Annotated in this window: 90 protein-coding genes, 1 tRNA gene and 1 rRNA gene (1 of these 92 running past the window's edge); 47 read left to right on the top strand and 45 right to left on the bottom strand. The window is 40.1% G+C overall.

Going from position 1 to position 115343, the window contains the following annotated elements:
• The 4 genes from BLQ18_RS00460 to BLQ18_RS00445 all read right to left on the bottom strand — a co-directional run.
• Positions 1 to 250, bottom strand: the start of a protein-coding gene (locus BLQ18_RS00460) for an LptE family protein (RefSeq protein WP_090291592.1). The gene continues 272 nt to the left of window position 1, outside the view; 250 of the gene's 522 nt are visible here — the first part of the coding sequence; it begins with the start codon at positions 248 to 250; its stop codon lies off the left edge, out of view.
• 26 nt (positions 251 to 276) lie between these two features.
• A complete protein-coding gene (locus BLQ18_RS00455) occupies positions 277 to 1557 on the bottom strand; it encodes a sigma-54 interaction domain-containing protein (RefSeq protein WP_090291591.1) in 1281 nt (426 codons plus the stop codon).
• Between the two features lie 94 nt (positions 1558 to 1651).
• Positions 1652 to 3115: a tRNA (N6-isopentenyl adenosine(37)-C2)-methylthiotransferase MiaB gene (miaB, locus tag BLQ18_RS00450; protein ID WP_090291589.1), complete on the bottom strand. Its 1464-nt coding sequence runs from the start codon at positions 3113 to 3115 to the stop codon at positions 1652 to 1654.
• A 169-nt stretch (positions 3116 to 3284) separates the two neighbouring features.
• Entirely contained in the window at positions 3285 to 6419 is a 3135-nt protein-coding gene (locus BLQ18_RS00445) for a glycosyl hydrolase (protein ID WP_090291587.1), read from the bottom strand.
• A gap of 187 nt (positions 6420 to 6606) precedes the next feature.
• Here BLQ18_RS00445 and topA point away from each other — a divergent pair, with 187 nt between their 5' ends.
• The 7 genes from topA (at position 6607) to BLQ18_RS00410 (ending at position 16240) form a co-directional block, all read left to right on the top strand.
• Positions 6607 to 9090 carry a type I DNA topoisomerase gene (gene topA / locus BLQ18_RS00440; RefSeq protein ID WP_090291585.1) on the top strand — a complete coding sequence of 828 codons (2484 nt, stop codon included), beginning with the start codon at positions 6607 to 6609 and terminating at the stop codon, positions 9088 to 9090.
• A 1-nt stretch (position 9091) separates the two neighbouring features.
• Entirely contained in the window at positions 9092 to 10249 is a 1158-nt protein-coding gene (locus BLQ18_RS00435; RefSeq protein WP_090291583.1) for a formimidoylglutamase, read from the top strand.
• Positions 10250 to 10370: 121 nt separating this feature from the next.
• A complete protein-coding gene (gene porK, locus BLQ18_RS00430) occupies positions 10371 to 11747 on the top strand; it encodes a T9SS ring complex lipoprotein PorK/GldK (RefSeq protein WP_090291581.1) in 1377 nt (458 codons plus the stop codon).
• 102 nt (positions 11748 to 11849) lie between these two features.
• Positions 11850 to 12506 carry a type IX secretion system motor protein PorL/GldL gene (porL, locus tag BLQ18_RS00425; protein ID WP_090291579.1) on the top strand — a complete coding sequence of 219 codons (657 nt, stop codon included), beginning with the start codon at positions 11850 to 11852 and terminating at the stop codon, positions 12504 to 12506.
• Between the two features lie 66 nt (positions 12507 to 12572).
• Complete coding sequence (porM, locus tag BLQ18_RS00420; protein ID WP_090291577.1) at positions 12573 to 14144, top strand: type IX secretion system motor protein PorM/GldM; 1572 nt, start codon at positions 12573 to 12575, stop codon at positions 14142 to 14144.
• A gap of 26 nt (positions 14145 to 14170) precedes the next feature.
• Positions 14171 to 15073: a type IX secretion system ring subunit PorN/GldN gene (gene porN, locus BLQ18_RS00415; RefSeq protein WP_090291574.1), complete on the top strand. Its 903-nt coding sequence runs from the start codon at positions 14171 to 14173 to the stop codon at positions 15071 to 15073.
• A gap of 111 nt (positions 15074 to 15184) precedes the next feature.
• The gene (locus tag BLQ18_RS00410; protein ID WP_090291572.1) at positions 15185 to 16240 is read left to right on the top strand and encodes an NAD(P)/FAD-dependent oxidoreductase; all 1056 of its coding nucleotides are present in this window, start codon (positions 15185 to 15187) and stop codon (positions 16238 to 16240) included.
• Here BLQ18_RS00410 and BLQ18_RS00405 read toward each other — a convergent pair.
• A complete protein-coding gene (locus tag BLQ18_RS00405) occupies positions 16237 to 16638 on the bottom strand; it encodes a DUF983 domain-containing protein (protein WP_090291570.1) in 402 nt (133 codons plus the stop codon). The genes BLQ18_RS00410 and BLQ18_RS00405 overlap by 4 nt on opposite strands.
• 66 nt (positions 16639 to 16704) lie before the next feature.
• Here BLQ18_RS00405 and BLQ18_RS00400 point away from each other — a divergent pair, with 66 nt between their 5' ends.
• The 6 genes from BLQ18_RS00400 to BLQ18_RS00375 all read left to right on the top strand — a co-directional run bounded on the left by BLQ18_RS00400 (position 16705) and on the right by BLQ18_RS00375 (position 25747).
• The gene (locus BLQ18_RS00400; RefSeq protein WP_090291568.1) at positions 16705 to 18618 is read left to right on the top strand and encodes an ABC-F family ATP-binding cassette domain-containing protein; all 1914 of its coding nucleotides are present in this window, start codon (positions 16705 to 16707) and stop codon (positions 18616 to 18618) included.
• 137 nt (positions 18619 to 18755) lie between these two features.
• A complete protein-coding gene (locus tag BLQ18_RS00395) occupies positions 18756 to 19649 on the top strand; it encodes a leucine-rich repeat domain-containing protein (RefSeq protein ID WP_090291566.1) in 894 nt (297 codons plus the stop codon).
• Between the two features lie 156 nt (positions 19650 to 19805).
• On the top strand, positions 19806 to 20927 hold the full coding sequence (locus BLQ18_RS00390) for an efflux RND transporter periplasmic adaptor subunit (protein ID WP_090291563.1): 1122 nt from the start codon (positions 19806 to 19808) through the stop codon (positions 20925 to 20927).
• A 12-nt stretch (positions 20928 to 20939) separates the two neighbouring features.
• The gene (locus tag BLQ18_RS00385; RefSeq protein WP_090291561.1) at positions 20940 to 24236 is read left to right on the top strand and encodes an efflux RND transporter permease subunit; all 3297 of its coding nucleotides are present in this window, start codon (positions 20940 to 20942) and stop codon (positions 24234 to 24236) included.
• Positions 24236 to 25561, top strand: a complete 1326-nt coding sequence (locus tag BLQ18_RS00380; protein ID WP_090291560.1) for a TolC family protein — start codon at positions 24236 to 24238, stop codon at positions 25559 to 25561. The genes BLQ18_RS00385 and BLQ18_RS00380 overlap by 1 nt, the downstream gene beginning before the upstream one ends.
• 3 nt (positions 25562 to 25564) lie before the next feature.
• A complete protein-coding gene (locus BLQ18_RS00375) occupies positions 25565 to 25747 on the top strand; it encodes a CPXCG motif-containing cysteine-rich protein (RefSeq protein WP_090291557.1) in 183 nt (60 codons plus the stop codon).
• A 1-nt stretch (position 25748) separates the two neighbouring features.
• On the opposite strand, the gene BLQ18_RS00370 is transcribed toward BLQ18_RS00375, so the two are convergent.
• The 9 genes from BLQ18_RS00370 to BLQ18_RS00330 all read right to left on the bottom strand — a co-directional run bounded on the left by BLQ18_RS00370 (position 25749) and on the right by BLQ18_RS00330 (position 38362).
• Positions 25749 to 26579 carry a glycoside hydrolase family 16 protein gene (locus BLQ18_RS00370; protein ID WP_245668044.1) on the bottom strand — a complete coding sequence of 277 codons (831 nt, stop codon included), beginning with the start codon at positions 26577 to 26579 and terminating at the stop codon, positions 25749 to 25751.
• A gap of 59 nt (positions 26580 to 26638) precedes the next feature.
• Positions 26639 to 27850, bottom strand: coding sequence for an MFS transporter (locus BLQ18_RS00365; RefSeq protein ID WP_090291554.1), 1212 nt, complete (start codon positions 27848 to 27850; stop codon positions 26639 to 26641).
• 341 nt (positions 27851 to 28191) lie between these two features.
• Entirely contained in the window at positions 28192 to 28989 is a 798-nt protein-coding gene (locus BLQ18_RS00360) for a hypothetical protein (RefSeq protein WP_090291551.1), read from the bottom strand.
• 22 nt (positions 28990 to 29011) lie between these two features.
• On the bottom strand, positions 29012 to 30727 hold the full coding sequence (locus BLQ18_RS00355) for a SusD/RagB family nutrient-binding outer membrane lipoprotein (protein WP_090291549.1): 1716 nt from the start codon (positions 30725 to 30727) through the stop codon (positions 29012 to 29014).
• 30 nt (positions 30728 to 30757) lie between these two features.
• Positions 30758 to 34000 (bottom strand): SusC/RagA family TonB-linked outer membrane protein, encoded by a 3243-nt coding sequence (locus BLQ18_RS00350; RefSeq protein WP_090291547.1) that lies wholly within the window; start codon positions 33998 to 34000, stop codon positions 30758 to 30760.
• Between the two features lie 372 nt (positions 34001 to 34372).
• Entirely contained in the window at positions 34373 to 34843 is a 471-nt protein-coding gene (locus BLQ18_RS00345) for a helix-turn-helix domain-containing protein (RefSeq protein ID WP_090291546.1), read from the bottom strand.
• Between the two features lie 73 nt (positions 34844 to 34916).
• On the bottom strand, positions 34917 to 36431 hold the full coding sequence (locus BLQ18_RS00340) for a helix-turn-helix transcriptional regulator (protein WP_090291544.1): 1515 nt from the start codon (positions 36429 to 36431) through the stop codon (positions 34917 to 34919).
• Between the two features lie 291 nt (positions 36432 to 36722).
• A tRNA-Met gene (locus BLQ18_RS00335) sits at positions 36723 to 36795 on the bottom strand.
• A gap of 76 nt (positions 36796 to 36871) precedes the next feature.
• Complete coding sequence (locus tag BLQ18_RS00330) at positions 36872 to 38362, bottom strand: aryl-sulfate sulfotransferase (protein ID WP_175443691.1); 1491 nt, start codon at positions 38360 to 38362, stop codon at positions 36872 to 36874.
• 149 nt (positions 38363 to 38511) lie between these two features.
• Between BLQ18_RS00330 and BLQ18_RS00325 the strand changes: the two genes are divergently transcribed.
• Both BLQ18_RS00325 and era read left to right on the top strand, forming a co-directional pair.
• Positions 38512 to 39876 carry an alanine/glycine:cation symporter family protein gene (locus tag BLQ18_RS00325; protein WP_090291540.1) on the top strand — a complete coding sequence of 455 codons (1365 nt, stop codon included), beginning with the start codon at positions 38512 to 38514 and terminating at the stop codon, positions 39874 to 39876.
• A complete protein-coding gene (era, locus tag BLQ18_RS00320) occupies positions 39866 to 40747 on the top strand; it encodes a GTPase Era (protein WP_090291539.1) in 882 nt (293 codons plus the stop codon). The genes BLQ18_RS00325 and era overlap by 11 nt, the downstream gene beginning before the upstream one ends.
• On the opposite strand, the gene BLQ18_RS00315 is transcribed toward era, so the two are convergent.
• Entirely contained in the window at positions 40744 to 41259 is a 516-nt protein-coding gene (locus tag BLQ18_RS00315) for a GTP-binding protein (protein ID WP_090291537.1), read from the bottom strand. The genes era and BLQ18_RS00315 overlap by 4 nt on opposite strands.
• Positions 41260 to 41335: 76 nt before the next feature.
• On the opposite strand from BLQ18_RS00315, the gene der reads away from it, so the two are divergent.
• On the top strand, positions 41336 to 42637 hold the full coding sequence (gene der, locus BLQ18_RS00310) for a ribosome biogenesis GTPase Der (protein ID WP_090291535.1): 1302 nt from the start codon (positions 41336 to 41338) through the stop codon (positions 42635 to 42637).
• A gap of 2 nt (positions 42638 to 42639) precedes the next feature.
• Here der and pbpC read toward each other — a convergent pair whose 3' ends face one another.
• Both pbpC and BLQ18_RS00300 read right to left on the bottom strand, forming a co-directional pair.
• Positions 42640 to 45012: a penicillin-binding protein 1C gene (gene pbpC, locus BLQ18_RS00305; RefSeq protein ID WP_090291533.1), complete on the bottom strand. Its 2373-nt coding sequence runs from the start codon at positions 45010 to 45012 to the stop codon at positions 42640 to 42642.
• A gap of 6 nt (positions 45013 to 45018) precedes the next feature.
• Complete coding sequence (locus BLQ18_RS00300) at positions 45019 to 50571, bottom strand: alpha-2-macroglobulin family protein (protein WP_090291531.1); 5553 nt, start codon at positions 50569 to 50571, stop codon at positions 45019 to 45021.
• Positions 50572 to 50841: 270 nt separating this feature from the next.
• On the opposite strand from BLQ18_RS00300, the gene BLQ18_RS00295 reads away from it, so the two are divergent.
• Entirely contained in the window at positions 50842 to 53634 is a 2793-nt protein-coding gene (locus BLQ18_RS00295) for an outer membrane beta-barrel protein (RefSeq protein WP_090291529.1), read from the top strand.
• Here the strand turns inward: BLQ18_RS00295 and BLQ18_RS00290 are convergent.
• Genes BLQ18_RS00290 through BLQ18_RS00265 form a run of 6 tightly spaced genes read right to left on the bottom strand, consistent with a single transcriptional unit; the run spans position 53631 to position 57330 of the window.
• The gene (locus BLQ18_RS00290; protein ID WP_090499976.1) at positions 53631 to 54176 is read right to left on the bottom strand and encodes a hypothetical protein; all 546 of its coding nucleotides are present in this window, start codon (positions 54174 to 54176) and stop codon (positions 53631 to 53633) included. The two genes, BLQ18_RS00295 and BLQ18_RS00290, sit on opposite strands and share 4 nt — an antisense overlap.
• Positions 54177 to 54189: 13 nt before the next feature.
• Positions 54190 to 54981, bottom strand: a complete 792-nt coding sequence (locus tag BLQ18_RS00285) for a TPM domain-containing protein (protein WP_090291526.1) — start codon at positions 54979 to 54981, stop codon at positions 54190 to 54192.
• Positions 54962 to 55399: a TPM domain-containing protein gene (locus tag BLQ18_RS00280; protein WP_090291525.1), complete on the bottom strand. Its 438-nt coding sequence runs from the start codon at positions 55397 to 55399 to the stop codon at positions 54962 to 54964. Before BLQ18_RS00280 ends, BLQ18_RS00285 begins: the two co-directional genes overlap by 20 nt.
• Before the next feature lie 6 nt (positions 55400 to 55405).
• Positions 55406 to 56005 carry a LemA family protein gene (locus BLQ18_RS00275; protein ID WP_090291523.1) on the bottom strand — a complete coding sequence of 200 codons (600 nt, stop codon included), beginning with the start codon at positions 56003 to 56005 and terminating at the stop codon, positions 55406 to 55408.
• A gap of 18 nt (positions 56006 to 56023) precedes the next feature.
• Positions 56024 to 56353 (bottom strand): MerR family transcriptional regulator, encoded by a 330-nt coding sequence (locus BLQ18_RS00270; protein ID WP_090291521.1) that lies wholly within the window; start codon positions 56351 to 56353, stop codon positions 56024 to 56026.
• Positions 56353 to 57330 (bottom strand): M23 family metallopeptidase, encoded by a 978-nt coding sequence (locus tag BLQ18_RS00265; RefSeq protein ID WP_090291520.1) that lies wholly within the window; start codon positions 57328 to 57330, stop codon positions 56353 to 56355. Before BLQ18_RS00265 ends, BLQ18_RS00270 begins: the two co-directional genes overlap by 1 nt.
• Before the next feature lie 103 nt (positions 57331 to 57433).
• On the opposite strand from BLQ18_RS00265, the gene alaS reads away from it, so the two are divergent.
• From alaS to BLQ18_RS00245, 4 genes are all read left to right on the top strand, one after another.
• Complete coding sequence (alaS, locus tag BLQ18_RS00260; protein WP_090291518.1) at positions 57434 to 60046, top strand: alanine--tRNA ligase; 2613 nt, start codon at positions 57434 to 57436, stop codon at positions 60044 to 60046.
• Between the two features lie 132 nt (positions 60047 to 60178).
• Positions 60179 to 61138, top strand: a complete 960-nt coding sequence (locus BLQ18_RS00255) for a GSCFA domain-containing protein (protein ID WP_090291516.1) — start codon at positions 60179 to 60181, stop codon at positions 61136 to 61138.
• Positions 61139 to 61753 carry a DUF4230 domain-containing protein gene (locus tag BLQ18_RS00250; RefSeq protein WP_090291514.1) on the top strand — a complete coding sequence of 205 codons (615 nt, stop codon included), beginning with the start codon at positions 61139 to 61141 and terminating at the stop codon, positions 61751 to 61753.
• Between the two features lie 55 nt (positions 61754 to 61808).
• Complete coding sequence (locus tag BLQ18_RS00245) at positions 61809 to 63491, top strand: hypothetical protein (RefSeq protein ID WP_090291511.1); 1683 nt, start codon at positions 61809 to 61811, stop codon at positions 63489 to 63491.
• On the opposite strand, the gene BLQ18_RS00240 is transcribed toward BLQ18_RS00245, so the two are convergent.
• The 3 genes from BLQ18_RS00240 to BLQ18_RS16925 form a co-directional block, all read right to left on the bottom strand.
• Positions 63488 to 65239 carry an aromatic amino acid hydroxylase gene (locus BLQ18_RS00240; protein WP_090291509.1) on the bottom strand — a complete coding sequence of 584 codons (1752 nt, stop codon included), beginning with the start codon at positions 65237 to 65239 and terminating at the stop codon, positions 63488 to 63490. The genes BLQ18_RS00245 and BLQ18_RS00240 overlap by 4 nt on opposite strands.
• Positions 65240 to 65340: 101 nt before the next feature.
• Positions 65341 to 65910 (bottom strand): DUF4136 domain-containing protein, encoded by a 570-nt coding sequence (locus BLQ18_RS00235; RefSeq protein WP_090291507.1) that lies wholly within the window; start codon positions 65908 to 65910, stop codon positions 65341 to 65343.
• 67 nt (positions 65911 to 65977) lie between these two features.
• Positions 65978 to 66139, bottom strand: a complete 162-nt coding sequence (locus tag BLQ18_RS16925; RefSeq protein ID WP_175443690.1) for a DUF5522 domain-containing protein — start codon at positions 66137 to 66139, stop codon at positions 65978 to 65980.
• 172 nt (positions 66140 to 66311) lie between these two features.
• Here BLQ18_RS16925 and BLQ18_RS00230 point away from each other — a divergent pair, with 172 nt between their 5' ends.
• The 5 genes from BLQ18_RS00230 (at position 66312) to BLQ18_RS00210 (ending at position 70468) form a co-directional block, all read left to right on the top strand.
• Positions 66312 to 66641, top strand: a complete 330-nt coding sequence (locus tag BLQ18_RS00230; RefSeq protein ID WP_090291505.1) for a hypothetical protein — start codon at positions 66312 to 66314, stop codon at positions 66639 to 66641.
• 9 nt (positions 66642 to 66650) lie between these two features.
• Positions 66651 to 67556 carry a 1-aminocyclopropane-1-carboxylate deaminase/D-cysteine desulfhydrase gene (locus BLQ18_RS00225; protein WP_090291503.1) on the top strand — a complete coding sequence of 302 codons (906 nt, stop codon included), beginning with the start codon at positions 66651 to 66653 and terminating at the stop codon, positions 67554 to 67556.
• On the top strand, positions 67553 to 68407 hold the full coding sequence (locus tag BLQ18_RS00220) for a glucosaminidase domain-containing protein (protein WP_090291502.1): 855 nt from the start codon (positions 67553 to 67555) through the stop codon (positions 68405 to 68407). Before BLQ18_RS00225 ends, BLQ18_RS00220 begins: the two co-directional genes overlap by 4 nt.
• A gap of 235 nt (positions 68408 to 68642) precedes the next feature.
• Positions 68643 to 69920: a glutamate-1-semialdehyde 2,1-aminomutase gene (hemL, locus tag BLQ18_RS00215; RefSeq protein ID WP_090291500.1), complete on the top strand. Its 1278-nt coding sequence runs from the start codon at positions 68643 to 68645 to the stop codon at positions 69918 to 69920.
• Positions 69921 to 70147: 227 nt separating this feature from the next.
• On the top strand, positions 70148 to 70468 hold the full coding sequence (locus BLQ18_RS00210) for a panthothenate synthetase (RefSeq protein ID WP_090291498.1): 321 nt from the start codon (positions 70148 to 70150) through the stop codon (positions 70466 to 70468).
• 122 nt (positions 70469 to 70590) lie between these two features.
• Here BLQ18_RS00210 and BLQ18_RS00205 read toward each other — a convergent pair whose 3' ends face one another.
• The 10 genes from BLQ18_RS00205 to BLQ18_RS00160 all read right to left on the bottom strand — a co-directional run bounded on the left by BLQ18_RS00205 (position 70591) and on the right by BLQ18_RS00160 (position 79749).
• Positions 70591 to 71118: a hypothetical protein gene (locus BLQ18_RS00205; protein ID WP_090291497.1), complete on the bottom strand. Its 528-nt coding sequence runs from the start codon at positions 71116 to 71118 to the stop codon at positions 70591 to 70593.
• Between the two features lie 63 nt (positions 71119 to 71181).
• Complete coding sequence (locus BLQ18_RS00200) at positions 71182 to 72147, bottom strand: hypothetical protein (protein WP_090291495.1); 966 nt, start codon at positions 72145 to 72147, stop codon at positions 71182 to 71184.
• A 16-nt stretch (positions 72148 to 72163) separates the two neighbouring features.
• Positions 72164 to 72478: a hypothetical protein gene (locus tag BLQ18_RS00195; RefSeq protein WP_090291493.1), complete on the bottom strand. Its 315-nt coding sequence runs from the start codon at positions 72476 to 72478 to the stop codon at positions 72164 to 72166.
• A gap of 26 nt (positions 72479 to 72504) precedes the next feature.
• Positions 72505 to 74046 carry an AsmA family protein gene (locus tag BLQ18_RS00190; protein ID WP_090291491.1) on the bottom strand — a complete coding sequence of 514 codons (1542 nt, stop codon included), beginning with the start codon at positions 74044 to 74046 and terminating at the stop codon, positions 72505 to 72507.
• A gap of 33 nt (positions 74047 to 74079) precedes the next feature.
• Entirely contained in the window at positions 74080 to 74466 is a 387-nt protein-coding gene (locus BLQ18_RS00185; protein WP_090291489.1) for an arsenate reductase family protein, read from the bottom strand.
• Between the two features lie 361 nt (positions 74467 to 74827).
• On the bottom strand, positions 74828 to 75553 hold the full coding sequence (locus BLQ18_RS00180) for a DUF3307 domain-containing protein (RefSeq protein ID WP_090291487.1): 726 nt from the start codon (positions 75551 to 75553) through the stop codon (positions 74828 to 74830).
• Complete coding sequence (locus BLQ18_RS00175; RefSeq protein WP_090291485.1) at positions 75550 to 76149, bottom strand: transcriptional regulator; 600 nt, start codon at positions 76147 to 76149, stop codon at positions 75550 to 75552. The genes BLQ18_RS00180 and BLQ18_RS00175 overlap by 4 nt, the downstream gene beginning before the upstream one ends.
• A gap of 178 nt (positions 76150 to 76327) precedes the next feature.
• Positions 76328 to 76783, bottom strand: a complete 456-nt coding sequence (locus tag BLQ18_RS00170) for a hypothetical protein (protein WP_090291483.1) — start codon at positions 76781 to 76783, stop codon at positions 76328 to 76330.
• Positions 76784 to 76888: 105 nt separating this feature from the next.
• Positions 76889 to 77086 carry a hypothetical protein gene (locus tag BLQ18_RS00165; protein ID WP_090291481.1) on the bottom strand — a complete coding sequence of 66 codons (198 nt, stop codon included), beginning with the start codon at positions 77084 to 77086 and terminating at the stop codon, positions 76889 to 76891.
• 164 nt (positions 77087 to 77250) lie between these two features.
• On the bottom strand, positions 77251 to 79749 hold the full coding sequence (locus BLQ18_RS00160; protein WP_090291480.1) for a zinc-dependent metalloprotease: 2499 nt from the start codon (positions 79747 to 79749) through the stop codon (positions 77251 to 77253).
• Between the two features lie 265 nt (positions 79750 to 80014).
• Here BLQ18_RS00160 and BLQ18_RS00155 point away from each other — a divergent pair, with 265 nt between their 5' ends.
• Positions 80015 to 80737 (top strand): hypothetical protein, encoded by a 723-nt coding sequence (locus tag BLQ18_RS00155; protein ID WP_139150343.1) that lies wholly within the window; start codon positions 80015 to 80017, stop codon positions 80735 to 80737.
• Positions 80738 to 81179: 442 nt separating this feature from the next.
• Here BLQ18_RS00155 and BLQ18_RS00150 read toward each other — a convergent pair whose 3' ends face one another.
• The 5 genes from BLQ18_RS00150 to BLQ18_RS00130 form a co-directional block, all read right to left on the bottom strand.
• Positions 81180 to 82610, bottom strand: a complete 1431-nt coding sequence (locus tag BLQ18_RS00150; RefSeq protein ID WP_090291476.1) for an SLC13 family permease — start codon at positions 82608 to 82610, stop codon at positions 81180 to 81182.
• A gap of 92 nt (positions 82611 to 82702) precedes the next feature.
• Entirely contained in the window at positions 82703 to 85555 is a 2853-nt protein-coding gene (locus BLQ18_RS00145; protein ID WP_090291474.1) for a TonB-dependent receptor, read from the bottom strand.
• A 153-nt stretch (positions 85556 to 85708) separates the two neighbouring features.
• A complete protein-coding gene (gene lysS, locus BLQ18_RS00140; protein WP_090291472.1) occupies positions 85709 to 87400 on the bottom strand; it encodes a lysine--tRNA ligase in 1692 nt (563 codons plus the stop codon).
• A gap of 65 nt (positions 87401 to 87465) precedes the next feature.
• On the bottom strand, positions 87466 to 88008 hold the full coding sequence (locus tag BLQ18_RS00135) for a thioredoxin family protein (protein WP_090293610.1): 543 nt from the start codon (positions 88006 to 88008) through the stop codon (positions 87466 to 87468).
• A gap of 99 nt (positions 88009 to 88107) precedes the next feature.
• Positions 88108 to 89151 carry a response regulator transcription factor gene (locus BLQ18_RS00130; protein WP_175443689.1) on the bottom strand — a complete coding sequence of 348 codons (1044 nt, stop codon included), beginning with the start codon at positions 89149 to 89151 and terminating at the stop codon, positions 88108 to 88110.
• 91 nt (positions 89152 to 89242) lie between these two features.
• Between BLQ18_RS00130 and BLQ18_RS00125 the strand changes: the two genes are divergently transcribed.
• The 7 genes from BLQ18_RS00125 (at position 89243) to BLQ18_RS00095 (ending at position 94502) form a co-directional block, all read left to right on the top strand.
• Positions 89243 to 89398 (top strand): YqaE/Pmp3 family membrane protein, encoded by a 156-nt coding sequence (locus BLQ18_RS00125; protein ID WP_090291467.1) that lies wholly within the window; start codon positions 89243 to 89245, stop codon positions 89396 to 89398.
• 186 nt (positions 89399 to 89584) lie between these two features.
• Positions 89585 to 90322 carry a hypothetical protein gene (locus BLQ18_RS00120; RefSeq protein ID WP_090291464.1) on the top strand — a complete coding sequence of 246 codons (738 nt, stop codon included), beginning with the start codon at positions 89585 to 89587 and terminating at the stop codon, positions 90320 to 90322.
• Between the two features lie 32 nt (positions 90323 to 90354).
• Positions 90355 to 91071 (top strand): lipoyl(octanoyl) transferase LipB, encoded by a 717-nt coding sequence (gene lipB / locus BLQ18_RS00115; protein WP_090291462.1) that lies wholly within the window; start codon positions 90355 to 90357, stop codon positions 91069 to 91071.
• A 187-nt stretch (positions 91072 to 91258) separates the two neighbouring features.
• Complete coding sequence (locus BLQ18_RS00110) at positions 91259 to 91717, top strand: hypothetical protein (RefSeq protein ID WP_139150342.1); 459 nt, start codon at positions 91259 to 91261, stop codon at positions 91715 to 91717.
• Positions 91718 to 91798: 81 nt separating this feature from the next.
• Positions 91799 to 92959, top strand: a complete 1161-nt coding sequence (locus BLQ18_RS00105) for an amidohydrolase (protein ID WP_217630563.1) — start codon at positions 91799 to 91801, stop codon at positions 92957 to 92959.
• Positions 92960 to 93070: 111 nt separating this feature from the next.
• Positions 93071 to 93745, top strand: coding sequence for a hypothetical protein (locus tag BLQ18_RS00100; protein WP_090291458.1), 675 nt, complete (start codon positions 93071 to 93073; stop codon positions 93743 to 93745).
• 13 nt (positions 93746 to 93758) lie between these two features.
• Positions 93759 to 94502: a DUF6090 family protein gene (locus BLQ18_RS00095; protein WP_090291456.1), complete on the top strand. Its 744-nt coding sequence runs from the start codon at positions 93759 to 93761 to the stop codon at positions 94500 to 94502.
• A 72-nt stretch (positions 94503 to 94574) separates the two neighbouring features.
• Here BLQ18_RS00095 and BLQ18_RS00090 read toward each other — a convergent pair whose 3' ends face one another.
• Entirely contained in the window at positions 94575 to 95267 is a 693-nt protein-coding gene (locus tag BLQ18_RS00090; RefSeq protein ID WP_090291454.1) for a TapB family protein, read from the bottom strand.
• Positions 95268 to 95283: 16 nt separating this feature from the next.
• The gene (locus BLQ18_RS00085; protein WP_090291452.1) at positions 95284 to 96594 is read right to left on the bottom strand and encodes an OmpA family protein; all 1311 of its coding nucleotides are present in this window, start codon (positions 96592 to 96594) and stop codon (positions 95284 to 95286) included.
• 195 nt (positions 96595 to 96789) lie between these two features.
• Here BLQ18_RS00085 and BLQ18_RS00080 point away from each other — a divergent pair, with 195 nt between their 5' ends.
• The 9 genes from BLQ18_RS00080 (at position 96790) to BLQ18_RS00040 (ending at position 104658) form a co-directional block, all read left to right on the top strand.
• A complete protein-coding gene (locus BLQ18_RS00080) occupies positions 96790 to 97641 on the top strand; it encodes a helix-turn-helix domain-containing protein (protein ID WP_090291450.1) in 852 nt (283 codons plus the stop codon).
• Positions 97642 to 97731: 90 nt separating this feature from the next.
• Positions 97732 to 98130, top strand: coding sequence for a hypothetical protein (locus BLQ18_RS00075; RefSeq protein WP_090291448.1), 399 nt, complete (start codon positions 97732 to 97734; stop codon positions 98128 to 98130).
• Entirely contained in the window at positions 98127 to 98612 is a 486-nt protein-coding gene (locus tag BLQ18_RS00070; RefSeq protein WP_090291446.1) for an anthrone oxygenase family protein, read from the top strand. Before BLQ18_RS00075 ends, BLQ18_RS00070 begins: the two co-directional genes overlap by 4 nt.
• Before the next feature lie 12 nt (positions 98613 to 98624).
• Positions 98625 to 99464 carry an SDR family oxidoreductase gene (locus tag BLQ18_RS00065; protein ID WP_090291444.1) on the top strand — a complete coding sequence of 280 codons (840 nt, stop codon included), beginning with the start codon at positions 98625 to 98627 and terminating at the stop codon, positions 99462 to 99464.
• A 45-nt stretch (positions 99465 to 99509) separates the two neighbouring features.
• Entirely contained in the window at positions 99510 to 100427 is a 918-nt protein-coding gene (locus BLQ18_RS00060) for a TolB-like translocation protein (RefSeq protein ID WP_090291442.1), read from the top strand.
• A 7-nt stretch (positions 100428 to 100434) separates the two neighbouring features.
• A complete protein-coding gene (locus BLQ18_RS00055) occupies positions 100435 to 101931 on the top strand; it encodes a serine hydrolase domain-containing protein (RefSeq protein ID WP_090291440.1) in 1497 nt (498 codons plus the stop codon).
• A gap of 29 nt (positions 101932 to 101960) precedes the next feature.
• On the top strand, positions 101961 to 102410 hold the full coding sequence (locus BLQ18_RS00050) for a GNAT family N-acetyltransferase (RefSeq protein WP_090291436.1): 450 nt from the start codon (positions 101961 to 101963) through the stop codon (positions 102408 to 102410).
• A gap of 25 nt (positions 102411 to 102435) precedes the next feature.
• Positions 102436 to 103365, top strand: coding sequence for an alpha/beta hydrolase family protein (locus BLQ18_RS00045; RefSeq protein WP_090291434.1), 930 nt, complete (start codon positions 102436 to 102438; stop codon positions 103363 to 103365).
• A gap of 192 nt (positions 103366 to 103557) precedes the next feature.
• Positions 103558 to 104658 carry a leucine-rich repeat domain-containing protein gene (locus BLQ18_RS00040; protein ID WP_139150341.1) on the top strand — a complete coding sequence of 367 codons (1101 nt, stop codon included), beginning with the start codon at positions 103558 to 103560 and terminating at the stop codon, positions 104656 to 104658.
• 13 nt (positions 104659 to 104671) lie between these two features.
• Here BLQ18_RS00040 and BLQ18_RS00035 read toward each other — a convergent pair whose 3' ends face one another.
• Complete coding sequence (locus BLQ18_RS00035) at positions 104672 to 107128, bottom strand: ribonuclease HII (RefSeq protein WP_090291430.1); 2457 nt, start codon at positions 107126 to 107128, stop codon at positions 104672 to 104674.
• 29 nt (positions 107129 to 107157) lie between these two features.
• Positions 107158 to 107754: a ribonuclease HII gene (locus BLQ18_RS00030; RefSeq protein WP_090291428.1), complete on the bottom strand. Its 597-nt coding sequence runs from the start codon at positions 107752 to 107754 to the stop codon at positions 107158 to 107160.
• 232 nt (positions 107755 to 107986) lie between these two features.
• Here BLQ18_RS00030 and BLQ18_RS00020 point away from each other — a divergent pair, with 232 nt between their 5' ends.
• From BLQ18_RS00020 to BLQ18_RS00005, 4 genes are all read left to right on the top strand, one after another.
• On the top strand, positions 107987 to 111073 hold the full coding sequence (locus BLQ18_RS00020; RefSeq protein ID WP_090291423.1) for a SusC/RagA family TonB-linked outer membrane protein: 3087 nt from the start codon (positions 107987 to 107989) through the stop codon (positions 111071 to 111073).
• A 10-nt stretch (positions 111074 to 111083) separates the two neighbouring features.
• Entirely contained in the window at positions 111084 to 112427 is a 1344-nt protein-coding gene (locus BLQ18_RS00015) for a RagB/SusD family nutrient uptake outer membrane protein (RefSeq protein ID WP_175443688.1), read from the top strand.
• Positions 112428 to 112545: 118 nt separating this feature from the next.
• Positions 112546 to 114600: a putative porin gene (locus tag BLQ18_RS00010; protein WP_175443687.1), complete on the top strand. Its 2055-nt coding sequence runs from the start codon at positions 112546 to 112548 to the stop codon at positions 114598 to 114600.
• A gap of 304 nt (positions 114601 to 114904) precedes the next feature.
• Positions 114905 to 115343, top strand: a 16S ribosomal RNA gene (locus tag BLQ18_RS00005); the annotation flags it as partial.

Below are 115343 nucleotides of genomic sequence, written 5' to 3'. Positions count from 1 at the left end.
CACCATTTGATCCAGTGAGCGAAAGACTGGTCAGGTTATTGATCATATCCTGAAGTGCTAAAGTAAAATCACGATCCAAACCAGGCACAATGGTCGATCCTGGGGTTTGATCTGCGTAATTTTGAAAAAAGTTCACTTGAAAGGATTGCGCTTCACCTACATCGGCACCTGAAAAATTATAGGCCCCACATCCCGATAAAAAGAGGAATAAACCTAAAAGTGCAACTTTTCCTTTATTAAATAATGTCATAGAGTTTAAATGTATTTGGCGCAAGATCAAAGATCATATTGTTTTATTTTTCTGTACAGTGTTCGTTCCGAAATACCCAATTCGGAGGCGGCAGCTTTTCTTTTACCTTTGTTTCGCTCCAACGATTTTTTGATCAGTTCGATTTCCTTTTCCTGTAAAGATAGGGTTTCTTCCTCTTCAATTTCTTCAGCAAAATGATAGCGGTCTTCTTGCGGTTGTGGTGCCAAAGTAGGGGTGGAGGTTTCCATTACTGGCTCGGGAAGATGCAATAATTTTGGCGGAATTGATTCTTCGTGCTCAATATCTTCCTCATCCGCATCTCCGTAGATCTTACGGATCAAACCTTCATTTTCTTCCTGAACTTTTGCCGAATCATTGTCTTTGAGAAGTTCGAGAGTAAGCTTTTTTAAATCGTTGAGGTCACTTTTCATATCAAAAAGCACCTTGTACAAAATTTCACGCTCGTTACTAAAATCACTATCCTTTTTATTGTGCTCCACCACCGCAGGTAAATTTGAACCAGTGGCATTGGGCAAATAACTGCTAAGGGTTGAAGCTGAAATGATCCTGTTTTCTTCCAGTACAGAAATTTGCTCAGCTATGTTTCGTAATTGTCTTACGTTTCCAGGCCAGCGATATCTTAAAAGTACTTGAATGGCTTGGTCGTCCAAACGGATGGTGGGCATTTTGTATTTCTGTCCAAAGTCTGAAGCGAACTTTCTAAAAAGCAAATGAATGTCTTCTTGTCTATCGCGAAGCGCGGGTAAACCAATTTCCACTGTACTCAAACGATAGTAGAGGTCTTCACGGAATTTTTCTTTTTTAATGGCCTCGAACATATTAATGTTGGTGGCGGCCACAATGCGAACATCTGTTTTTTGTACTTGAGACGAACCTACTTTTAAAAACTCCCCATTTTCCAAAACACGTAACAATCGAACTTGGGTGGTCAAAGGAAGTTCACCTACCTCGTCCAAAAAGATGGTACCGCCATCGGCTACTTCAAAATAACCACTACGGGTTTGGGTGGCTCCAGTAAAGGCTCCTTTTTCGTGTCCGAACAATTCACTGTCGATGGTTCCCTCGGGAATTGCCCCACAGTTTACCGCAATATATTTGGCATGCTTGCGGTGCGAAAGTGAATGGATAATCTTAGGAATGGATTCTTTTCCCACCCCACTTTCACCCGTTACCAAAACGGAAATGTCGGTTGGGGCCACCTGAATGGCTTTTTCTATGGCACGATTGAGTTTTACATCGTTTCCAATGATCTCGAACCGTTGTTTTATGGATTGAATACTTTCCATATGCTCATTCCTGTGAAAGCAGGAATCTTATTTTTTTGAATTCAAGATAACGCTTCGACTCCGCTCAGCGTCCGTCTTGAAAAACAAAAGGTTATTAATTATTTTTAGAATATCCCACTGCCTCTCCTAAAAGTGTGGCAGAAGTGCATTCGTTGATTTTCACGTTTACAAATTCACCCACTTTGTAGTTTTCCTTTGGAAAAATAACGACGGTGTTTTGTGAATTTCTACCCATCCAGTGCGTGTCGGATCTTTTTGAAGCTCCCTCAATAAGAACTTCTTCTACTTTTCCTACGTGCTCTTGGGTACGGTATAAGCTATGCTTTTGTTGGATGTTAATAATTTCCGTGAGGCGTCTTTTCTTGGTGGCTTCGGGAACATCATCCTCCATTTTACGCTCGGCCAAGGTTCCAGGTCTTTCCGAATATGCAAACATAAAACCGAAATCGTATTTCACATATTCCATCAAGCTTAGGGTGTCTTGGTGGTCTTCCTCGGTTTCTGTTGGGAAACCAGTGATCATATCTTGGCTAATGGCACAATCGGGAATAATTTTTTTGATGTTGTCGATCAACTCAAAATATTCCTCGCGGGTGTGCAAGCGGTTCATCGCCTTTAAAATGCGGTTGCTACCACTTTGAACGGGCAGGTGGATGTATTTACAGATATTGTCGTATTTGGCCATGGATTCGATGACATCCAAGGTCATATCTTGAGGGTTGGATGTAGAAAAACGGATACGCATTTTCGGTTGCGCCTCGGCAACAAGTTCCAAAAGCTTGGCAAAGTTGACCGAAGTAGCCTTTTGCATGTCCGAAGCTTTTTCGTAATCCTTTTTCAATCCACCACCATACCAAAGGTAACTGTCAACATTCTGACCTAGGAGTGTAATTTCTTTGAAACCTCTTTCCCAAAGATCGTTTACTTCTGCTATAATAGATTGTGGGTCACGACTGCGTTCACGTCCACGGGTAAAAGGTACCACGCAGAAGGTACACATATTGTCGCATCCGCGGGTAATGGAAACAAAAGCCGAAACTCCATTGGTGTTCAATCGCACTGGAGCGACATCACCATAGGTTTCATCTTTGGAAAGAATAACGTTAACGGCATTTCTTCCTTCGTCAATTTCTTGGATCAGGTTGGGTAGGTCTTTGTAGGCATCTGGGCCAACAACCATATCCACAATTTTTTCTTCCTCCAAGAATTTGCTTTTCAATCGCTCTGCCATGCAACCCAAAACTCCAACTTTCATGGATGGATTGGTCTTTTTTACGGCATTGAATTTTTCCAAACGCTTACGAACGGTTTGTTCTGCTTTTTCGCGAATGGAGCAGGTGTTCACCAAAACCAAATCGGCATCTTCCAAAATTTGGGTGGTGTTGAAACCCTCTTTGGCCAAAATGGAGGCCACGATTTCGCTATCAGAGAAATTCATTTGACAGCCGTAACTTTCTATATACAGTTTACGGGTGTTCTTTGCATTATTCTCTATGGCCAAAGCACTTCCTTGCTGGCTTTCGTCAATTATCTTTTCTACGCTTTCTTCCTTTATCATATAAGTACAATGGGGTGCAAAGATAGTGCTTATTCCAATTTTATGACATTATGGCAGTATTTTTTAGGATTATATTGTGGAAACCTATCTGCAATCGCGTTTTCAATGATTTTAAATAAAAAGCGCCCCGATTTAAATCGGGGCGCTTTAATATTTAAGGAACAAGTTGCTATTCCATTGAAATCAATTTGATTTGGTTTTGATCCACCTTTTCATTGATCATTCCTGCTTTTGCTTTTACCAAAGAATTCAAGTCATTGATTTCTTTGTCAAGTTCTTTTGTGACTTCTACAAAAAACTCTTGAGCTTGTTTGGTGGGTTTTTGATCACCGCGTTGCGAGTCGGCCAAAAGGAATGCAATTCTGTTGTTGATTCTAATACCAAAATTCAAAGGATCTTGACGACTCTGGTTTTTGGTCATGTGAATGTTGTTTTCAATAACAGAAAGCTCTGTTTCAAATTCATCGGCCATTTTTTGGATTTCGGCATTGCCTTTGGTTTTCTCTTTAAGATAAGCCAAATCCTTTTTTATGTTTCTGATATTAATGATGGCACTGTTTGCTCTCGTAACTTGGTCGCGAACTTTGATCAAAAAATCGAACTGAGCTTGGTAATCACTTTGGCTCATCTCAATTCTAGGATCTTTTACAATGCTGAAAGTTTCTTCAATGGAACTTCCGTTTACGGTAAGTCTTACTTTATAGTTTCCAGGCACTGCTTTTGGTCCAACATTGGGCGAGGAGTAATACACCATCCCATCAAATTCTTTGAAACCTGGATATCTTGTGTTCCAAACAAATCTATTTCCGCCAGATTTCACTTTTAATTTTTGCGTACTTGATGGATCCAATTTTACTGGTTTTGCTTTGTTAGAAAAACTTTGAATCACACTTCCATCTGTTTCCAAAATATCCAACTCTACCACGTCAGAATCTTTTAAATCCTTGATGTAGTAGTTGATGATGGCTCCATCAGGGTGGTTTTCTCCAACAAGCTTGGTGTCGGGTGCTCTCCAGCCTCCGCTTTGGTGCATGCGGTATGCCATGTCTGGTTTGTACAGGTAAAAATCACTTTGTGATACTTCATCCGAAAGTTGATGTAACGGAGTTAAATCATCAATCATCCAAAAACTTCTACCGTGAGTAGCGGCAATAAGGTCGTTGTCACGAACATGAAGATCACGAATGGCTGTAACAGGTAAATTCAATTGGAAAGGCGTCCAATTATCACCATCATCGAAAGAAACATACATGCCCCATTCGGTACCAGCATACAACAATCCTTTTCTGGTTTTGTCCGAACGAATGGCTCTTGTGTAATAGTTGTCCTTGATTCCGTTGGTAATCAATTTCCAAGTTTTACCATAGTCTTCAGTCTTATATAAATAAGGAGTGTAGTCCCCGAACTTGTATGAGGTGGCGGCTACATAAACTGTTCCTGGATCAAATGGACTTGGGTCGATACAGTTGATCATATTTAATTTTGGAGACATGCTGGCAGGAGGGGTCACATCTTCCCAAGTGGTTCCGTTGTCTCTAGTAACATGAATCATCCCGTCATCACTTCCTGTCCAAATCACCCCTTTTTCCAAAATGGATTCACTGATCACAAAAATGTTGGAGTAGAATTCAGCTCCCGTGTTGTCCTGGGTGATAGGTCCGCCCGAAGACATAATGGTTTCTGGAATGCTACGTGTAAGATCAGGTGAAATGTTTTTCCAAGATTGCCCACCATCGGTTGAAGCATGCAAATAGTTGGAACCTGCATAAAGAACATTAGAATCGTGACGGCTGAAAGTAACAGGGTAGTTCCAGTTGAAACGATATTTCATAATCTCTGCTCCAGAACCAGCAGGGTTATCGGGCCATACGTTGGTGGATATGGTTTGACCTGTGGTGTGGTCCAAACGGTTCATATACCCTTTGTAAGTTCCACCATATACCAATTGATTGTTTTTTGGATCTGGTGCCAAATGTGCACTTTCACCTCCTGCGGTAGGTTCCCAATCATCTTCGGTAATAGCCGCGCCAGAAGTTCTGTGTGCAATACGCAAAGCGGTATTATCCTGCTGTGCTCCATAAATACGGTATGGGAAAATACTATCGGTTGCAATACGATAAAATTGTGCTGTAGGCTGATTGTACATCGTACTCCAGTTGTTTCCACCATCGTTGGAAATTTGAGCGCCACCATCGTCGGCAATAACCATTCTTTGATTGTTATTAGGGTCGATCCACAAATCGTGGTGATCACCGTGCGGTGCATTTTTCAGTGTAAAAGTTTTTCCTCCGTCGGTAGAAACACCATAGCTCACGTTCATTACCCATACTTTATCGATGTTTTGGGTGTCGGCATAAATTCTGGAATAGTACCAAGCACGTTGTCTCAGTCCACGGTTGGTATTTACTTTCTGCCAAGTTTTCCCAGCATCATCGGAACGGTACACACCTCCCTCTTCGGCTTCAATAATGGCAAAAACCCTATCGGAATTAATTGGAGAAACGGTAAGACCTACAATTCCCCATGGAAAACCTGGAAGACCGGAATTTTCGGAAATATCTTTCCAAGTGTCTCCACCATCGGTACTTTTGAACATTCTACTGTCGGGTCCACCACTATCCATACGATAGCCGTTTCGTTTCATTTCCCAAGTAGCAGCGTACATAATTCTGCTGTTGTTCGGATCCAAGATCAAATCTCCTGCACCAGCCTTGTCGCTGATGTAAAGAATTTTTTCCCAGTTTTTTCCGCCATCGGTAGAGCGATACACACCACGGGTCTCATTGGGCTTCCATAGATTTCCAATGACAGCTACATAAACGATGTCTGGATTTTTAGGGTGAATACGGACACGGGCAATGTGTTCGGAATCTTCAAGTCCAATAAATTGCCAGGTTTCACCGGCATCATAACTTTTCCAAAGTCCGTGCCCCGATGAAACGTTACCGCGAAGGGTTTGTTCCCCTTCACCTACATAAATAATGTTGGGATCGGATTCGGCAACGGCTACAGCGCCAATGGAGCCGCCAAAATAGCCATCTGAAATACATTCCCAAGAACTACCGGCATCGGTGGATTTCCAAACACCGCCACCAGCGGTTCCCATATAATAAAGGTTGGGGTCATCGGCCACTCCGGTTACTGTGCCGGCACGACCTCCACGGTGGGGTCCGACCATTCGCCATTCCATTCCACTGTAAAGGCTTTGATCGTATTGGCTTGTTGTTTTGTTTTTTTTGCGTTGTGCGTGTGCGGGAAAGATACAGAGCACGGTGAGCGCCAGTATCAGAAAGCGGTTGGTCATTTTAGTTGAGTTATTGAATTAGTCTCCTTAAAATTACGGATTATTTTAACCAGTATGGCGATTTGGTTTTTATTAATATAGGTATGGGAATTTCTAACCCTATTTTTTCGATTTTCAAGTCAAAAGCAAGGGGTTGAATGCTTAAGTTTAAATTTTAATATACTTTTGTTACCACAAAACCCAGTGCATGCCAAAGAATTTAGTTATTGTAGAGTCCCCTGCAAAGGCGAAGACCATAGAGCGATTTCTAGGGAAAGATTATCAAGTTGAATCGAGTTTTGGACATATTGTCGACCTTCCTTCCAAAGAACTCGGTGTAGATGTGGACAACCAATTCAAGCCAAAATATACCGTAGACAGGGAGAAAAAAGCCCTGGTAAAAAAACTTAAAGATCTTGCGAACAAAGCCGAAACCATTTGGCTCGCGAGTGATGAGGACCGAGAGGGAGAAGCAATTTCTTGGCATTTGGCGGAAGAGTTGGGATTGGACAAAAGCAAGACCAAGCGTATTGTTTTTAACTCCATTACCAAATCGGCCATTCAAAAAGCGATTGAAAACCCAAGGGACATCAACTACAACTTGGTGAATGCACAACAGGCGCGTAGGGTTTTGGACCGATTGGTGGGTTACGAACTTTCACCTGTACTTTGGAAAAAAATTAAACCAGGACTTTCTGCAGGACGTGTGCAATCTGTTGCCGTTCGATTGATTGTAGAAAGAGAACGTGATATTGAAGGTTTTACTCCTGAAGCTTCTTTCCGAATAAAAGCAGAATTTAAAACTGCTGATGGAAGTACGGTATCCGCAAAGTTGAACAAGACTTTCTCGACCCAACAAGAAGCAGAATCTTTTTTAAAGGATAATATAGGTGCTGATTTTTCTGTGGTAGATTTGTCCAAAAAACCAGCAAAAAAATCACCCGCACCTCCGTTTACGACTTCAACCTTGCAACAGGAAGCTTCAAGAAAATTATATTTTTCGGTAAGTAGAACCATGCAGGTGGCACAACGCCTATACGAAGCAGGTCTCATTACTTATATGAGAACCGATAGTGTGAACCTTTCCAACGAAGCATTGGCGGCAGCGAAAGAAGCAATTGTTCAGAACTACGGGGATGAATATAGCCAAACAAGAAATTTTACAGGCAAGACCAAAGGTGCGCAAGAAGCTCACGAAGCGATTCGTCCAACGGATATGAAATTGCAAAATCCGCAATTGGAACGCGACCAGTCTAGATTGTACGAGTTGATTTGGAAAAGGACTTTGGCTTCACAAATGAGTGATGCCCAGTTGGAGCGTACCAATGTGAAAATAAAGGCAAGCACCCATCAAGAGGAATTTACCGCTAATGGAGAGGTGGTTCAGTTTGATGGTTTCCTAAAGGTTTATTTGGAGGGTACTGACGACGAAGATAACATTGAAGAACAAGAAGGAATGCTTCCCGCCCTTTCGGTAGGGGAATCCTTGAACAACATTTATATATCCGCAACGGAAAGGTTTACTCGACCTCCTTATCGATTTACTGAAGCATCTTTGGTGAAGAAATTGGAAGAATTGGGTATCGGAAGACCGTCAACCTATGCACCTACAATTTCAACTATCCAAAATAGGGGGTATGTTGAGAAAGGTACTGTTGAGGGAACGGAAAGAAATTATGTACAGTTGGTTTTGGAAGCAGGCACAGTTGCTGAGACCAAACTTTCTGAAATGGTCGGTTCGGACAAAGGTAAATTGGTGCCGACCGATATTGGAATGATTGTGAACGATTTCTTGGTAACACATTTCACTCAAATTCTCGATTATAACTTTACTGCCCAGGTAGAGGAAGATTTTGATGAAATTGCTTCAGGTGATGAGGATTGGCAAAAAATGATGGAGAATTTCTATAAAGAATTCCATCCCAATGTCATCGAAGTAGAAGAAAATGCAGAACGTGCCAGCGGTGAGCGTGTATTGGGCGTAGACCCAAAAACAGGGCGTCAAGTTTCTGTGCGTTTGGGTCGATTTGGTCCAATGGTACAGATTGGAACTGTGGAAGAAGAAGAAAAACCTTTGTTTGCCAGTTTACTGCCCGATCAGTCTTTGGCCACCATTACTTTTGAAGAAGCCATGACACTTTTCGAACTTCCAAGAAAATTAGGGGAGTACGAAGGAGAAGAAGTGGAAGCCAATGTGGGACGATTTGGTCCATATGTGCGCTTTGGAAAGAAATTTATTTCTTTGGATAAAGGTGAAAGCGCTTTTGATGTTGATATGGATCGTGCTATTGAGTTGATCAAGGCAAAACAAAAGGCAGATGCACCTATTGCTACTTATGAAGGTAAAGATGTTACTAAAGGAGTAGGCCGATTTGGTCCTTTTATCAAATGGGACGGCATGTTCATCAATGTGAACAAGAAATACGATTTTGATAACCTTTCCCAGGCAGACATCAATGAGTTGATTGAGGCTAAAAAAATCAAAGAGGCTGAAAAATTGGTTCAAGAATGGCCAGAGGAAAAAATCAGGATTGAAAAAGCCCGATGGGGTAGACATAATATTATAAAAGGTAGGGTAAAAGTGGAGTTGACCAAGGATGTGGATGCAACCAAGGTAACATTGGAAGAGGCAAAAGCCCTGATCGAAAAGAAAACACCAAAGAAAAAAGCCAAAGCAAAAGCTAAGAAATAGTATGGCATTCGATTTTCTGGTTCCCGTTAAGGACAAAGTATTGGCCCATTCAGAACTGTTGCCACAACAGGCCATTGGGAAAAATATCCACATGCACACCGAAAAAGACGGACTTCCTGTCTTTGCCCATGCCGATGTCGCCATATTTGGCGTATTGGAATCCAGAAATGCTTTTGAGAAGAAACCAGAGAAATTGGATGTGGATGAGGTTCGCATTCAATTGTACCGATTGATGATGGGAAATTGGAATTCCAACATTATTGATATCGGTGATGTGGAAGAAGGTAATACTGTTGAGGATACCTACTTTGTGGTAAAGGAAATCGTAGCTGGATTGCTCGAGGAAAAAATCATTCCTGTTGTTATTGGTTTAACCCAAGACATCACTTTTCCAACTTACCGTGCTTTTGACCAAATTAAAAACATGGTGAATTTAGTGTCCATCGATAGCCGTTTTGATTTCGGTGAAGATGATGAACTGATCTCATCACATTCCTATATGAGTAAGATCATAACGGACAAACCCAATAATCTTTTCAATTTTTCGAATATTGGATTTCAAAGTTATTTTAACGCTCAAGAGGAAATGGACCTAATGGAACGTTTGTTTTTTGATGCCTATCGTTTGGGGGAAATCGCTAATAATATAGAATTGGCAGAACCAGTTTTGCGCAGCAGCGATATTGTGAGCTTGGATTTACGAGCCATTCGCGGAGCCGAAATGGGAGGTTCCAGAAACTTTTCGCCCAACGGTTTCACGGGCAGGGAGATATGCGCTATCGCCCGTTATGCGGGAATAAGCGACCGTGTTTCTTTGTTTGGTATCTACGAAGGCGAAAATTCTTATCAAGCTTTTCAAATGATTGCCCAGATCATTTGGTACTTCATAGAAGGCTTAAGTTTTAGGATAAAAGAACACCCAAGCTCTAAGAGTGAGGACTTTACAAAATTTACAGTACCTACCGATACGGAGGAGCTCATCTTCTTCAAGAGCCACGTAACGGAAAGATGGTGGGTAGAAGTACCATCTATTTTTGCAGATCATACTAAATCAAATTCGGTGGCGTTATTACCATGCACCGAAGAGGACTATTTGGATGCTTGCAACCAGAAAATTCCAGAAAGGTGGTTCAAAGCCTACAGAAAGGGCTTAAACTAAAGAATTATTTTTTTGAGCATTAATTGTTTTTACACAATAAATTATTCAAAATACAGTTTTGAGAGTAATGAATTTGTGTTTCACAGTTTATAATCTTGAATCGAACAATTTAACCTAAAGTATGAGAAAGCTATTCTTTTCATCTCTCGCGTTTGTTTTTTTACTCACCAGTTGTGGGTCTAAATCAGGGTCAAAAGGTGAACTAGTTGGGGTCAGCGGAAAAAAATGGCATCCAGAGAAGCCCTATGGAATGGAACTGATTCCCCGAGGAGCCTATGTAATGGGTAAGGCTGAGGAGGATCAGGCAAAAGTATTGAACGCACCTACCAGAACGGTGACCGTTCGTTCCTTTTATATGGACGATACGGAAATCACCAACAGTGAGTACCGTCAGTTTGTAGAGTGGGTAAAAGATTCCATAGTTAGAACCAAATTGGCCATTTTGGCTGATGAACTTGGAATCAGTCCTGAAGATGAAGGTATTGGAGAATACGCTTTTAAGGATACGGATACCACAGAACTTTCGGCTTACGACAAGTATATGTTGGATAACTATGCAGGTCTTGGTGCCACAGGGTACGAAGGAAGAGCATTGAACAAGGATGTTGATCTTGTTTGGGATACTTCTGAATATCCAGATGAGTACTATTCTGAAATAATGGATTCCCTTTACCTATCCGAAGAGGAAAGTTACAATGGATTGCGTTCGATTGACGTAACCAAATTAAAATACAAGTACAGCTGGATGGATATCGAAGCTGCTGCTAGGGCAAGAACCGGTAGTCGTAAAGATTTCATCAAGCACGAAGAATTGGAAATCTATCCAGATACAACCGTGTGGATCAGGGATTTTGAATATTCCTATAATGAGCCTATGCACAACGATTATTTTTGGCACGATGCCTACAGTGATTATCCTGTAGTTGGGGTAAACTGGATGCAGGCCAAAGCATTCTGTAACTGGAGAACCAAATTCAAGAACGATGATCAAAAGTCTCGTGGAAAACAATTTGTAAACCAATTTAGATTACCAACCGAAGCAGAGTGGGAATACGCTGCCCGTGGTGGAATCGAAGGAGGTACATACCCTTGGGGTGGTCCTTATGTGATCAGTGATACAGGTTGTTTTATGGCCAACTTTAAGCCTCAGCGTGGGGATTATGCAGCCGATGCTGCACTTTACACTGTGGAAGCCAAGTCTTTTGAGCCTAACGATTACAATTTATATAATATGGCCGGTAACGTATCAGAATGGACCAACTCCAGTTTTGATCAAGGCGCATACGAATACTTATCTACCATGAACCCGAACATTGGTTCGCAAGACAATCAGCGTAAAGTAATTCGCGGAGGATCTTGGAAAGATGTGGCTTACTTCCTTCAGGTAAGTACCCGTGATTACGAGTACCAAGATTCTGCAAGAAGCTACATCGGATTCAGAACCGTTCAGGACTATATGGGAGAAGAAGACTCTACCAACGGTAGAAGCGGACTATAACAAAATATTGAAAAATTACACCCGAGAACATTATATAATTAACAAGTAATAGTATAGTAACCAAATACTTATTTTTTATATAACTTAATTAAAACTAGAATTATGGCACAGTCAAAATCAACAAAAAAGCTGTTTAACATGGCCTACGGGCTTGGGGCATCGGTAGTAATTATTGGTGCATTGTTCAAAATCCTTCACTGGGAGTTTGGACCACTTACGGGTGGACTTCTTCTTGCAGTGGGACTTATTACTGAAGCATTGATCTTTGCTATCTCTGCATTTGAGCCAGTAGACGACGAATACGATTGGTCTTTGGTGTATCCAGAATTGGCAGGTGGTCAACAATCCGCTTCCAAAAAACAAGAAGCTAAAGATGCTCAAGAAGCTGAGGGTCTTCTTTCCAAAAAATTGGATAGTCTTCTTAAAGATGCCAAGATTGATTCAGAGTTGTTTGCCAACTTGGGTGAAAGTATTAAGAGTTTTGAAGGTGCCGCCAAGAATATTACTCCAACTACAGATGCTATTCAGCACACTAAAAAGTATTCCGAAGAATTGTCTCATGCAGCAGCTCAAATGGAATCTTTGAACAGCTTGTACAAAGTACAATTGGAAAGCGCTAGCAGACAGGCTTCTATCAACGAGGAAGTTGTTCAGAATGCAGGGGCTTTGAAAGACCAAATGGAGTCTTTGGCCACTAACCTATCTTCTTTGAACGGAGTATACGGTGGTATGCTTACAGCCATGGGCGGAAGAAACTAATTAGAAGGTTTGAATCAACAAAAAACAAACCAAATCAAATTAATTAAAAAATCTAATTAGAAAAACATGGCAGGAGGAAAACAAACACCACGTCAGAAGATGATCAACTTAATGTATTTGATCTTCATCGCGATGTTGGCCCTTAATATGAGCAAGGAAGTACTTGCAGCTTTCGGACTTATGAACGAAAAGTTGGAAACTTCCAATACAAGCATGGATTCCAACAACGCTAGCTTCTTTGCTAGTTTGGAAACCAAAGCTTCGGAAAACGAGGAAGAGTACGGTGAACTTTACGCCGATGCTCAGAAAGTAAAAGAGCTTTCAGATGACTACTACAGCTATTTGGAAGGTTTGAAGAAAGAAATGACCGCAGATTTGGAAGATCCAAAAGACTATGTGGTTATGGATAAATCAGATTACTTGGACCAAAAATTCTTTCAAGGGGACAATTTAGGCCCAGAAGGAAAAAAGTTCATGGAGTATATCGATAATTACCGTGATGGCGTGATCAACGCATTGCCAGAAGGTAAGTTCGAATCTTTGAAAGCTGCAGTAAAAGCACGTTTTGCAACAGGTGACGCAGATGGTAAAGTTGAGAAAAGAGACGGAACCCGTCAAGATTGGATCAACTACCACTACGAAGGATTCCCATTGGTGGCTTCTTTAACTAAGATGACCCAATTGCAAGCGGATATCAAAACTACTGAGCAAGAGGTGTTGAAAACCCTTTTGGAAGGTGAGTTGACAGAGGCTGTATCCTTGACCAACTTTGCAAGTTCCTTAGCTGCTCCAAAAACAGCTTATTATGCAGGTGAAAAATACGATGGTAAGGTAATTGTTAGTAAAACTGACAAGACTTCCACTCCTGTAAAAGCTGAATTGACTTTGGACGGTAGAGCTTTGACCGAAGGTAAGGATTACGAATTGGAAGCTGGTGGTATCAAAATGTTGATCAGTGCTGGTACTCCAGGTGACCACACCATTAAAGGTACAATGACGTTTATGCAAGATGGTAATGAAGTACCAGTAGAAGTGAACAACACTTTTGCTACTATTTCTATGCCTAACGCAGCGGTGATCTCTGCTGATAAAATGAACGTAGTGTATCGTGGTGTTGCCAACCCAATGACGATTTCTATTCCAGGTATTCCTGATAACAAAGTATCTGCATCTGCTGCTGGATTGAGCAGAAGAAGTGGAAGCCAATACATCATGAACCCAGGTACAGGTAGAACAGTGACCATTACTGCTTCTGGTACATTGCCAGATGGTAAAGGAATCTCTACCAAGTCTGAGTTCCGTATCAAGGATATTCCAAGACCAGCAGGTACCGTACGTGGTGAGTCTGGTAGTGTGAAAATGCCTAAGAACAACCTAGAGATTTCCACAGTAAGTGCTATGTTGGAAGACTTCGATTTCGATTTGAACCTAGCTGTTAGCCAGTTCAAAGTGAAAGTACCAGGTCAGCCTACTGTAGTGGTAAACGGAAACAAAATGGATGCTAGAGCTAAATCTGCCCTTAGAAGAGCAGGTAGGGGTGATGCCATTCAAATATTCGATATCCAAGCTTACATCACAAACAACAAGAGCTACAAGTTGAAGAAAGTATCTCCGGTTGTGGTTGAGCTTACTAACTAAGAAGTATTAAAAGTATACAAGTGATCATGAATTGGAAGAACACATTATTAATTGGATTGTTGGGTGTATTGCCAGTATCCATGATGGCCCAGGCGAATATTTTGAACGCCAAATTGCCAGAAGATATAGGTAAAAAAACCCAAGCTCAAATAGAGCAAGATGCCGATGCTCCTTTGGAATACGGTTATGTGGATGACAGGGATATCCTTTGGTCCAAAACCGTTTGGGAAATCGTGGATCTTGACGAAAGAGTCAACTTTCCCTTGTACTACCCAACCGATACCATAGGTATCAGTAAAGACAGAAGGTCTTTATACCACGTTTTAATGAAAAACATTAAGAACGGTAAATTGACCGAGGTATACACGGATTCTTATTTTACTGAGAAAAGAAAGTTGTCCGACCTTTCAGCAACCTTGAGCAAAGTAGATACTACTGACCTAGGGTACGAACAATTGAACGCTGGTGAGCAAATTTCCCCTGAGTTTATCAACAAAAGGGATCTTACTGCAGCAGATATTGAAGAGTATCATGTAAAAGGAATGTGGTATTTCGATAAACGCCAAGGAGAGCTTAAATATCGCTTATTGGGAATTGCTCCAGTAGCTCCAGACGTAAACTTCATCGACGATGAGTCTGTTGATCCTGGACAAAACAAAGTAGAGTTGTTCTGGGTATGGTACCCAGCAGCAAGACAGGTTTTGCACGAAGCTAAAGTGTACAACCAACAAAACTCTGCCAGACCCATTTCCTTTGATATGTTGTTAAATGCACGCCGTTTTAACGGAGTGATCTACAAAGAGGAAAACGTTCACGAAGATCGTGAGATCAGCGATTATATTTTTGACAATTCATTGTTCCAACTCTTGGAAGCCCAAAGAATCAAAGAGGGTATACGAGACAGAGAACAAGATATGTGGGCTTACTAAGGTAACTTCACAAATAATTTCCAATTCAATACAAATTACGCCGCACTTTATGTGCGGCGTTTTTTTTATGTAAAAAACCAATCCAACCAATGTGTTACTTAATTTTGTCCCATGATGGATTATATAGTAGTGGGTCTGGGATTGGCAGGCATTTCCTTTTGTGAGACATTGGAGAAAAACGGAAAATCCTTTAAGGTGATTACCGACAACTCCCAACAAGCTTCCCAAGTTGCGGGTGGATTGTACAATCCTGTAATTCTAAAAAGATTTACCCTAGCGTGGAATGCTCAACAACAAATAGAGCAAACCAAGCCCTTCTACAAGCATTTGGAAGAGAAATTAGGAGAAGTATTTGACCATGAACTTCCTGTGCTCCGAAAATTTGCATCTATTGAAGAGCAAAACAATTGGTTCGAGGCTGCCGACCGACCAGGATTGGACCATTTTCTATCAACTATAATCCAACCAAACCATAATCCTAGTGTTGAAGCACCTTTTGGTTTTGGCGAAGTAAAATATACAGGCCGAATTGATACGGGAACCTTGGTCAATACCTATAAAAATTATTTGGATCAGAAAGGACAGTTGCAAGAAGAATCTTTTGAGTATGCAGCGCTTGAAGTCAAAGAGAATAGTGTTGTATACGGATCTATAGAAGCTAAAAACATTGTGTTTGCCTGCGGATTTGGCCTTAAACAGAGCCCTTATTTTGGGTATTTGCCCCTAAATGGAACCAAGGGAGAACTTTTGGTCATCAAAGCTCCAGAATACAAAGAACAAAACGTTATCAAATCGGGTGTGTTTACCATTCCTTTGGAAAATGACACCTATTTGGTAGGAGCCACTTACAAATGGAAGGATAAAACCAATGTACCCACCGAAGAATCCAAAAACGAATTGCTCGAAAAGTTAAAAACCTTCCTAAAATGTGAATTTGAGGTGATTGATCATGTAGCGGGAATACGTCCAACGGTGGTAGATCGGAGACCATTAGTAGGAAGGCATCCCGAACATTCCAATCTTTATGTGCTTAATGGATTTGGCTCAAGAGGGGTAATGATAGCGCCTTATGCTTCAGAGCAATTGTACAATTATATCGAAAATGGAACTCCGCTCGATAAAGAAATTAACATCGAGAGGTTCACCAAAAAATACTATCTAGCCTAACCCTTAACGGTTTGGTGTTGTTTTACAGCACTCGGGTCATATTTCACAAAGAAATTGATCCAAATATTACGCGACAATCGAATAATTACGGGCATAAACCCAATCAATGTTGCAACAATGGCGATAAAGGTATTGATCAAAGTGGTGCCGAAAAATAAAAAGGAAATAACAAAAGCAGCGACTGCAAAAGCAATACCAACACCATAACTCACATACATGGCGCCATAAAAGAAAGAAGGCTCAATCTTGTATTTCAGGTCGCAGTGCGAACACCTTTCATTCATCTTAAAAATTTTGGACAACGCATACGGATTTGAGGTTTCGTACATGCTCTCCTCTTGGCATCTAGGACAACTTCCTGTTAAAATACTGTACAGTTTGGTTCCTTTTTTTAACATTTGCACCGATTTTTGCGTAAAAGTAAAGATTCGAGCCGTCTTCTTATGTAATTCAAGTCACATAAAATGCTAAATGTCCATAATCTTTCAGTAGCCTTTGGAGGTGAATATTTGTTCGAGGAAATCTCATATCGCTTAAATGGGGGCGATAGGGTGGGTCTCATTGGAAAAAATGGAGCTGGTAAATCCACTATGCTCAAATTGCTTTCCAAAGAAATGCCCTTGGATGAAGGAACCATCGCAGTGGAAAAGGACATTAAAATTGGTTTTCTAAAACAGGATATCGATTTTGAACAGGGACGTACCGTTTTGGAAGAATCCTACCAAGCTTTTACAGAAATAAAGGCGCTGGAGCAAAAACTGGACGAGATCAACACAGGATTGGCCGAGCGTACCGATTATGAAAGTGATGGCTATCACAAATTAATGGTCGACCTGAATGATGTTACCCATCACTATGAGATTTTAGGTGGGTACAACTATCAAGGAGACACCGAAAAAGTATTGTTGGGACTTGGATTTAAAAGGGAAGATTTCAATAAACTTACCGATACCTTTTCTGGGGGATGGCGAATGCGAATTGAGTTGGCCAAACTTCTACTTCAAAACAACGATGTGTTGTTGCTGGATGAGCCAACCAACCACTTGGATATCGAATCCATTATTTGGTTGGAGCAGTTTTTGAACAATTATTCTGGAGCAGTGGTAATCGTTTCCCACGATAAAATGTTTTTGGACAATGTGACCAACCGTACCATCCAAATTTCGTTGGGAAGGATATACGATTACAATAAACCCTACACCAAATTTTTGTCGCACAGAAAGGAAATCATGGAGCAGCAGCTCAGTGCCCAAAAAAACCAAGAAAAGCAAATTCAGCAGACCGAACGACTCATTGAAAAGTTCCGAGCCAAATCCAGCAAGGCTTCAATGGCACAATCGCTGATTAAAAAACTGGATAAAATTGACCGAATCGAAGTGGATGAGGAGGACAATAGCGTAATGAATGTTCGTTTTCCCGTTTCCGTAAATCCAGGAAAGGTAATTGCTGAGTTGGATGGTATCTCTAAAAGCTATGGATCAAAAAAAGTACTGGAGCAAATCAATTTATTGATCGAACGTGGGAGCAAGACCGCATTTGTGGGGCAAAATGGACAAGGTAAAACCACTTTGGCCAAGATAATGGTTGGAGAGTTGGAACATGGCGGCAATCTTAAAATAGGCCATAATGTACACGTAGGATATTTTGCGCAAAACCAAGCAGAGTACCTAGATGGTTCCAAAACTGTTCTGGATACCATGATCGATGAAGCCAATGAACAAAACCGTAGCAAGGTTAGGGATATTCTAGGTTCCTTTTTGTTTAGAGGGGAAGAGGTGGATAAATACGTAAAGGTACTTTCTGGAGGGGAGAGAAACCGTTTGGCTTTGGCCAAAATGTTGTTGCAGCCTTTCAATGTGCTTGTGATGGATGAACCTACAAACCACTTGGATATTCAATCCAAGAATGTGTTGAAACAGGCATTGCAAAACTTTGAAGGTACTTTGATTCTAGTTTCCCACGATAGGGACTTTCTACAAGGACTGACCGATAGGGTTTATGAGTTCAAGGATGGAAACATTAAAGAATATTTGGGTGATATTGATTTTTATCTGGAGCAACGTCAGGTAGAAGATTTCCGAAGCGTTGAAAAAGGAGAAAAGAAGCAAGAAGAAAAGATTGTTGAAAAACCCAAAGAAAACGACTATCAAACCCAAAAGAAATTAAAGTCCTTAAAAAATAGATTAAGCGGAGTGGAAAAGCGCATTTCACAATTGGAAAAAGAGATTGCTGAAATCGACCACGAACTGCTTTTGGACTACGATGCCACCATCGCTAAAAAGGGATTTTTTGATGGCTACCAGAAGAAAAAGAAGGAATTGGAAACCCTAATGGGTGACTGGGAAACCATCTCGCACGAACTGGAATCATTGGGCTAAAGCCTTTTCCTACATTTTTGACCACGCTTTTTTACTGGTTCACAACATTTTCGGGCATATTCGTCGATAATATTTGTAGGTTTTTTCGACTTCATGTTACTTTGTAAGTAAATTCCTTACAACCAAATAAGTAATTCATGATTCGATTCGTAATTTTCTTCTTTTTATTGGTTACATCCTTACAAGCTTCAGAGCCTAAAGGACAAGTAACCCGTGCTGAAAAAGAAGCACTATTGGACCTTTACAATAGTACCCATGGTGAACAATGGAAAGTTACTTGGGATTTGAATGCCCCTATTGAAACTTGGAAAGGTGTTCAAGTAAAGGATGGTCATGTTGTAGGAATCACCCTTTTTATGAACAACCTTGAAGGGGTTTTGCCAGAAAGTATCGGTAAGCTAAAATACCTTACTGAGTTAAACCTTGCTTTTAATAATATCACGGGAGTTTTGCCAAAGGATATTGTAAAGTTGGAAAAAGTGAAAGTACTTCGATTGGAAATGAATCGTATAAAAGGAGCACTTCCTGAAGAAGTGGGCCAGATGAAAGAACTGGAAACCTTTTCCATGTTCAATAACTTTTTAAGTGGACCTATACCAGAAGGCTTTGGATCACTTACCAATTTAAAAGAACTGAACCTTTCCAGTAATAACCTTAAGGGTATCATTCCAAAATCAATTGGGAACCTGACCAAGTTGCAAGCCTTAGGACTTTTTGAAAATAATTTAGAAGGAGAGATTCCATCAGAAATAGGAAAATTAGGAGAACTTAAAGAATTGGTATTGGCCAATAATCAATTGGGTGGTGAAATTCCGCAAGAATTTGGACAATTGGCCAGTTTGCAAATACTTCAATTGCAAAACAATCGATTCAATTCATTTACAGGACTACAACATATGAATACCCGAGAACTTTTGGTATTCGATTCCGATGATAAGTCCTTCGATCCCAAGTTTAAAGAAATTCAATTCGAGCGTACCCGAATGGCAGATACCAAATTCGAGGACGATGAGAACGATGAAAACGAATAAGAGTAGTTAGTTATCAATTTAGTTTGTCTGGTTTGGGGCTGCCGTTTAGGGGCCCCTTTTTGTATTTGACCAAGTTTAAAGGGGATTTTATGAAATATTTAACCATTCTAAAAAATGTAGGAAATAGATTTGCAGCGTCATTAATTAACTAAACCAATGCGAAAACTAATCATATCGGCACTTGCTGGTGGTGTCATTATATTTGTTTCCCTCTATTTTGCAGGTTTAATTGCAGGAAGCAGGGATATGCGAAGGCCGCAAGCTCAAAAAGTGGTCAAAACTGTATTTGTCGATACGGTTTCCAACGGCACTGTTCCTATCGTAGTGCCAGCCAATGGAAATTTGAATGCCAAAAAACGTGTGGAGCTTTATTCTGAAGTTCAAGGGGTTTTTAGACCTGGAAGCAAATTGTTCAGAGCTGGACAGGAATACAGAGCAGGACAAACCTTAATTCGCATTGACGAAAACGAATACTACGCATCCGTACAAGCAGCAAAGAGTAATCTGTACAATCTGCTAACTTCCATAATGGCGGATTTACGATTGGATTACCCTGAAATTTACCCCAAATGGCAAACCTATTTGAATGGTTTCGATTTGGAAAAAACTACTCCCACGCTTCCTAAAATGGATTCAGAAAAGGAAAAGTTCTTTATTTCAGGTCGTCAAATCATTTCCAATTATTATAATGTAAAGAATTTGGAGTCAAGACTCTCCAAGCACACTATAACTGCTCCTTTTGATGGCGTTTTGGCCGAAGCTTTGGTAACCGAAGGAACTTTGATTCGTTCAGGGCAAAAGTTGGGTGAATTCATCAATACTGGAGTTTACGAACTTGAAGTATCAGTTAGTAAAACCTATGGTGATGTGTTGCGAGTGGGACGAAAAGTGGAGTTGGCCAATTTGGATGGCACAAAAACCTACACTGGAGAAGTAATTCGTGTAAATGGGCGAGTGGACCAAGCTTCACAGACCATTACCGTTTTTATAGAAGTAAGTGGCGAGAATCTTAAAGAAGGTCAATACCTAGAAGCCAAATTGGAGGCTAGGGAAGAAACCGACGCCATCGAAATAAATAGATCTTTATTATTGGACAACAACCAAATCTTTGTGGTTAAGGACTCCATTTTGGATCTAATGGATGTGAACCCTGTTTATTTTACGGATAGAACAGTAGTGCTTAAGAATGTTCCCGATGGAGAAGTGATCGTATCACGACCTATGACTGGTGCATATGCAGGCATGTTAGTGAAGATATACGACGAAAGTAAATCCTAAAAAAACAGCACTGTGAGAAAACTAATTGCGTATTTTATTAAATACCACATGGCAGTGAATGTCTTTATTTTGGCATTCGTTGTATTTGGTATTGTGGGTATGCTTTCCCTAAAATCTTCGTTCTTTCCATTGAACGAAGCCCGAAATATTTCAATTACCATTACCTATCCTGGTGCTTCGCCCCAAGAAATTGAAGAAGGGATTGTGCTCAAGATCGAGGACAACCTTAAAGGATTGCAGGGGGTAGAAAGGGTTACTTCCACTTCAAGGGAAAATAGCGGTACCATTAATGTTGAGATCGAAAAAGATCGCGACGTTGATTTTATGCTACTCGAAGTTAAAAATGCTGTGGATAGGGTGCCAACCTTCCCAACGGGTATGGAACCTTTGGTTGTAGCAAAACAAGAACCTGTAAGGCCTACTATTAGTTTTGCGGTAAGTGGAAAAGACATTCCATTGGCTACCCTTAAACAAATAGGAAGACAAATAGAGAACGATTTACGTGCCATTGATGGGATTTCCCAGATTCAAGTGGCAGGATATCCCGATGAGGAAATTGAGATAGCCGTTGACGAAGATCGTTTATTGGCCTATAACCTTTCGTTCAATGAAGTGGCCACCGCCGTTGCCAACGCAAATATTTTGGTAACTGGGGGTAACATTAAAACTTCTACCGAAGAATATTTGATTCGTGCGAACAATCGTTCCTATTATGGGGATGAACTTTCCCATATCGTGGTTCGTGGTGATTCAGATGGCCGTTCAGTGCGATTGATGGATGTTGCTACCATTAGAGATCGTTTTTCAGAAACACCAAATGCATCATATTTTAATGATGAGTTAGCGGTTAACATTACGATTACCAGTACAAATACCGAAGACCTTTTGGAATCTTCGGATAGAGTTAAGGAATATATCGAAGATTTTAACGAGCGTTACACCAATGTAAAATTGGATATTATTGATGATCGTTCCATCACCCTGACCCAAAGAACCCAACTACTTACCGAGAACGCGATTGTCGGTATGATTTTGGTTCTAATATTCCTATCCCTGTTCTTGAACACGAGATTGGCATTTTGGGTAGCCTTTGGATTGCCCATTGCATTTTTGGGGATGTTCATTTTTGCCCCATTGTTCAATGTGACCATAAATGTTTTGTCCTTGTTCGGGATGATTATTGTGATTGGTATTCTGGTGGATGATGGTATTGTGATTGCGGAGAATATCTATCAGCATTATGAAGATGGAAAATCACCCGTAAGAGCAGCTTTGGATGGAACCATGGAAGTGATTCCTCCGATTCTTTCTGCAATTATCACCACTATTTTGGCTTTTTCCATTTTCTTGCACCTAGACAGTAGGATTGGGGAATTCTTTAGTGAAGTCTCGGTGATCGTAATTTTAACGCTGGTCGTCTCCTTAGTGGAAGCCTTGATCATATTACCAGCTCACTTAGCGCACTCCAAAGCGTTGCATCCACAAAGTGATAAGCCCAAAACAGGAATAGCAAGTGTATTTGCCAAGTTGAGGGTAATTAATAAGATGGGTGATAACATTATGAACTTTATGAGGGATAAATGGTATGCACCTGCGTTGCACTTTACACTCAAATATAAAGTTTTGACCTTTTCCCTATTCTTTATGGGATTGGTATTAACCTTAGGGTCAATCGGAGGAGGAGTTATACGTACCTCATTTTTCCCAATGGTTGCTAGTGATCAAGTTTCCATAGAGTTGACCATGCCAAATGGTACCAACGAAAAAGTAACTGATTCCATTATCAGTTTAATACAAGATAATGCCAGAATCGTGAACCAAGAGCTGACCGATAAATACCTTCAAGGTATGGACAAAATGCTCTTTGTGAACATGATTAAAAATTTGGGTCCAGGTTCCTCATCTGCCCGATTGCAGATCAACCTCTTGCCAGGGGAAGAACGCCCAGATGGGATTCGTTCAGATATGGTAACCAGTCGTCTTCGAGAATTGGTGGGGCCAGTGGCTGGAGTTGAAAGTTTGATCTATGGCTCAGGAGGAAACTTTGGAGGAAGTCCAGTTTCTGTTTCACTTTTGGGGAACAATATTCAAGAACTTAAAGCTGCCAAAGAAGAATTGAAGCAGGCCATGTTGAGTAATTCCAACCTTAAGGATGTTACTGATAACGACCCTGCAGGTATCAAGGAAATCCGTTTGCAGCTTAAGGAAAATGCCTATTTGTTGGGATTGGACCTTCGTACCGTAATGAATCAGGTAAGATCAGGATTCTTTGGGGCACAAGCGCAACGTTTTCAAAGAGGACAGGATGAAATTCGTGTTTGGGTTCGTTACGACAGAGAAAATAGATCGTCCATTTCCGATTTGGATGAAATGCGGATCATGGCCCCTAGTGGTGACCGAATCCCGTTGAAAGAAATTGCCACCTATACCATCGAAAGAGGGGATGTGGCCATCAACCACTTGGAAGGAAGAAGGGAGATTCAAGTATCCGCAGATCTAACCAATCCAGAAACAACCAGTGGAACCGATGCCATGGCATGGATCAGGTCTGAAGTTATGCCAGATATCACCTCCAAATACCCATCTATTAGTCCATCATACGAAGGGCAAAATAGAGAAGCGAATAAATTGTTCGGGTCACTTGGATTTGTAGGCCCAGTGGTGTTGTTCCTAATTTTCATCACCATTGCATTTACGTTCAGAAGTATCAGCCAACCACTATTGTTGATTTTAATGGTGCCGTTCAGTTTAACGGCCGTTGCATGGGGACATTGGATTCACGGATTCCCAATCAACATTCTTTCCATGCTAGGAATTATCGCCTTGATTGGAATTATGGTGAATGATGGTTTGGTACTAATTGGTAAGTTTAATATCAACCTACGTAATGGAATGACCTTTAACGATGCTTTATATGAAGCTGGTCGTTCCCGTTTTAGAGCCATCTTTCTAACATCTGTTACAACCATTGCAGGTTTGGCACCATTGTTATTGGAGAAAAGCCGTCAAGCGCAGTTTTTAAAGCCCATGGCCATCTCAATTGCCTATGGTATTGCATTTGCAACCGTTCTAACTCTTTTAATGCTGCCATTGTTCCTTTCCTTTGGAAATGCCGTAAAAGTGGGAGCAAAACGTTTGTGGACAGGTGAAAAGGTGACTTCCGAAGAGGTAGAAAGAGCTATTCGCGAACAGCATGAAGAAGAGGAGATGAATGAAGATGATTTTGTCGGAATCAATGGCGCCAGCTACCACAATGACACAGAAAAAGACGACCACGAAACTTCAAAAGTTGTAGAGGAGACCGCATAATGAAAAACACTTTTTATACTACAATCTTAGTTTTAATGTTGGTAGGTCCTTTTGCTATGGCACAAGACCAAATACTAACAAAACAGGAAGCCATCAATATGGTGTTGGAAAACAACTTGGGAATTCAGGTTGCCAAGAACACCCAACTCATAGACGAAAACAACGCTGGAATATTAAACTCTGGTTATTTGCCAACCCTAAACGGTGTTGCGGGCGGAACCATCGATAAGCAAAACTCTGAAGGGGTTTTGGCCAATGGGGACACTAGAACAGCCGAAGGAGCTGAAACCAGAAGGTACAATGCCTCATTAAGCCTTAACTATACTTTGTTCGATGGATTGGGAAGGTATTACGATTACAAGAGTTTTAAAGAACGCTCCCAACAATCCGAATTGGAAGTAAGACAAACTATTGAAACAACCATTCTTCAATTGTTTTCGGTGTATTATGAGGCTGCCCGTTTGACAGAGCAGACCAATACATTGGAACAAGCATTGGATATTTCAAAAGACCGATTGACGCGTGCTAAGTATCAATTTGAATTTGGACAAAATACAGGCTTGGATGTATTGAATGCAGAGGTGGATATCAATACCGACAGCATCAATTTGTTGAACTCAAGACAATTGTTGCGAAACACCATGAGGGATTTAAATTTAATCCTGAACCAAGATCTTTCAGCGCAATTTGTAGCGGATACCACCGTAAATTTTGTGCCTGGCCTTCAAATGGAAAACATGCAATTGGAAGCCAAGGAAAACAATGTGAGAATGCAGATTGTTGAAAAGGCCATCAACATTAGCGATTACAATTTTAAAGCGAGTAAAAGTGGTTATTTGCCCACTATTGGTTTAACGGGAACCTACGGTTGGAATGAATCAACAAACAATAGTCCATTGGCATTCGCCCTACAGAATACTTCATATGGAGTTACGGGTGCAGTGAATTTAAGCTGGAATTTGTTTGATGGCGGAAGAACTATTACCACGGTAAAAAATGCCAAAATATCCTATGAAAACCAGGAGCTTGCTAAAAAACAGATAGAACTGGAGGTAGAAAGGGATATTAGAAATGCTTGGGACAGTTATACCAATGCCTTGTATGTGTTGGAAGTTCAGGAAAAGAACCTTCAGACCAACATGAACAACTTTAACCGTACCGACGAACGTTACAAATTGGGGCAGGTTACTTCCATTGAATTTAGACAGGCACAATTGAACCTATTGAATGCTGTGTTGGCAAAAAGTCAAGCAAAATACAATGCTAAAATTGCCGAGCTGCAGATGCTGCAGATCAGTGGGCAATTGCTTAATGTAGAATTTTAAGCCATGTACGAGCATTTCTTCCAATGTCCGTATTGTTGGGAAGAAATCTCTTTTTTGTTGGATGCTTCGGTACGTCAGCAAACCTATGTGGAAGATTGCGAAGTATGTTGCAACCCCATTGAAGTAACGGCCAAATTTGAAAATGAAGAACTTGTTTTGTTCGAGGTAAACGAATTGGGCCAGTAGCTTATTGATAAATTCTTACGTAGTCAATTATAAAGGTGTCTTCCGTGAAGTTTTCGGTAACTTCCCCACCCAAATTCCCACCAATGGCCAAATTTAAGATCAGATAATGGTCATGATTGTAGGGTTTGTCTTTAGAATTGGGCAACTCATACACCAATTGATCATCCACAAATGTTTTGATTGATTCAGGGGTCCACTCCATCGCAAAAACATGAAAACCAGTGTCGCTTTCAGGAACAGAGAGTGTACCGCCTTCGTTTTGGTATTCCTTTGAATTTAAATCTCCCCAATGAAAATGGGAAATAGTGCTGTTTTTGTCCCAGCCCGTTTGTTCCAGAATATCGATTTCACCACATAAGGGCCAACCCACTTTTCCATATTGGTCGCCAAAATAATTCCCCGTTTCATTTACATCAACCCCCAAAGTCCAAATGGCAGGCCACGTTCCAGCTGAGGTGGGTAATTTGGCTCGAACTTCCACTTTTCCATATGTGAAAGCGTATTTTGCATTCATTCGTGCAGAGGTATAACCTTTGGTTGAATTTTGAGTGGTATAGTTCTCTTTATAGGCATTGATCTTTAACGTGCCATCACTAACGTATGAATTTTTTTCCCTGTCAGTGTAATGTTGCAGCTCATCATTATACCAACCACCATTCTCGGGAGCTATGGTTTGATGGTGCCATTTGTTGGCATCAGGCTTTCCATCATTTTCAAATTCATCGGAAAAGACAAGTTTGGCAAATTGCTCTTGATTTCTGCTGATGGTGGTGTCTTTTGTTTGAGGTAAACAAAGACCTAACAGGATCAGGGAGGTGAGTAAAGCTTTCAAAACGTAATATTTAATGTGCCCTGAAAGCTACTAAAGAAATCTTACAAATTGGAAAATTATCAAGAAGAAGCTGTAGAAGTTCCTCGTTTTTTATCCAGTTTTTTTTGGGTCACAAAAATGGAAATACCGATAAACCCTCCAATTAATGCAAGTATAGAACCTACAACACTGGCATAGGTTACTTCCAAACCAAAAACCATGGGCAAGCCGCCCAAATATGCCCCTGAGGCATTTCCCATATTAAATGCACTCTGATTCATGGAAGAACCGAGTTTTTCGGCTCCCTTTGCCGCTTTTATAATGGCTATTTGAATGGGAGCAGTAACGGAAAAGGTAATGACACCTACGATAAAACTTATGATATACACAGCGATTCCGCTAGTTGCAAATAGGGCATTGCACAACAAAATCGTTGTCATGCTCAGTAAACTGATGACCACGGATTTTACTGGAGGAAAAATTTCCACCATTCGTGCTCCCAAAAAATTCCCCACAAACATTCCAGCTCCTGCCACGATCATTACATAGCCCACATTGGCTTCGGGTAGTTTTGTTACATTGATGACCAGAGGAGCAATATAGCTGTACCATGCAAAAAATCCGCCAGTACCGATGGTGGTCAGGGCAATCAAGGCCCATAATTTTTTATTTTTCAATCCTTCGGTGGCACTTTTATTTACATCTGTACCTGTTTCCTCCAATGATTGCACTGGCATCCAGAAATAAAGACTGGACAAGGTCGCAATTCCAGCGATTCCGACTAGCAAAAAGGAATACATCCAATGAAATTCTTGCCCTATGTAGGTGCCTAAAGGTACACCTAGCATATTGGCCACGGTAAGACCAGAAAACATAACCGCCATAGCTTGTGCTGCTTTACCTGGTTTGGCCAGATACCCAGAAACAACGGCACCAATACCAAAAAAAGCACCATGGGGCATCCCTGATAAAAATCGAAATAACATCATGGTCCAATAATTTCCAGAGAAGGAGGAAAGTGTATTGAACACGGTAAACCAAAGCATGAGAAACAACAAGGTCTTTTTTGGTGTAAGGGTATGGGTAACTCTTGCCATAACAGGAGCCCCTATCACCACTCCTAACGCATAAATAGCAATAAAGTGGCCCGCTTTGGAAATGGAAATCTCCATGCTTTCGGCAATATTGGGCAAAATGCCCATAATAACAAACTCAGTGAGTCCGATACCGAAACCGCCGATTGCCAGTGATAAAAGTGCTTTTTTGTTGGTTGAATTTGTGTTGTTGTCCAAGCTGAAGTTATTAAACGGCAAAGGTACGCCGTATCGCTTGAAATGATTACAATGATTTTTGCTTAATTCTGTTTGGAATTAACTTACAAAATAAAACAGCCTTGATGGTCGGACTAATTCAAATACCTTCAAAAATGAAACAACTAATTCTGAAAAGATTGTAAACGCTCAAGGCTGTTTTGAAGACTACTTCTACTGCATTACCAAAGTACGTTTTAATGGATGGAATTCGGTAAACCCCTTTCCGTCAGTACTTTTCCCGACCCATGAGAACTTTTTTTAAGATAAAATAAAAAGGCCCGCTCATAAGAACGGGCCCATAACCAACCTAACAAATGTGTTTAATTGATACAAGGTGAAGGGTTGGGACCAAATTCTCCCAAAACCACACCATCAGGCGTTTCAATAGTGTACACATGTTCTTCTTCAAATGCTCCACTGGTGTAGGATATAACCAGTGAACCTGTTCCCTCAGGAACATCAACCTCGAAAGTTGCAGCTGAGCCAGCGGCAAAGGTGTAGTTGGTTGCCACTCCATCTATTTCGAAGGTTACAAAAGCACCATCCCATCCATCACCATATAAATCTTGCATTTCTATGATCCAAGTTCCAGGTATTGTTCCCGTCATAGGCGAACATTTTACCAAAACAATAAAATTAAAGGCTTGTAATTGTTCCGGTTGACCTGTTACAGTTGCGCTAAAATTTTCTAGCCCTACTACAGAACCATCGTCGCCTGTTGCTGATCCGATAAAGCGAATAAAGTCACCACCAGAAATATCATCCACGGTGATGCCCAAAGCACTCGCTATGTCTGTATAGGGGATAGAAATAGTGCTTGGGAATTCATCAACGGTAACCAAGGGAATGGTATCTGTGGATGTACCACCTGATTCTAGGGTGACACTTAAATCCCATGAAGCTACATTATCGCTTGGTGCACTAACGGTACCCACAAATGAGGAGTTCGCCAAATCACCTTTTGCAACTATGGACTCATCGATGACGATTCTCACATAAGGTGCTTGTGAATTTTCCAATTCGAACACATTGAGAGGGTTCTTATCATCGTCTTGACACGCGGCTACAAATAGTAGTGCGAGGAAGAGACCGAATATATATTTAAAATTACTTTTCATTTGAATTGTTTTAAGTATTAAATCATTTAACGAATCCCTCTGGGTTGGTATCCCAGAACACTGGAGTGTCAGGTGCGCTTTTCTGAACAATGTTCGTATTGCTATCTGCAGCAGTTTGTGAATACCACATAGATCTTAAGAAAGTTCCTGGGTCGGATACTGCAAATGCAGGTGTAAGATTATCAGGCTGTCCTGTTCTTCTATAAGTGTTGTAGGCCTCGATACCATTACACCACAAGGCAATAAAATATTGCTCTGCTATAATTCGCATTTTGTCGGTATCATTTCCTGAATCGTAATTGGTCAAAATTTCGGCAATGTGATTGTCAATAGCTGTTGCTGTTGGAACAAATCCAGAACCGCTGGCCAAAGAAGCTCCAAAGTCAACTACTGTGCCAATGGATTGTCTAATTCCCATTTCAAGATAGTCGCGGGCACTTCCTGTTGTATTTAAGGTCAAGGATGCTTCAGCCAACATAAAATAAGTGAACGAGGACATCATTATTGGAGATATTCCTGCTCCGGCCAAACCTTCACTCACTGCTCCAGATCCAGAAACATTTCTATAGGAATTGTCATCAAACGGACCCCCTACAGGATACGTTCCATGTAAAGTTCTGAAAGCATCATCCGGTGGAATACCATCGTCATCCAAGTGGTTTCTACCCCAGTAACCATCCAAACCATTTATGGCCGGTACGGTACAGTAAGGTTGACTTGGGTCCCACCAAGATGGAAGGGTTACCTCTGTCACACACTCTTTCGTAATTACATCAGCACCGGAAAAATCCGATTGTTGTCTGTAGAAATAATACCTGATTCTTGGATCTGGCTCATTGTACTGATTGGCCATTAAATCCATATAATAATTACTGGTGTAAAAGTCGGAACTTGGCCCAGCACCATCATAGTTGGCATCAAAATAAGGATGTCTACTATCTGGCGATGCATTGTTGGTACCCCATTGGAAGAAGAAATCGTCTGCTGGATCTGTAATCAGTTGTCCACTGTTGATCAACTCGTTGATTCGAGTGGTACTAATTGAGGCTCCAAAACCATCTGCATTGGCTATACGTGTTTGTAAGTATAGTTTAAGACGCATTGTATTGGCCAATTTTCTCCATTTGGTCTCATCTCCATTGTAAAATAGGTCGTTGGAAGGCAATACCGTTTCATCTTTGTTCAGATTGGCAATGGCATCCAATAATAATTGATCTGCCGCTAAATAAATGCTTGCACCGGAATCTACCGTTGGGTTTAAAATTCCTTCACCACCTTTTGCTGCTTCACTATAAGGTACATCTCCAAAGAAATCTACCATGGACATCATAATGTAAGCTTCCAAAATCTGACCTATGGCGATATGGGTATATTGCCCTGCTTCCTCTGCCAAAGGATTCATGGTTCTTATGTCGATCAATGCTCTGGCATAAACATTGTCCCAAACCCTATCGAAATCCGTTGGGTCGTAATTTTCTCTGTATGTGGGTCCAAATCCATGCTGGATTCGAACAGGCTCCATCCCAAACTGACTAAGGCCATTTTCATTCCTTCCTTCTTCACCGGAATGAATTTGGGCGGTCATGAGTTGGATTTGATTTAGAAAGAAGTCTACGCTCGCCTGCGACGGATTAAGTGCATTTGGACTCTCCACTACATCCAAGGTGGTGGTTTCACAGCCCAACATAATTGTTAGAGCAGCGAATACGAGACTTAGTGTCTTAGATATATTTTTCATAATATTATTTTTAATTCTTGTTAGCTGCTATTAAAATGATGCTCTTACAGTTAAACCATATCTTCTTGTGGATGGACCGGTAAAGAAATCGATACCTTGACCATTACCTACCCCTGTACTGGAGGAGTTGGTATCGTAGCGCACATCATCTGGGAAGTTGACTGCCTTGAACCAAAGGTTGGACCCGGATAGGGTAAAGGATAAGCTACCAAATGGAGTTCTTTCCAACATTTTTGAAGGCAAGGAATAACCTAGTGATGCTTCTTGCAAGCGAATGGTAGATCCATCAAAAACATTTACCTCGTTGATGCCTCCTGCAAAGAAGGTGTTGAAACCAAATTCTGTTGAAGTGATAGCTACATTGTTTGGTGTACCATCGGCAAATACTCCTGGAAGAATATAATTGGCTTCTCTATAAATCGGATTATCTGAGTCAACAACCCCTCTACCAATCAAACCTGCTGTGGTTACGGAATATACATCCCCACCATGGCGGTATTGTAAATTGGCCGAAAGTGTAAAGTTTTTGAATGAGATACTTGGAATCAATGCAGTGGTCCAATCTGGGTTGGGATCACCGATTTCGGTAATGTTGTTGTTTACCAAATATCTACCGTTGCTTCCTACTACTTTGTTTCCATTATCGTCCGTTTGGATAGTTGTTCCTAAGAACACACCAAAAGGCCTACCTTCCACAGCGTAGTTGGCAGCTTCCCCGGCTACCCCAAAAGTCAAAAGAATGTTGTTGGTTCCTTCAGCAAGGTCGGTCACGGTGGTTTCAGTGGTTGTAAAGTTACCTGCAATATTGAATCCAATACCTGAGTTACTTTCTTTTAAAAGATCAAAATCATAATCTACTTCAACACCTTCGGTCTGTACCTCTCCAATATTCACAAAAGTTGAACGGAAACCTGTGGAACTGTCCAAAGTTCTGTTGGTAATCAAGTCGGTAGTTGATTTTTGGAATACACTAACGTTCAAGTTAAGACTGTTGAACAGGCGTGTATCCAAACCAATCTCCAATTCTTGAACTCTTTCTGGTTGAAGGTCTCGGTTACCCAAAACATCGGAAACCGTGTTTCCTGAAACGACTGTTCCATTGGTATCAACAAAAGTTCTTGCTCCAAGGGTCAATACATCCCTAGTGTTGAAAGGGGTAGGGAAACCAGCGGATGATCCATATCCTAATCTAAGTTTGGCATAGTTTAAAACGTTGCCTTGTAATGCTGGTATGGCCGTGGTAGGAATAAAGGATAGACTGGCTCCAGGGTAGAAAAGTGAGTTGTTTTCTCTTTCCAAAGTTGAGGACCAGTCGTTTCTTCCGACCACATTTAAATAGACCATATCTTTATAAGAAAGGGTAGCATCCAAATAGATACCCACTAGGTTTTCTTCAAAATTTTGGTTCAATGCGGTTCCAGAAAAGGAGTTTACGGTAGATGGAGTAGTGAAGTTATAATGCTCCAACACACCAAATACCAATTGTCCTTGACTTTCCACACCATCTTGTGCATAAGTGTCTCTTCGACTGTTGGCACCTAATGTGGCCTGAAGGTTCAAGTCGTCTGTTAAGGCTTTTTCCGCACTCAAGATTAAATCGTGGTTCCAAATGGAGTTTCTAACCGAAGTTGTTCTCAAGATTCCTAAGGTTGGTCCGTCTACACCACCGCGGTTTTGTCCGTAGGAGTTTAACTCAGTATAAGTATCCAAACCTACTCGGTAAGTTAGGTTCATCCAGTCGTTAATTGCATAACTCATAGAAACGTTACCTGTAAAACGGTCTGTTTCCTGAGAGGTTTTGGAGTTGGCAACGGTCCAATATGGGTTTTGGATGTCGTTTCCAGATCGGTAATATAAACTTCTACCATCTGCTGCCTGAAATGGAATGTTGGTAAGATCAACACTACGGGGCGTATAAAGTACATCCCCGAAAATGGCCGAACCGTTAAACGCTGCCCCACTTCCTGTACTTACCGCATTTGGTGGGGATTTATATCCTGTTCTTGCAAAGTTGAACACCCCTGAAACCGTAAAGTTGTTGGAAAGTCTTGCATTTCCACCTAAACTAAAGTTATTACGGGTCAGTTTGTTTCCGGGAGTTACCCCTATATCCTCATTACGACCGTAATTGGCGTTAAAGTTTATTTTTTCCGAACCTCCACGCACGTTTACAGAGGTACTGTACACATAACCAGTTCTGAAGAATTCTTCAACACCATTATAAGGCTTGTATGGATATTCTTCATTCAAAAGATCCTCGTAACCTGCAATAAGGGTTGGATCCGCTATATAGTTGAATGGGTGTTGTAGAATTGCCTCTCCATTTGGACCTGTTCTGATGAATTGTCCTGCTTGGGCTATTCCGTCGTCGTCTGTACGGTCAAATCGTGGACCCCAGTTACTAAAAAAGTATCCAAATCCTTGGTGGAAACCACCTCCGTAGTTGTCTTGGTATTTTGGCAATACAGCGTTGGACATAAATACGGACTGGGTTACGGATACTTCTGTTTTTGATGAGGTATCACCAGATGAAGCACCTTTGGTGGTAATCAAAATCACCCCATTACGACCACGGTTACCATAAAGTACCGTTGCACTCAAACCCTTTAATACACTTACACTTTCAATATTGTTCGGATCCAAATCCAAAAATCTACTGGATTCGGTATTACCGTCCAAAAAGTTGGTTTGGGTATTGGTGCCGGAATCAAATGGAATACCATCCACAATAAACAAAGGTTGATTGGATTGTGTGGCGGAGGAGTATCCACGGATGATTATATTGGTACCTGAACCGGAAAGACCATTGTTAGCGGTAATGTTTACACCGGCAACCTTACCATTTAAAACCCTGGCAATATCCGCTTCAGGTCGGGCTTCAACCTTTTCTGATTCCACAGTAGTTACGGAATATCCAAGGGAACGTTTTTCCCTAACGATACCTTGAGCCGTTACCACTACTTCTTCCAGTTGTGAGGCATCTTCAACCATTTGAACATCAATGGTGCTGCTGGCACCAACGGAACGTTCAATGCTTTGCATTCCTAAATAGGAAAAGACTAGAACGGCACCTTCATTTGCAGTAATTGCATACATCCCATCAAAATCGGATTGGGTACCCTGTGTAGTTCCTTTAATTAAAATGTTTACACCGGGCAAGGGCACGCCATCTTGATCGATTACCGTTCCGGTAACCGTTTTTTCTTGGGCCTGGACAAATGCAAATGATAAGCATATTGCCACCAGAGCTCCAAACAGTTTCTTTACTTTCATACGAATAAAGTTTTGTTAGTAATTGAATCGAGTCAGGCAACTGAGAAAGGCGGGCGGAGTAAGGAAAAATGATAGCTAATTCAAATAATACTTCAGGGAAGTGAACAAAACTTAATGGATTTTGTTTTTTAGAAGTAAGGCCTCTCACCGCCCTACCTTTACAATTGCACAACAAATCAATTCATAAGCTGGGTGAAAGAGGTACTTTTAAAACGGACGGTACCCCTAAAAACCCATTGCCGATGGGGAAGTACTGTTTTTAACATAAACACAAACCGAATTTTACTTTGATATAATGCATAAAAAAAACCTCTTGATTTCAAGAGGTTTTTAGCAAATAGCCTTAACGATTTAATGATGATGGTTAGCTCTTTAAGCCATTTGAATTTCATAGGAATAGACCATGGAACTTCGATAATCGTTCGGGCAAACTCCAGTCACCTTTTTAAAGGCTGTATAGAAACTGTTCTTACTGTTAAAACCCACTTCGTACATAATCGCCTTGACACTAAGATGAGGTTCCGATGCCAGTAAATGTTTGGCCTCTTTTATGCGATATTCGTTTACAAATGCATAAAAGTTTTTAGAGAAATAGGTGTTGATTACTTGCGATACCTTATACCGATTGTGGTCGATATGGGTTGCCAAATCATCCAAGCCAATGTCGTTGCTTCTGTAAATCTTGTCTTCCTCAAAGGCTTGTTTTACTTTCTCCCTAATTGTTAATGCTTGATCCAAGGTGAGCCCAGATTTTCGATACTTTTTTGGCCCCCTGAATCTCGTTTTAATAGGTTCCTCCTTGTCCAGGTATTTAAATACCATGTGTTTTAGCAGTCTTCTCATTTGATTGAAGTTTTTGATTGATGACTACTAGTTACCCATAAAATAAGGATTTATCGGTGTTCCCGATAAGAGTTTACCCTTCTTTAAGGAGGTCTAGATATTGACTGGGGGTGAGGTCTGTGTTTTTCTTGAAGGCTTTGTTAAAAGATACTTTGTTGTTGTAACCCACCTCGTAGGCAATGTCGATAATGTTGCGTTCGTTTTCTGTTTTGAGCAACTCCTGAGCTTCCTTAATCCGATAAGAGTTTACAAATTGATGAAAACTCATATTAAAATGTTCGTTGATCAGTTGCGAAGCATTGTGACGGGTGGTGTCCAATTTTTCCGCAACCATATCCAAATTAATATCGTTGTTTCGATAGAGCTTTTCATTTTCAAATAAATCCGTGAGATTTTCTTTGAGTTCGTTGCTTAAACTATGGGTCAATCCCGATTTTACATATTTGGGGAACAATCGATTGGTGTAGGAGTAAAACCCACTGAATACGTCGGGTTGTACATTGGCCGCATAACCCACATACAGTACCATGGCACTCATTAAAATTATCGGTGCGTGGAACATGATCCCAGTATTTTTTCCAGCCATGATGTAAAGACCATAGATAATGTAAACTACTACATAACTCACATGAATTATGTACATGTTTTTCTGCCAAACATGGGTTTTTTGAGGTAGATTATTTGAATTTTTGCTGATAATTCTGTGAACGAAGTAGGCATATACACCTAAGGATACTGCTTTAAGGATGACCATCAGTACAAGTTTTGTAGAATCCCCAGGATTTAGACCTTCTTGCAGTCGGTTTAACATCAGTAATATTTTATCTGAACCTGTAAAGGCATAGACCGTAAAGATCATGTATACCATTAAAATCAAGGTAGGCAGAAAGTGAAGTAAGTCTTTTTTATGTAAAGCTCGTGAATTGGATACCCTTCTAAAATATAAATACAGCAAGGGGCCATACATAAAAGAGGACCATGTAGACATTAAATAGGTGTGTGGATATTGAAACACATAATTGGTTTGGTTCACACAGATATTTAATATGAACAGCGAGTGAATAAAAATAAAAATGGATATTAAGAAACGCGCCTGCTTATCTATTTTTTTGCTGATCAACAAGAATAGAGCAATGTAGAACCCAACCAAGGAAACAAAAAAGTAAAATACTGACCAAGCGGTAATTTTCGGAATTACCGTCCCTGAAAGTATTTTGAACTCCTCATTAGTTCGAATAGAATCAAACCCCTCATGCAATAAAAAGGTGGGGTGAAAATCAATTTCGAAATAATCATAAATACTGGAAAGTGCTCTTTCAGAGTCGTTTAAGGCAGCTTGACTCAGAGCGAGTTTTTTAATGATATGTATTTTTTGGTCTTGATCTTCTACGTCCAGACTTTCCTCATAAAGTGGAATAGCCTTTTCAAATTCGTGTGTGTTAAAGTAATAGTCTGCCCATTCCAATGAATCTTGAAAGGCTACCGTAGATGGAATCCCCCCTGTGATTGCAGTTGAGGTAAAACCATAGCAAATCATTCCATTGAAAAATAGAAAGAGTAAGACAATATGGTTAGTTAATTGTCTCATTTTTGATTGATGATGAATTAGTCTTAACAATGTAGGGAAATAACATGTTAAAATTGTTAAGGAACTATTAAAATAGGTAAGCCCCGATAAAAGTTTACTATTTAAAAAGGGTATAACTTATTAATATACTGAATTTTATATGCAAATCTAGTTGTGCTCAAGAGATGAACTAATCTTATCAAATGAAAGAGGTTACTCGAATCTTATAAAGTTAAATTCCTTTTAATGAATGAAAGTGAGCTATAATTAAGGCATAAAAAAAGCCGAAAACAATTGTTTTCGGCTTCCTAGTAGCGGGGACTGGACTCGAACCAGCGACCTTCGGGTTATGAGCCCGACGAGCTACCTACTGCTCTACCCCGCGATGTGGACGGCAAATATACGAACATTTCGTAGATCTACACAACAGAAACTATATTTAGTTTTTTAATTGCTGATTATCAAATTCCTAGGCTTAAAATTTCATCACTATCCTTTGAATAAAATATACCTCGCCAGAATGGAATGCCATTTCCATCGTATTTCCAAACAACTTCACCTGCTGGTGTTACCTCCCAAAATCCATAATCGCCTTCACAAATCAATGTATTGCCATTGGGCAATCTATCGGCACCGCTAATTCTCGGATTGAAAAGGTTTGCGTCTGTAAATTCAAAAAGAAGTTCAGGGTCACCGCCGATAGTAGTTGATCCATTGATTGTAGGTAGCCTAAATTCCATGGCACTGGATTGACCTGCAATTTCATTATTGTTGAAAATTAATAGACTCAATTCACCATTAGTATTAACAAATGTGGGGTGGTGGTTGTAATCGAAGATGGAAGATGCATTTAAATCACCAAACACTTTTTGATTTCCAAATCTATATAGTAGGTCACCTCCTCTATTAAATTGACCGCCAGTTTCTGTTTTGGCTTCAGCAGTGGTGGTGCTATGGTCTATAAACCAAACCTCACTATAAAAATTGATACTCAATACTATTATGTCTTGCTCTGGCAGATAATCCAAACCGTTGGAATGCATGATATCTCCAATTTCAGCAAATTGGTGTTCAATGGAATTGGCATGTCTTATATTGATTTTATTTTTTTCCACCGAAGGATCACCAAATGAATCTAAATTTTCATCAAAATCCTGAACAATGTGTTCCCAACTTCTCCACTCCCAAACAATGGTGTCCGTTGAAGGATCAATTTCTATCAGTTTTTCGGTAAAAATGTCTGTTGATTTGTTCAATCCAACTGCAACTGCATCTGCATTTGGAATGCGTTCCCAGACCAGTGCAAGAACATTTCCGTTGGGTAATTTGGTCAAATCATGGTGGGTAATCTCATTGGTTGTAGATAATTCATATTCCCAGAGTATGGTTCCATCTTTATCTATTTCCCTAATTAAACCAGCTTGTCCTCCAAAGGTAATTTCTGGATTACTGGCCTTAAATAGGCCTAAAACTGTACCGTCAGTGGTAATTTCAATATCCTGCCCAAGCACATCATCAAACTCCCAAGTAAAAACCTTGTTTCCAAAATGATCTAAAAGGTAGCAGGTGTTCTGTCCATTTTCTATGGCAAAAATGTATCCCGAATCATCAATCAGGTCTTCATTTAATACAACCACATTTTCACTTATAGTAACCGTTTCACTAAAATTGGCATTAATGCTTATTGCACCACTAACCTCAAAGGAAATGGTTGGATTCGTGTCCACGATATCACCATCCCAACCATCAAAAGAATAGCCTTCCAATGGGCTGGCGGTAACTTCTAAAGTTGTACCGCTTAAGTATTCTCCCGAAGTCAGATTTACAGTTCCGCCTTCATCGGTATTGATGGTGACAGTATAATAAATATTGTTTTGTGCATCATCATTGTTACAGGAACAAGCGAAAATAAAAGAAATTAAAACAAGGATAAAGATTGGGTATTTTCTCACATTTACAGTTTTAGAAGTGGAAAAGATACTTTAAAAAACTGTGTCTTTAAAAGTTGAGGTTCAATTTTGGACGTAAGAGCATTGTTGTAATTTCATTGAGGTCTTATATGTCTTGAGTCAAAATGCTTACCTTCGGGACTTTTCTATTTATGGAAGCCATAAACGATTTTATATCCTTTCTTTTGCCCTACACCGAGTGGCCCATGTTTATCCTGCTCATTGGTGGTGGACTGTTCCTAGTTTTCTATTCCAAGTTTGCACCTTACCGTTATTTTGGGCATGCCATTGCCATTGTTTCAGGTAAGTATGATGATAAAAATGCGAAGGGAGATGTTACGTCCTTTCAAGCTTTGTCCGCGGCAGTAGCGGCAACTGTTGGACTTGGAAATATTTCGGGTGTTGCTATTGCTATTCACGATGGAGGGCCAGGTGTCGTATTTTGGATTTGGATGACGGCCCTTTTGGGAATGGGCATCAAATTTTATTCAGGAAGTTTGGCCATTATGTTTCGAGGAACCGATGCCGATGGCAAAATGCAGGGAGGTCCAATGTTCTATATTACCCAAGGAATGGGAAAATGGGCTAAACCCATGGCCATATTTTTTAGTATTTGTGGACTCTTCGGATTTCTCGGGGTGTTTACCGCAAACCAATTTACCGAAGCCTTTATGGGAGTGGTAGAACCGCACAAAACACTATTTGTAGCGAGTGAATACAGTTGGAAATTGGGAATTGGGTTCGTTTTGGCCATCATCACCTCAATAGTAATTTTTGGAGGATTGACTAAGATTGCTAAAGTGGCATCAGCCATTGTTCCCGTAATGGTAGGGATATATTTGTTGGCTGTAATTTTTGTGATGGCAAGCAATGCTGGTGAAGTATTTCCTGCCCTAAAAATGATTCTAGTTGAAGCATGGAATTTTGATACGATGGTCACAGGTGGATTTTGGGGCTTGGTGATCATTGGGGTTCGACGCGCCATGTTCTCCAACGAAGCTGGTTTGGGTAGTGCACCCATGTATCACGGTCAATCTAAAAATAACGACCCCACTAAAGAGGGGCTTGTCGCCATGTTAGGGCCATTTATTGACACTATTTTAGTTTGTACATTCACCGCCGTGGTAATTATTTTGAGCGGTGCCTATCTAGAAGAGGGTAGCGGAATCACCATGACCATGATTGCTTTTGAAAAAACCCTTTATGGAATTGGAGATATCTTGTTAATGGTGATTGTAGCAGCATTTGCATTATCTACTTTGTTCACTTATTCGTACTACGGGGTAAAGAGTTTGTCGTTTTTAACCAACCCCAAAATTGGGAAGTGGTACAATGTGTTTTTTATTGTAATGATCGTTTTTGCCGCAATTGCCTCCTTAAAATTGGTAAAAAACCTCATAGATCTATCTTATGCGCTTATGGTGATACCAAATATGATCGCAGTGTTGTACCTTGCACCCAAAGTAAACGCAGCATCCAAAGCATATTTTAAAAAACGAAAACAAGGTGGCGCATAAATCAGGATTTGTAAATATTATCGGCAACCCCAATGTGGGTAAATCCACTTTGATGAATGCCTTTGTGGGTGAAAAATTATCTATTATCACCTCCAAGGCACAGACCACCCGTCACCGTATTTTAGGTATAGTAAATGGAGATGATTTTCAGGTAATTCTTTCCGATACCCCTGGAATTATTAAACCCGCATACGAGTTACAAACTTCCATGATGGATTTTGTAAAATCCGCTTTTGAGGATGCCGATGTGTTGATCTACATGGTGGAAATAGGGGAGAAAGCCCTTAAAGATGAAGCCTTTTTCAAAAAAATAGAGAACAGTACCATTCCCGTTTTGTTGCTCCTCAATAAAATTGATACTTCCGATCAAGAAAAGTTGGAAGAACAAATGCAATATTGGCAAAATCTGCTGCCTTCAGCAGAAATCCATCCTATTTCAGCATTGGAAAATTTCAATGTAAAAGAAGTGTTTGCCCGAATTTTGGAACTTTTGCCCGAGGGTCCAGCTTACTATCCAAAGGATCAAATGACGGATAAACCCGAACGCTTTTTTGTGAACGAAACTATCCGTGAAAAAATTCTACTTCACTATAAAAAGGAAATCCCATATTCCGTAGAGGTAGAAACCGAAGAGTTTTTGGAGGACGAAGATATTATTCGCATTCGTTCCGTGATTATGGTAGAAAGGGATACCCAAAAAGGAATCATCATAGGCCATAAAGGAAGTGCTCTTAAAAGAGTGGGTGTGGAAGCTAGAAAAGATTTGGAAAAATTTTTTTCCAAACAAGTGCATATCGAACTCTACGTAAAAGTAAACAAGAACTGGAGGAGCAATTCCCAACAGCTTAAAAGGTTCGGTTACAACGGCTAGGTAATTTCGCCAATTCGTTTAAATCCAGAAATTGTATCCTTAAAAAAACGTTTCAGCTGTTCCATTTGTGGTTCCCCTTTCGATTTTCCCAATCGGCCAAAAGCATAAAGGGCAATCCAAATCACCATCAAAAAAAACATGCCCACCAGCCAAATTGTGATGTCCTTGTCCAACGAATAATTGGAGTAGGCAAAAATGCCCAAAATCACAAAAAGGGTGGCCACTCCAAAATGTAAAAACATAAAAAAGGTCCACAAAGTAGGGTTGGGGCCAAAAACACCCCGAATATTGCTAATCCCCTTTTCAAAGGAAGAAAGTTCCAAATGCAATTGAGGTGTCCAGAAATTGGTTTCTTTTTTTTTGAATTTGATAAAGATGTGTTCATCCAGTCTTTTCACCTGAAAAGAATCGGCATGAACCCCATCAAAAACCTGTTCCAATTCTTCCAATTCTCCCTTTAGGGAGATGCGAAATCGTGGTCGTAAAACAATCTCATTGGTCAACTCGCTCATAATCTGTTGAAACTGATTGAAAAAGGTATCATTTTTTCTTCATAATAAATGCTACTTTTGCCAAAAATTAATGCTGATGGGAGCTATCGTAGCCATAGTAGGGAGACCCAATGTCGGGAAGTCCACATTTTTCAACCGTTTGATCCAACGTAGAGAGGCCATTGTAGATGCCGTGAGCGGGGTAACCCGTGATCGCCACTATGGTAAAAGTGATTGGAATGGTAAGGAGTTTTCTTTGATTGATACTGGTGGCTACGTAGTGGGCAGTGATGATGTTTTTGAAAAGGAAATCGACAGACAAGTAGAGTTGGCCATTGACGAAGCGGATGCCATCATATTTATGGTGGATGTCGAATCTGGAGTAACAGGAATGGATGAAGATGTGGCCAAGTTGCTTCGCAGGGTAGATAAACCTGTGTTTTTGGCCGTAAATAAAGTGGATAATCCACAACGTATGGCAGATGCCGTTGAGTTTTACGCATTGGGGTTGGGGGACTATTTCACCATTTCCAGTATCAACGGAAGTGGTTCAGGGGAATTGTTGGATGCCTTGGTAGAGGTACTTCCAGAAGTTGTTGAAGAAGAAAGTGAATTACCTCGTTTTGCCGTTGTCGGAAGACCCAATGCAGGTAAATCATCCTTTATAAATGCCCTAATTGGTGAAGACCGTTACATAGTAACCGATATTGCAGGAACCACAAGAGACAGTATCGATACCAAATACAACCGTTTTGGATTTGAATTCAACTTGGTGGATACAGCAGGAATCCGCAGAAAGGCCAAAGTTAGGGAAGATCTCGAATTTTATTCCGTGATGCGCTCTGTCCGTGCCATTGAGCATTGCGATGTTTGTATTTTGATGTTGGATGCCACCCGTGGGTTCGACGGTCAGGTGCAGAATATTTTTTGGCTGGCACAACGAAACAATAAAGGCATCGTGATTTTGGTGAACAAATGGGATTTGGTGGAGAAAGAGACCAATTCCGTAAAAGAATACACCGCCAAAATCAAAGAAGTGATTTCTCCTTTTGAAGATGTACCGATTCTTTTCATTTCTGTTTTGAACAAACAGCGAATTTTTAAAGCGATTGAAACCGCTGTGGAAGTGTACAACAACCGTTCAAAAAAGGTGCCTACCCGAAAATTGAACGATATTATGTTGCCCCTTATTGAAAATTACCCACCGCCTGCATATAAGGGGAAATATGTAAAAATCAAGTTTTGCACCCAGTTGCCCACGCCATATCCGCAGTTTGCATTTTTCTGTAACCTGCCACAATATGTTCGTGATCCTTACAAGCGATATTTGGAGAATAAGTTGAGGGAGAATTTTGACTTTACAGGTGTGCCGATTACGGTCTTTATGCGTAAAAAGTAACTTTAGTTTTCAGAAGCCAATCGCACTTCAACTTTTTGTTGAATTCGATTTCCTTCTTGGTCAACGGCCGTTAAGGTGTAATCCCCAGGCTCTACATTTAAGGTAAATTCATGAAAATCTTGGGTTTTGCCGACGAATGTCTCATTCAAATACCAAAAAACAATGGCATTGGATTGTTGGTGCGCCAGTTGAAGTACAATGTCTTTGGTAGGTTTGCCCAAATCTTTTGGTAATAAGATAGTTTCCCCTTTTTTTGGATAGATAAACTCCATAAGTTGGGCGTCCATCTGTGAGCAATTATTCAAATAGGGAGGCAGTTCCTTATAATTTGGATTGGAATTAGCGTAATAAAATTCGATAGTGGGCGGAAGTACAAACCAACTTTTTGCTACCATATCCTCCATGGAATAACAATTGCTATTCACTCGATATTGCTCGTTGGCATCCAAAAATATTTGACGGTGAAAAGGGCAAGGACCAGTTCGAACTCCGAGAGTAGGCACCCAGTTTTTATCCGTTTGGGCACAATACACAGAAGCTCGATAACCGCTATCAGCACAAACTTCAACCTGCACAAGGTCATCAAATGGCTCTTGAAACCAACCACTTTTTGGTAGGGCATCCAAAACATCAAAAAGAATGGGAGCAGCAGCAGTAATTCCCGTTAATCCAGGTCTTCCTTCGCCATCCGCGTTTCCTGCCCAAACACCAATGGCGTATTTGGGGGTAACACCAATCGCCCATGCATCTTTAAAACCAAAACTGGTTCCTGTTTTCCAAGCAATGGGTTGGGCAGCATCAAAAAAGTGCCAATTTTCATCTCCTTCAGGTCGGTTTACCTCATACATGGATTGAAATGTGTCAAAAATAGCCCCTGCGCCTACCACAGATGCTTCGAATTGAGTTTCTCCAAAATTAGTGGTCGGATACAGTAAATAGGTGGGTTCCACATACTCATTGGTGCGATACGTACTAGAGTTAACATTGAAATAATTAAGGGTAGAAGCCATTGCGGCATAGGTGCTGGTCAATTCCCACAATGAACTTTCCGCCCCACCCAAAATCAAGGAGAGTCCATAAAATGAAGATGATTTATTAATGGAGTTCAAGTTCATTTTTTGGAGCTTGTTGTAAAACTTTTGCAAGCCATATTCACGCAACAATCTTACAGCAGGAACATTTAGTGAACGTGATAGTGCCCTGCTGGCAGGCACGGCTCCAGCATATTTTTTATCAAAATTCTGAGGATTGTAGCCGTTGATCACTGTCGGAACATCTTCCACCAATGTTTGGGGTAAAAGTTGACCCTCATTTAAGATAGAGGCAAATAACATCGGTTTTAAAGTGCTTCCTGTACTCCTGTTTTTGGTAATGATGTCCACATAACTGCCATGCTCCATGCCAGAGGGTGAATTGCCCACATAGCCCAAAACTTGGCGAGACTCCACATCGAGCACCAGAATGGCCAAATTGTTGATCTCGTTGTTTTTGAGTTGGTGAAAATGTCTTTCCGAAATAAGATTCAGTTGCTGTTGAAGTGGCCTATTAATGGAAGTTTGAATTTGTTCTCCGTGATGTTCGTTTCGGATGCGTTCCGTTAAATGCGGAGCAACATTGGGTAGTGGAAGGGGTTTTTCAGGAAGCGGTTCTGCTAGGGCCAACTCAAATGTGGTTTGGTCAATAACTCCTTTTTCTTTGAGTTTTTCCAATAGGCGATTTCGTTTTTGAATAAAGATTTGCTCGTTTCGTCCAGGAAAAATGAGTGCTGGAGCATTGGGCAATACGGCCAAGGCTGCACTTTGTCCCCAACTGAGTTCATGGGCTGGAATTCCAAAATAGCGCCATGCAGCCGTTTCCAATCCCACCACATTTCCACCGTACGGGGTATACGAAGCATATAATTTTAAAATCTCATCCTTGGACAATCGAAACTCCAATCGGGTCGCTTTAAAAATTTCTATACATTTTTCCCAATAGGTTCTTTTTTGATTTTTACGACTCAATCGAATCACTTGTTGTGTTATCGTACTTCCACCTCTTCGTGTCTCTTTGGTGAGATTATGGCCAATGGCCTTGATAATGGAAATAGGATTGAACCCAGGATGACTGTAAAAATATTCATCCTCAAAAAGTAAAATGCTTTGCTTGTATTTTTCTGGGACTGAATCCATCGCAGGAAAACGCCATTGGCCATCGTCCGCGATTCGAGCGCCAATCAATGAACCATCGGAACTGTTCACAACCGTTGAGGTAGGTTCGTTGAACAGGTTTTTGGGCAGACAAAACAACCATATAATTAAAACGATGAAAAATACACCGAGCTTAATTTTATGGTCAACTGTAAATTTTTTTACTGGCGATAATAATTCACTCATTCATTATTACTGAACAATTTTCACCCATTGCCCCTTATTTCGTGCTACATAATTGTTGTCGTACATGGCTTCCACTTGAGCACCTGGTAAATAATATTCCCCAAGGAAAGATGCATTCAATTTAATGGAGAATGTTTTTGATTTTTTAGCTTCTAAATCAAAATATAAATTGGTTCTGTCGTCTCGGGTATCAATATAATCTGCTTGTGAATTTGTTGAATTGTTGTTGGCGTACGACGTGTCCACAATTTCCCATCCACTTGGAACAATGTGTGTTAAAGCCAAGTTTTCCACATAATCGTTCGAACTATTGAAAACAGTAATTTTTGCTTCAATTTCAGTGCCTTGTCTAAGTTCATCAATATGCAAGGCGTTGCCCAAGCCATCCACATAAGTAACAGATAGGTTTAAATTGTTTTGTTGCGCAAATTCTTCACCTACAGGTAATCTTCCCGATTGTGAAAGGGTTACATAAACCACATTACCAGAGGCATTGTTCACTTTGATTTCTTCTTTAAAAGAAGATATTACCAAAGGTCTTTGCGCAATGGCCCTATCGGTTTGAATCGAAATCTCTTTATTGTTGTTGCTGAACTTCACATTCAATGATTTACCGCCATTCTTCAACACCATTTTGGAAAGGGCGAGCAGGGCAAAGGACGTTTCTTGAGTGCTGTACCAATTTTGAGATGATAGATTTTTAGCCAATGATTCTGCCAATCCCCGCTGTTTAGCATCACCTAAGATGGTCATGGTCTCCAAGGCCATGGCTCTATTTCGGAATACAGAACCATAGGTTCTATAATTGTAATTGTTTGTAGTGAAATTAATGTTGGCCTTATTTGCAATCTCTTTCGCTACCTCACTTTTTCCTGCCAAGGCATAGGCCGCTGCCAAGCGCCATTTAGCTTCATTACTAAGGTTTTTGCTTTCACGTAGACGGTTCATGGCGGCCAGTTCAGGTTGTTGTGCTAAGGCCAAGGTATACAAACGATATGCCTGCGAAACATCGTCGTTATAACCAGTACTTTGGTTGCTCCATTGTTTGGCTTTGTTTTTTTGATAGCGCAACCAGTTGCTCAAAAATGTCAAGGGAAGTTGATACCCTTTTTGTTTGGCTTCCAACATAAAATGGCCAGCATAGGACGTGCCCCAATCATCGGCTTGGATATATCCAGGCCAATAGCTCAATCCACCACTTGGTAATTGAAAGTCTCCCAATTTTCTGATGGCCGCTTTTATATTCTTTTCTGCCTCTTGTTTCTTATCAAAAGTAATATCCAACACATCGGCTAAGAATAACTGTGGGAATACAGCCGAAGTTGTTTGCTCCACACAGCCATGGGGATAGCGCATTACATATTCCAATCTTTTGGAAAAATCCATGGGAGGTAAGGTCGAGAATTCCAAAGAGACCTCGTTGGTGCCAGAAGTCCCAAAAGTTTCCATTGCAATAGTGGTCGATGCATTGCCCTCCAAGGTGTAGCTCGTACTTTTTGAAGTGATTGGGTTTGGATTTTCAACATCAATCTCGGTTTCGCTGCTGGCATTTTCTCCTGCACCCGAAGCCGTAACTTTTATGGTTTGAAAGGCTGTAGATGGGTTGACTTTAAAATCAAAATTCACGATTTGCTCCCCAACCGAATTGAATGTAATGTTTTTGGATGTTGGCCCCAAAGGTTCCAACGCATTCCCTGCATCAACCGTAACTTTCACATTTTTTACCTTGGCTTCCATAGCAAAAACAGTCACGGGAACGGTCACTTTTTCCCCAGGAGAAAGTTTTCTTGGTAGTGAAGTCAATACCATAAGAGGTTTGCGTACAGGGGTCGATTTTTCAGTATTTCCGTAGGCACTGTTTGCGTTTCCTGCAACCACCATGGTACGTACCGAACCTACATAATTGGGCATTTGAATAGTGTGGGTAGCTTTTTCGCCTGCTTTTAAGGTAAATGGACCCAAATAGGTGACCACAGGTTTAAACCGTTGTGCTTTTCGGTTTTTGGCGCCCGCTCCAATACCACCACCACCAATGGCATAAATATTATCCACGCTTACGGAATAAGCACCCATCACATCATCAAAAATGTCAAAGGTATTTACCCCCAAAGATTGTCTTGCATAAAATGAGGAATGGATATCAGGCGTTTGAAAACGGGTTAAATCCAATAATCCTTCATCTACCACCGCCAAAGAATAAGTCATCGGTTTGTTGTTGGCCTCTGATACCACAGCCTTAAAGGATGTTTCTGGAACCAACACCTCAGGCATCGTTATTAGTGGCTCCAAAAAAGTAGCTGGATTTTCAACCAACAAAGGCACTACGCCGTACAATCGAATGGGAAGGTCGTTGGCTACTTGTCCGTGTGGCTGCAATGAAGAAATGTTGATATAGGCATTGGGTGCCATTTCAGCTGTGATGGGAATACTAGCTTTGGTTTCTTTTTCTGTGGTTTCCACCCATTGTTGTGAAAGTACTTCAGTACCATTTTCAATACTGATGAGCGCTCTTCCACCGCGGTTGGATGGGAAAGTAATTTGCGCTTGTTCGCCCAATTGGTATTTTTCCTTATCTGCGGCAAAAACCAATATTTTCGAACTTTCGGTATCTCCAGAAGCAGGTCTGCGCCACCAATTTCTGTAAAAATAAGCAGTTCTTCCAATAGCATGACCAGATGCTTCATCCAAAACCCGAATCAAAAATCGTCCGCCTTCCTCATCGGGAATGTTCAGATTGAAATTGGCTTTTCCATTGGCGGCCGTAGTGATTTCCATTTCTTTGAACGGACGATGCACTGTGGCATTTTCATATCTGGAAAGGTTATCGTATCCTCGGTTCCACCACCAGCGCCATTCAATTTTGAAAACTTGTACCTTGAGTTTTCTATTCCCAGATGGATTTCCTTCGGCATCCACGGTAACCACATCAAAATTGTTGTTTTCGTCCGTTAGGAAAGAACCATAGCGTTTTGGTTCGGGAGAACGCAATCCCACAAAATGGGAGAAAGGAGCCAAGTTTTTGGAGAACACATCAATGGAAAAATCTCCGCCACCTTCAAATACTTTTGTGGTAAATGTGGCTTGGAGCATTCCTGGGGCATTCCCATTGACATCTAATTTTTTGTTGATGTCCAACTCACCTTCACTGTTCAATGTAGAGGAGAGCCATTGCACTTCTGTTGAGCTGAACTGACGAACTGGATCTTGAAAAATATAATTCTTGAATTTTGGAAAGGCCGAATTGGTTTGACTCAAATTGGCATTAATGTCAATTTTAAGATTCCGTGCAGGAGCTCCGTGCAACCACTTCACAATGGCTTTACCAGAGTTGGTGGTATTTGCTTTTAAAACTTCATCTTTAAAAGAAAAATCAACCTTTAAACGATTGGGCTTTACCGTGGCAATTTTTAGTCCTTTTTGAAATTGAGCTCCACCTACAATCACTTTCGCGGTCCAAGAACCTGTTGGTGCATTTTCGGCAGTTGGAATTGGGAAATAATAGAAATTCGCCTCTTTTTTGGCAAAAAGTCCGTCTGAAATAGGAACGGGTTCATCTTTGATCACATTGCGTTGCACCAATTTTCCACGAGCATCGCTCACCTCTAGGGTAACTGGATGCCCTTTGGGCAAGGGGTTGGCATTATCATCCAAAACAAAGGTCAAGTGAACCACATCGCCAGGCCGATGCACCCCGCGTTCTGTATAAAGAAATCCCTGCAATCCGCGTTGCAGTTCTTCTCCAGCCACATCAAACTTACTTAATGAAAGGGCGTTACCATCAGTAAGTTTGGCGTAGGCATAATTTTGATTTTTTTCTGCAACTGCGAAAGCAATGCCTTTATCACTGTCAAAAACAGAAAGACCAGTGGCATCGGTGGTAACCTCGCCCAAAAGTTGTTGCTGATAATTGTACAGTTTGATTTTGGTGCCTGGTTCTGGTTGGGTGGTCAACAAATTAGTGGCGGCAAAGTGGTAGGATTTATTCCTTCCTTTTTTAACGATCAAACCAAGGTCACTTCCCAATAAATTAGTGGCCGCGATTCGTTGATAATTATAATAGGCTTGATGGCAAGGATTGTTTTCTTCTTGCCAATTGTAATCATAATTTCTCCAATCATAAAGTTCATTGTCCCAATAACTTTCTTCATCTGCCTCTTGAATGGAATTACTTTCTGACGATGTTAGGGCTACATCTGAGTTATCATTTTCTCCGCAATCGTAAGTAGAATGTTCCTTCTTAAAACTGAATTCAACTCGGTACAACGAACCAGGGTGAACTTTAATCAGATCTGAAAGGTCCAACGCATGGGCTTTCCAATAGCTGGAATTGTTTTCTCCATTTTCCGTTAGAGGAATCACTTTAAAGGCTACCCTTCTTCCCACAGGTCGGAAATCTGGATAGTAGTTTTCCGTTAGATCATAATTTTGAAGGTATTGCAACATGTTGTCCTCATACACTTGAATCACCCTTACCTCCACAGCAGAAAGGTTCACTGTTTCAAAATAAATTGGGGTTGATGCTGCATTGGGCAATATGGTTCCTTTGGAAATCAATCGAACAGCAGGTTTAATTTGCTCGAATGAAACCAATTCCGAAAAGGTGTTTTTTAAGGTAAAACCGTATTCACTTTTAATGCCCTCGAAGGCATTGACCCGTACTTCACCCAAAATTCGATTGGAAGGATATACTTTTAAAACATTGCCATCAATTTCATATCGCAAGCTTTCCGCATTTTCCACCGTAACCAATCCATTGAGGTTTTGGTTGGGCAGCAATGGTTCGGAAAAATTTAAGGTTAAGACTGCATCCGAACCTGAAGAGGTCTTGGCATCTACAATTACAAATTTGTTCAAGCCAGGAATGAAATAGGTCTCGGTTCCTTCGTTGTCGATATCCAACGATTTTCCACTCCATGTTATTTCTATTTCGCTGTCGTCCGTTTTTCTCGCAATGCTATCAATTCGAAAGCTAAAATACTGGGCATTGTCCGTGAGGTTTTCCCACTTTACAGGAACTTTTTTTCCATCTTGGGTCACTTTTAAAACTTTACCCATTTTTGATCCTTCCAAAATATCTGCAGCATTCACGGTCCCTGTAACGTATTGCCATTCTTTGCTGTAGGATTGTAAATTCCCCAGGTTGATTTTAAAATTGGGAGCAATGGTTTTAAAACTGAAGGTATAGCTCTTAAATTCCTTTTCTATGTTTTCAAAAAGTGGATCTAAAGCAAGGGTTACCGAATATTCCGTGTTGGGTTTAAGGTATTCTGTAGGCTGAAATATGATTTCCCTGCCATTTTCAATAAGAAGTTGACCTTCAACTTTGGGTGAAATTTTCAGGTACTCCTTCGGTAGCTCTTGGGTGATTTCATAGTGTCCCAACTGTTGGGCCAAAGCAATTGTAATGGGAGTAGAAATACTTTGATTACCATGGGTATGAAAACTGATGTAATCCTTGAACTTAAAAAGATTGTCGGTTTCGGCCGAAGCATCTTTCTTTTTACAAGAAACAACAAAAATAAAGAGGAGGGCAAAGAGAATTTTAAAGGATCGGGACATTCGAAATGCGTATTAATTTAACCAAGGAGTTAGGCATAAGCAATATAACTAAAAATGACCTTAAAATTGTGGTAAAATTGATGAATGGGCATTTATAATTGACGAATAATCAATAAAAAAAGAATGAGATATTCAGAATTTATTGTGCTTTTTTTGAAGAATCTTGATTTTTCATGAATTTTTTCTAAAAGTTTCGTTAAAGGGTGCGTTGACATTTCTTTAAACTAATATTTTAGTTCGTGAAACAACAATCAAAAAACTAACCACCCTTTGAAAAGATTACACACTAACCTTGTATTCCTATTTTTCCTTTTTAGTATTTCATCCACTTTTGGTCAAGATTTTTTGATCAAAGGAAAAATTGTGGATGCCGTTACAGGAAACCCTCTTGAAGCGGCCACTATTTATGCTGAAACCTTACGTGACAGCACTTTGATCACCTACACCATCACCAATGCGCAGGGTGCTTTTGCCCTAGAGGGCAAAACGGCCTACAAAAGAGCACGTATTGCATTTTCGTCCAATGGGTATAAATCACATACCATGGAAGTGGAATTAAAACCCACTATCGAATTGCCGACCATTCAAATGAACGAACAAGTGCAACAATTGGATGGAATTGATTTGGTAGGCGAGCGTGTTCCCATCACCATCAAAAAAGACACCTTGGAATTTAATTCCGATTCATTTAAGACGAGACCTGATGCCACCGTTGAGGATGTGCTGAAGAAATTGCCAGGTGTGGAAGTTGCCAGTGACGGAACCATTACTGTGAACGGGAAAGAAGTGAATCAGGTGTTGGTGAATGGTCAGGTGTTTTTTAGCACGGATCCCAAAGTGGCCACAAAATCACTTTCCAAAGATGTGATCAGTAAAATTCAGATTACCGACACCAAAACAAAAGAGCAGGAGTTTACTGGTCAAGAAGGGGATGGAGAAACCAAAACCATCAACTTGATGTTGAAAGAGGACAAAAATAAAGGATTTATGGGTCGATTGTCTGGAGGATACGGAACGGATGATCGGTATCAAGCCAACGGATTACTCAATTATTTTAATGATACCAAACGGATCAGTGTTTTGGGAAGTTCCAACAACATTAACAACCCTGGATTTTCATTTGACGAGATTTATGAAATGGTAGGAAATTCTCGAGGTGGTGGTGTGCGATTTAACCGAAATGGCGGATTTTCAATAGGGGATGCCTCATTTGGTTTTGGACAAGGAATCACTACTTCTTCAACTTTGGGCGCAAGTTTTGCCGATCAAGAAAAGGGGAAATATCGCATTGATGGCAACTACTTTTATTCGTACAGTGATTCATACAACGATGAAAAGATAGCTCGGGAGAATATCTTGCCAGATGGCAGTTATTTTACGGATACAGAAACCAACTTTTTAGGGACCACAAATTCAAACCAAGGAGCGCTTAATTTGGAGTTTGACGTGGACAAGACCACTCGAATTACAGTACAACCCAATATTAGTGTTACAAATACCAATTCAACCAATGCGGAAAATACGGTTTCTACCGACGAGGATGGTAATTTAATCAATAGCAATACCTCTTTGACCACTTCAGATGGCAATCAACGAAATTTTAGTAACCGATTGGAGGTAATGAAGAAGTTGGATACCTTAGGGACCTATATTCGTGCGTACTTTAACAACAATAATCGGGCGAACGATTCAGAAGGTTATGTAAACTCGCAAAGAAGCATTTTTGGTGATAATCCCAGTGAGCAGGATTTAGATCAAAGAACTTTAATCGATAATTCCAACGATTCTTATGAGTTGGGTGCTGCGTATCGTCATTTTTTCAATAAGCAATTTTATTTGGACGTTCGGTATGAATATGAGAACACCAAACAACAAAATGAACGTTCTGTTTCTGTTTTTGATGAAGACTTGGGGCAATATGTTTACAATTCCACTTTAAGTTCCGATTTTAATTTTACCGTAGACAAACATGCACCAGAAATTCGAATTGGATCCAACGGAAAGAAATTGCGTTTTAATGTAAGGGCCAGACTGGAAAACAACAGTTTGAACAACGAGGATTTTGTACAATCCACTACATTTTCCAATGCTTACAATAATGTGTTGTTCGGTTCCTTTATCAACTACCAAATGGGTAACAGTAAGCGTTTGAGTTTAAACTATAATTCAAATCTGAACGTGCCTTCTGTGACCCAATTGCAGCCTGTTCCCAATATTAGCAACCCGTTGAATATTATTGTGGGTAATCCGAATTTGGCCCCTGAGATCAGTCACAACATTTATCTGAATTTTAATAATTTCAATTGGAAAGACCGTACTGGAATTTTTGCTTATTCGGGCATGAATATCGAAGAAGACCAAGTGGTTTCCATTACCACTACTGATGAAGATTTTATCAGAACCACGACCTACCAAAACGTAAAAGGTAATTACAGAGGTTGGATGGGTGTCAACTACTCCAAACAAATAAAAAAGGACAGTGTTTACACCTTAAAGTTCACCATTAGTCCCAATGTGAATGCGAGCAAGCAAGTTGGCTTTACCAATGGGAGCAGGTTAGAGGCGAAAACATGGAACTTTAACCCTCGGGTTGGTTTGTTGTTCAATTATAAAGAAATGTTGGAGATTGAACCAGAATATAGGATTGGATTCAACTCGACCCGATACAATTTGGAAAGTGTGGAAGATGTTGATTTCACCACACATAATGTATCTTTTAAAATGACCACTTTTTGGCCCCAGAACCTTGTGTTCGGGAATGATATCACCTACAGCTACAATGGAAATTTAGGCGATGGATTTGATAAAGATGCCATTTTTTGGAATATGAGTTTGGGTCTTCAGTTATTCAACAAAAAGGCCACCCTTAAAGTATTGGCCTACGATTTACTCAACCAGAACATTAACACTCGAAGGACCACGGGACAAGATTTTATCCAAGATTTTCAAGGTACCGCACTAAAAAGGTACTTCATGGGCAGCTTAACCATTAAGTTTGATTCCTTTGGAGGGAAAGGAGCACCTAACCAACGTGGAGGAGGGCCGAGGTTTATGCGATTCTAATTAAGATTTGGAATGTAGACTGTGCTAAATGCTGGAAGTGGTGAGGACTCCATCAATTCGTAAGAGTAATTGTCTATGGCATATTGCTCTAGGATGGTATAAGGTCCGCAACATTCCCCTCCTTCAGAAAAACTAGTTTCAAAATTTATGGTAAATGATTCACCTTCGTTAAAATCTATGGTAAAATGTTTCTGTCCATACGAGTTTGTAGCAACTGGAATGGCTAGGTAGATGCCCATTCCAGAAAATTCTTCAATAGTAAATGTCACTTGGTCACTTTCTTCATTGATGATTGAAATTAGGTTGGGGTCAATAGCACCATTTGCTAATAAGTCCTCTTCGCTATCTGCATTTAAAAATAGAAGATAAATAATATCAACTCCAACAAGGCAATCCACTAAGGAACAATTTGTTAGTTGATTTCCATCGTCATTTTTACAAGCTGTAAATAGAAATAGCAAAGGAAGAGTAAATAAAATTTTTTTAAACATGGCAAAAGTGTTTTTAGAGTAGATGATGAAATGAGCTAGAAGTTGCTTCATTTCAAAGGTTGAACTACCAACCTCCTGAGGCACCTCCACCTCCAAAGCCGCCACCACCGAAGCCGCCACCAAAGCCTCCGCCGCCGAAACTTCCGCCACCAAATCCACCTGAAGAACCAGAGCTGCGGCCCATGTTGCTCAAGATGATCATATCCCAAATGTCGAGTCCGCTACCTCTTCGACCACCACCCTTGCCACCGCGACCACCTTTGTTTTTGCGGCTCCACAAAATGATCATGATTACTATAAAAATGATAAGGGGAAATATAGCTTCAAATGGAAACCGTACACCGTTGCCAAAGGTGCGCTCTTCGGTGAATTCTCCGTTCAGTACCTTAAAAATGGCATCAGCACCCGCATCCAACCCACCATAATAATCCCCACGTTTAAATTCGGGGATAATGACTGATTCTATAATTCGTTTGGACATTAGGTCTGTCAAAGAACCTTCAACACCATACCCTGTGTTTATGGCAATTCTTCTATCGTCCCGTGCTAAAAGAATGAGTACACCATTGTCTTTGTCAGCTTGTCCAATGCCCCATTTCTGACCCCATTGTGCTCCCAAAAAGTTGATGTTTTCGCCTTCGGTGGAACTGATAATAGCGACAACAATTTGGGTAGAGGTACTATCGGAATAGCGAATAAGTTTCTGTTCCAGAGCGTTGCTCTGCGAAGCCGATAACAAATTCACATAATCGTATACGCTGGTTTGTTCCTTGGGTTTATCAGGAATGGTATATTGGCCCCAAGAAAGGGTAATACATAAAAATGCAAGTAAAAAACTAACCTTTGGAAATGGCATTGTTCAGTTCGTTGGTGTCGTTATGGTCCCAAGGAAAATGGGCTTCCAATTCTTTTCCTGCGACGAGGATACCTTCAACAATTCCCTGTTTAAAATGTCCTTTTTTAAAGTGGGATTGCATCACATCTTTTGTGGTATCCCAAAATCCTTTGGGCACTGCTCGGTCTATGCCAGAATCGCCATAGATTACAAATTTATGGTCGTCTACTGCCACGTAGATGAGTACTCCATTGCCTTCTTTGGTGTTATCCATTTTAAGGAAGTGGAAAATTTGTTGAGCCCTGCTAAAATGGTCGATTTTGGCCTTAGCTTCAATGTGTACCCTAATTTCGCCAGAGGTGTTTTTTTCAGCCTCTACAATGGCATTAATGATCTCTTTCTCTTCCTCTGCAGTCAAAAATTCCTCTACGTGGGACATCATAATTTAATTGAATTCAAAATTCACATCAGGAGCGTTCTCTGCACCAGCATTGGCATTGAATAGTGCCAATTCATCAAAATTGGCCAAACTGGCCACAATATTGGTGGGTATTTGCTTGATTTTGATGTTGTACTCACCAGCCAAGTCGTTGAAACGGTTACGCTCTACATTGATTCTGTTTTCGGTGCCCTCTAACTGTGATTGTAGCTCCAAAAAGTTCTGATTGGCTTTTAGATCGGGATAACGTTCTACTGTAACCAATAATCTTGAAAGGGCAGAGGATAATCCAGATTGCGCTTGTTGAAATTCAGCCAATTGTTCGGCAGTTAAATTATTGGCGTCGATGGTAGTCGAAGTAGCTTTTGCACGCGCCTCGATCACATCCGAAAGTGTTTCTCTTTCAAAATCTGCTGCACCCTGCACTGTTTTCACCAAGTTTCCTATAAGATCGCTTCTTCGTTGATAAGAGCTCTCTACATTGGCCCATTGTTTAGTGGCCTGTCCTTTCATGTCGACCAAATTATTGTTGGTTCTAACATACCATCCACCAACAATTACCGCCAAAACAATGATGACGATGATGGCTATGATGCCTTTTTTCATTTTATATGGTTTTAGTGTTTATAGTTGTTCTTTAATTTTCAAAAGTTCTGCTTTTACTTTTTGCAGCTTTTGAATGACTTCAAAGGTGGACAATGCTTTTTGTTTTTCCTCCTTTAAGTGGATTTTGGCTCCTTCCAAGGTAAAACCACGTTCTTTTACCAAATGGTAGATCAATTGCAGGTTTTGGATATCCTGTGGCGTGAATTTTCTATTACCCTTGGCATTTTTTTTAGGTTGAAGTACATCAAACTCTTTTTCCCAAAAGCGAATTAATGAGGTGTTCACCCCAAAAGCGTTGGCCACTTCGCCAATGCCATAATATCGCTTTTCAGGTAGATCGATGTGCATTAATCCAAGGATTGGTTCTCTTGATTGGCCAATCTGAGCATATTCTCAAATTCTTCCGTAGACAAACTTCCGTAGTAGAAGTTAATGGGGTTGATACGTTCCCCGTCCTTAAACACCTCGTAGTGTACGTGGGGAGCCTCAGAACGACCTGTGCTTCCTACAAAGCCAATAATATCGCCTCTTTTCACCTTTTGACCCACAGTAACATTATACTTGCTCATGTGTCCGTAGAGTGAAATATAGCCATAGTCATGGTCAATTCTTACGTGTTTACCATATCCAGAGGAACGGTTATCGGCACGAACCACTTTTCCGTCCCCCGATGCGTAAATTGGTGTACCTCGTGGAGCAGTAAAGTCCATCCCCCAGTGCATTTTTCTCGCTTTGGTAAAAGGGTCAGATCTCCAACCATAACCAGAAGCCATTCGGGTAAGGTCTTCATTGCTTACAGGTTGAATGGCAGGAATGGAAGCCAATAATTTTTCTTTTGCCTCCGCCAACTTGGCAATTTCATCCAACGATTTGGATTGAATCACCATTTGCTTTTGAATAATATCCAAGCGCTTGGTGGCATTGATGATGATTTCAGAATTATTGAAACCTTCGAGGGCATTGTAACGGTTTACACCACCAAATCCAGCTCTTCGTTGTTCTTCGGGAATGGGGTTAGCCTCAAAATATAAACGGTAAATATTGTTGTCGCGATCTTCGATATTGGCTAAAACCTGCTCCATTTGATCCAGCTTTCTGTTCATGATATCAAACTGAAGCTCATAGTTTCGCACCTCTCTTTCAAGGGAAAGTTCTTTAGGCGTGTTTACCCATCGAGTATTCAACAAAATAATCAAGCCTAAGGTTCCGAAAAGAGCTGAACCTGCCAAAAACAAGAAAACATTCCTGTACTTTTTGGATTTCTTCGGTTCAATCTTTCGGTAAGAAAGCGTATCCGGATCGTAATAGTACTTTACTTTAGACATGAAGGGATTTTATCCTATTTTTGCTCACTCATTTTAACAAAACAAGCAAATATAAAAATTGTTTTGTTTAATGTGTTAAATTTAAGAAAACCCTAGGAATTCAATGACATCCCAAGAAGTTAGAAAGCAGTTTTTAAACTTTTTCAAAGAAAAGAACCATAAAATAGTGCCCTCAGCCCCCATGGTGATGAAGGACGACCCCACACTGATGTTCACTAATGCAGGCATGAACCAGTTTAAGGAGTTTTTCTTGGGGAATTCCGTTGCAAAGGACAAACGACTTACAGACACCCAAAAGTGTCTTCGCGTAAGTGGTAAGCATAACGATTTGGAAGAGGTGGGAAAGGATACCTACCACCACACCATGTTCGAAATGTTGGGCAACTGGAGTATTGGCGATTACTTTAAAAAAGAAGCCATTGCCTGGGCCTGGGAGTTACTTACCGAAGTTTATAAAATTGATAAGGAAAGTCTTTACGTTTCCGTTTTTGAAGGAAGTGAAGATGATGGGTTGGCTTTGGATCAAGAAGCATTCGACCTTTGGAAAACCATTGTGCCCGAGGATAGAATCATTTTAGGGAACAAAAAAGACAATTTCTGGGAAATGGGCGATCAAGGTCCCTGTGGTCCCTGTTCCGAAATACATGTGGACATTCGTTCCGCAGAAGAAAAGAAAAAAGTATCAGGAGCCTCTTTGGTCAACCAAGATCATCCTCAAGTGGTGGAAATCTGGAACTTGGTTTTTATGCAGTACAACCGCAAAGCGAATGGAAGTTTAGAACCACTTCCAGAAAAACATATCGACACGGGTATGGGCTTCGAGCGTTTGTGCATGGTATTGCAAAATGTGCAGTCCAACTACGATACTGATGTGTTCACCCCGCTGATTCGTGAGGTAGAGACCATCACTGGAAAAAAATACGGAAAAAACGAGGAGACCGATATTGCCATCCGCGTTATTTCCGATCACGTTCGTGCAGTTGCGTTTTCGATTGCCGATGGACAGTTGCCAAGCAATACAGGTGCTGGTTACGTAATTCGTAGAATTCTAAGAAGAGCCATTCGTTATGGATTTACCTTTTTAGGGATGAACCAACCTTTTATTTACCGATTGGTAAAAGTATTGGGTGATCAAATGGGTGCTGCTTTCCCAGAATTGAAAAAGCAATACCAATTGATTGAAAATGTAATCAAGGAAGAAGAAAGTTCTTTCTTGAGTACCTTGGAGCAAGGATTGGTGCTTTTGGATTCCGTGATTAAATCGTCTAAAGGCAAAACTATTGATGGTGAAAAAGCCTTTGAATTGTATGATACATTTGGATTTCCGATTGACCTTACTTCATTAATCTTAGAAGAAAAAGGCTATCAGTTGGATGTGGAAGGGTTTGAAAAGGCCTTGAAAGCTCAAAAAGACCGTTCGAGAGCAGCATCCGAAGTGTCCAAAGATGATTGGACGGTGCTGTTGAACGATTCCGAACAAGAATTTATAGGATACGATAGTTTGGAAGCCAATGTGAAATTGGTGAAGTACAGAAAAGTGACCAGTAAAAAAGAGGGTGACCGTTATCAATTGGTGTTCAATTTAACCCCATTTTATGCCGAAGGCGGAGGTCAGGTTGGCGATAAAGGATATTTGGAAGCTCCGAACGGAGACATTACCTATATCATCGATACAAAAAGGGAGAACAATGAGATTGTGCATTTTGCGGAATCACTTCCCGAAGATGTTTCTGTATCTTTTAAGGCTGCCGTAGATCAAAAACAACGTTGGAGAACAGCAAGCAATCACACCGCTACCCACTTGTTACACCAAGCCCTACGTGAAATTTTAGGCCCCCATGTGGAGCAAAAAGGCTCAGCTGTGCACTCCAAATATTTACGTTTTGACTTTTCCCATTTTTCCAAACTTACGGTGGAGGAACTCAGGGAAGTAGAAAATTTTGTGAACGCTCGAATAGAAGGACATTTGCCACTGCAAGAGGGGCGTAATGTTCCCATTAAAGAAGCGATGGCAGAAGGTGCGATGGCGCTGTTCGGAGAAAAGTATGGCGATACGGTCCGTACCATTCGTTTTGGGCAGTCCATTGAACTTTGTGGCGGTACGCATGTGGCCAACACCGCCGATATCTGGCATTTTAAAATTGTTTCTGAAGGAGCAGTTGCTGCAGGAATACGAAGAATTGAAGCCATTACTTCGGATGCCGTTAAAGAGTTCTATTTCAACAACAATCGAATGCTTTTCGAGATCAAAGACATGTTGAACAATGCGCAAGATCCTGTAAAAGCCGTTTCTGGTTTGCAGGAAGAAAACAATGCGTTGAAAAAGCAAGTAGAGCAGTTGTTGAAAGACAAGGCCAAAGGCCTTAAAAATGAATTGATCACGGAACTGGAAGAAGTGAACGGAACCAAATTCTTGGCCAAAAAAGTGGATTTGGATGCTGGTGGCATCAAAGATTTGTCTTTTGAAATAGGAGGTCAGGTAGATAACTTGTTTTTAATGTTGGCCTCGGAAAACGATGGAAAGGCAATTTTGTCCTGTTATATTTCTAAAGATTTGGCCACTGCTAAATCGTTGAACGCAGGAACCATTGTTCGCGAATTGGGTAAATACATTCAAGGAGGTGGAGGGGGACAGCCTTTCTTTGCCACTGCGGGAGGTAAAAACCCAGCAGGTATTCCCGAAGCCTTAGAAAAAGTGAAAGACTACATAAAATAAGGAATCACATCGAGAGGTTACCCTGAGCGCAGTCGAAGGGTAATTAAATTGGATGAAATAGGTTTTTTGGTTCTCGATTTAAGTTTATCCTGAGCGAAGTCGAAGGACTCGAACTGACAATTTTACAATTATATGGAACTTCAAACCAAGATACCTTTGCAGCCTGCCGATAATCCTTTGGATTATCAAAGTAAGGTGGTGCTTTTAGGGTCTTGTTTTGTTGAAAATATGGGGAGCAAGTTGGATTACTTCAAATTCCAACAAAAGCAAAATCCCTTTGGGATATTATTTCATCCTCGCGCCATTGAAAATTTGGTGCAACGCGCTATTAATGAAAAACCTTATCTGCCAATCGAGGTTTTTGAACAAGATGGCATTTGGCGTTGTTTCGATGCCCATTCTGATTTGCGTTCCGATAATCCTGAAGATTTGCTGCAATTGCTCAACCAAAGTTTGAAAACAACACAAATAGCTTTGGAGAAGGCTTCCCATATCATTATCACTTTGGGAACAGCTTGGGTCTATAAACATTTGGCATCTGAAAAAGTAGTGGCCAATTGTCATAAAGTGCCTCAGAAGCAATTCAATAAAAAATTGTTGTCCGTTCAGGAGATTGAGGAAAGTTTATCCCATTTGATAGGGTTGATTTCAAGTCTAAACCCCAACACACAGATTATTTTCACGGTTTCCCCTGTTCGGCATTTAAAAGATGGTTTTGTGGAAAATCAGCAGAGCAAGGCACACCTAATATCTTCACTTCATTCTATTTTGTCATCTCGAGCGCAGTCGAGAAATGTATCTTATTTTCCATCGTATGAAATAATGATGGACGAACTTCGAGATTACCGCTTTTACGCCAAGGATATGGTGCATCCGAACGAATTGGCAGTAGATTACATTTGGGAGAAATTCAAATTGGTCTGGATATCCGAAAAAGTTTATCCCATAATGGATGAGGTGGATTCTGTTCATAAAGGATTGCAGCACAGACCATTTAATCCAGATTCCAAAGGGCACAAAAAATTCAAAACATCGCTGGAAACCAAAATTACGTATCTTCAACAGCATTATCCTTTCATGAAATTTGAATAGATGAAGAAAGTACTTGTAGGAGCCATTATTGCCTTGGCCTCGGTGTTGATCTATAAATCCTGTGCCGATGACAACAAGCAAAAAACGGTTTTGGAAGAAAATTCCATGCTGATTCAGCAGGAATTGAAAAATGTTTCCAAGTTGATTGTGACCGAAGGTCACTTTGTGGAAGTATACAATTACAAAGACAGTAGGGAGCTCTTTGGACCCTTGGTGACTGCCGATAAAAAAGCTTTGGTAGTGGTGAATGCGGAAGCGACGATTGCCTATGATCTTTCCAAACTCACCTACGATGTGGATGAAGCCACAAAAACCATCAAAATCATTCAAATTCCAGAGCCAGAAATCAAACTTAATCCTGATTTTGAGTATTACGATGTAACCGCGGATTATTTAAATCCGTTTAGCGCAAAGGATTATAACAACATTAAAAAGACAGTGAACGCTTCTCTGATGAAAAAAGTGGAGGCGTCCAGTTTACGAACCAATGCCGAAAACCGTTTGGTGAGTGAGCTTTCCCGAATTCTTGTTTTGACCAACTCCATGGGTTGGACCTTGGTTTTTGAAGAAACACCTGTTTTAAATATGGAGGAATTGGACTTAATTTTGGATTAAACTGTCACATTTTCGATTTTGATGCGTCTTATAAGTATCAATCAATCAACAAACCATGTTAAAAAGAGTTCTACCTACAGCACTTTTAGCCACTTTTTTATTTTCCTGTCAACAAAAATCAACTTCCGATCTAAGCTATTCCATCAGTTCTGTAACGCGGGATAGTATCACCCAACTTCATATAAAAATGGAGTTTGCGGCGGATACAAGTGGGGTGACCAATCTTTCATTTCCGAATGAAGCATGGGGTGAAACCGATTTGTACCAAACTTTGGGCAGCATTCAATTATTGAATGTGGAAGGAGCCATCGAAAAGGATTTGGATAGCGGACGTATCGTTTTGATGCATCCAAAAAATGTGGAACGATTGAAGGTTGAATATCTGCTGCAACAAGATTTTGATGGCGAACTTTCCTCCCGAGCAGTGTACCGACCCATCATCAACCAAGATTATTTCCACCTGTTTTCCCATAATATGTTCATGGTGCCAGAAAACACGGATGATAAGATTGACATCAGCCTTAGTTGGGCAGATTTCCCTGAAGATTACACCATTCACAACAGTTTTGGAAGCGGGGAACGTGAACAATCACTTGTTGATATGGATAAAAATCAATTTGGCAACGCCATTTTTGTTGGGGGAGATTTTAGGGTTTTTGATGGAGAAGTTAAAGGAAACAAAATCAGTTTGGCCACTCGTGGCGAATGGGTGCCCTTTAAGGATGAAGAAGTTTTTGAAGTTCTGGACCAAACTTTGACCCACCAACGCAATTTTTGGGGTGATCACTCCCAAGGCTATTTTACGGTTACCATGCAACCCTTTCCCCAAGAAATGGGCAGTAGTTTTCAAGGAACGGGATTGACAAATTCCTTTGCGACTTCGGTTTCCAACAACGATTTTACGGAAATAGGCCAGATGGTGTATTTGTTCAATCACGAATTAATGCACAATTGGATTGGCCATACTATTCAAAATGATAACGAAGAGGAACAATATTGGTTTAGTGAGGGTTTTACCGAATATTATACCTTTAAAAACATTGCTAAGAACAAAATCAATGGACTGGATGGCGCATTTTTTATTCAAGAAATCAACAGAACCATTCGAGATCTGTACGCTTCGCCTGTGGTTGAAGCGCCAAATGCAGAAATCAACTACGAGAATTTTTGGACGAATTATGACTATTCCAAATTGCCGTATTGGAGAGGGGCCGTGTTTGCTTTTTATTTGGATCTAAAAATTCAAGAAACCTCAAACGGTAAAAAAAGTCTGAATGATGTAATGCACCGATTGTACGCTGATGCTACTTCAAAAAATCAAAAACTGACACATGATTACTTTTTAACCGTATTGAACGATTATTGGAAAGGGGATTTCGAATCATTTTTTCAAAAGCACATAGAAGAAGGTCAAAAAGTGGACTTGGTTGGTCTGTTCTCCGATTTGGAATTGGAGTTTTCTCCGATGAGCGATATTTATGAATTAGGCTTTACATTTTCTGATGACCGAAAATCCATAGCAAGTGTAGTGGAGGGAAGTGCAGCATGGCAAGCTGGAGTCCGAAAAGGAGATGAGGTGTTTTCACGCAGTATTTGGCAAGGCAGTATTGACCACGATGTGGAATTAGGCCTCCGAAGAAATGGTCAAGAATTAAAAATAGCCTACCGTCCAATTACGAAAGCTGAAGTGCCGCAATTGGAATCGACCCAAGAAAATATTCAAAAACTCGGATTTTAACTCACCAAACTAGCGTCGACCAAAGCAATACCGTCATCAATCAAATGGCCCACTTTGGGGTTGTTTTGTTTGATATTTTCGAGATGCTCCAAAATGTCTTGTTGAAATTCCTGATCGTTGCTTTGCTTGGCCAATTCATACAATTCCACGGGCAATAACCAATCTTCAGAATGTTCTTGTTTGATTATTTGGAACACCTTATTTCGGGATATAGTGGTGTTGGTACCCTCCCTGAATTCCCGTACTTGTTGGTAATACTGTTCTAATTGTATACGTTGTGCACTCTTTTTGGGTTTAATGGTACTCTCCGTTATTTCATGGGTGATCAGATCAAAACTGTTCAAGTCTGCAGGTCCATTGTAGGCTGAAACCACATTTTGCCCCACTGCCATGTCATACAATCCCCATTCAGGCAAGAACAATGTTTCTCCATTGTGGGTCACGGTACAATCCTTAAAAGTGATTAAAATGATTTTTCCCATCAAGTTTCGAGTACCTGTTACGATAGTGCCCTCTACTTTCACACCACCTTCAAATTCCAAGGAAATTTGCTCTCCCTCATAAATTTTATAAGCCTTAAGATCACGGGGTCCCATATCTTCAATGGCAATATTGATACCCTTTAATTTTCCAATCGGCGAACCAAATCCCTCCGAATGGTATTCTATGCTGTGTCCAACCAATTCTTTTTCGCGGTAAGCCAAGGCAGTTGGTCCTTTAGATTGTATGTAAATGGGTTTTCCATCGTGTTCAATCACATACTGGAATTGACCAGAAATCTGTAGTCCAGTGCTCATTTCCAATGTGCCCAAAGCTTGGGAGTTGATCAATTTTTTGATGCCTGAAAGCCCACCCTTGCGCACCGCCATGCTATGGGCAAAATCCTCCAAAACCTGACTTAAAAACGCAAAATCTGGGGTCACAAAAAGTTGTGGTTGTGGTTTTGTAATATCAAATTCGGTATGCGCTGTTTCAATCGAATATGGGATTTTTTTCACATGGTCCGTCATGCACCAAGCACTTTCCCCAATGGAAGAAAGCAATCCTGCTCCATAGATCTTGGGATTGTCCACTTCCCCGATCAAACCGTATTCCACGGTCCACCAATGCAGATTTCTGATCAATGCCATTTCACTGGGTTCGCCCATATTTTCTTGGAGGTATTCAATATGTTTTTCAGCCTTTTCTATTTCTTCCAGCGGAGTCCCATGTGCTTCTTTAATTATGGAAAGATGTCGTACAGCATCATACAATTCATAATCCTTGGCACTGGAAATCGCTTTACAGCCAATCTCTCCAAATCGCCTTAAATATTCGGCATATTCTGGGTTGGCAATAATTGGGGCATGTCCAGCCCCTTCATGGATAATATCGGGTGCAGGGGTGTATTCAATATTTTCAAGCTGGCGAATATCTGAAGCAATCACCAACACATTATAAGCTTGGAATTCCATAAAGGCCGACGGTGGTATAAAACCATCAACGGCCACTGCTGCCCAACCGATTTCTTTTAAAATACGATTCATCCCATACATATTGGGAATTTGGTCTATGGAAATGCCCGTTTTTTTCAATCCTTCCACATAAGAACTATGCGCTACGCGACTCAAATAATCCACATTTTTGCGCATCACATAGCGCCAAACCGCTTGATCAATGGCCGTGTAGTCTTCGTAATTCTGCGGCTTTATGAACTGCTTTAAGTGCTTGGGCAATTTGTCCAAAATAGGATTGGATTCGTAACTCATCTGTACCTTGTTTAGGTTTTAAAGATACGAAATCGATAACCGATATTTTCTTAACTAAAGTTAAGGGCAATAAAAAACCGCCTCGAGGGCGGTCTGTATTTTTAGTTGGAAGCTACCATGGCTTGTGGCGGATATTCTTCCATAATCTGGGAAACAAATTCCTTAATGCGGGCCTCTTTCTTTTCCACACTTTTGTTGCTGCTCAAAGTGCCTACACCGCGACCTTGCCAAACCAATTCTTTCTTGTTGGCATCGATCACATCAATATATAAAGAACCTTCGGTACTCGTGCTTACGTTGTTGCCTCCCCAGCCCCATCCCCATCCAGGACCCCAGGCATAGGGACTATAAAATCCACCCCAACCCCAACCGTAGTTGTTGTAGACATCCACGCGTTCACGTTCTTTGGTGAAAATGCTGATCAACACATCGGGACTATCCGATTTTACAAATCCGCGGGAGCTTAGTTCGGTTTCAATGGCGCGAAGAATACGTTTCTTGTCCAAATCTGAAATTTGGGCTTTATCGATACCAGTTTTGTAAAAAGCATAGCTTTTATAATTGTTGAAATCTGCCTTTTGATCATAGTCCGAAACTACTTGAACAGAACTACAAGACACGAACAGACCTAACGAAAAAATGACGAGGGCAAAACGAGAAAGATTTTTCATAATACTTTTTTTAAATTCTTGAGATTGATTAAAATACTCACAAATATTATGCCGAACAGTACATTTTTTAGCGCATGCTATTGGTTTTCGGATTGTAGCCATATGGACAATGTCGGCAACCACTTTCGCAGCAATATCCCCGTTTTAACAGATATTGTTCGGTAAACACCCGATATCCCTCTTCCGTGTAATAGTAATCACCCTCTTCCAAGGGAATGTATTCTTTCATGCAAATGTGCTGTTGGCTATATAAATTTACGCCTTTCTGTAGAAAACTTGCAACGTTTTAAGATTTTGAAAACAAGGTTATTCACCGAAAATGTTGATGGAATTATCCCAACTATCAAATTTTGAGGGTTTTTACAAGTTATATTTGTTATCACTGACCAAGTTGTGATAAGATGATTTTAGTCTTTAAACATTTCTTCTATAAAAACTATGTGGGGCTCTCGCTTTGGCCTTTCATTTTCCTAAAGGAAGATTCCTTAAAGGCCGACGAAGTGCTCATCAACCACGAGCGAATCCATTTAAAACAACAACAAGAGCTTTTGATTCTTCCTTTTTACCTGCTTTATGTTTCCGAATGGTTGTTGCGCACCGTGATGTATCTGGATAGCTACCGCGCCTACCAAAACATTAGTTTTGAACGCGAGGCCTATGCCAATGAAAAGGATATGGAGTACCTTCGCAAGCGTAAAACCTTTGGTTTTTTGCGATACCTGACCCGTTAAGTTTTCGAATTGAACATTCCCAATCAGCATATTGATCATCCCCTTTTGAAAGAAAAGGGCGTTACCCTGTACCTGAAAAGGGAGGATGCCATCCATCCGTTCATTTCTGGAAACAAGTACCGAAAGCTAAAATACAACTTACTTGAAGTCAAAAAACAAGGGCAACGTACCTTGCTCACCTTTGGTGGAGCTTTTTCCAACCATATTGCGGCGGCAGCTTTTGCAGGTCACGAACAAGGATTAAAAACTATTGGGGTGATTCGTGGGGAAGAACTGGAGGGGAATTGGCAAGAAAATCCCACTTTGAAACTCGCCCATGAGCATGGTATGGAGTTTTATTTTGTGTCCCGAAGTGATTACCGACGCAAAAATGAAGTTGACTTTCAAAAGGAATTGAAAGAAAGCTTAGGAGATTTTTACCTGTTGCCCGAAGGGGGAACCAATGCACTTGCCGTAAAAGGATGCGAGGAAATTTTGACCGATACCGATGCGCAATTTGATGTAATCTGCAGCGCGGTGGGAACTGGAGGTACTATTGCTGGACTCATCAATGCCGCGAAACCACATCAAACCGTTTTGGGGTTCCCCGCTTTAAAGGGTGATTTTTTAACCGAAGATATTCGTAGCTTTGTTCAAAATGAGAATTGGCGATTGGTAACCGACTATCATTTTGGGGGTTACGCCAAGGTGGACGAAAACTTGGTGGCTTTCATCAATCAGTTTAAGGAAGCGACCAACATCCCTTTGGACCCCATTTACACGGGAAAGATGCTTTTTGGTATTTTTGACCTTATAAAACAGGGCGTTTTTACCCCTGGAACCCAAATTTTGGCCATCCATACAGGTGGATTGCAAGGCATAAAGGGCATGAACCTTGTGTTGAAAAAGAAGAATTTACCCTTATTGAACGTATGATCAAGCGAATAGGATATGTATTGCTAGTGGCCCTGTTGATCTCCAGCTGCGGTGCTAAAAAGCGAAGAAATACCCAAAGAAATGGTGCCCCTGTTGTGGTGGACAACGGAAGGCCTGTTAAAAAGCACAAGAATGAAATGCCTACAGTGGGCGAAGATGGATTATATCCAATGCCCGAAGATACTGGAAGGTTTGAGCGTTTTCCTATTTCTGATACCCAAGAATATATTGAGACCTTTGCTGAAATTGCGCAATACGAAATGCGTGCCTTTGGCATTCCTGCCAGTATTACCTTGGCACAGGGAATTTTGGAAAGTGGTTCTGGTCGTGGTGAATTGACCTTAAAGACCAACAACCATTTTGGCATCAAATGCCATACGGGTTGGGAGGGTGAATTTGATTTTCACGATGATGATGCTAAAGGGGAGTGTTTTCGGAAATACAACCATCCCATGTACTCGTTTAGGGATCATAGTTTGTTTTTGACTTCCCGTTCACGCTATGCGTTCCTGTTCGATTACAAACCGAATGATTACAAAAAGTGGGCTCACGGTCTTCGACAAGCGGGATATGCCACCGACCGTCAATATCCGCAAAAGTTAATTGCCTTGATCGAGCGCTACGATTTGGATCGTTACGATCGCGAAGTGGTACGCAATGCTCCCATTGAAATTGCACAAGTTGATCCACCAAAACAAAGTTTGACTACTCATACCGTCTCAAAAGGAGAAACCTTGTATGCCATTTCCCGAAAGTATGATGTTCCCGTGGATGAGATCAAACAGATGAACAACTTGAGTGACAATATTATTTCTATTGGGCAAGTGCTTCAGATTCGTCGAGGGAGGTAGTTTTATCAGACATCAGACATCAGACATCAGACGTCTGACATCCACTTTGTCATTCTGAGCGTAGGGAAGAATCTCTTTCTCCGACCATTTTCCGTTTCCCAAAACGAATGATCCTCATTACCTTTGTGGAGAGCAAGTCGAATTGCACTAATTTGTTATCCCGAGCGCAGTCGAAGGGTGATTAAGAAATGGATTAAATAGATTCCCGCCTACGCGGGAATGACACAAAATAATTATGATCTACCAACGAAGCAGCGCCTTGTTCGCAGAGGCCAAAAAATACATCCCTGGAGGAGTAAACTCACCTGTAAGAGCATTTAAAGCGGTAGGGGGCGACCCTATTTTTATCAAGGAGGCCAAAGGCGCCTATCTGTACGATGAAGATGGCAACCAGCTTATCGACTATATTGCTTCCTGGGGACCGCTTATTTTGGGCCATGCCTACGAACCTGTGATCAATGCGGTCATCGAGAAAGCGAAAAAAGGAACTTCCTTTGGAACGCCCACCGAGATTGAGACCGAACTTGCCAAACTGGCTGTGTCCATGGTGCCGAACATTGACAAGATTCGTTTTGTGAACAGCGGAACCGAAGCCTGTATGAGTGCTGTGCGCCTCGCGCGCGGGTACACGGGCAAGGATAAGATCATCAAATTTGCGGGTTGCTACCACGGCCATTCCGACTCTTTTTTGATACAAGCGGGGAGTGGAGCCGTTACTTTTGGCAGTCCAAACAGTCCTGGGGTAACACAGGGCACGGCAAAGGATACTTTGTTGGCTGATTACAACGATTTGGAGGGCGTAAAAGCATTGGTGGAAGCCAATAAAGGCGAAATTGCTGCCATTATTTTGGAACCTGTAGCTGGGAACATGGGCTGTATTATCTCTAAAGAGGATTTTATAAATGGCCTACGAGAACTCTGCACCCAAGAGGGCATTTTGTTGTTGTTCGATGAGGTAATGACTGGCTTTCGCCTCGGAAAAGGAGGGGCACAGGATGCCTTGAATATTGATGCTGATATTGTGATGTTCGGAAAAGTGATCGGGGGCGGATTGCCCGTTGGGGCATTTGCGGCCCGAGCCGAGATCATGGCGCATTTGGCCCCTGATGGACCTGTGTACCAAGCAGGAACTTTAAGTGGAAACCCTTTGGCTATGAGTGCTGGACTGGCCATGCTCACCGCCTTGAACAACCAACCTGAAATTTTTACTAGCCTGGCCGAAAAAACGGAATATCTGCACAAGGGCATAGACCAAACCTTGACCGAAAAAGGGGTGACGCACCAAATTAACCGTTACGGCAGTATGATCTCCGTACACTTTACGGAGGAGCCTGTGGTGGATTTTGCCAGCTCCGCCAAAGGCAATAACGATACTTTTAAGAAATACTTTCACGGCATGTTGGAGAATGGCGTGTACTTACCGCCCTCTGCTTTTGAAAGCTACTTTTTAAACGATGCCCTCAGCTATGCCGATTTGGATAAGACCATTGAAGCTGTGGGGAAGGTGTTTTAGGTTATTTTCATTCCGAAGTAGTCCTGATGGCAATCTGGACGACAGAGAAATCCATATTTCTTTTAAGATTTCCCATATCCCTTTCGTAGGTTCAAAATTACAGATGAAAGCAAGAATGGTTAATATGCTTATTTTAATTCTAAACTATTGAATATTAAAGAATTAAAAATAGGAGTTCACCCTTGTGTTTTGTATCTTATAAGAATCAATAACATAAATTCATTAGTATGAAAATGTTGGTCAATGTAAGCTGTCCCATTGAACCATTCAACTCAATGGTAAAAAATGGAACTGCTGGGGAAGTAATCGGCCGAGTGGTCGATGAAATTAAACCCGAAAGTATTTACTTTTCCGAACTTGAAGGACATCGTGCAGCCATTATGGTTGTCGATGTGCCTGATGCCTCCCACATCCCATCAATTGCCGAGCCTTGGTTTTTATATTTTGAAGCGATCTGCGAATTCAGAATTGCAATGACCATGGAGGATTTAATGAAATCCAACCTTGCCGAACAGGCTCAAAAATGGCAAGAAGTAGAGATGCATTAATGAGATGTAATGTATTAATTGAACCACTTCTGATTAATGGAGTGGTTTTTTATGGGATACCTTCTGACATATGTTCTAATGACATGGTGATATAAGATGTTTGAAGTGTTGGGGTGAGTATTTTAACCGTTGTTAAAATCCGATGCACTTTTATCCAAGGGCGGGCGGCCTTTTAAATGGTTGTCCACTATATAATATTCGTAAGGTGGTATGCGTTGCGCTGCCTTTTCTTTTTCAATGAGTTCACGTATTTGTGGCCAGTACTTTTTAGGGGCATGTCTAAAAATCAATACCGTCCTAAATTTTTGGGAGCAACCTAAACTTTTGTCCGTGAGCCAACCGTGTTGTTTCACTAATTCGATGAATGCCATTGAATTTTTTTCATCTAAATGGTATTGCAAAGCAGCCAAGGAATCGTTGGCCATAATGGGCTGCATATTTCTCCCTCCAATTTTAAAGGCTAGACTTTTAATCTCCCCTTGCTCTAGTGCAGACATGGCATTAAATTCTTCATGAGTGAGGCCTTTAGCCTTTAATAGGGAGTCCAACGCAAGATTGTATCTATTCAACATACAATCATTGGAACCGCGGTATTTTTGATCAAGTTCCACCATTTGCTTTAACCTATTGCATAAATTTTCCTGTGCCATCAATGTTGGGGGTAGCAAAATGCAAAAGGTAAAGCAAATTAGTATGGAAGTAATTGGTCTCACTTAGTTTTCAAATTCAGATACGGTGCTGAGTACAAATTGTCGCATGGCTTCTCCCTCCACCAGATTGTATGAAATTTGTTTCCGTCGAGCGGTTTTTTCACCATTTTCAAAAATGGGAAAACGCTGCACCAATTTGGTTTCCACCAAAGCAAATTCGTCGTGTCCAGCATACCCTTTATTGATTGCTTCATTTTCTTCCGTTGGTTGAAAATAGACCATACTCATCGATTGCATATTGTTTACCGAAAAAGCATGGACCATCCCTTTTTGGTTCTCGGTATGTTGGGTGAAAACCACCAACTCTGGTGACCCGTCGGAATTTAAATCTTCCACCTCGGCATGGGTCACCACTTGATCTTTAATATCAAAAGTTTCGTTGAACTCGGTGGGCAGCCCAAACGTAAAAACGGTAAGTTGGTTTACGCCATCTTGCGCAAAAACTGAAACATTGAACCCCACATCTTGCAGGCTCAACACTTTGCTAAATTGGGTTTGGTCAATTTGGTCTTGGTCCAATCCCCCATCTATTTTAGAATAGTTGCCTGCCACCGTGGCTCCACCCGAACAATAAAAATAGAGAGCGCTGCTGTCGGCTTCATTCTCTGTGGTAATGGAAAGTGCATTGTCCGCAAATTGGAACAGTACTTTTTTGCCATCAATTTGGGTATAGTAAAGAACATCGGTTTCTTTGTAAACTTCCACATCCAAGGTACAGGTCGGTCGTTTTTTGTCGGCTCGTGAGCGGACTTTAATTTCCAATTGATCATTCTCCAACTGATATACGGTGACACCGACCCAATCGTAGCCTTCGTCTTTTTGCGCATAGCCATCCGAAACATAGTTGCCCGTAAGATCAGAACTGGCGGTTGTAGGTTCCGCTTCGGTTTCGACTTCTTTTTTGGAGTCAGTTTTACAGCTTACCGCCAACATGAGTACAAAAAGACCTAGGGTGATATATTTTTTCATTTTCAATGGATGTTGATCAACTTTTGGGGTTGATGTAAACGATTTGTTTGTTCACTACCGAATCAATTTTTACTTCAAGGGTGTACTCGGTTTGTAACGTATCCAAAATCTTTTGTAGATCTTCAATAGGATATTCTTTTTTGTTTAGCACCACTTTTTGGTAGTTACGCGTTTGATCCGAATTAAGTTGTCTCCGAATAGTTGTATTTTGGTTTTCCGTTTCTGAGGCAGGCAATGTTCTTCCAGTAATTTCACTTTTTTTATAAGAGCTACAAGAAACGCACAAAATAAAAATCAGAGCAAGGAATGATATTTTGAAGTAATTTTTCATATTTCTATTAATGGTTTGATTTATTTCTATTTTTCCTTACCTCTCCCTACCATGGTGTGGAACATACCTGTTCTCATATTGATCCAAATGTAATTGAGCACCCATTTTGTGCGGTCTCGGTCCACTTCAAATTGACCATGCCTAAACCCATCTTCGTCGGCTTTTCTATCTCCTTTTTTGGTCAATAGGTTGGCAACGCCACTCTTAAATTTATTTACCGTTAGGTGATCCTTTTTAAGCGCTATAAATTTAAACTGGTCGTATTTCATTTTCATTTCGCCGCGTGATGTCCATTCGTTACCATCGATGGTGTAATACATTTGTTGAATGGTGCCGTCCACCTCTACGTCAAGGGTAGACCTCATAAACGGGCTGATTTTTTTGGTGTGGAAGTCAGACATGGACACTTTGGCCAAAAAGCTGTTGTCTTCGCTTTGAGGATCAAATGTGTATTCGAGTGTAAAGTTTCCGTCACCCATCACTTGGTGTTGTCCTGTTACTACCACAATGCCATCACCTGTATTGTTCAAATTTTTGATTTGGGAATTTATGGATGTTAGAGCCATTTTATGCGGTTCCACATCGGGCATGGTCTTTTTATAAAAATTGACTTCGCCATCGGTTACAGATAGGGAATCAATTTTAAGTTCCGCAGGCATTTCCCGTAGCATTTGATTGGGCATTTTTTTAATGATGGTGTTTGGTGGAAGCAAGGTATTTCTTCGCACCATAATTTTTGGACTTTGTACTTCTAACAAGGGAGTAAAAAGTTTAGGGCCTGTGTTGCCAAAAATGTCTGGTTTCGTGATTTGAATTTTATCTACCGTAACATCAAAATGATCGTGCTGCACCGACAATAGGGTGGCTAATTTTTCTGGACTATATTTTGATTGAAATTGGATATTTTCAATTGCCCCCAATTCATTGCTCAATTGAACTTGTTTACAGCGCATAAATTCATACGGACTTACATCAAAATAAAGGTCTTGTGCTGCGAATTCGTACTCTTCCAAAGTGAAAGGAGGTTGATTGGATGTAGATTTAGGATCTAGCTCTAATTGGGAAAGATTAATATCGATAGCCTTGGCGCTCAATAATACACTATCAGTTATTGAATTTCGAATGGTAAGTTCCCCCTGATCAACTTTAACTTTTTTGATGAGCAGCTTAGGCGCATTATTGGGGGCAGAGGCAGGTTCTTTTAAGGTATCGCTTGGTTGTTGTTTCAGTACTATTTTCGGTTCCTCCAAATGAATTTCACCTAGCTCAACGGTATTTCCTGATAAGAGTGATAGGTAGCCGATACTATTTACCGCCAGTTTATTGGCCAACACTTGGGTGTTTCCGTCTGTGATGTTGACTTCCACATTTTCCAAAGCAATATTGCCCAAAAACACATTGGTACTTAAATCAGCATAGTCTAAGGTTATGTTTTCGGGGAGTTGCTCCGCCAATGCTGATTTTACTTTGTAAGAGAAGAACAATTGCGCCGCAATCCCAACAACCACAATACAAGCTATAATCCAAATGAAAATTATTGATTTTTTGGATTTTGTTCTGCTGGACATACCTATCTGTTTTTCAGTTAGCTAGCTACTAATTTAGCTTTCCTGATCGAGAAAAACGAATAAATCTCCCAAAGCTTTGGCTTGAAAAGCCCGTTCGCCATGAAGTAAAATGGGTCCTTGTATCACTTTAGGGTTTTGGGAAAGTATTTTGAGCCAATCTTCCTCACTTTCAATGTTCGTATGTTCTCCGTAGGATTGAATAAAGTTGGGGTGTTCGGTATTCACTAAATCTTTACCAGTGACTCCTAATCGGTCAGCGATTTCGGCCCATTGGGTAGCCGTAACTTTATCTTTGGTGATATCCACTGCGCGAATTTTAAATTCTGTGGCTTCCAAAATGGCCAAAGCCTGTTCGCTAAAACTACTTTCACCATTGTAATACATACTAATTTCACGTTCGTCTGTTGCTATTATTCCCATGTCTGATGTTTTAAAAGTTAATGGGAGTAAACTACAAAATGAAGTTTAAGGATATTGACGCATTCCATTTTAATGGTGTCACAAAAGAAAAAGCGGGATCAAAGTCCCGCTTTCTAAACTAACTAACTCAAAAATACTGTGTAGAAGGTTCAAATTGCGAACCTGATATAAGATGTACGGTTAAAATATGGTTTTGGTTTAGGGTAAGGGATAAATTCATAATTTAAAATTAATCTAAATAGATAATTTTATGTATTTTTGCTCCTTATGTGTTGAAATATCGTTTGTTAAGTGTTTAGGTATTTCAATCTGCACTAAATAATTATTCGGAAAGAGCCGTCCTTTAGGACGGTTTTTTCGTTTATAATAGCCCCAAAAAGTAGTTGTAGAGCATGCCAGAAACAATGGCCAGACCAAAACTGAGCAAAGTTCCTATGAGAACATATTCGGTAAGTTTTCGGTTTTTGCCCTTATTCAGGTCACCAAATCGGAAAACGGATTTTGCAGCAATCAATAAACCTATAGCTGCCCATTGTTGCATCAAAATAAATCCAAACACGAACAGTCGTTCCAACATGCCAATATAGGTGCCCGCATTTTTAAGGGAACCTCCTTCGTCCGATTCATCTTCTTTAGTAATCTCATCGATATAGGGTGCGAGTAGCATCCGCATAAAGATGCCAGAAACAAAGGTGACAAAAACCAAAAAAGTAGCTAATAATAAGGTTTGCGGGCCTAAAATTCCTTCAAAAGTCAAAGCGAAAGGGGAGATGAGGTATAACGCAAGAGCCAACACCAGCAAGTGCAATAGTTGGTCGAGCACGAACAGCCAACGGTAATTTTTTGGATTGGTAAAAGTGAGTTTGCCCAAATCGATAAGCAAATGTGTGACAACGATTAGAGCGATAATGCCCAAATGTTTGAACTGAAGTAACAGCAGTAATAGCACCAAATGTACCCCCACATGAAAGTACAGGTATTTGGACCTTCCTTTTTTTTGGAGTTTATCTTCGATCCAATGACTTGGTTGCAGCACAAAATCCCCGATAAAGTGTGCAAGAATCAATTTAAGGGCCAAAAGCATCATAGTTGTAATAGTTGTGTTTTGTAAAAACGAATCATTTTTTGCACTTCGTCAAATCCAGCCTTACTCAATTCTTCGCTAATGTTACCCTGGGATTTTTTTAGAATAGACGCTAGCTCCTTTTGATTCATTTTAGGGTTTTCCATTGCAGTTTTAACTGTTTTGGAAATGGCGGGTGTCCAGTTATCCATGGTCAATGTAGCCAATTGGATTAACAAATTGATTGTGTCATCAAATTTTTTGTTGGTTGTTTTTAAGGCTAACGTCTGTTTTTTGAGGTTCTCAAAGCATTTTCCCGAGTTTACAAATGCGGGCCCGTTGGATTGGGTGATTTTTTCGGCATCGTAGGTTTTTTGCCCAATACCAATGGCTATTCGTACATCCATTTGGCGTAGTTGCTTAATACTTGCTTTGATGTAAATAGCGGCATCCAATGCATTTTCGGGCTGTGTTTCAAGCTGAAAACTATCTCCACGATAAATTTCCCATGTTTTGGGTTCCTTTCCGAATTTGCCCAAAGCATCCTTTAAATGGGGCAACCATTCCGTGGCTTTGTGCTCCGAAGAGTTTTTGATGTCTCCTGTAAGTATGGCAACCATTTCTTCTATTTTTAAGATATCTATTTATAAGCAGATAATAACAAATATCTGTAAAAAAGCAGATAAATACAAATATCTGTTGTGTAACAGATAAAATCAGAGGTCAATGGAGGAATTGGTACAAAAAAAAGAAACCGCGACCATGGCCGGCGCGGTTCCTTAAAATCAACAAAAAACACTATCCTCTTCTCCCTCTCTCCTGCATTTTCTTTTTGCCATGCATGGCTTTTTCCTTGCCTTGCATTCTCATTTTTTTCCAGGTTTCAAACTGCTCTTCGTTCAGAATGTCTTTTACTTTACCTTGGAAAGCAATTTGACGTTCCAAACGTGCGTTTTCCTTTTCAAATTTCTCATCGGCAGAAAGTTTTGGTCGTTCACCACTTTCTTTTAATGCCTGCATTTCTTCCCATTTCTCTTTTCTGAATTCTGCCTGTTCCAAATTCAGTTGATACAATTTGTCTTGTTGCGTTTGTGATAAATCAAGGGCCAAGGTCATATGCTTTGTCTGCAATGTTGCCATCTGCTCTGCGGTAAGGTCCATTTTGGCACCTCTTCGCATTCTTGGTCCGTCATTTTTTTGGGCTGATACTCCTATACTGGCCAGCAAAACCAATACTACTGCTAATCGTTTCATAATTCTAAAATTTAATGATATACACCTTGGACAACCGCAGTTGTTGTTGGTTTAATCCGAAAATAGAATTTGTGAAGCTTTTAACAGCTTAGGAAAAGAGTTGACCTACTTCTGGTCTTCTTCAAGATTATTGAAATCTTCCAAAGGTTCTTCCAAATCATCGGCATCTTGAAAATCTGCCTCTACGTAGGTTTTGGATTGGAATTGTTCTTGAAATTCATCCTGTTGCTCCATAATGTAGTAAAAGAAGGAGGCTAGCACAAAACAGGAAAAGTAGATTAGGCTTTTAGTCTTTTGGTTCATGATGTTGAGATTTGGGATTACTAATGTAATCAAAGCCATTGGGAATCTCAGTGATATGTTGTGAAACGACCCATTTTGTTTGTGAAGGCCAAAAAAAACAAGGTGTAACCAAAACGAATTCTGGTCACACCTTGAAAAAATGGAATCTACTTAAATTATAGACCTTATTTTGGGTCCAAAATTTGGTCGATGCGCACTAGGGCATCTTGCAAATGATAACGGCTCATTGGATCCGAAATACGGGACAATCCACCGCGAATATCACTCTTTAAATTGTTAAGTTCTGCTCTTGCAACCGAACGGATATCGGATTGGCTGGCATTGATAGGGGTTGATTTACGGTACCCTCCAAAATCTGGAAGTTTACGCTCACTATCAGCAGTCATTAGGTAACCCAAACGGTCGATATGTGCTTTTTGAAGGTTTCTTCTGTAAGTATCAATAGTTCTTCCATTGCGGGTTTCGGACCAGATACCTCTACGAAGGTCACGCATCATTTCCAACAAACCGTAGGCTTCGTCACCATTAATGGTTTCATTTTCGATAACCCTTGCCAACTTGCCCATTTGCAACATAGTGTTCAGGTAACGCTCTTGCAATGCACGGATACGCTCTACGGAACCAGAAATTTGAATTTTGTTGAAGATGTTCTGATCGATCATCCATTCTGGAGTGGCAAACAATTGCTCTTGCATAAAGGCCATCGCTTTTTTCTGGTGCTCTTTGCTTACATGTGTATAAACAGCTCCTTCTTGATCGGCGGTTTTGTTGTATTCGTAAACACCACCAATATTATTGGACACGTGGCCCATGTATCTTCCAAATTGAGACACAACATGTCCGTACATGGTTTCTAAATCGTCATAGTTTTCACCTGGTTCGGTGGTCCAATCGATCAATTTAGGAACAATACGTTTTAGGTTTTCAATACCGTACAAACTAGCTTTAACAGCATCATCACCCAAATCTTCTGTTTGTGAACTTGGATCGTGGATATCACCCACTTGTTGGTGTCCAAATCGGTACATAGGATCATCGGCGTGCTCTGTGATCCAGCTGTTCAAAATTGGTTTCTCCTCTTTGGCAGTTTTGTCCAAAATAGGTTTGTATCCCCATTTGATGGCATATTTATCGTACACCCCAATGTTTGGCATTAAAGCTATGCCTTCGTCACCTGGTTGCGCCACATAATTAAAACGGGCATAGTCCATGATTGATGGCGCAGTTCCAAATTTTTGGGTAAACTCTTTGGAACGCAATGAATCCACTGGATAGGCAACACTACTTCCCATGTTGTGTGGCAATCCTAAGGTGTGACCTACTTCGTGGGAGGATACAAAACGAATCAAACGACCCATTACTTCTTCTTTAAACTGGGTTTTTTGAGCTTCTGGGTTAATGGCAGCAGTCTGTACAAAATACCATCCGCGCAACAAGCTCATTACATTGTGGTACCAGTTGATGTCAGATTCCAAAATTTCTCCACTACGAGGGTCGCTTACGTGAGGACCGTTGGCATTCGGAATTGGCGATGCCAAATAACGCACCACAGAATAACGCACGTCTTCTGGAGACCATTCTGGGTCTTCTTCTGGGGAAGGAGGGTCCATGGCCAAGATGGCATTTTTGAAACCAGCGGCTTCAAAAGCAACTTGCCAATCTTCAATACCTTGTTTAATATAAGGTACCCATTCTTTTGGTGTGGCACGGTCTACATAATATATGATAGGTTTTTTGGGTTCAACCAATTCACCTGCATTGTATTTGGCAATATCCTCGTCCTTTACTTCCAATCTCCAACGATCTAGGTATGTAACGGTTTTGCTTTCTTGCGCATCCAATCCATAATCCACTTGTCCACGAGCAAACCAACCTACACGTTTGTCAAAATAACGACGCTTCATAGGTTCTTTCGGCAATAGAATCATAGAGTTGTTGATCTCCAACGAAATGGAACCTACACTTGAGTTGCTTGGCGGCTGGTTGGAGAAATAAGTTTTTACGTGACGGGCCTCAATATTTAAAGGATAACTTTTTACAGATTCAATATAGCTTCTGTCACCGTCCAAACGGGTAACCTTATATCTTTTTCTGTATCCATCAGGAAAGCCCAATGCTTGAACATCTTTGGTAAACAATGGGTCTACTTCGATAACAACGGCAGGGTTCAAAGAATCTTTTTTGTTGATTGCTTTGATGTCGAAAGAATAAAGTACAGGCTCAAAATTGGAGTTGACCACAGCTTCGTGCACTGGCAAAGAATCTGCGGCTACGTTTTCATAGGAAGAAACGCGCAACAATACTTTTTTGGGTTTTTTCTCCCAACGCAATACCTGTGTGTTGATTTTTCCACCCCCAAAACCAATTCCATCGGCTGTTTTGGAGATTCGGGTTACCATTAACATCTCCCTATTAAATAAAGAATCTGGAATTTCGTAGTAATGTTTGTCGTCTACATTATGAACAGCAAACAAACCAGTATCTGTTTTGGCTTCTTTGGTGATAACCTTATCATAAGGTTGAATATCGCCTGGTTTAGGTTTTGCTTCGGCTTTTTGTTCGGTGTTTTTCTTTTTTTTCTTGAAAAGTTGGGCTTGTGTCGAGGGAACTGCACCCAATAATAATAAAAGTACAAGTACTTGAGGTAGTAATTTCTTATTCATCATATGTTAGTTTGGATAACTTCATCAACCAAAGAACTTAAAAAGGAATAGATTTTACTGTTAAATAAATATTAACTACCACTTTTTTTCCGAAAGATGCAAAACTTCGGGAGTCCTGCGTTTTACTAATAGTCCCACGTGTATCCCCCTGTTTTTGGGGGCTAACGGCGGATTGGTTTTTCTAAAAAAAGTCATAAAGCGTGTAACATTTTACGATTGGGTTAGTCTTATAAGCATAACATCAATCAAAAAATTCAATCAAAAAATGAACAAGTTATTAATCATTTATGGAAGTGTACTTTTAAGTAGTACCGCCATAGCAAACGACCAACAAAATGCTACGATGGTCCAAACAAAATCGGAACCCGTTAGCTATTTGGAAAACAGTTACACAGCATTGAACATTGGTGCTGATTGGAACGATTCAGATTCGGAGATAGCAAATTATGCTTCTTATGAATTGAATTTGGATGAAATAGTTTTCTTGGAGGAAGAACCCGAAATCGATTTGGGTTTTAATACCAAGGATTATCTTCCTGAGGGTTTTAACCCTTACGAAAGCTATTTTGATTTGAATTCCATCATATATCTCGAAAACGAAGTTGAATTGGATCTAGGTTTTGATACCTCAAAGTATCTTCCTGAAAACTTTGACCCCTACACAGATGTTGTGGATGTACATTCCATCAACTATATGGAGGAAGAGGATATGGAACTTGGCTTCGATACTCGTGATTACCTTCCTGAAGGTTTCTCACCTTACGAAGCGTATGTGGACCTTAATTCAATTACCTATCTAGAGGTTGAAACTGAATTGGAATTGGGTATCGATAGCGAATACCTTTTGCCTGAAGGGTTTAACCCATACACTGATGTAATTGCTATCTCTTCCATTAATTATATGGAGGATGAAGATATGGACTTGGGATTTGATACTTCCAAGTATTTACCAGAAGATTTTGACCCTTACAAAAGAGTCAACGAGTAGGATGTTTTAATTTTCATTTTACAAATTTTTGAGTTAGTTAGTGGAAGCCCTCTTCGGAGGGCTTTTTTGCACCTCCGTTTTTGTTAAAGAATTCTATATAAGATGCTGGTTAACAAAAAAATAACATGGAATTTAGCACGGATAAATTCGCACCGATTTTCTTTTTTTGATGCGAATTATGCAACGATTCATTCATTTGGCGCCAAGGAACGCATATTTTTTAAATGACTACTGAAAAAGTTGCTTTTGGAGGGTTCTAACTGCTTAGTTAACAAAAAACTAATTACAATAATTTTAAAAATAAAGGGTTATAAATTTGTACCCAACAAAGAGTTACAGTTCACTCTAGATGTGGACTGAGTAAGGTTGAGTTAGTTTCTTACATTTTTTTGAGTTAGTTAGTTTGTAAATGGCTCCTTCGCCCGAAGGGGCCATTTATTATTTAAAATAATAATGGAATTACAAACTGAAACACCAATACCAGCAATACCACTGCAATTAAATTCAAAATTACACCTACACGCACCATTTGAGGAATTTTTACATAACCACTTGCAAATACAATGGCGTTTGGAGGGGTTGCCATAGGAAGCATAAAAGCACAGCTACTGGCAATGGTGACTGGAATCAACAAATGCAACATGGGTATATCCAAACCAATGGCGATACCTGCCACTACAGGGGCCAAAACTGCCACGAGTGCCACGTTGCTCATCAACTCGGTCATAAATAGCATTAGGAAGATAAGCAGGGCAGCTGTAAATAAGATACTCGCATTACTTTGAGCAATACCATTGGCTACCATATCTACAATTCCACTGGAAGACATGCCTTGAGCTAAGGCTAAACCACCACCAAAAAGAACTAAGATTCCCCATGCCAATTTAGAGGTGTCTTGCCAAACGATGATGAAATCACCCTTTTTAATGTTGTAGGGAATGGCAAAAAGTGCCACTGCAGCAAAAATACTGATCATGGTATCGGTAAGCCCCAAGGTTGGGAATATGTTATTGATCAAGGTTCTGAAAATCCAAAGAAATACAGTGATACCAAAAATCACCAAAACCATTTTTTCTTTTCCAGTGGTTGGACCCAATTTTTCCAATTCAGCATGGATCACCTCTTTGGAAGCACTAAACTTTAAATCTTTGTTGGGGAACATCCATTTTACCAAAACCAAATAACAAATGGCTATCATGATGATAGAAAAGGGAAGTCCGATGGTCATCCACCTTAAAAAGGATATTTCGATATTATATTCATTTTCCAGCAATCCGATCAAAACTGAGTTTGGGGGAGTACCAATGACCGTAGCGATTCCTCCAGCGTTGGCAGAAAAGGCTATTCCCAACATCACACTCAATGCAAAATTTTTATCGTTTTTGGTAAATCCGTCCGCATCATCTATCAATAAATTGATTACGGATAGGGCAATGGGCAACATCACAACAGTACTTGCAGTGTTACTGATCCACATACTCATGGTGGCCGTAGCGATCATAAATCCTAAAATCACCTTGTTGGGGGTGTTTCCAGTAAGGCGAATAATATTTAGGGCGATTCTGCGGTGAAGGTTTACCTTTTCCAAGGCCAAAGCCATTACAAACCCACCAAAGAACAGAAAAACAATAGGACTTCCGTAGTTGGCTCCCACTTCGGCAATAGGCAATATTTTAAGAATAGGGAGTAATAACAAAGGCAATAAAGCGGTAACGGAAATGGAAACCGCTTCGGTGATCCACCAAATCAACATCCAAGCAGCTACCGAAATTACAGGGTCTCCCTTTTCCGACACTAACTCAAAAGGCAATAGGTTTAAAATGATGAATACGATGGGCCCTAGTGCCAACCCAATTTTTTTGCTTAGTTCCATTGGGGTTCTAAGCTATGCTTTTTTGTTAAAACATGAAAATATTGAAGCCCCACGTAGGGGCTTCGTTATACAAAATTAAAAAAGTGATGGTTTTATTTTATTTTGAATGTCAATCTTCCAAAAACATAGCGTCCATTCTGTCCAAATTGTACCGACCTTCTTGAGTAAATAAATCTACCAGATGACCTAAAAGCAGGGTCGTTTTCATCGGGGTAAACATCCAAAAGGTTATTGGCACCAAGTGTGAACCTTGCATTTTCGGTAAAGTTGTAACCAACTGTAAAGTCAGTTATGATTTTTGCGCCAAAAGTGTAATCGATACTTGGATCATCTTCATTGGTGGCTTCCTGCACTTCACCAAAGTAGCCATTACGTATAAAAAAGTTCCAGTTTTCACCAACCTTTAGACTATGGGAAAGATTCCCTTTTGTGGTGGGCACTGCCGATTCCAAATAAATTCGACTGGTAGGGTCAAAATAGGTGTCGCTCAATCCCGCATTTGCAATGGCATCGGGAACTTTTACTTCTTCTACCGTAGTTTCAGAAAAGGTAAATGCCAGAGTGTTGGTCAGTGATATGTTGTCCGAAATGGAAGCTTTATGGTCTACAACAAAATCTACTCCCATGGTTTGAGTGTCCACAGAGTTGGCAAAGAATGCTGCTTGTGTGGCATTGGCTTGTTGAAACAGATTGGCCAATTCAGCATTACCATTGTCGGTAAATTGTCCAGTTAGGATAACACGATCTGCAATATTGATCAAATAACCATCCAAGGTGAATTTAAGATTTGCACTTGGAACCCTCGCTGTAAAACCAGCTGTAGCACCAATTGAAGTTTCTTCTTTTAAGGGTTCAATACCCAATAGTCTGGCAACTCTTGATGTGTTTGGAAAAATCCCTACTTCGTTTGGCACGCCATCAACAAATAAGGTTGAAGTGGAACTGTAATGAATTTGGTGCAAAGATGGAGCTCTAAATCCTGTTTGTCCACCACCGCGGAAATTGAAGTTTTCTGAAAACTTAATCCTAGTTGCCAGTTTAAAATTTACGGTGCCTCCAAAATCAGAGAAATTCTCATAGCGAACTGCCCCACTCAACAAAACTGATTCGGTGAAATCGGCTTCTATGTCAAAATAGCCAGCAATGGTATTTCTAAAAGCATCTACTTCATTGGCTGGTTTAAATCCAGGAAAAACTTGGATTCCACCAGGTCTGGAATTACCAAAAAAGTCAACAGGTACCATGGAATCGGGGTCTGTAGGGTCGTGTGGATTTCCTTGTACATTGTATTGAGTGTACGAGGCTTCCTCACCAGCGACAATCGCATAATTTTCAACTCGATACTCTGCTCCAAAAGCAATGTTCAACCCAGCCATGGTTTCTTCATAAAAATGGCTCAGATCAAAATTGGTAGTGTTTTCGCTATAATTGAATCCTCCTGAATCGGCTTCAAACGGAGTTGAATTGACCAAAGAGGCATTATTGGAATTGGTGACACGGTACAAAAAGGTGTTTTTACCATAGGAATTACTGAAATCCACATTCCAATCGCCCAACATACCTTTGATTCCGAATGCAGCTGATTTATCTACAATATTGGAGTTGATTTCGGGCAAAAATCCATTGAGGTAAGCTGGAGTATAGGCCCTTGCCTGGTTGGGTAGACGATAGAATCCTGCTGCATTACCATTTTTAAAGCTTAGTCCACCAAATCCATAAATTTCTAGATCTTCGTCTAATGGAATGGAAAGGTTGGCAAAGAATTGAGCGCCTCTTAATTCGGATTGACCCACACGCATGTTAAAATCACTGCGTTCCAATCCTCGAGCTGCCAATTCTTGGTTGGTTACATCTGCTCCAAGAATAGTATGCAATTCTTCTTTGGTCTCATCACCATTTAGTAAAATTCCTGCATCTCCAGCATATTCGAAAATATCAGCTAAATCATCATCCAACAATAAAGAAATATCATAATTATCGGAAGCCGCTACTCTTTCCACGGAATTATAGGCGTTAAAAATAGACCCCTCCCATTCTTGCATGCGGTTGGTCCATCCTCTAAAATTAAAATTCCCAGTAAAGTTGATGAAACCACCATCATCGCCAATAGGAAGACCGTAGTTTAAACCTAAACTAACTTTTTCGCCATCAATTTTCTTTTGGGGACTACTCTCACTGGTTACATTGGCACCAGAGTTAATATCCACTTGAAGTTCGTTGACATTTCTTTTCAATACAATATTTATGACTCCCGCAATGGCATCTGAGCCGTATTGTGCGGCGGCACCATCCCTTAAAATTTCGATACGCGAAATGGAGTTGGAGGGAATTGTGGTCATGTCCGTACCTACGCTACCACGTCCAAAAGTTCCATTGACGTTAACAAGGCCTGTTTTGTGTCTTCTTTTGCCATTGATGAGCACCAAAACTTGATCTGGTCCCAACCCACGAAGCGATGCAGGTGAAATATGGTCGGTTCCATCAGAAATAGTTTGTGGATTGGACGTAAACGAGGGCGCTGCGTAATTCAATATTTCAGTAACGGTGACTTGAGGGGCTGATTGCACCAATTCGGTTACATCCAACACGTCTACGGGAACGGGAGTGTCCGTGGCAGTTCGATTCGCATTACGTGAACCAACCACTACCACATTTTCCAATGCCACCCCAGCTTCAAGGTAAATGTTAAGGGTACTGCCCGTTACAGTTGCTTCTTTGCTATTATAGCCAACATAGGAAAACACCAAAACATCTCCTGGGCTAGCCTCAATAATAAAATTTCCATCAAAATCTGTAATTACTCCAATGTCGGTTCCTTTTAAAAGGACGGATGCTCCAGGTAAGGGCACATTTTGGTCGTCGTAAACGGTTCCAGTTACCTCTTGTGCCACGGCAGCAAAACACGCCAATAGCACAAAAAGGAATGCTAATTTCATTCTTTTCATTTAAATAGGTTTTAGTAAGATTATTGGGGGTAGCTGCAGAAAAATTCTTTCGCGACGGAAAGAAATTTGAGGTAAGATAGCATTTTTTTAAAACACGAACCCCAACACTAGTTTGGTGTTGGGGTCTGTTTTATTTTGAATTTGGTAGGAAGACTAGCCTGTATACTTGGCCAAAAGTGCCTCGTCAGTTTTCTCTACTTTTAAGAGACCATGCTTGGTCAAACCTTTGGTGCTCTTGTCCCATTTTTTGCCGCTTAAGCCTGCTTTTTCTTTCAAATCGGCCAAAGTCATTTCGCCAGCTGGTTTAAGAATGTCCAAAATAATTTTCTCTTCTTCGGTAAGCTCTACCTGTTTTTTCTCTGGTCGCATTTGCGGGAAGAACAATACTTCTTGGATGGATGAATTGTTGGTCATCAACATCACCAAACGGTCGATTCCGATTCCAATTCCTGAAGTTGGAGGCATTCCATATTCCAAAGCACGCAAGAAATCTTGGTCGATGAACATAGCTTCGTCATCTCCTTTTTCAGAAAGTTTCAACTGATCTTCGAAACGTTCGCGTTGATCGATAGGATCATTCAACTCGGAATAGGCATTTGCCAATTCTTTTCCGTTTACCATCAACTCAAAACGCTCCGTCAAACGAGGGTTGGAACGGTGTTCTTTGGTCAACGGACTCATTTCTTTCGGGTAGTCGATAATGAAAGTCGGTTGAATATAGTGGTGTTCACATTTTTCACCGAAAATTTCGTCGATCAATTTACCTACGCCCATAGTGTCGTCCACTTCAATGCCCAGCTTTTTGGCAGTTTCACGAAGTTCCTCTTCCTCCATTCCAGAAACGTCAATTCCCGTATGGATTTTAATGGCTTCTAAAATTGGAACGCGAGGGTAAGGGGCTTTGAATTCGATTTCGTGATCACCCACTTTTACTTTGGAGCTTCCCGTGGCATCAACGGCTACTTTTTCCAATAGTTCTTCGGTGGTGTCCATCATCCAATTGTAGTCTTTGTAGGCCACATAAAGTTCCATAACGGTAAACTCTGGATTGTGGGTTCGGTCCATTCCCTCATTACGGAAATCCTTGGCAAATTCGTACACCCCATCAAATCCACCTACGATCAATCTTTTAAGATATAACTCGTTGGCAATACGCAAATACAACGGAATGTTGAGCGCATTATGGTGGGTTAAAAACGGACGGGCCGCCGCTCCACCTGGAATGGGCTGTAATATGGGTGTCTCTACCTCCAAATATCCTTTTTGGTTGTAAAACTCACGGATACTGGTGGTGATTTTTGTTCTTTTTATAAAAGTGTCCTTTACGTGTGGGTTCACTACCAAATCCACATAACGCTGACGGTAACGAAGCTCTGGGTCGTTAAAGGCATCAAATACTTTTCCTTCATCATCTACCTTAGGTAAAGGAAGTGGACGCAAGGATTTGCTCAACAGGCTGAAATTTTTAACCATTACAGTTTTTTCACCTACTTGGGTGGTGAACAATTCGCCTTCAACACCAATAATATCACCAATGTCCAACAACTTTTTATACACATCGTTGTACAAGGTTTTATCATCATCAGGACAAATTTCGTCACGGTTAAAGTATACCTGAATACGACCTTCGCTATCTTGAAGTTCAGCAAAAGAGGCCTTTCCTTGAATTCTACGAGACATCAATCTACCGGAAATCACTACCTTTTTGCCTTCCTCAAATTCCTGTTTTATGCTCTTGGAAGTGGCATCCACAGGATATAAAGCGGCAGGGTATGGGTTGATGCCCATTTCCCTCAATTTGGTCAGTTTTTCTCTTCGAACGATCTCTTGTTCCGATAGTTGCATAATCTTCAAAAAATTTAAAGCGCAAAATTACACTTTTGCGCTTTAATTTCTTGCTTTGGCCGTGTTTAATATGCGTAATTGGGCGTGTACGACTTTTTTAAAAGGATTTGTGCCATATCTTCTTCCAAAGATTCTAAGGGTCTTTCCACAATTCGGTTGACCTCTTTGCCATCTTTAAAAAAGATTATGGTGGGCACTTTAATAATGTTCAATCCTTTTTCTTCTCCTGTGGGACTTTTTTTGTAGTGCCCTTTGCGGTAATCCAAGGCTACAATCTCTAGCTGCGCCATCGGAAAATCTGCTGCTTCCAAAATCTTGATGAATCTGGGCGATTCTCTTTTACTGTCCCCGCACCAAGTCCCTAAAAACAATTTGATGTGATAGGATTGCAGTTGCTCTTTAAAAAGCTCTACTATGGTTTGGTCCACTCCGTAATTGTTTTGCCCATTTTGAAACCAATTTCGGTAGGGTTCGGTTTGAAACCCTTCTAGGTTTATTTGCCCGACAAGCATTTGGCGACCGTCTTCCGTGATGATTTCGGTGTTGATTTCTTGTGCTGAAGTAGCAACTATGCAGAGCATTAGCAATGCGGTAAAAACATTTTTCATGATTTTGTAATTAATGGTTTGTGAGGCCAAATTCAACAAAATCAATAGCTGAAAGGAATTTTGAACGTTGGAAATAGAGACTAGACCGGGGGTTGAATTTTATTTTTTGAAGCGAACCAACATCTCTTCCCTTGAAGAAACATCCAGTTTTTTGTAGAGGTTGTTGATGTGGGTTTTTACCGTGCTGACACTCACAAAAAGTTCAGTTGCAATTTCTTTATTAGTCTTATCTTCTAATATCAGATGGACGATTTTTTGTTCTTGTGGAGTCAGTTTTTCCAAAAGGGCATTAGGTTGATTTTTTCGTTTTTTACCCAAGAAAAAAACAACATTTCCTAAGATGGAAACCGCCAGAAGTGCAATTAAGGTTCGGTTCCATTTGGAGGATTTGGGCTTTGAAAATTGCGCAAGTTCCTTGTCGGTGGTTATTTCGGCCACATATTGGTTGGTGAAATCTGAATTGGGATAGCTGTTTTCTAAACGCTCCACTAGATTTTGATAATAGGGGTTTTCTGAAAGATCATTCAAATAGTACTTGAAGGTTTCGTTCCTTTTGTCAGATAAAAAATCATAGATGTAAAGTTCAGCCAATGGCTCATTAAATTCCTCGCCAAAATCGTGCAACGTGCGGAACCACTTTTTAAAGTTCAATTTTTTACTGGCCTCACTGGGAAAATCGACAAAATCGTAGGCCATTTGATTTTTCAGATTTTCAATTTCCAAAAGCAATCCAGAATTTGGGTTGGTGGAATTGATGGTGCAAAGTGCCTCGTCTTCAAAAGAAGTTGGAAAAAGGAGGGTGTCCTTATTGTTGGCAATAAATAGCACACTTTTACTATTGTTGCACTGCCCTAAAAAATGATTGGCGCTCTCATTGTCCGAACAACCATCCAAATGAATTCTATAGATCCGATTGGCAATGTTCAGGTTGTTGCCTTGAAAATTAAAATGTCCCAAGGAATCCACTTCCGATTTTTGGACTATTTGGTCCAAATATATCCTTGAAGATTTACGGTAGTCTTCTATAACCGACAAATAAATTGAGCTACCAGCATTTTCTTGGGCCACTTCTCCAGAAAATTGGTATTGCCCAAAAAGCAAAGGAGCGTTGATTAAAAGTAAGAGTAGGACTAAAAATCGCATTTGTTCACCGATTCTGAATAAATGTAATGGTTTTATGTAACAAAAACTGCTTTTTGATGACCAATAAGTATCATCAATCAAAATCAAATCAATGAGTTTCTGGAGAGTTTTATTGGCCATACTTTTTCCTCCCCTTTCCGTAATCGGGAAAGGATGTGGTTCTATTTTAATCGTGTTTTTATTGACCCTTTGCGGTTGGGTGCCAGGAGTGATTGCAGCCTTGGTTATTTTAAATAATCCCAATTAATCTTTTGAATTCAACTAGTTGAAAAAGTTTGTTTTTGGACAGGGATAAGTCCTGTTTTTGAAGTCGCCATCCAACGGTTGTTTATCTAAAAAGACAATTCATGGTTGTTGGTAAGATGCCATTATACTACTTTTAGCCTCCATGAACTTGGGCACCAAACACTAAAACCATTAAAATAATCAACACATGAAAACATTTAAAGCTCTTTTAGTTAGCGCCATTGTAGTATTGGCCGCTGCCTGTAATTTTACCGAAGAAATCCATTTTAAAGATGATGGTTCGGGGAAACTTTCCATACAATTTGATGGCTCCGAGATGATGGAGATGGCAGGGGAAGAAATGGCAAAATCGGGAGAGAAAGCTGTAGATTCCATTATATCTTTCAAGGATTTTTTGGAGGAGAAAAAGGACAGTATCGCCCAATTGCCTGCAGATGAACAAGAAAAGCTTAAAAAATTGGAATCATTCAACATGCGCATGGTCATGGATCCTGAAAAAAAACTCATGATGTTCGATTTGTTCAGCGAGTTTAAAAACGTGAGCGAAATGAACGATGCGTTCAATACTTTTCAAGATGCCAGTACTTTAGGGCCAAATGCGAACCCACAGCAAGCCCAAATGAAATCCCAAGAACAAGCCACTAAAGTAAACTATGCTTTTAAGAACAACACCTTTACCCGTACGGCTGAAATTATTGATCAAGGACTTTTACAACAGCAAATTGATAGTTTGCAAGGTGCCGAAATGTTCTTATCAGGGTCTACCTATACCTTAAAATATCATTTTCCGAAACGGGTAAAATCCACCAATGTGGAGGAGGCAACATTTAGTGCCGACGGTAAAACCATGATCTATGAAGTTGGTTTTATGGAAATGATGAAAAACCCATCCCTGTTGGATATTGAGGTAAAGCTCGAAAAATAGTTTTCCTTGGCAGCACTTTGTATCTTTGCGGTATGAACAAGAAAGTTGCATTACAAGACCTCGGTTACAAGGATTACAAGGAAACTTGGGACTACCAAGAAGCTCTTTTTAAGGATATTGTGGACACTAAAGTGCGCAATAGAAGGGAAGATGCTGGACTTGAAACCCAGAACCATTTCTTGTTTGTAGAGCACCCTCATGTGTATACCTTGGGTAAGAGTGGAGACATCAACAATTTATTGGTGGACGAAAAAATTCTCGAAGAAAAAGGTGCAACTTTTTATAAGATCAATCGTGGGGGTGATATTACCTACCATGGACCTGGCCAGATTGTAGGTTATCCCATTTTAGATTTGGACAACTTTTTTACTGATATCCACAAATACCTACGTTTTTTAGAAGAAATGGTGATTCTTACCTTGACTGAATATGGTCTAAAAGCTGAACGTTCTGAAGGGGAAACAGGTGTTTGGTTGGATGTGGGGACTCCTTTTGCCCGTAAAATTTGCGCTATGGGGGTACGTGCCAGCCGTTGGGTGACCATGCACGGTTTTGCCTTGAACGTAAATGCTGATTTGGGCTATTTTGACCTCATGATTCCCTGTGGTATTAAAGGCAAAGCAGTTACTTCTTTAAACGTAGAACTTGGACAAAAAGAAGTAGATGTTGCCGAAGTAAAGGAAAAACTACTCAAACACTTTACTGCACTTTTTGAGGCAGAGTTGGTTTCTGAGAAATCCTCTGTTTAAGAAAATACAGTCCATTCTTTTTCATCCGTCAATTCAGATGGGGCATTCGTGAATTGGAGGTGGAAACTATATTATGTTTCAGTTAATTTCACGAGCATGTTACTAAAACATCATTACATGATGTTAGCTGTAAAAGTTGAATTTAATGTGAAGAAACCTAAATGACTAAAATTTTCCTATTCTAATTGTGCTTTTTTTTCTAATGTCATGTAAGTTCATAGAAAAAGATAAAATAGAATTTAAAAAAAACCAGAATGAAAAACTGATTGCAAAAAACTCCAATAATAATATACATACTGAGGCGGGTGAATACGAATGGATACATGAATTCAAAACTGATTTGGGTGATTCACTTGGAGATTTATATATCAAATCAATTAATGATTCTATTTTTAATTCATTGAGAATTTTGTCCAAAAAGGATACAATTTATAAAATCGATAACCTAGATTTTTGGAATGTAAATGGAATAGATTTTGACATACCAAAGAATCAGGAAAATTTTTATGGATATTCTATTCGACTTCTTGGAGAAAGTCATGTTGTATTAAGTTACTACAGAAACAAAGGGCAAAATATTGCTGATGACCTGACTTTATATTATGAATCAAATAAAAAGGTTTTTGAAATTATGATGGCGCCGTAAAAATGGAAAGGATATAATCTAGGTTTCCTTTTTAAAATATTCTATTAATTTAGAGCTAGAACCCATTTAGTTCAACACAAATTGATCGACCCAGAAATCCTCTCATTCCGACACCAGCTTCATGTAAACCCAGATTTGTCGAATGTTGAGCAGGGAACAGCATCCATCATCAAAAATTTTATTGCACAATTTCACCCCACTTCGATTATTGAAAATATAGGAGGTGCAGGTTTGGCTGCGGTTTATGAATTTCCCAAAAAAGGAAAAACCATTGCCATTCGTTGTGAACTGGATGCACTTCCCATTTTGGAAAGCAATCCATTTGAGCATAAATCAACCAAAGAGAGTGTTTCCCATAAATGCGGACATGATGGCCATATGGCCATTGTGGCAAGTTTGGCCAAATGGCTTCATGAAAGTGCATTTGAAGCAGGAAAAGTGGTGTTGTTGTTTCAGCCTGCCGAAGAAATTGGGGAAGGGGCTGAAAGAATTGTGAACGACCCAAGATTTAAGGTCTTGCAAACCGATTATGTTTTTGCACTCCATAATATTCCAAAAGAACCGATGCACAGCATCATTCTAATTGAAAGTGGATTTTCAGCAGAAGTCATAAGTTTTGAATTAAAATTAATGGGGAAAAAATCCCATGCTTCGGAACCCGAACATGGCATTAACCCTGCACTTTGTATTTCTGAATTGGTGGGTGAAATGAATAAATTAAATGTGTCGGACCCTAAAAAACCAGACTTTGCTGTGTTGACTCCCGTTCATATGTTGGTGGGACAAAAAGCATATGGAATTTCCGCGGGGAGTGGTGAGCTTCATTATACCTTAAGGTGTTGGAACCCTGAAAAAATGCAAACCCTTAAATCCACAATTTCAAACTTAATCAAGCAGAAGAGCAAACAACATCGATTGGATTTTGAGCTTAATTGGCTGGAATATTTTCCTGCAAGCAGTAATGATTTTGAATGCAATGCATATATTCAAAAAGCGGCTTTAGAAAATGATTTTTATATTATTGAAAGAGATCATCCCTTTAAGTTTGGAGAAGATTTTGGATGGTTTTCCAAAACGTATAAAACGGCCATGTTTGGATTAGGAGCAGGATTGGAAACTCCAGCTTTACATAATCCAGATTATGATTTTCCAGACGAATTGATACCTACAGGATTTTCCATGTTTACTTCCATCATTCAAAATATATTGCTTGGCCCTACTAAGGTTGATATGGGTGATTGACTTGGAATTTTCCAATTAGAACATCGAGAGAATATTTCTTAACTTACTGCTTGACTTTGAATCATTTAAACAGTTTCGAATTCCAATAACTGACTTTTAAATTTTAATTAAATGAAACAAATCTTAATAGCACTTGTACTCATTGGAGTTTTGAGTTCCTGCAATACCTCAACTAAAAATAAAGACGAAGAATCTGCAATGGAAGAAACAGTCGTGGATAGCACAGCCCTAAAAGCCGAAACAAACTTCGTTCCCATTGATTCCGATGAGGCATTGGTCGCAGCTTCCTTAATGGCAGCGCCAGCAGAAAGTAGAGATGGATGCAAAGTAATTGGCTACAATATGGCTGGTGAATTTGTAACCTTCAAAGAAGGAGACAATGAATTTATAGTGCTTGTAGATGACCCTAAAACAAATGGATTTAATGCCGCTTGCTATCATAAAAGTTTGGAACCCTTTATGGCAAGGGGTCGTGAATTGAGGGCTGAAGGTAAATCAGGTCCAGAAATATTTGATATTCGAGAGGAAGAGGCCAAATCTGGTAAATTGGATATGGGGAAACCAGGAGCAACTTTGCATTTGTACTACGGACCCAGCGATAGTTATGATCCGGAAACTTTTAACGTGGAAGATGCACAATATCGTTACGTAGTGTATTTGCCATTTGCAACTGCTGAGTCAACTGGGCTGCCAGAAACACCAATTGGTTCCAATCATCCTTGGATTATGAACCCAGGAACGCACAGGGCGCATATCATGATAACTCCATCAGGAATGGTTCATTAAAACTGGCTGGCCAATGATTAAATTTTTCGGGAAGATTCGTAAAACACTAGTGTCCGAAGGTAAAACGGTGAAGTATTTAAAATACGCCATTGGCGAAATTATCTTGGTTGTTATCGGAATCCTTATTGCACTGCAAGTGAACAACTGGAATATAGACCGCCAAACCCGAAATAAAGAACAGACGTATTTAAAGGAAATTCGAAATAACCTACAGCAAGATTCAATTAGGCTTCAGGTTGTGTTGGATTTTAATGAGAATAAGGTGAAGATCGTGGATGAAATGCTTCAGATTTTTGTCGATACCCTCACCAATGAAGAGCGGTTCCGAATTTTTAATAAAAATGCCAACGACTTTACTTTTTATGATGTTTTTGATCCCGTGCGGATTGCATTTAATAATATGTTGTCCGCTGAGAGCATTGATCTAATTGAAAACGGGGAGCTTAAAGCAGCACTATCGGAATATTATAATTTTGATTATTTGGGTGGGGTACAGAATCGTATCATGGTTTTGAATCGAAGGGTTGTAGATGATTCTTACCCCAAGTTGTTTACAAAAGAATTTGTTTCAAATGCCTTAGGATTTTCTTCAAAAATACCAACTGTTTCCGAAATGGATATTGCCTCTGATGTAAAGTTGATGACCGATCTTTTTGGAATTAAAATGATCATTAATAATCAAAATCAGCTAATAATTGATACCCAAAAACAAAATCAAGACCTTATTACTTTATTGAATTCTGAATTGAACCGATAATGGAAAACAAGAAATATGTTCATAAAAAAACCGAGGCTAGAGCCTCGGTTTCGTAATTTAAAAATGTTGTTTTTATTTGTTGAGTTGGGTCAATAATGAGCTGGCCATCAATTTTCCGCTTTTGTTATACGATTCCTGTTTTACCATACCCACACCTTCGGCCAACCACATACGGGATGGAAAAGTTTGGTTGGTCATCATCATTTTGGTTCGGGTTTCGCTATAAATCACATAACAATCAAAAGTACCTGCAGGAGTGGTAATGCTTTCCTGTTTTTCCACTTTACGATTAATGGTCTCTATGTTCGTATTCATATTAATGCCACCACCCATTTTCATTTTAATACTAAGATTGGCATCAGGCAGGGTTTGTCCCACAGAGAGGTTGTTGGGCAATTCCACATCTGTGCCCGAAATATCCATTTCCATGTCCCCCATTTGGCTCAGCATTTGCTCGTTCATCAACGATTCGAAATCAATGGTTACCACATTTCCATCGCAGGTAATATCATAATCGGAAGTATAGGTTTTTCCCTTTTTGTCAATCATTTCCATCACCATGGTCGCAGTAGTGGTGCTGCCTGAGTTTTGCACATCGGTGACTTTATAATTTATTTTTCCCTCCTCTTTCCCCTTTTTATCATAATTGGTGTATTGAAAAGAGACATCATCGGTCAAAGGATAGTAAGTGCTGCAACTGGTTTGTGCGGTGGAAGCTTGCAGGGCAAAAATTGCCATTACAAGTAAAAGAAAATAACGTTTCATGTTTTAGTGTGCTATATTAAAGTTTAATGAATTCAACGCGTCGGTTTTGTGCTTTGCCCTCAGCTGTGCTATTGTCACCCACAGGAACACTCTCGCCTTTGCCTTCGGAGCTTAACCTATCGGCGGAAATACCGTAAACGGATACCAAGGCATTTTTTACAGCTTCAGCCCGATTTTTGGAAAGGTTGATATTGTTCTCGTCAGACCCGTCGGCATCGGTATGACCTACAATATTAAGTTTGATGGAACTATCTTGATTCAATACTTGTGAAATTTGACGAATGATCCCCATGGATTGTGGCAAGATGTCTGCAGAGCCAGAATTAAAGAGAATGCCATTGGTTGAAATTTTCCCTTCAGCCAGTAGTTTTCTTCTAAGATCTACACCTCCCTCAGCAATCTTTAAGTTACTGATTAGCACTTGTTCTTGATTTTTTTGCGTGTCGATTCCGTTTACCTGAAACTTAACATGATTGATCAGGTCAGGTTGCACAATAAATTGAGGTAGGTCTACAATTTTGTTTTCGTTGAGCCAAAGTCGATATCTGTTTTTATTTACCGCAATAGAAACATGGACCACCTCTTGAAAAACATCCCTTAAATCTTGCTGCATGGTATTCTGAATGGGCGAGGGGTCATCTTTAAAATAGTTGTCAACCTTTACACCTATTGGAATGTACTGGCAAAGTGAAAGAACTGACAGTGCATTGCTCTCATTAGTTGTTAAATGAGAGGTTTCAGATAAATAAATACGAAAAACAGCCTGAGAACTTGTGTTTTTGGTGAGATTGGTAGCCTTTAGGTCAAATTCCAAAGTAAAATCCTCGGGAAGTGCAGTGCCTAAATTGGGTACCGTTAAACTCTTATTGGCAATTGCGTACCATTTGCCAGGTATGTTCCCGACCGTAACCACTTCTCCAGACCCATTGGTGTTCCATTTGGATGGGAAATCACCTATGAACTCATCATTAAAATCATCAAAGAACAATGGTTTGTCTCCTGGTACATAATCAAATTTGCTGTACACCTCAATGGTTTGTGGACCAGCTTTTACGGTACCTGATGGAGTAGTGTTTTCTTCATTGGGTAGCTCACCGTTTTGTGGCGTATTACCAGGGACTTGTTTTCCTCCAGAACCTGGTTCCAGAATGCTGTCCAAAACCTGATCTGTCTTTTTTGAGGTTTCTTTATCTACACGATTTTCAACGGTACGCTGTGCGGCCTTTTCTGCTTTCTTGGTTAATTTTTTAAAAAATTGTGCTTGTGTACTGGTACCTAACAACAAGGTAAAGATGAGACAGGCCCAAATTTTGTTGGAGATTTTCATTTCTAGTGTTTTTTAGTTTGTCGATTAAGCAATTCGTACCAAGCTACATAAATGTGGCCGCTGTTGGAAATCAATTTGTACAGCTCGTACGAACTGATGTATAAGCTGTTACCTAAATGGAGTAAGGGATGAAATTTTCTTAACTTCACCGATGAAACTTGGAACAGATTTGGAATCATATTTCATAACTAGGGTATGAACCGTGAAATATTGGACATAAACGATTGCACTATTTTATTGGAAGAAGCCTCTACCGATAATTCTTTGGTGGATTCGTGTTTTTTTGATGAGCCTGTAATTGCCATCGCCTTTTATGGAGCTGGGGATGTGGGCTTAAAAGTAAAGTACGAAGGGAAAACCAAAGAGTTCCATCATACCAAGGGCATGGTGCTTTCCTTCTATGCTGATGAGCAAGTTGAATTTGAACATCATGTTTCGCCCGATAAGCCTTTACAATGTTTGGTGATTGCGACGACCATCAGAAACTTAGACAAATTACCCAATGGAGAAGGCCAGTTTTTGGAGCAGTTTTTATCACCTTTGGTGCATCCCAAAGATCATTACGTCGAAGGTCCCGTTTTTAAAATGTCGCCAGAAATGTTTTTGTTGGTGGAGCAGTTTTTCAGCAACACTTATGAAGGAGGCATTAAAATGTTGTTTTACAAAAGCCATATGACAGGCTTGCTTTCACATTATTTTGGACAATTGGCTGCGCAACAATCCATTCAAATGGATGCGTCTCAATTGGAAAAAATAAACCTAGCCCAAGAAATTCTATTGTCCGACTTGGAAAATCCACCTTCTCTAACCGAATTGGCCCATAAAATTGGAACCAACACCAATACACTAAAAAAGGAGTTCAAAGCGCAATTTGGGGTTCCCGTTTTTAAATACTTGCAGAACGAACGCCTAAAAAAAGCCTATAACCTTATCAAAAACGAACAAAAAACCATTCAAGAGGCTGCTTGGGCTGTAGGTTACGATAGTTTGGGTTCGTTCTCCAATGCTTTTGAAAAAAAGTTCGGCTACCGACCTAGCCAGGTGTAAAATTCTTTTCGAATAAATCAAAATGCTTTCCGAATAAGTGGCTGGATAACAGCCGCTATAGCTTTGCGTCATAATTAAATACCAAAGATTATGACCAGCAACACATTTCTTAGTATCGCCTGCGGAGCTTTAGTTTGGCTATTGGGCGTAAGTTTTTATCTCACATCGTTTTATGCTCCCATTTTGCAGGATCCTGCTAAACAAGCCAACATTGTTTTGATTTTGGCAATTGTGCCCAGTTCATTTTTGGGAGCCTATTTGTTCTATAAAAAAGGACTAATGAAACCTGCTTTGCTGGCCCTCACTTTTGTAATTGTTGCAGCACTTTTGGATGCCTTTATCACCGTTCCTGTATTTATAATTCCAGCAGGGGGGAACCATACGGAATTCTTTTCTGACCCTATGTTTTATGTGATTGCTGCCGAGTTGTATCTCGTCACATGTTACTTTGGTAAACATCAATATCAACATCAAAACATCAAAAAATGAAAACAGTCGTCTTTATAATTACCGTGCTCCTGAATGCGCTTTCCGCAGGATTTTTCTTTGCATGGTCTGTTTCCGTCATCTTGGGCACCAAAAAAGTGGGGGATTTCACCTATTTGGAAACCATGCAAAACATCAACAGGGAAATTCTAAACCCCATGTTCTTTATGGTGTTTTTTGGAAGCTTGATCACTTTGGTCTTCAATACAATCCTTCAATATAATCAAAAACCAGTGTTTGGGTTGGTATTGGCTGCGGCAATAATTTATTTGATTGGCACCTTTGGAGTTACCGTCTTTGGAAATGTTCCCCTGAATGATGCCTTGAACGTAACGGATATTTCCAGCCTAGGTGTGGAAGAATTAAAGCAATTCAGAACGCATTATGAGCATCATTGGAATCGCTACCACAACATAAGAACAGTGGCGGGCTTGATCTCATTCATCTTATTGATCTTATCTCTATTTATTCAAAAACTATATTAAAAACAACTTAGTATGAAATCAAACATTTTAGTTATTGGTGGAACTGGAAAAACAGGTCGCCGAGTAGTGGAACAATTACAAAAACAAGGTATCGAACCTCGAATTGGTTCGAGGAGTGCCTCCCCAAGTTTTGATTGGGATAACAAAGATACTTGGGTGGGAGCCTTAGAGGGTATTGAAAGAATGTACGTTACCTATTATCCTGATTTGGCAGTGCCTGGAGCTAAAAAAGCGATTGAAAGTTTAACCTATTTGGCGAAAGAATTAGGAGTTAAAAAAATGGTGTTGCTTTCGGGTAAGGGAGAAGTTGAAGCTGAAACTTGTGAGCAAATTGTGATGGGTTCGGGTATGGATTATACTATTGTGAGAGCTTCGTGGTTCAATCAGAATTGGAGCGAAAGTTTCTTTTTGGAGCCTATTCTTTCAGGAGAGGTGGCTTTGCCCATGTCTGATGTATTGATTCCGTTTGTGGATGCCGACGATATTGCTGAAGTCGCCGCCAAAGTTTTGATGGATGATCAGTACAATGGTGAAATTGTTGAGGTGACTGGACCTGAATTGATTACTTTCAAGGATATTGTTGCCACTATTGCCCAAGTGAGTGATATTAAATTAAATTTTTACGACATAACCCTTGAGCAATATGTGGAGGGAATGAATCAAATGCAACTACCAGCCGATGTGGTTTGGCTGATCGAGTATTTATTTTCCCATGTCTTGACCAATCCAAACAATCAAAAGGTGACTCATGATGTTGAAAAAGTATTGGGCAGACCCGCTAAAAAGTTTAGGGCTTATGTTGAAGAAACAGCCAAAACTGGGGTTTGGAATTCAGTTGAAGTGACCAAATAAGAGTATTTAATTGAGCCTTTGATACAACATATTTAAAATTTCTCGATGCAAAATCCAATCAGAATAATTCCAATTTTAATCAAACCCATTTTTTGGATTTTACTTTTTGTTTCAGCCTCTTGTGATAACAAAAAGGAGATTGAACAGACACCTTCCAAAGAAGCACTTTTCTTTGGACTAAAACCTCCAGGTTCAGTACCAGAAGTTTTTGCGCCAAATATTGTTTCCACCAAATTTTATGAATATGGAGGGACATTTACACCAGATGCAAAGGAGTTTTATTTTATAAGACAAGGTGGGCCACATCGAGAATCCGTCATGGTTGTAATTGAATTGATTGGCAATGAGTGGAAGGAATCGGTTGTCTCAAAGCGGATGGGACAACCTTTTATTTCTCCAGATGGCACTAAAATGCACCTTGGTAATAGCTATTTGGAACGTACGGATTCTGGGTGGTCTGAAATCAAAAAACTTGACCCGCCTTTGAATGATATACCTATAATGCGTTTGTCAGCTTCTGCAAATGGAACGTATTATTTTGATTCCTATTTTAAAGAGCATCCTGACTTCCCGTTGCGGTATTCTACGATGGTAGATGGTAAACACCAAGCTCCTCAAATATTGGATAAAAGCATTAATACTGGGATTAAAAATTTTAATCACCCCTTTATTGCACCCGACGAATCTTATGTATTGTGGGATGCGGTCAAAGAGAATGGATATGGAAGTTCTGATATTTATATCAGCTTTAAGCAAGCAAATAATTCATGGGGCGAGGCCATAAATTTGGGTGACAAATTAAATTCCAATGCATGGGAAGCATCTGCATTTGTATCACCAGATGGCAAATACCTTTTCTTTTCTCGAAATGTAGGGTCGGATAACTATGAAAATGTAGATATTTTTTGGGTAGATGCCCAAATCATAGAAAATCTCAAAAAAAATCAATCAAAAATAAACTGAACAAATTATGAGCAAAGGAATATTAATCTCAATGTCTTTTTGCCTACTCTTTTTCGCCAGTGTTATGGCGCAGGATAATGCTGATCATGAATCTGTGAAAACTAGAATTGACACGTATGTGAGCAATAGTGTTAAAAATGGATATTCTGCGAGCATTTTAGTCGCAAAAGATGGCGAAATCATAGTATCTAAAGGATATGGTTGGGCCGATAGAAAAGGAAAGATTCCGAATAAATCACAAACGGTTTTCAATATAGGTTCTGTCACCAAACAATTTACCGCGGCGGCAATTCTTAAACTTATGGAGAACAATATGCTGAAAGTTTCCGATAAGCTCAGCCATTATTTTCCTCAGGTTCCTGCAGACAAACAAAATATAACCATACATCAATTATTGACACATACCTCGGGAATTTCCCCTCAAATGGGAGGGTTTCGATATCATGAAGCATCTAAGGAACAGTTTTTAAAAGAATGCTTTGCTGCTGAGTTAATGTACCTGCCAGGCAGTAAACATACTTACGCCAATGCCAACTATATTCTTTTGGCAGCTATAATTGAAAAGGTTTCTGGGCAGGATTATGAAACGTTTTTAAAGGAAACTTTTTGGAAACCATTGCATATGGACCACACAGGTTATAAAAGCATAAACTTCAATAGTGAACAACTTGCCCATGGCTATTATTTTCAATATACTGATGGTTTTTGGGAAGATTGGGGAACAACACAAGAATACCTGCCATACAATGACAATCATTGGTACAGCATTGGAAAGGGAGATGTTTATTCGACCGTTGAGGATCTTTACACTTGGCATTTGGCCTTGGAAAACAATCAGGTGTTAAAAGCAGAAACAAAACAGTTGATGGAAACTGCTCACGTTGCCGAAAACGAGGGCAACACCTCATTTTATGGATACGGTTGGGCCATATTTAATACTTCAAACAACACAAAGATTGTAACCCATAATGGTAGTAATGGAATTTTCTTTGCCGATTTTTTGAGGTACGCCAAGGATGATTTGGTAGTTATTGTTTTGTCAAATTCCATCTTAAATCAACAGTCAGAAAATATGGGTTGGGAAATTGCTTCGATGGTAAATGATGAAAATTATGAGCCTACGACGATTCCTAAAAATACTTATGAATTGGTCTTTGATTTTATGAATGTTAACATAGCAGGAAATGTTAATGAATTAAATCCATTTATGGAAGATAAAACTGGGATGCCAATAAGCGATAGAGCGATACTGAATAGAATCGGATTCAATCAAGTTTCCAAAAGTAAGGATGCAGATTGGGGAATCGCACTGCTACAACTCAATACAAGTCTGTTTCCTGATGATGGAAATCTTTGGGACTCCGTGGGAGAAGCATATTTTATACTAGGTGATACAGAGAATAGCATTGTGAGTTTTAACAAGGCCATTGCATTGGGGGCTGATAAAAACTGTTATTGGTGCAAAAACTCAGAAAAACGTTTAGAGGAATTGACTAAAAAATAACCTTTGTAATCAAATTGTAAGTAGATAAAATGACGCATAACATAGACATTGTTGCAACATCGGAATATCCAGAAGTTGTTGAAGTTTGGGAAGCTTCGGTAAGGGCTACGCATCACTTTTTAAAAGAAGAGGATATCCAATATTTTAAGCCTTTGATCTTGTACACTTATTTGGATGCCGTGGAGTTACGTTGTATTCGAAATAGCAAAAATGACATTGTGGGTTTTTTAGGCGTTGCAGAACAAAACTTAGAAATGTTGTTCATTCATCCCGATTACAGAGGGCAAAGGATAGGCAAAGCGTTATTGGACTATGCTATTGAGAATTTGCAGATCAACAAAGTTGATGTAAATGAACAAAACGAACAGGCAGTTGGGTTTTACAAACATTGTGGTTTCAAGATCGTGGGGCGTTCCGAAACCGATCCTACGGGGAAACCCTATCCCATTTTGCATATGGAGCTAATCAAGGCTATTTAGATTATAGCAAACAAAAAACGAACTAGTGAACAAATTTTTTAGAATAGTAAAAAAGGTAATTCTATATACAATTTCCATTCTTTTACTTCTTTCAGTTGTGGGGTACGTTTACCTCTATGTACTTCCAAAAGGGCCTGAAATCACAACAGTCAGTAAAATTAAAGCAGGAAAAGACTCTTTTGTTATCCACGCTTATAAACACAGTGAGAGAAAATCGATTAAGGTATGGACCTACAAACCTGAAAGTTGGAACGACAAAGACAAAATAGTTTTTGTTATGCACGGCGGCGGACGAAATGCAGATGACTATCTAAACGCTTGGATTGAATTGGCCAATAAGAATAACCTACTAATAATAGCACCTGAATTCGAGAATAAGTTTTCAAAATATACAACGAACGACTATCAAGAAGGGAATTTATTCACTTTTTTTGGTGCCGAAAATCCAAAAATTGAATGGGCATTTACAGTAGTTGAAAACATATTTGACTACATTAAATCAGTTAATACGATTACAAATGAGCAGTACAATATTTTTGGTCATTCTGCTGGTGGACAATTTGTGCATAGAATGGTAATGTTAATGCCCGAATCGAGAATTGGAACAGCTATCGCTGCCAATTCTGGCTTTTATACGCTTCCAAACGAGAACCTTGAATTTCCGTATGGCATTCAAAGTACAGCAACAGATTTGCAAAAATCCTACAAAAAAAGATTGATTGTCCTTTTAGGAGAATTGGATAATGACCCAAGTTTAGGGACTTTCAGGACAACGGATTTGGCCATGGAGCAAGGAGCACATCGATTGGAACGTGGAACAACTTTTTTTTATGTGAACATGCAATTGGCGACCAAAAATAATTGGAAGTTTAACTGGAAAGTAGACACCATAAAAAATGTTGGTCACGACTATAAAAAAATGTCTGAAAGTGCTATTGATTGGATAAAAAACTAAAGCTAACTATACTCGCATATAAATTTAATCAATAGATTCACTCCCATCCGTCAATTGATAAAGGGTATTGGTCAATTGGCAACTCATATATATTCATCATTTAGGCAATTTTATCCTGTTAAGTCTTTTTGGAATTTATTCGAATGATAAAAAGACTCTTTTAGATAATAGGCTAAAACCAAGTAAAATAAAATGATGAAAAAGATATCGATACTGTTCGCTCTAATGCTTTTAAGTGTTTATACGATGCATGCTCAAGAAGACCCAATCGATTTTAAAATTAATTCCTACTCCATAATTATCAATCATGCCACTTCTGAGGCCATAGAGGCAATCAATACTGCAGAAAAGAAAAATGACATAAATGTTGTGATAGGAAAAGTTGCTAGCCAGCAAGATTTTGATATCGTTTGCGAAAATTTTCCATGGATCAGAAAACTGGAAGTTTCAAGACATAATGAGCAAATTGCAAATATTGATGCGGTTTCAAATTTGGATTCGCTTACTACACTTATTTTCAATGCATTGAAATCGTCCGAAGAAACCCCATTGGATCTTGGGCCATTGGCCAAGTTGACCAAATTAACAGAAATTAATTTTTATGCAACCCGTGTGACTAATACAGAGGCTTTGAGTGGACATGATCAGTTGAAAAATGCAAGTTTTTATATGAGTGATGTGAATTCCATTTCGTTTTTGGAAACAACTCCAAATATTCAAAAGCTTTCTTTATATGGTTTTGGACATACGTTTGAAAATTATGAGCCAATAGCACATCTCAAAGACCTTAAGGAATTGAATATTTACATGAACAAACAAGCTACCGATGAAGCGTTGGAAGTTTTAAAAGGTTTGAACAAATTAGAAGTGGTCAGAATGTCCAATGACAAGGAAGTTACTTCGTTGGATTTTCTTGAAAACAATAAAAATATGCAAGAAGTACATGCCAATTGGTGTGATAGTTTAACCGATTTTTCTGCTTTGTCAAAAATGAAAAATTTAAGGGTGTTGGAAATTTCGGATACAGCAATTGAAAATTTGGATTTGCTCAATGGGTTGACCAATCTTGCTGATTTGGATATTTCCAGAACCAAGGTCGCCGATATTTCTCAATTAAAAAACTGTTCGAATTTAGGTGCAATAAATATTTCCCAAACAGAAATTGAAGATATTTCTCCATTGTTTGATTGTGAACAGTTATGGAAAGTTGAACTAAGTTCCAAGGTGCCCAACAAGCAGATTGAAAAGTTAAAAGAACTCAGGCCTAAAATTAGGATTAAGGTTAGGGATTAGTTCTAAATCCATTTTAATTCATCTTATACACAATCAACGAATTCTCTTGATCCTTGGCAACCAATTCCAATTTTCGGTCGTTGTCCATATCTGTTAGATCAATTAAAGAGCTTCCGTACACTGGAAAACCAGCAAGAGGTTCTGCTTGACTATCAAAAAGATAGATTTGCTGGTTCTGTATATCCGTCACCGACACATAGATTTTATCGTAGATGTAAAATATTTTGGGTTTGGAGTAAACGCCTAAATCCAGTTCAACCTTTTTACCGCGAATGCTCAACACATTATCATCCATAAACACTAAAGTGTTGCTGGTGGCGTACATACCGTGATCTTTATTCAAGTTAAAATTGGTGGCGGTCAGTTTGCCGTTGGTATCAACTTGATGCAGCACCCCAGTTTTGTTGGTTACCGAAATCTTGTTTTTATATAGGAAAACCTCGTTGGTGGAAAAATCGATTTTCTCGGCCACTTTTATGCGATCACTACCTACACGGTGGAGAATTTTAAGGGTTTCGTCCTCCAATTTAAATACGAGATAATCCTTACTTCCCACCCTAAAGTGTTTTGGAGCACCTAAAATATTGCTCGAAGCTTCCTTAAAGGTAAAGCCGTTCACAATCTTCCCTTGGTTGTTATACATAAATACTTTTCGACCTTGGGTGATTACAAAGCGATAGTTTTTGCTGCCGTCATAATCAAAAATGGCCAAAGGGTTCAAGTTGCCACCTTCAAATTCCATTTTAAATGGAGGCACATCATCTCCATTGCGATCCACGATCATAAATTGATTGTCGGTACAAAATGCCAATTGCAATCTTCCATTTTTATAAATGTCTACCTGTTGCATATCCCCTTGAATCTTTCCTTCGAGCTGTTTGGTCCAAAGTACTTTTCCATCCGTGGAAATCAGATACAGCACATTGTTGCGGTCCTGCACCACGATTTCCTGTAGGTTGGTCCTATGATTTTTCATGAATTGGGGTTGGGTGGCTAAATCGGTATCCAATTCCAAAGTAAATAAAGGGGTAACAGTATTGGTCTCTTGCGTTTTACCGATTTTGGATGCCATCACATTAAAATGGGCAAAACCATTGTCCATTACCATTTGGGAGGCAAATGCGTATTCTTTTAAATCGGTATTGCTTAGGTCTTCAAAAACTTCGGATGTCAATTCCTGTTCGGCAAAATGGTTGATTCCTGAATCATCGGCTATAAATAATACACTGGATTCCGTGGCTAAAGTGTTCATCGCTGTCTTGTACACTGCTCCATTGCTCATGGATGAGGTGCTTTTATGATTGCTGATCAAAGTCTGCAAAGTTTCCTTGTCCTCAGTAAAAACAAAACTGTTTTCTAAAATGGTACAAAAATTCGATTCAAAATCAGAAACTAAGGGAGTAAAAGCTTCGGTAATGAAATTCTTTTCTTGAAGCGACATGATTTCACTTCCCTGATAATTTTCGGACCCCACTTTTTGACTATCCAGATAGTCAAAAAGACCTTGGGGGCCATAGGAATGTAATAATACAGCTTTGCTGCTGTTCATATACACCATACCCACTTCTTCAATGGTGTTGAAAAGGGAATCCACAGCTTTGACCCTGTCGAGATACACATTTTGGTTTTTGGCAAAAACCTGATAGTCATCAAATGTATAGGACAAAATAGCTTCGGCATTGAGCGGCGCCAAATTTGGAGTTTTGTTTACCAATGCATTGGTACCTTTAAAAAGGTTGATGAAATTTTTAGTGGAATCGTTTGCCATAGCCACACCACTAAGATTGATGTCATCCGAATTCGCAGTAAAATCCAACGAAACCCAAGAGGAAAATGATTTGCTCTCTGAATTTGATCCTTCTTTTAAGGATAGGAGGGAAGTGTTCCCTTCCATATTCATAAAAAAGGTGGCCGATTTATCTGGAGAATTGGTTTGGTACACTTTGGATAAAATAGGGTCTGTCGGATTTTTGGTTTTGGTGCGTACCAAATTTTCCATCAGCATTTGAGAAGAGCTCATTAAAAGGTTTTGCCCTTCTACCACGCTATAAACTTCTTTGTCGTCCAAAACATATTTTGAGATTGAGGCATTTTCATAGGTCAAGGACTCCACCGATTTATTGCTGATGCTATCCACATTAAATAGACCGGGCTTGTTCGGTGTCACCAAAATAAAATCATAGGTGTCCTTCCCAACTTCATAAAAACCTAAAAGACATTTGGTATCCGTAGAAAGTGGATTTAATCCCTCCAACTTTCCAGATATATCTTGGATATTGGAAAAATCCTCAAGCTTTTTTAAAACCGAGTTGTTTTTAAGTTCACTCTTAAAATTGGTGAGGTTGTTTACCTTAATTATAAGGGCTGGGTTGGGAGGTAGGTGGTCCAGTAGGGAATCTTTGGTCGTTACCTCTTTTGCGCAGGATGCTAAAAAAATGGCGGTCAAACAAAAAAGTACCTTAAATCTCATGCATGAAGTTTCAAACAAAGTTAGAACTTTTAAATATCCAACGATAATTGTTCTGGAAGTTGTCTGAAGCTTTTTCTATGATATTTGGTAAGTCCGTACGCTTTTATCGCCTCTCTATGTTCTTTGGTAGGGTATCCTTTGTTCTTTTTCCAGTTGTACATGGGAAACTCTTCATGAATTTGTGCCATATACGCATCGCGGTAGGTTTTGGCTAAAACAGAAGCTGCGGCAATGCTCATGTATTTTCCATCTCCTTTAATAATGCACTCATGGTCTATGTTGGGGTAGGGTTTAAACCGATTGCCATCCACCAATATAAAACTAGGGGCCTGTTGCAGTTGGTCCAATGCGCGATGCATGGCCAAAAAGGAGGCGTTGAGAATATTTATTTCATCTATCTCGTCTTGAAACACATGTTGGACGGCAAAGGATACTGCTTCTTCTTCCAATATTGGGCGTAAAAGTTCGCGCTTTACTTCGGATAACTGTTTGGAATCGTTGAGAATGGAATTTTTAAAGCTTTCTGGCAAAATAATGGCTGCAGCGGTGACGGGTCCGGCAAGGCATCCTCGACCCGCTTCGTCGGTTCCAGCTTCAGAAAAAGAGCGATAACATGATTTTAACATGAGGGCTAAAACTTTAACACCTGCTTGTCTGGACTTGCTTTTTAGGTTAAATAAATGTGAAATAAATTCCTACAAATCAGGTAATCAGATGATTGACACTTTATTGATTGTTAAAAATAATAAAACAAAATGGAAGATTGTCTCATCCCCCATGGTTGCTGGCCTGTTAAAATTTTTGCAACTCCTCTTTTTATCAAGATTTTTGGCGACGCTAATTCAAAATAAGTAGTAAATGAGAACTAAATTCATGTACGTGCTCATGCCATTTTTGGTATTGTGCATGTCCTTCTCTTTTGGACAAGAGAAAACAATTTCAGGTAATGTAACCGATGCGACCGGTTTGCCATTGCCTGGTGTTTCTGTATTGGTAGTTGGTACTACCGACGGAACACAAACTGATTTTGATGGTAATTATACCATCACTGCCGCCACTGGCCAAGTATTGCGCTTTAGCTATATCGGTCAAAAAACGGTAGAAAGAACCATAGGCGCTTCCAGTACAATCAATGTACAAATGGAAGATGATACCCAAGCCTTGGAAGAGGTTGTGGTAACAGGTTATGGTACTACTTCTAAAAAGAAAGTAACTACTTCTATCTCTCAAGTGAGCTCAGAAGATGTTCAAAAAGTTTCCACTGCTAATATTTCCGGTGCTTTACAAGGTAATGCAACCGGTATTCAAGTAAGCCAAGCGTCTGGTGCTCCAGGTGGTGAGGTAAGATTGAGAATTAGGGGTGCGACTTCCATCAACGGTTCCAACAACCCATTGTACATTGTAGATGGTGTTCAGGTGGAAACAGGTACTACCGTTTCTAACTCGTTTGGTGGTCAGCAGAACAGTGCACTTTCCAGTATTAACCCTAACGACATCGAGTCTATCGAAATCTTGAAAGATGCCGCTTCTGCAGCAATCTACGGATCTAGAGGTTCTAACGGTGTTGTGATCATTACCACTAAAAAAGGTAAAGCTGGTAAGCCAACAATTTCTGTTGGTTCTTACGTAGGTATCCAAAATCCTGTAAACAAGTACGATGTTACCAACTACGGTGAGTGGTTGAGATATGGTGATGCATACTACGCTAACTCTGGAAGATACCCTAACGGTACTTGGTCAACTGCTGTTGACGGTAGTGATGATTTTACAGGATATACTCAAGACGAGTTGGATGCCTTTTATGATTCAGTTGCCGACCAAGGTGATGACTACATGGATGCCATCTACAAGGACAACGCAATTGTTCGTGGTTTGGACGTGAGCATTTCTGGTGGATCTGACAAAACCAAATACTACATTGCTGGTAACTCTTACAAGCAAGAAGGTGTAATCTTGGGTCAGGATTACTTAAGAGAAAGCTTTAGAATGAACTTGAGCCAAGAGTTCACTGACAAATTCAGATTTATCGGTGGTTTTTCTGTTACTGATGAAAAACAAACCTTGGTAAACGGTGACAACAATATCTATGGTGTGTTGTCTACTGCTATCTTGGAATCCCCAGGTAACAGCATTTACAATGAAGATGGAACTTTTGATAGTTCTTCTTGGTTGTTCTCTAACCCAGTACAAAACGCCTTGGCTAACGAAGCTACAGGTGATACTTTTAGAGTATTGGTAAATGCGGAGCTTCAATACGATCTTTTCGATTGGTTGACATTTAGCTCTAAGTGGGGTCTAGACAACTTGGACTTCTACCAAAAAACATACTTGCCTTCAACTTCTACAAGAGGTGCTGGATCAAACGGTTTGGCTGAAGACAGACAGCGTGTGATCAGAAGATTGATGACCACTCAAGGTTTATTGATTGACAAAAGCTTTGATGATTTCACAGTTGGTGGTTTCTTAGGATTTGAGTACAACGGACGTCAGTCTCGTTCTACAGTTGCAGAAAGAACAGGATTTGCCTCTCCATTGTTGAAAAACGTATCTCAAGGTGCTACAGTAACCAATGCAGCAGGATCTTTCGCAGAAGATAACTTGGTGTCTTTCATTGGTAGAGCATCTTTTAGCTACCAAAACAAATATTTATTGGAAGCTTCTTTAAGAGCTGATGGTTCTTCAAAATTTGGACCTAACAATAAATACGGTTATTTCCCATCTGTTTCTGCGGGTTATATCCTTTCAGAAGAAGATTGGTTTAAAAACGACGTACTTACTTTCTTAAAAGTTAGAGGTTCTTACGGTGTAACTGGTAACGACACAGGTATTGGTGCATACGACGCTCTAGCTGGTGTAGGTGCAGTAAGTTATGCTGGTGTTGTTGGTACAGGTATCACAACTATTGGTAACCCAGATGTAAAATGGGAAGAAACTACTCAGCTAAACTTCGGTGCAAGCTTCGGTTTGTGGAACGATAGAATTACTGTTGAGTACGATTACTTTAACAAGGATACCGATGACTTGTTGTTGAACGTTCCACTTCCAGGTAACTCTGGTTTTGGTGTAGGTATCGATGGTGCTTCCGCTGGTATTATCAGCAATGTAGGTTCCATGACAAACAAAGGTCACGAAGTTGGAATTACTGCCAATATCTTTAGAGATGGTGAGTTCAACTGGACTTCTACTGTAGGTTTCAGTACATTGGATAACGAGGTTACTTCTTTGGATGGTAACTCTCCATTTAGCACAGGTTTTGTTAGCCGTATCGAAGAAGGTGCTCCTCTTGGTGCTTTCTATACTTTAGTTGCTGACGGTCTTTACCAATCTGATGATGAAGTTCCTGCTAACCTTGCTGCTAATGGTGTAGGTGCTGGTGATGTTAGATACGTGGATCAAAACGGTGACGGTATTATCAACGATGATGACTACGTAATCGGAGGTAACCCTTGGGCAGATTACACTGCGCACTGGAAAAACACTTTGTCTTTCAAAGGATTCGATTTGGATTTCCTATGGGCAATGTCTCAAGGTAACGATGTATTCAACAGTACATTGCAATTTTCTGGTTCTTCAACCAACCCTAACTATGGTAAGTTCACAAGTCAATTGGATTACTGGACTCCAGAAAACACTGACGCTAGTCTTCCAAGACCTAACGTTGACACCGCTTCTCACAACAACTTGGATTCTACAAGATTTGTAGAGGATGGTTCTTGGATCAAATTGAGAAACGTAACCTTGGGTTATACTTTGCCAAGAGACCTTCTAGGTTTTGATATGGTAAGATTCTATGTGTCTGGTGACAACTTGTTGTTGTTCACAGATTACTCTGGAATCGACCCAGAAGTTAACTATAGTGGAGCTTCTGCAGTAACATCAGGTACTGATTTCTTGACACAGGGAGCTAACAAAGTGTGGAAATTTGGTGTGAATGTTTCATTCTAAAAAAAAAATGATGAAAAAAATAATATACAGTTTAACATTGTCTTTGCTTGTGTTCGCCACAGGTTGTGAAGACTCATTACTAGATCTATCGAACCCAGGTCAGTTGGGTACAGCTGACTTTATCGTAGATGATACTACAGCGGATCAGGCCGTAGTTGGTATTTATAGTGCATTCCAAAACACCAATATCGGTGGTGCGGTGCCAATCCAGGTAACTGGACTTTATGCTGATGAATTGACCCACACAGGATCATTCCCTACGTACACAGAATACAACGTAAACAACATTAGTGCTACAGGTAATACCAACAACACTAATATCTGGGGAAGCTTCTATGCAGGTATCTTTAGAGCCAATTCTGTAATTGCAGCTTTGGATGCCCTTGTGGAAGGTGAAGTTTCTGATGCTGTTAAATCTGCTTCTATTGCAGAAGCAAGAGCACTTAGAGCTTATTTCTACTTTTACTTAGTGCAGACTTACGGAGGTGTTCCAGTTCCAGAAGGATTGGTAACTCAAGAAGGTTCTGCTGCTGGAAATGTAGCTAGATCATCTGAAAGCGAAGTTTATGCTTACATTCAAGCTGATATCGATGCGGCATTGGGTAGCCTTAATGACAATGGTCTTTACAGATTCTCAAACGATGCTGCACGTGTGCTAAAAGCAAAAGTACACATGGCTTTGGGAGAGTATGCTGCTGCCCAAACTACTTTGGAGCCATTGATTGGAAGCTATTCTTTGGTAGACGATTATGCTGATTTGTTCGTGCCTGGCACAAACTCGGAGGCAATATTTAAATTGAACTATTCTACTGACGATAGTAACGCATTGGCATTCTACTTTTATCCATCTGCAGAAGGTGGTAGAAGGGAAACTGCGCCAACTGCTTCCTTGGTTGAAAGTTTTGAAGCTGGCGATGCTCGTTTGGGTCTTATTAGAGATCCAGAAGATGGGACTGCCAGAATCTTGACCAAATACAGCGATGTTGCTACAGGTACAGATCAACCTAATATTTACAGATATGCTGATGTATTGTTAATGTATGCTGAATTATTGGCACGTAACAACGATGCTGCTGCTTCTGACTATATCAACGAGGTAAGATCTAGAGCCAATGTAGGTGATGTAGCTTTAACTTCTGGAAACTTTGTTGACTTGATTGGTCAAGAAAGACTTTTGGAACTTTACGGTGAAGGTCACAGATGGTTCGACGTAAAAAGATTGGGCTTGGCTCAAGAAGTTATCGAATCTAAAGGAATTAGCTATAACGATAACAGATTGTTGTGGCCTATCCCACAGACAGAAATCAATGCAAACGAATCTATTACTCAGGCAGATCAGAATCCTGGTTACTAGAAATAACATTGTTTTTCAAAAAGGAAAGTCCCGCAATTAGCGGGACTTTTTTTGTGCCCTATTTTTTCACATTTCTTTAGAAACAAAACTTTTACCTTTGCCCAACCAATATAGTGGAATGAGATTTTTAACGTTTGCCCTTATCTTTTTTTCGGCTCAGGCCATTTTTGCCCAGCAAGACTCAATACCCCCGCCAAAAGAAAAGGATACCTTAATAGTGGTCTCTGGAGATTCCTTGGCCATTAAACCAGTAGATTCCAAAAAGATGGATTCTTTAAGGGCGGATAAGAGTGCACGAAAAGGAAGGGCGCTGCTCAAAACAAAGGATACCGTATCAATAACCATTGCAGATTATAAAATCATCGATTATAATAGAGCTGCTACCAGTGTAGACACTACCCTTACTATATTTAAGGATTATAAGTACAATTATTTAAGGAAGGATGATTTTGAATTGATGCCATTCGCAAATATGGGTCAGCCTTATAACGAATTGGGTAAAAACTTAAAGACTACACCTTATTATCCTGCCTTGGGAGCTTCAGCGCGTAATTATGGCTATTACGAAAAAGAAGATATAAAATATTATCATGTGCCAACTCCGATGACAGAGCTCATGTTTAAGACTTCAATGGAGCAAGGTCAGTTTCTGGATGCGCTATTGACGTTTAATTTGTCAAGGTCTTTTAATGCCTCAATAGCCTATACTGGTTTTAGATCACTAGGAAAGTATAGGTATGAGGAAGCTCAAGATGAAAAGTTTCGGATAACCTTTAATTATTTATCTCCTAATGAGCGCTATGGTCTACGTGGACATATAGCGTCTCAGAAACTTAGTTCCGAGGAGAGTGGGGGATTATTGGATAGAAGTCAGTTTGAAGACGGACTGGATGATTTTGCCGATAGGGCCAAAATAGATTTACTCTTTGAAAATGCCAACAATCGCATTTTAGGGAAGCGTTACTTCTTTGATCAGCAATTCAAACTGGTCAATCATAAAAAGGATGATGAAGATAAAGAACCAACAACCTTGACCATAGGTCACGAGTTTAGTTACGAATCAAAGCTGTACGACTTTGAACAATCAACCCTCAATAGCGCCTTTGGCGAAGATCCTTTTGTAACTCCCATCGAAGATCGGGCCCGATTAAAGACCATGTTCAACAAAGGCAGTGTGGAGTTTTCCAATAAAACCTTGGGGCGTCTATCAGGGAATGTTAACCTATATAATTACAATTACTTCTTCAATAGCCTTTTAATTACAGAAGAAGAAACCATACAAAACCAATTAAAAGGGGAGGAGATTTCCGCAGGAGGTAGCTATAAAAATAGTTTTGGCCCATTGTCCTTGGAAGGAAATGTGAACTATACGGTGTCAGGAGAACTTACAGGGAATAATTTTGATGCACTGGGCAAATTCCAATTGACCCCTAAACATTTCATATTTGGAGGATTGCACGCCTCCTCAAGAATGCCCGATTTTAATTATTTGTTGTTTCAAAGCGATTACAGGAATTTCAATTGGCAGAATACGGATAATTTCGATAAGGTTCAGACCAAGAGTATCGAATTTGGTTTCGATTCCAAAATCTTTGGTCTATTGCAGGCAGAGTTGAACTCCGTGGAAAATTACACTTATTTTGCTTCTACTATAACAGAGGAAGATATAGTGAATGGGGCATCAGAAACAGCTTTTGTGAAACCATTTCAAGAAACCAATACCATAAATTATATAAAGGTCAAATATCAGAAAGAGTTAAAATGGCGTAAATGGGCCTTGATGAACACAATAATGTATCAAGAAGTAGATCAAGACAGTCAAGTGCTCAACCTGCCACAATTGGTAACGAGAAACACCTTGTATTTTTCTAGTGATGTTTTTGATAAGGCCATGTTCATTCAAACAGGGGTAACCTTTAAATATTTTACCTCTTATAACATGAATGCCTATCATCCATTGTTAGGTGAATTCTATATTCAAAACAACGAAGAGTTCGGAGCATATCCTTTAATGGATGTTTTTATAAATGCCAAGGTGAGACAAACTAGAATTTATTTCAAATTGGAACACCTGAATTCCATTTTTTCAGAGCCTAATTATTACTCCGCACCCAATTACCCATACCGTGATTTTGTGATCAGATTTGGGTTGGTTTGGAATTTCTTTTCATAATTTTTTTGAGAAGCAGATTTAGTGATTACTGAAAAACAAGCACTTATAAATTAATTGATTTTTTTTCGAAAAAAATATCCAAAAACATTTTGTGGAAAGAAAATAACGTGCGTATATTTGCACCCGCTTAGCTGATAAGGCAGGGCGTTAACGAAAGGAAAACAGGAGTAAAATCTTGGTTATTTTGAGTTAAAAAAACAAAGAAGTTCATATACATATTGTAACGACAGCGTAAAGAGAATTAAGAACCATTTTGATGCGGGGACTCTGAGGTTTCCGGATGTCGGAAGACATTCAAGGAAATACAATGAAGAGTTTGATCCTGGCTCAGGATGAACGCTAGCGGCAGGCCTAACACATGCAAGTCGAGGGGCAGCGGGGAAAAGCTTGCTTTTCCGCCGGCGACCGGCGCACGGGTGCGGAACGCGTATGGAACCTGCCCCTGTCAGGGGAATAGCCCAGGGAAACTTGGATTAATGCCCCATGGTATCGTTATATCGCATGATGTGACGATTAAAGATTTATCGGACAGGGATGGCCATGCGTACCATTAGTTAGATGGTGAGGTAACGGCTCACCATGGCAGCGATGGTTAGGGGCCCTGAGAGGGGGATCCCCCACACTGGTACTGAGACACGGACCAGACTCCTACGGGAGGCAGCAGTGAGGAATATTGGACAATGGTCGGGAGACTGATCCAGCCATGCCGCGTGCAGGATGACTGCCCTATGGGTTGTAAACTG

The sequence above is a fragment of the Flagellimonas zhangzhouensis genome (genome assembly GCF_900102925.1).
Taxonomy (GTDB): domain Bacteria; phylum Bacteroidota; class Bacteroidia; order Flavobacteriales; family Flavobacteriaceae; genus Flagellimonas; species Flagellimonas zhangzhouensis.
Note: the sequence above shows the minus strand (reverse complement) of the source record. Positions and strands in the feature narration are given on the sequence as shown.

Excerpts from the sequence above, each read along its gene's own strand:
- BLQ18_RS00455 (WP_090291591.1), bottom strand. The coding sequence starts at position 1,557 with ATGGAAAGTATTCAATCCATAAAACAACGGTTCGAGATCATTGGAAAC.
- miaB (WP_090291589.1), bottom strand. The coding sequence starts at position 3,115 with ATGATAAAGGAAGAAAGCGTAGAAAAGATAATTGACGAAAGCCAGCAA.
- BLQ18_RS00445 (WP_090291587.1), bottom strand. The coding sequence starts at position 6,419 with ATGACCAACCGCTTTCTGATACTGGCGCTCACCGTGCTCTGTATCTTT.
- topA (WP_090291585.1), top strand. The coding sequence starts at position 6,607 with ATGCCAAAGAATTTAGTTATTGTAGAGTCCCCTGCAAAGGCGAAGACC.
- BLQ18_RS00435 (WP_090291583.1), top strand. The coding sequence starts at position 9,092 with ATGGCATTCGATTTTCTGGTTCCCGTTAAGGACAAAGTATTGGCCCAT.
- porK (WP_090291581.1), top strand. The coding sequence starts at position 10,371 with ATGAGAAAGCTATTCTTTTCATCTCTCGCGTTTGTTTTTTTACTCACC.
- porL (WP_090291579.1), top strand. The coding sequence starts at position 11,850 with ATGGCACAGTCAAAATCAACAAAAAAGCTGTTTAACATGGCCTACGGG.
- porM (WP_090291577.1), top strand. The coding sequence starts at position 12,573 with ATGGCAGGAGGAAAACAAACACCACGTCAGAAGATGATCAACTTAATG.
- porN (WP_090291574.1), top strand. The coding sequence starts at position 14,171 with ATGAATTGGAAGAACACATTATTAATTGGATTGTTGGGTGTATTGCCA.
- BLQ18_RS00410 (WP_090291572.1), top strand. The coding sequence starts at position 15,185 with ATGATGGATTATATAGTAGTGGGTCTGGGATTGGCAGGCATTTCCTTT.
- BLQ18_RS00405 (WP_090291570.1), bottom strand. The coding sequence starts at position 16,638 with ATGTTAAAAAAAGGAACCAAACTGTACAGTATTTTAACAGGAAGTTGT.
- BLQ18_RS00400 (WP_090291568.1), top strand. The coding sequence starts at position 16,705 with ATGCTAAATGTCCATAATCTTTCAGTAGCCTTTGGAGGTGAATATTTG.
- BLQ18_RS00395 (WP_090291566.1), top strand. The coding sequence starts at position 18,756 with ATGATTCGATTCGTAATTTTCTTCTTTTTATTGGTTACATCCTTACAA.
- BLQ18_RS00390 (WP_090291563.1), top strand. The coding sequence starts at position 19,806 with ATGCGAAAACTAATCATATCGGCACTTGCTGGTGGTGTCATTATATTT.
- BLQ18_RS00380 (WP_090291560.1), top strand. The coding sequence starts at position 24,236 with ATGAAAAACACTTTTTATACTACAATCTTAGTTTTAATGTTGGTAGGT.
- BLQ18_RS00375 (WP_090291557.1), top strand. The coding sequence starts at position 25,565 with ATGTACGAGCATTTCTTCCAATGTCCGTATTGTTGGGAAGAAATCTCT.
- BLQ18_RS00360 (WP_090291551.1), bottom strand. The coding sequence starts at position 28,989 with ATGAAAAGTAATTTTAAATATATATTCGGTCTCTTCCTCGCACTACTA.
- BLQ18_RS00355 (WP_090291549.1), bottom strand. The coding sequence starts at position 30,727 with ATGAAAAATATATCTAAGACACTAAGTCTCGTATTCGCTGCTCTAACA.
- BLQ18_RS00350 (WP_090291547.1), bottom strand. The coding sequence starts at position 34,000 with ATGAAAGTAAAGAAACTGTTTGGAGCTCTGGTGGCAATATGCTTATCA.
- BLQ18_RS00345 (WP_090291546.1), bottom strand. The coding sequence starts at position 34,843 with ATGAGAAGACTGCTAAAACACATGGTATTTAAATACCTGGACAAGGAG.
- BLQ18_RS00340 (WP_090291544.1), bottom strand. The coding sequence starts at position 36,431 with ATGAGACAATTAACTAACCATATTGTCTTACTCTTTCTATTTTTCAAT.
- BLQ18_RS00325 (WP_090291540.1), top strand. The coding sequence starts at position 38,512 with ATGGAAGCCATAAACGATTTTATATCCTTTCTTTTGCCCTACACCGAG.
- BLQ18_RS00315 (WP_090291537.1), bottom strand. The coding sequence starts at position 41,259 with ATGAGCGAGTTGACCAATGAGATTGTTTTACGACCACGATTTCGCATC.
- der (WP_090291535.1), top strand. The coding sequence starts at position 41,336 with ATGGGAGCTATCGTAGCCATAGTAGGGAGACCCAATGTCGGGAAGTCC.
- pbpC (WP_090291533.1), bottom strand. The coding sequence starts at position 45,012 with ATGAGTGAATTATTATCGCCAGTAAAAAAATTTACAGTTGACCATAAA.
- BLQ18_RS00300 (WP_090291531.1), bottom strand. The coding sequence starts at position 50,571 with ATGTCCCGATCCTTTAAAATTCTCTTTGCCCTCCTCTTTATTTTTGTT.
- BLQ18_RS00290 (WP_090499976.1), bottom strand. The coding sequence starts at position 54,176 with ATGAAGCAACTTCTAGCTCATTTCATCATCTACTCTAAAAACACTTTT.
- BLQ18_RS00285 (WP_090291526.1), bottom strand. The coding sequence starts at position 54,981 with ATGCCATTTCCAAAGGTTAGTTTTTTACTTGCATTTTTATGTATTACC.
- BLQ18_RS00280 (WP_090291525.1), bottom strand. The coding sequence starts at position 55,399 with ATGTCCCACGTAGAGGAATTTTTGACTGCAGAGGAAGAGAAAGAGATC.
- BLQ18_RS00275 (WP_090291523.1), bottom strand. The coding sequence starts at position 56,005 with ATGAAAAAAGGCATCATAGCCATCATCGTCATCATTGTTTTGGCGGTA.
- BLQ18_RS00270 (WP_090291521.1), bottom strand. The coding sequence starts at position 56,353 with ATGCACATCGATCTACCTGAAAAGCGATATTATGGCATTGGCGAAGTG.
- BLQ18_RS00265 (WP_090291520.1), bottom strand. The coding sequence starts at position 57,330 with ATGTCTAAAGTAAAGTACTATTACGATCCGGATACGCTTTCTTACCGA.
- alaS (WP_090291518.1), top strand. The coding sequence starts at position 57,434 with ATGACATCCCAAGAAGTTAGAAAGCAGTTTTTAAACTTTTTCAAAGAA.
- BLQ18_RS00255 (WP_090291516.1), top strand. The coding sequence starts at position 60,179 with ATGGAACTTCAAACCAAGATACCTTTGCAGCCTGCCGATAATCCTTTG.
- BLQ18_RS00250 (WP_090291514.1), top strand. The coding sequence starts at position 61,139 with ATGAAGAAAGTACTTGTAGGAGCCATTATTGCCTTGGCCTCGGTGTTG.
- BLQ18_RS00245 (WP_090291511.1), top strand. The coding sequence starts at position 61,809 with ATGTTAAAAAGAGTTCTACCTACAGCACTTTTAGCCACTTTTTTATTT.
- BLQ18_RS00240 (WP_090291509.1), bottom strand. The coding sequence starts at position 65,239 with ATGAGTTACGAATCCAATCCTATTTTGGACAAATTGCCCAAGCACTTA.
- BLQ18_RS00235 (WP_090291507.1), bottom strand. The coding sequence starts at position 65,910 with ATGAAAAATCTTTCTCGTTTTGCCCTCGTCATTTTTTCGTTAGGTCTG.
- BLQ18_RS16925 (WP_175443690.1), bottom strand. The coding sequence starts at position 66,139 with ATGAAAGAATACATTCCCTTGGAAGAGGGTGATTACTATTACACGGAA.
- BLQ18_RS00230 (WP_090291505.1), top strand. The coding sequence starts at position 66,312 with ATGATTTTAGTCTTTAAACATTTCTTCTATAAAAACTATGTGGGGCTC.
- BLQ18_RS00220 (WP_090291502.1), top strand. The coding sequence starts at position 67,553 with ATGATCAAGCGAATAGGATATGTATTGCTAGTGGCCCTGTTGATCTCC.
- hemL (WP_090291500.1), top strand. The coding sequence starts at position 68,643 with ATGATCTACCAACGAAGCAGCGCCTTGTTCGCAGAGGCCAAAAAATAC.
- BLQ18_RS00210 (WP_090291498.1), top strand. The coding sequence starts at position 70,148 with ATGAAAATGTTGGTCAATGTAAGCTGTCCCATTGAACCATTCAACTCA.
- BLQ18_RS00205 (WP_090291497.1), bottom strand. The coding sequence starts at position 71,118 with ATGGCACAGGAAAATTTATGCAATAGGTTAAAGCAAATGGTGGAACTT.
- BLQ18_RS00200 (WP_090291495.1), bottom strand. The coding sequence starts at position 72,147 with ATGAAAAAATATATCACCCTAGGTCTTTTTGTACTCATGTTGGCGGTA.
- BLQ18_RS00195 (WP_090291493.1), bottom strand. The coding sequence starts at position 72,478 with ATGAAAAATTACTTCAAAATATCATTCCTTGCTCTGATTTTTATTTTG.
- BLQ18_RS00190 (WP_090291491.1), bottom strand. The coding sequence starts at position 74,046 with ATGTCCAGCAGAACAAAATCCAAAAAATCAATAATTTTCATTTGGATT.
- BLQ18_RS00185 (WP_090291489.1), bottom strand. The coding sequence starts at position 74,466 with ATGGGAATAATAGCAACAGACGAACGTGAAATTAGTATGTATTACAAT.
- BLQ18_RS00180 (WP_090291487.1), bottom strand. The coding sequence starts at position 75,553 with ATGATGCTTTTGGCCCTTAAATTGATTCTTGCACACTTTATCGGGGAT.
- BLQ18_RS00175 (WP_090291485.1), bottom strand. The coding sequence starts at position 76,149 with ATGGTTGCCATACTTACAGGAGACATCAAAAACTCTTCGGAGCACAAA.
- BLQ18_RS00170 (WP_090291483.1), bottom strand. The coding sequence starts at position 76,783 with ATGAAACGATTAGCAGTAGTATTGGTTTTGCTGGCCAGTATAGGAGTA.
- BLQ18_RS00165 (WP_090291481.1), bottom strand. The coding sequence starts at position 77,086 with ATGAACCAAAAGACTAAAAGCCTAATCTACTTTTCCTGTTTTGTGCTA.
- BLQ18_RS00160 (WP_090291480.1), bottom strand. The coding sequence starts at position 79,749 with ATGAATAAGAAATTACTACCTCAAGTACTTGTACTTTTATTATTATTG.
- BLQ18_RS00155 (WP_139150343.1), top strand. The coding sequence starts at position 80,015 with ATGAACAAGTTATTAATCATTTATGGAAGTGTACTTTTAAGTAGTACC.
- BLQ18_RS00150 (WP_090291476.1), bottom strand. The coding sequence starts at position 82,610 with ATGGAACTAAGCAAAAAAATTGGGTTGGCACTAGGGCCCATCGTATTC.
- BLQ18_RS00145 (WP_090291474.1), bottom strand. The coding sequence starts at position 85,555 with ATGAAAAGAATGAAATTAGCATTCCTTTTTGTGCTATTGGCGTGTTTT.
- lysS (WP_090291472.1), bottom strand. The coding sequence starts at position 87,400 with ATGCAACTATCGGAACAAGAGATCGTTCGAAGAGAAAAACTGACCAAA.
- BLQ18_RS00135 (WP_090293610.1), bottom strand. The coding sequence starts at position 88,008 with ATGAAAAATGTTTTTACCGCATTGCTAATGCTCTGCATAGTTGCTACT.
- BLQ18_RS00130 (WP_175443689.1), bottom strand. The coding sequence starts at position 89,151 with ATGCGATTTTTAGTCCTACTCTTACTTTTAATCAACGCTCCTTTGCTT.
- BLQ18_RS00125 (WP_090291467.1), top strand. The coding sequence starts at position 89,243 with ATGAGTTTCTGGAGAGTTTTATTGGCCATACTTTTTCCTCCCCTTTCC.
- BLQ18_RS00120 (WP_090291464.1), top strand. The coding sequence starts at position 89,585 with ATGAAAACATTTAAAGCTCTTTTAGTTAGCGCCATTGTAGTATTGGCC.
- lipB (WP_090291462.1), top strand. The coding sequence starts at position 90,355 with ATGAACAAGAAAGTTGCATTACAAGACCTCGGTTACAAGGATTACAAG.
- BLQ18_RS00100 (WP_090291458.1), top strand. The coding sequence starts at position 93,071 with ATGAAACAAATCTTAATAGCACTTGTACTCATTGGAGTTTTGAGTTCC.
- BLQ18_RS00095 (WP_090291456.1), top strand. The coding sequence starts at position 93,759 with ATGATTAAATTTTTCGGGAAGATTCGTAAAACACTAGTGTCCGAAGGT.
- BLQ18_RS00090 (WP_090291454.1), bottom strand. The coding sequence starts at position 95,267 with ATGAAACGTTATTTTCTTTTACTTGTAATGGCAATTTTTGCCCTGCAA.
- BLQ18_RS00085 (WP_090291452.1), bottom strand. The coding sequence starts at position 96,594 with ATGAAAATCTCCAACAAAATTTGGGCCTGTCTCATCTTTACCTTGTTG.
- BLQ18_RS00080 (WP_090291450.1), top strand. The coding sequence starts at position 96,790 with ATGAACCGTGAAATATTGGACATAAACGATTGCACTATTTTATTGGAA.
- BLQ18_RS00075 (WP_090291448.1), top strand. The coding sequence starts at position 97,732 with ATGACCAGCAACACATTTCTTAGTATCGCCTGCGGAGCTTTAGTTTGG.
- BLQ18_RS00070 (WP_090291446.1), top strand. The coding sequence starts at position 98,127 with ATGAAAACAGTCGTCTTTATAATTACCGTGCTCCTGAATGCGCTTTCC.
- BLQ18_RS00065 (WP_090291444.1), top strand. The coding sequence starts at position 98,625 with ATGAAATCAAACATTTTAGTTATTGGTGGAACTGGAAAAACAGGTCGC.
- BLQ18_RS00060 (WP_090291442.1), top strand. The coding sequence starts at position 99,510 with ATGCAAAATCCAATCAGAATAATTCCAATTTTAATCAAACCCATTTTT.
- BLQ18_RS00055 (WP_090291440.1), top strand. The coding sequence starts at position 100,435 with ATGAGCAAAGGAATATTAATCTCAATGTCTTTTTGCCTACTCTTTTTC.
- BLQ18_RS00050 (WP_090291436.1), top strand. The coding sequence starts at position 101,961 with ATGACGCATAACATAGACATTGTTGCAACATCGGAATATCCAGAAGTT.
- BLQ18_RS00040 (WP_139150341.1), top strand. The coding sequence starts at position 103,558 with ATGATGAAAAAGATATCGATACTGTTCGCTCTAATGCTTTTAAGTGTT.
- BLQ18_RS00035 (WP_090291430.1), bottom strand. The coding sequence starts at position 107,128 with ATGAGATTTAAGGTACTTTTTTGTTTGACCGCCATTTTTTTAGCATCC.
- BLQ18_RS00030 (WP_090291428.1), bottom strand. The coding sequence starts at position 107,754 with ATGTTAAAATCATGTTATCGCTCTTTTTCTGAAGCTGGAACCGACGAA.
- BLQ18_RS00020 (WP_090291423.1), top strand. The coding sequence starts at position 107,987 with ATGAGAACTAAATTCATGTACGTGCTCATGCCATTTTTGGTATTGTGC.
- BLQ18_RS00015 (WP_175443688.1), top strand. The coding sequence starts at position 111,084 with ATGAAAAAAATAATATACAGTTTAACATTGTCTTTGCTTGTGTTCGCC.
- BLQ18_RS00010 (WP_175443687.1), top strand. The coding sequence starts at position 112,546 with ATGAGATTTTTAACGTTTGCCCTTATCTTTTTTTCGGCTCAGGCCATT.